Below are 115,343 nucleotides of genomic sequence, written 5' to 3' on the forward strand. Positions count from 1 at the left end.
CGCGAGGTATAGTCGCGAGCGGTGTCGGGATCATTCTTGATCTCGATACAGGCCTCGGCAACACCGGGGGAATAGGCGCGCGCAAGGTCGCGGCCTGTGGCCAGCGGCTTTGTGGCGCGGATTTCGAGTTTTCCGGGCTTGGGGTACTTATGATAGTGAAGTGCGGCCTCTCTCAGGCTATCTTTTGCATCGTCTGTCATAGCGTCCTCCAAATATGGTTTAACGTTAAACCATTTTCCCTTGTCCCTACGGAAAGCGCAGCGCGGGGTCAATTGCGTAGCACCTAGTCTTGCAAATATTTTGCGACAAGGACAGGGTGCAAAACATGACAGAGCCGAATGAAATACGCGCCGAACTGTGCCTGCCGACAACAGACTTGCGTGCTGATCTTGGGTTTTTCGGCGGCACCTTGGGGATGCGGCTGGATATGATTTATCCTGCTGATGACCCCTCTGTCGCGGTCTATTCCGGTCACGGTGTGCGGGTGCGGCTTGATCAAGGCACCGGCGATCGCCCCGGCCTGCTGCGTATTCTGACGGATGATGCAGGATTTGCGGATGGGCAAAAGAGGCTGACATCCCCCGGTGGCACACGGGTTGAGGTGCATCCGCTGCACCCGCCCTTGGAACTGCCGCCAACCGATCACGCCTTTGTCGTCCGCCGGCTTGCCGATCAGGCGCCCTGGGTAATTGGCCGCGCAGGGATGCAATACCGTGACCTGATCCCGACCCGATTGGGCGGGTCGATCATTGCCAGCCACATTCGTATTCCGGATGGCGGGCCCGTTCCGGATATGGTGCATTTTCACAAGGTCGGGTTTCAGCTGATCTTCTGCTACCGTGGCTGGGTCGATGTGGTCTATGAGGACCAAGGCCCACCGATCCGCCTGACCGCAGGTGATTGCTTTATCCAGCCCCCCGAAATCCGCCACCGCGTGCTGGAAGCCTCGGACGGGATCGAGGTGATCGAAATCGGTGTGCCCGCAGAACACATCACTGAGATTGATCACGACATGACATTGCCCACCCCGCACCTGCGGCCTGACCGTGAATGGCAGGGACAGAGGTTTGTCTTCAACGAAGGGGCAAAGGCCACATGGGGTCCTGCGCGTCTGTCTGGTTTTATCGCGCGTGATACGACCATTGCGACCAATACCAAAGGCGTGGCAGGCGTGAATGTCCTGCGCAAAGGGACAGGCGATCCGGTCTGGGCCAGCCATGATGCCGACATTCATTTTACGTTTGTCATGGAAGGCACGATGACATTGGAAGGAGAGGGCAAAGACACGTTCACCTTGTCGCCCGGTGATGCCTTTGTGATCCCGCCTGGCATGCAGACGCGTTACGCTGATCCATCGGATGATCTGGAACTGCTCGAAGTCACCTTGCCAGGCGTCTTTACGACGACCTAAGCCTCTTGCATCCGGCCGCCTCCCGTCACACTCTGGACGCCATTGATACCGGAGGCCTCATGTCATTGATTGATCACGCGCGCGCGGTTCGCGAAAACGCCTATGCACCATATTCGAAATTCAAGGTAGGGGCGGCGCTGCGGGCCACGTCCGGTGCTGTGCATGTCGGCTGCAACGTCGAAAACGTGGCCTATCCCGAAGGCACCTGCGCCGAGGCTGGCGCGATTGCCGCGATGATTGCGGCAGGTGATACTGCCATCGCCGAAATCGCTGTGATCGCGGACAGCCCCAAACCCGTCAGCCCTTGTGGTGGATGCCGCCAGAAGATTGCGGAGTTCGCCAAGGGCGATGTCAAAGTGACCCTGACGACAACCGATGGAATCGTGCATGAAACCACGGTCGCAACCCTGTTGCCGGGCAGTTTCGACGCAGACTATATGAGCCGCGTCTGACATGGACGCCCGCGCCATCATCGCCGCAGTCAGGGACAAGAAGGCCCCCACGCAGGACGAGTTGACATGGTTCGCCAAAGGGTTGGCCAGCGGTGCGGTCAGTGATGCGCAAGCGGGTGCTTTTGCCATGGCGGTGGTGTTGAACGGGCTTGGTGATGCGGGGCGCACGGCACTGACCATCGGGATGCGCGACAGTGGCGACGTAATGACATGGGATTTGCCCGGTCCCGTGATTGACAAGCATTCAACCGGCGGCGTGGGCGATTGTGTGTCGCTGATCCTTGCGCCGGTGCTGGCGGCCTGCGGCGTCTATGTCCCGATGATCTCAGGGCGTGGTCTGGGCCATACCGGCGGTACTCTGGACAAGCTTGAGGCGATCCCGGGTGTAAACATCAACGTCTCTGAAAAGCAGTTGCGCCTGATCACCCGCGAGGTGGGTTGCGCGATTGTCAGTGCGACCGGCCAGATTGCCCCTGCCGACCGCCGCCTTTACGCGGTCCGCGATGTGACGGCGACCGTCGAGAGCATTGACCTGATCACAGCGTCGATCCTGTCCAAAAAGCTGGCGGCGGGGCTGGATAGCCTGATCCTCGATGTCAAATGCGGCTCGGGTGCGTTTATGAAAACGCATGAAGAGGCGCGTGCGCTGGCACGGGCGCTGGTGACTGCCGCCAATGGCGCGGGGTGTACCACGGCGGCGATGATTACGGATATGAACGAACCTCTGGCCCCTGCGCTGGGCAATGCGGTTGAGGTGGCAATCTGTATGGAGGTACTGGCGGGCAATACAGAGGTCGCACCGCGGCTCTATGACCTGACCGTCGGGCTGTGTACCCAGCTGTTGATGATGCAGGGCGAAGAGACCGCCGCTGCCGTGCAGCGCGTCAAGGAGGCCCTCAGCAGCGGTGCCGCGATGGAGCGGTTTTCACAGATGATTGCGGCCTTGGGCGGTCCGCCCGATATGGCGCAGGACTGGCATACACATTTGCCCAAGGCGCCCGTTGTCGGCGACGTAACCGCGCCTGCGTCGGGCTATATCGCGGCCATTGACGGAGAGGCGCTGGGACTGGCGGTTGTGGCCTTGGGTGGCGGGCGGAATGTTGAGACCGATCAGGTCAATCCGGCGGTGGGCTTGACCGAGGTCGTCCGGCTTGGTGCTAGAGTCTCGCGCGGCGATCCGCTTTGCGTAGTGCATGCCGCCGACGAAGATGCGGCGATTGCCGGTGCGATGGCCGTTCAGGCCGCTGTGACGATTGGCGATGCGGTCACTCCCGGCCCGCTGGTTATTGAAGGAATTACGTGATGCCACGCGCCTTTTTGATCGTCATTGACAGCGTCGGGATCGGAGGGGCACCTGACGCAGACCAGTTTTTCAATGGTCAACTGCCCGATACAGGTGCCAATACCGTCGGTCACATTGCGCGGGATGTTGGCCTCAATGTGCCGACATTGGCGGCGCTGGGTTTGGGTGCTGCGGTAAAGCTTGCCTGTGGCGAGGCACCTGCCGGATTGGACGTCACGCCAACAGGCGCATGGGGCGCTGCGACGGAAATCTCACGCGGGAAAGACACGCCCTCGGGCCATTGGGAACTCGCCGGTGTGCCTGTGCCCTGGGACTGGCATGTGTTTCCGGATACCGATCCTGCCTTCCCGCCCGAACTGACCGCGCTGATCTGTGAATTGGCGGGCACCGAAGGCATCCTCGGCAATCGTCATGCGTCTGGCACAGCGGTGCTGGATGAAGAGGGCGAAGCGCATCTGCGCACGGGCTGGCCGATTTGTTATACATCGGCCGACAGCGTGCTGCAGATCGCCGCCCATGAAGAGGCGTTCGGGTTGGAGCGGCTGATCAAGCTCTGCCATGATCTTGCCCCCACCGTGCATGACATGCGTGTCGGGCGGGTCATCGCCCGCCCGTTCCTTGGCGAAGTCGGCAATTTCAAACGCACCGCCAACCGCAAGGATTTTGCGATTGCACCGCCTTCACCCACGATTTGCGACTATGTCCATGATGCGGGACGCACTGTGCACGCAGTGGGCAAAATCGGCGATATCTTCTCGATGCGGGGGATTGATGATCTGCGCAAAGGGCGGGATGCGGCCCTGATGGAGCATATCCACGATCTGGCCGACGCGGCGGTGGACGGGGCCTTCGTCTTTGCCAATCTGGTCGAATTCGATAGCGAATACGGCCATCGGCGCGACGCGGCAGGATACCGCGACCATTTGCAGTGGTTTGACGGGGAACTGGCGGCACTTTTGCCCAAATTGAAACCCGATGATCTGTTGATCGTCACCGCAGACCATGGCAATGACCCCACATGGGCTGGCACTGATCACACCCGTGAACGTGTTCCGGTTTTGGTGCATGGATTGGGCGCGCGCGCGTTGGGCCAGCTGCAATTTGTTGACGTGGCCGCCACCGTTGCCGCCCATTTGAATGTGCCTTACGCAGGCCAAGGAAAGAGCTTTCTATGAGTTTTCGCACTCTCCCCAAAGTCGAGCTGCATACACATCTCGAAGGTTGCGCGCCGCCGGATTTTATCAAAGGGCTGGCGGCTGAAAAGAAGATCGACATCAGCAAGATATTCACGGCCGACGGCGGCTATGCCTTCCGCGATTTCGACCATTTCCTGAAGGTTTATGAGGCGGCTTGCACGACGTTGCAAACGCCTGAGGATTTCCGTCGCCTCACCATGGCCGTGCTGGAAGAAACAGCCTTTCACGGTGTGGTCTATATGGAAACTTTCGTGTCCCCCGATTTTTGCGGCGGTGGCGATCTGGCCGCTTGGAGAGACTATCTCGCCGCGATGGAAGATGCAGCAGCCGAGGCGGAAGAGACGCTGGGGATCACGCTGAAGGGGATCGTGACAGGGATCCGCCATTTCGGGCCCGAGGCCTGCAAGCCCGCCGCACGCTGCGCCGCCGAAACTTACGGTGATTTCATCGTGGGTTACGGCATGGCCGGTGGTGAAATGGTCGGACGCCCCGGTGATTACAGTTACAGCTTTGACATGGCACGCGAAGCGGGAATGCCGTTGACCTGCCATGCGGGCGAATGGGGTGGGGCGGCGATGGTTGCCGAGACCCTGCGCGATCTGAAGGTCGCGCGGATTGGTCACGGGATCGGGGCGATAAGCGATCCTGCGCTGATTGAAGAAATTGCCGAGAAAGACATCGTACTCGAGGTCTGTCCCGGATCGAATGTGGTTCTGAAAGCTGTCAAAGACTGGGACAGCCACCCGATTGCGAAGCTGCGTGACGCCGGTGTGAAAGTGACTGTTTCAACAGACGATCCGCCCTTTTTTCACACAACAATGACCGACGAATACGAGATGCTTCACCGGACCTTTGGTTGGGACGAAGACGACTTCAAAGCGCTGAATGAAACTGCCATTGCCGCCGCGTTCTGCGATGACGACACCAAAGCCCGCATTGCCAAAAGACTGGAGCCCACCCCATGACCGAACACGTCACACACGTCACCCACCCGTTGGTCCAGCATAAGCTGACATTGATGCGCCAAAGCGATACATCGACGGCCTTGTTCCGCCAGTTGTTGCGCGAAATCAGCCAGTTGCTGGCCTATGAGGTGACCCGTGGCCTGCCGATGACAACCAAACGTATCGACACGCCGCTGGAGCCAATGGATGCGCCGGTGATTGACGGCAAGAAGCTGGCACTTGTGTCGATCCTGCGGGCGGGGAACGGGCTTTTGGATGGTGTGTTGGAGTTGATCCCGTCCGCCCGCGTCGGTTTCGTCGGACTGTATCGCGACGAGGAAACACTCAAGCCGGTACAGTATTATTTCAAGGTGCCGACAGAGCTCGAAGACCGCTTGGTCATTGCCGTCGATCCGATGCTGGCGACCGGCAATTCATCTGTGGCCGCGATCGACCTTTTGAAACAGGCCGGGGCCACGAACATCCGGTTCCTTTGCCTGCTGGCCGCACCCGAAGGGATTGCGCGCATGCGCGAGGCGCATCCCGATGTCCCGATTGTGACAGCTGCAATTGATAGCCATCTCAACGAGAAAGGTTATATCGTGCCGGGCCTTGGCGATGCTGGTGACCGGATGTTCGGGACAAAGTAACGGCTAGATATTGCAGATATTCTGTAGGCTGACCCAGTCGCTATCTGTCAGGATGAGGGGGACGGTCTGACCCTCAAGCGGATCAGGGCCGAGGTCCGGCATATTGCCACTGCGGGCATCTGCTGCGGCCAGATAGGGGCCTTGAGGTATCTGCGCTGCGGCCAGCGTCTGGCTTAAAACTGCGGCATCTGGTGTTGCCGCAGGGCCTGCCAGCAGAGTTGCCGCATTGTCGCGCAGGATTGCATCGGGGATTTCGCCGGTCGTCAGCAGACGGAATGTGGTGCCAAGTCCGGCCTGTTGCAGCAAAGCTTCCAGCGGATCCATATGCAGAACCGAGGCGCGCGCGGCAAGAATAAAACCCGCCGCAACGGCCGGATCATCCGAAAGCTGCAACACCCCATAATCCAGCGCGACGATGCCACCTGGCAAAGCCAATGCGCCTTGCGCTAGCTCGGGCACAACGACGATCCGCGCGACGGTCTGTGCCCCGAACAGCCGCCGCGCCAGACGCCCTGCTGCCGCATTTGCCCGGGGCGCCTGACAGGCTGCGCCGGTCTCTTCCTGTACATAACCCAGAAGTTTGGTTCCGATCTCCATACGCTTGGGGGCGGGCACGACGGCAAGGGTCTGCCGTGTCAGTGCACCGGGCAACCAGAAAATGGCCAAAAGCAAGGTCACGACGATCAGACCGGCTGTCAGCCAATGGCGCAAAGTCCCCGGATGAGGCCGCGACTTTGCCAAAGCTTTGCGTACCTCCTCGATCGCCTCGATCATGGTGCTGTCGGCGATTTCCAGTATCTCGCTGGCCTCTTCATCGGGCGCATAGATCGCGGGGCTCTCGTCAGGGTTTTGCCGGATCAACGCGGGCAGCGACCAATGGGCCAGTGGACGCCCTGTGGCATCTGCAATCACAAGTGTTGCATCACCGAATGACAGCGTGACATCGCGGCGCTGGCCCTCCGGCTCAGACCGCCAGAGCGCTTCGCTTTCCAGCCGTACATATCGGTCCAGTGCCGTCATCTGCTCTATGCCCTTTTGGTCACAGCGTACCGATTTCGGACTGGGTTGTCATGTCGGAAACAACCGGCTGATGGCATCATGCGCTGCACGACCTGATGCCTCCGGCGGAAGTTTGATTGGACATGGAAAGTAGAAAGGTTGCGCGCTGGCAGGTTGCCCGGTCCAGGCTGATCTTTTCAGATCCCCGCCAGCGCGACTTTCCACGTCACGGTCATCGACGCTTCCGCCTGTACCGTAGCCGCGAGTCTAGTGTTGTGTGGTTAACGAAGCCTTGATTTTCCATGTCCAATCAAACTTCCGCCGGAGGCATCCTGCCGCTTGCCTAAAACGTCTTCGCCAGATTGCGGAGTTCAAACTTCTGGATTTTTCCGGTCGATGTTTTGGGCAGCTCTTGGAACACGACTTTCTTGGGGCATTTGAACCCTGCCAATCGTGTTCGCGTAAATGCGATGATATCTGCTTCTTCCGCGCTGGCGCCATCCTTCAGTTCGACAAAAGCACAGGGGACTTCGCCCCATTTCTCGTCCGGCTTGGCGACCACTGCACAAAGGTTCACTGCCGGGTGGTGCATCAGTGCACCCTCGACTTCGACCGAACTGATATTCTCGCCGCCGGAAATGATTATGTCCTTGGCACGGTCCGAGATTTGCATCGCCCCGCCCGGGTGCTGGATGGCGAGGTCTTCGGAGTGGAAATACCCGCCTGCAAAGGCCTTTTCCGTGGCCTGGGGGTTTTTGAGATAGCCTTTCATCACAGCGTTGCCGCGCATCACGATCTCGCCTTGGGTGGCCCCGTCACGCGGGACTTGCCGCATGTGATCATCGACCACTGTTACATCTTCCATGATCGGAAAACCGACGCCTTGGCGTGCCTTGATCGCTGCCTGATCTGCTTCGGGCAGTGCATCCCATGCGTCATCCCAGATACATTCCGTCACGTGCCCGTATGTCTCGGTCAGCCCGTAGACCTGTTTCACGTTGAACCCTAGTTTGCCGATCGCGGCCAGCGTTGCAGGGGCAGGGGGCGCGCCTGCGGTAAAGACCTCAACCACATGATCAAAGGTACGGCGATCGGCGTCTTTCGCGTTTACCAGCAAATTGAGCACAATTGGCGCGCCGCCAAAATGCGTGATCTTTTCATCGCCAATCGCGTCATAGATTGCCTTGGCCGTAATATCGCGACAACAGATCGCTGTGCCGCCCAAGGCGGGTAGCATCCACGTGTGGTTCCAGCCGTTGCAGTGAAAGAGCGGGACGATTTGCAAATAGCGCAAAAAGAGCGGCAACTCCCAGCTGATTGGTGTACCCATCGTCATCAGGTATGCACCGCGGTGGTGATAAACCACGCCTTTGGGGCGGCCAGTGGTGCCGGATGTATAATTCAGCGCGAGGCTTTCCCATTCGTCCTCAGGCAGGATCCAAGCAAAATCGGGATCTCCTGTCGCGAGAAAATCTTCGTAATTCTGCTGCGCGCCGATTGCATGGACCCCGGCCTGATCATCAGGCACTTCGATGATGATCGGGGCGGGGCCCTCCATCAGGTCCGCTGCGGCCATGGCAAGTGGCAGGAACTGGCTGTCTACCAAGGCGACCTTGGCTTCTCCATGGTCAAAGATATACGCCACCGTATCCACATCCAGACGGGTGTTGATTGTGTTCAGCACCGCACCACAGGCAGGAACACCGAAGGCCGCTTCGGATTGCGCGGGGATATTGGGAAGAAGTGTCGCAACCACGTCACCCGGTTGCACACCAACCTTGGTCAGGGCCGAGGCCAACCGCGAGACGCGCCGATAGTATTGTGCATAGGTCAGGCGGGTCTTGCCGTACACCACCGCTTCGCGATCGGCAAAGATCAGCGCCGCGCGCTGCAAATGCGACAAAGGCGTCAGCGGCACATAATTTGCCGCCCGCTTTTCGAGCCCGGTTTCATCGCGCATCCAACCCATGCTGCCCTCCCGCAGATTGCCTTTGAAGGCTGAGTATTGCGCTATGTCGTTGCGTTGGGAAGTCTGAATTGGCACAGAATAAGACGGTACTTGTTCGGTGCCTTTGCAAAAAACTTAGACATATTGCTAAGTGTTTGCGCGGATGCGGCGCGGATGTCTAACCTGCCGGTATCGACTATGCAGTGCAACATATTGATATTGAATGCAAACCGGAGTGGCGCATCCCGAGACCGGAATGCGCCATGATCCGTTAGGCCGCTTGGGCTGCTGCGCCGAAGCGCTTGTAGAACTCTTGTCCTTTGTCGGCCATCTCACGTAGCAAGGCCGGTGTTGTGAAACGCGCGCCGAATTCCTCGGTCAGTTGATCACACCGCTCTGCGGCATAAGGCGTGCCGATGATATCCAGCCAGCTGAACGGGCCACCCGACCATGGCGCAAAGCCCCAGCCCAAGATCGCGCCGACGTCGCCTTCGCGGATGTCCTCGAGAACGCCTTCTTCCAACGCGCGCACGGCTTCAAGGACCTGTGCAAACAGCAGACGGTGCTGGACCGTGATCAGATCAGGCTGTTCATCGGCGACAGGGTACTGTGCTCCAAGCCCATCCCACAGACCCAGACGTTTGCCTTTGTCGTCGTAGGTGTAAAAGCCCGCGTTGGATTTGCGGCCCAGACGCTTTTGATCGAACATCCAGAACAGCACTTCATCGACTTCGCCATCGGGGTAGGCATCGCCCACCGCAGCTTTGGTCGCCTTGGCGATCTTCACGCCCAGATCGACAGAGGTTTCATCAACCAGTTGCAGCGGGCCCAGCGGCATGCCCACCAGTTTGGCCGCGTTTTCGATGAGCGCGGGTTCCACCCCTTCCTTTACCATCCGAATACCTTCGTTGATGTAAGGAATGATGCAGCGGTTGGCGTAGAAGAACCGTTCGTCGTTAACGACAATCGGGGTCTTCTTGATTTGGCGCACATAGTCGAGCGCCTTGGCCACGGCCACATCGCCGGTCTCTTTGCCTTTGATGATCTCGACCAGCAGCATCTTGTCCACGGGGCTGAAGAAGTGGATGCCGATGAATTTTTCTGGATCAGCGCTGGCTTTGGCCAATTCGGTGATCGGCAATGTCGATGTGTTGGTTGCAAAGATGCAATCGGGGCCGGTGGCGGCTTGCACCTTGGCAGTGACCTCTGCCTTGACGCCCACATCTTCGAACACGGCCTCAACGATCAGATCACAGCCTTTTAGCGCGTCGTAATCAGTGGTCGCGTTGATCAGGCCAAGCACGGCCTCTTTCTTGTCTTCGGTCACCTTCTTGCGAGCAATCCCCTTATCCAGATGCGCTGTCGTGTAGGATTTGCCTTTGTCGGCGGCTTCCTGCGTGCTGTCGATCAGCACAACCTCGATCCCCGCCAAAGCGGATACCAGCGCAATACCAGCGCCCATCATGCCCGCGCCGATGACGCCCACTTTTTTGACCTTCTGGTCGGGCGCTTCAGGACGGTTTGCACCCTTTTCCAAAGCTTCTTTGTTGATGAACAGGCTGCGGATCATGGCAGAGGAAGACGGGTTCATCAGGACATTGGTGAACCAGCGGGCTTCGATCTTGAGCGCGGTGTCAAATGGCACCATTGCGCCTTCGTAGACGGCAGAGAGGAGGGCCTTGGCAGCCGGGTAGACCCCTTGGGTCTTGCCGTTGACCATGGCAGAGGCACCAACGAAGGTCATGAAGCCGGCAGGGTGGTAAGGGGTGCCACCGGGCATCTTGTAGCCCTTTTCATCCCAAGGCTTGACGATGTTGGGTTCCGACAGGACCCAAGCCTTGGCAGCCGAGAGCAGTTCGTCGGCAGGCACAACCTCATCCACCACGCCGGCGGCTTTCGCCTTGACCGGATCGTTCAGCTTGCCCTCAAGCAGCAGCGGCGATGCGGCCATGGCGCCCAGCTTGCGGGACAGGCGGGTGGTGCCGCCAGCGCCGGGGAAGATGCCGACCATGATTTCCGGCAGGCCGATCTTGGCCTTGGGGTTGTCGGCAGCGATGATGCGGTGGCAGGACAGCGGAATTTCGAGACCGATGCCAAGGGCAGTGCCGGGCAGGGCGGCGACAAAGGGTTTGCCGCCTTTGTTGGTCTTGGGGTCCATGCCAGCGCGTTCGATTTTGCGCATGATGCGGTGAGCGTTCATGATCCCGTCAAAGAGACCCTTGGCCGGGTTGTCGCCTGCCATGTCCTTCATCTGTGCAATCACGTTCAGGTCCATGCCGCCTGCAAAGCTGCCGGGCTTGCCGGATGTGATGATGGCGCCTTTGATGGCGTCATCGGCCAACACCTGATCGACAAGCGCCTCAAGGTCGTCCCAGGCCACGAGGGTCATCACGTTCATGGACTTGCCGACAGTGTCCCAGACGATGGTTGCGACGCCATCTGCGTCTGTGGTCATTGTGAAATCGGTCATTGTGTTCTTCCTTTCGCAGCAGCCGTTTGTGCTGGCTTAGATGTTCGTTAGTTCAGGGCGTCGCGGGCCGAGGTATCGGCCTTTGACAGGGCATGGGTCTGCATGCTGTCCGCCTTCATCACGTATTCGCCGCCGGTGACCTTCCAGGTCCCGTCGATCTTTTCGATGGTCGAAAAGACGGGGTAGGGGCCTTCAATTTTGCCGTCAGCAGTGCGGGTTTCGCCCACATGGGTGGATTCAATCCTGATGTTCGAAATATAGCGGGCGTCCGTCACTTCACGGCGCAATTCGGTAACGCCGGTCTCCTGAAAGCAGCGATGCATCGCATCGAAGGCGCGGCGCATGTCTTCGTGCGTTTCCATGTAGATCCGGCCGATGATGGTCGCCATGTGCTGCGGCACATGAAAGACGGCGGCGAAGGCGTCAAAGTCACCTTTGAGCAGCGCCTCGCCCGTGATCTCAAGGATTGCTTTCGCAATATCCTCGGCCGCGATTTCCATCCGTTCCGCCATGACCTTACACCCGCTCGATAATCGTCGCCGCCCCCATGCCCGAGGCGATGCAGAGCGTGGCAAGGCCGGTGCCCTGACCGGTGCGCTCAAGCTCGTCCAGTAGGGTGCCGATGATGATCGCACCGGTCGCACCAAGCGGGTGACCCATGGCGATGGAGCCACCGTTGACGTTGACCTTGCTGTTGTCCACATCAAAGGCCTGCATGAAACGCAGCACGACCGAAGCGAATGCCTCGTTCACCTCAAACAGGTCGATGTCGCTGATGCTCATGCCAGAATCCTTGAGGATTTTCTCGGTCACGGGCACAGGCCCTGTCAGCATGATCGTCGGATCGGTCCCGATCTTGGCGGTTGCTTTGATGCGCGCGCGCGGTTTCAGGCCCATCGCCTCGCCCCATTCCTTGGACCCGATCAGCACGCCAGCGGCGCCATCTACGATACCGGATGAGTTACCGGCGTGGTGGATATGGTTGATCTTCTCAAGGTGCGGGTACTTCATCAGCGCGACCTTGTCGAAGCCGGGCATGACTTCGCCCATGGCCTGAAACGCAGGGTTCAGTGAACCCAGAGTTTGCATGTTCGTCTCGGGGCGCATGTATTCGTCGTGATCCAGAATGGCCAAACCGTTGATATCGCGCACAGTGACGACGGATTTATCAAAGCGCTTGTCATCCCAAGCGGCTTTGGCGCGTTTCTGGCTTTCCATCGCCAGCTGGTCGGCGTCATCACGGCTGAAACCATACTCGGTGGCGATGATATCGGCAGAGATACCCTGCGGGACAAAATAGGTCTCCATCGCGATGGATGGATCAACCGCAATCGCCGCACCGTCCGAGCCCATGGCCACACGGCCCATCATTTCCACGCCGCCCGCGATATAGGCCTGACCTGCGCCGCCTTTGACTTGGTTGGCGGCGAGGTTCACGGCCTCCATGCCCGAGGCACAGAACCGGTTGATCGCGAGACCGGGGATGGACTGGTCCAGATCCGAGGCCAGCACGGCCGTGCGCGCAAGACAGCCGCCCTGTTCGCCGACTTGGGTGACGTTGCCCCAGATCACATCTTCAACGGCGTGACCCTCAAGGTTGTTGCGCTCTTTCAGCGCGTTCAGCACGCCCGCGGACAGGCGCGCAGATGTCACCTCGTGCAGGCTTCCGTCCTTGCGGCCCTTACCGCGCGGGGTGCGGATGGCATCATAGATATAGGCTTCGGTCATAGTGTCCTCCGGTTACGCAGGCGCAGGAAAGGCGCGCTGCATCAATTCATAAGGTGGTTTCCAACCGGGCTGGGCGGCGATGGCATCAAGCCAGCGGTTGATATTGGGGTAATCGGCACGGTCAAATGTGAACGGCTCGGGGTAAAACAGGTAGCCTGCGCAACTCAGGTCCGCGACGGTGATGTCATCACCGGCAAGCCACGCGTGATTGCTCAACTGATCGTCCAGCGTTTTGAGTGCGCTGGACAGACGCCCCGCCAGAAAGGCGATAACATCGGCGTTGCGTTTCTCTTCCGGCAGATAGTTCATCTGGAACCGCAGAACGCCAGCAATGCTCGAGACTTTGTGGTTGTCAAAGAACATCCACCGCAGCACTTCACGGCGTGCATCGGCGGAGCGGCCGCCCATCTTGCCGGTCTTTGAGCTGAGGTAATCAAGGATCACGCCCGATTGCGTCAGGGTCAGGTCACCGTCTTCCAGCACGGGCGCTTCGCCCATGATGTTCAATTCGCGGTATTCCGGGCTGCGGCTCTCGCCTTTGAAGAAGTCGATGAAAACTGGCTCCCATTCGACATCCATCATCGAGAGCGCCATCGCGACCTTGTACGAATGGCCGCTTTCGCCAAAACAATGCAGTTTCATGGTCATAGTGTAGGCCTCCCAACCCGTATCGGGGAATTCTGCGGGCAGAAATCCATTGAGGGCGCACCAAAAGCGGTGCGCCCTCAGAGAGCTTAGAAGTTCGCAGCCTCAAGCGCCATGATTGTATCGCCGCCCGTGTTGATGCGTGCAAGGTGCATCGCAGTGGCGGGCAGTTGGCGGGCCATATAGTAACGGCCAGTGGCGATCTTGGTCTCATAGAATGCGGTGTCGGATGCGCCGCTTTCCAGTGCTTCCATTGCCGCTTTCGCCATACGCGCCCACATCAGGCCAAGGCAGACATGACCCATCATGTGCATGAAGTCATATGACCCCGACAGCGCGTTGTTCGGCTTGGTCGCGTTCTGCATGAAGTACATGCCAGCGGCCTGAAGATCCTTTGACGCCGCTTTGAGTGGCACCAAGAAGTCCTTGTTCAGGGCCTCATTGCCTTCGTTTTCCTTGATGAAGGTTTTGATCATCTCGAAGAACGCCATCACATGCTTGCCGCCATTGAGCGCCAGCTTGCGGCCCACAAGGTCGAGCGCCTGCACACCGTTTGCGCCTTCATAGATCATCGCAATCCGTGCATCGCGGGCATATTGGGACATACCCCATTCTTCGATATAGCCGTGACCGCCGTACACCTGCTGGGCGGCAGTGGCGTATTCAAAGCCTTTGTCGGTGAGGAAGCCTTTGATCACAGGCGTCATCAATGAGATCAGGCCATCGGCATCCGCGTCTTGGTTCTTATGCGCGCGATCGATCAGATAGGCGCCCCAATATGTGAACGCGCGTGCGCCCTCGACGAATGACTTCTGGTCCATCAGGTTGCGGCGGATATCAGGATGCACGATCAGCGGATCGGCAGGCCCGTCGGGGTTCTTTGCACCGGTCACATCGCGCCCTTGCAGGCGGTCGTTGGCATAGGCCACGGCATTCTGATAGGCACTTTCGGCCTGGGCATAACCCTGCAGGCCAACACCCAGACGCGCTTCGTTCATCATTGTGAACATTGCGCGCATGCCCTTGTGCTCTTCGCCGACAAGGAAACCGGTCGCTTCGTCATAGTTCATCACACAGGTCGAGTTGCCGTGGATGCCCATCTTTTCTTCGATCTTGCCCACGGACACGCCGTTGCGTGCACCCAGCGAGCCATCCTCGTTGACCATGAACTTGGGGACGATGAAGAGCGACACACCTTTGATGCCCTCAGGCCCGCCCTGAATTTTGGCCAGAACAAGGTGGATGATGTTTTCGGCCATGTCGTGCTCACCAGCCGAGATAAAGATCTTCTGACCAGAGATTTTGTAGGATCCATCACCGTTCGGCACGGCCTTGGTGCGCATCAGGCCCAGATCGGTACCGCAATGCGGCTCGGTCAGGTTCATTGTACCGGTCCACTCACAGGTGGTCAGCTTGGGCAGGTATGTCTGCTTTTGCGCGTCAGAGCCGTGCGCATAGATCGCCGAATAGGCGCCGTGGGTCAGGCCCTGATACATGTTGAATGCCATATTGGCCGAGACAAACGGTTCCTGTGCTGCCGTGTGCATCACGTAAGGCAGACCCTGACCACCATATTCGGGGTCACAGTCCATGGCGGTCCAGCCGCCGTCTTTCATCTGCTGGAAGGCGTCTTTGAAGCCGGTTGGCGTGCGCACAACACCGTTTTCCAGCACACAGCCCTCTTTGTCGCCGACCACGTTCAGCGGATGCAGCACTTCAGTGGCCACTTTGCCCGCCTCTTCGATCACAGCGGCGGTAAAGTCGCGGTCAAGGTCCTCGAATCCTGGAATGTCCTGTTCGCTGACCTTTAGCAGGTCATGCAGTACAAACTGGATGTCTTTGGTGGGTGCATTGTAGATTGGCATCTGAAGTCTCCGGTTGGTCGTTTTGGGGCGGCGCCTATGTGTCAGGCAGCCGCCGTTTTTTCTTTGGCCAGTTGGGCAAGCTTTTCAGCACCCCAGGCCATCTGCTCTTTCAACTCGCCAATCGCCTCTTCCAACTCGGCCTTCTGGGCCTCCATGTCGGCAAGGTGGCGTTCAGCAAGAACGTAGGTCTTTGACAGTTGGGCCTCTTGCCCGTCATCCATGTGGTAGAGGTCAAGCAATTGGCGGATTTCTTCCAACGAGAAGCCAAAGCGTTTGCCGCGCAAAATCAGCTTCAGGCGCGCGCGGTCGCGTTTGGTAAAAAGGCGGCGCTGGCCTTCCCGAATTGGAAACAGCAGTTCTTTGGCTTCGTAAAAACGAAGCGTGCGTGGTGTGACATCAAAGGCGTCACACATCTGACGAATGTTCAATGTATCGGTCGTCATCTCTCAGATCTCTCCGTGCATGGGGTAACGAATGCCACGCAACTGCAAAGGATATAGGCAGCATACAAGTAAAGTTGACGCGCACGTAAACGTAACGTGGCGTCACGGCTCAGTTGACGAAAGGTCAGGAAAGGTGACGCAGGGTCATGCGCAATAAAAAAACGGGGAAAACGCCGTGTTTTTCCCCGTAAATTACAAATTTTTTTGATCGCGCTGCTGAGTCGCGTTGACGGGCGCTGTTGCCTATCCGAGCGTCTTTGCGGTCTCGTCGCGCAGATTCTGGAGTTCGGCAATCGTATCTTCAAGCTGCTTTTTCTGCTCAGCAAGCTCGACCAATTGCTTGTCCGCCAGTGTCACCCATTCGCGCATCTGCGCCTCGGTGCCCTCATGTTCGTAGATCAGCAGCCATTGGCGGATATCCTCCAACGAAAAGCCGAACCGGCGTCCGCGCAGGATCAGTGTCATGCGTGCAAGTTCTTTTGCGCCATAAAACCGCGACCGCCCTTCGCGTTCGGGCCGCAAGAGTTCGATATACTCGTAATAGCGCAATGTGCGCGGCGTGACGTCGAATTTCGCGCACATCTCTTTGAATGACAGCCGTGTGTCGGACATCTGCTTCTCCCTCTCTTCAATGGTAACGCCAACAAAGAAACGGGGCAACATGGATTGCTGTTCGCTGGGCGCGTAGAGGTGGTCAAAACCTCAATTCAGCGTTACCCATCGCAAGAACCTTTTCAGGAGCACACATGTCTGATCCGCAGAAAACCCGCCGCGATACTCTGGCCCGCCAGTTCATAGCGGCCATCCCGCATGCGCAGGCTTTGGGGATGCAGGTGACCGACATTGATGACGGCAAGGCTGTGATCGCCATGGATTATGATGCCCGTTTCATCGGTGATCCCGAAACCGGGGTCATCCACGGGGGCGCTGTTTCGGCGCTCATGGATACCTGCGCAGGGGCGGCCGTGATGGCGCATCCGGCGGCAGCACTTGCGACGGCGACGCTGGATTTGCGCATCGACTATATGCGCCCCGCCACCCCCGGTGACCGGATCACGGCGACGGCAGAGTGCTATCACGTGACCCGTTCGGTTGCTTTTGTGCGCGCCACGGCTGTGGATGCAGACCCCTCGCGCCCGGTCGCCACGGCAACGGGCGCCTTTACGATTGAAAGGGGCAAATCATGAGCCGTCGCCCTGAACCCGTGCAAGTCATCAAACAGCGTCGCGATGCGACCCTTGCTGCGCTCGTTGCCGGCGTGCCTTACATCCAGTTTCTGGGTATTCGGATTGACCGGCGCGGCGATGAGCTTACGGCTATTTTGCCTTATGACGACAAGCTGATCGGCAACCCGATGTTGCCTGCCTTGCACGGCGGTGTCACGGCCGCCTTTCTGGAAGTGACCGCGATTGTTGAACTGAGTTGGGCCATGATCTGGGAGGATATGGAGGCGGGCAAGTACACGGACGATACGCCGCGCATTCAACTGCCCAAGACAATCGACTTTACCGTCGATTATCTGCGCTCGGGTCTGCCGCGTGATGCCTATGCGCGCGCGCGCGTCAATCGTTCGGGCCGCCGCTATGCCTCTGTCCATGTCGAGACATGGCAGGATAACCGCAGCCGTCTTTTTGCCTCTGCCACGGGTCATTTCCTGATGCCCGAACGCGATGGCTAGCGTGCTTACCCACAAACGGGTGCTTGCGATTGCATTGCCGATTGTGTTGTCGAACGCGACGGTTCCGATTTTGGGGGCCGTCGACACAGGTGTTGTCGGACAATTGGGCGAAGCCGCACCGATTGGCGCGGTGGGCATCGGCGCGATCATCCTGTCTGCGGTCTACTGGATTTTCGGTTTCCTGCGGATGGGGACCACGGGTCTGACATCTCAGGCAAGCGGGGCAGGGGACAGGGATGAGGTCGATGCGCTTTTGGCGCGCGCGCTCTTGATCGGGATATCGGCGGGTATTGTGATGATCATCGCGCAGGTCGCGATTTTCAACGCAGCCTTTTGGATATCCCCCGCCAGCGCCGAGGTGGAAGCACTGGCGCGCGATTATATGGTGATCCGCGTCTGGTCTGCCCCTGCCACAATTGCGCTTTATGGTATTACCGGCTGGCTGATCGCGCAGGAACGCACACGGGCGGTGCTGGTCATTCAGGTGGGCATGAATGGCGCGAATATCGCCTTGAGTTTCTGGCTTGGCCTGCAACTGGGCTGGGGTGTCGAGGGGGTGGCTTGGGCCACGTCCATAGCGGAATGGGGCGGTCTGGCGTTGGGCCTGTGGTTTTGCCGCGGTGTCTTTGGGCGCGCGGCCTGGCTGTCGGCGGCGCGGGTGTTTGATCTGATACGGCTGCGGCACATGGCGCTGGTCAACTCTGACATCCTGATCCGCTCGGTTTTGTTGCAGGCGATCTTTGTCAGCTTCCTGTTTTTCGGGTCAGACTTTGGCGATGTGCAATTGGCTGCCAACCAGATCCTGATGCAGTTTTTGCAGGTCACCGCCTACGCGCTTGATGGGTTCGCCTTTTCTGCCGAAGCGCTCGTTGGTCAGGCGCTGGGCGCGCGTGCGCGGGCTGCGTTGCGGCGCAGCGCGTTACTGAGCAGTCTGTGGGGCAGCATTGTCTGTGCAATCCTCGCGCTGAGTTTCGCGCTTTTTGGCGGGCATGTGATTGATATTATGACAACTGCACCCGAAGTGCGCGAGGTCGCGCGCATTTACCTGCCCTATATGGTGCTGGCCCCGATTGTGGGCGTTGCGGCATGGATGCTGGACGGGATTTTCATAGGTGCCACCCGCACCAAGGACATGCGCAATATGATGATCGTTTCGGCGGTGATCTATTTCGCCACGGTCCTGCCGCTGATGGCGCTGTTCCAGAACCACGGGCTCTGGATGGGCTTGTTGCTCAATTTCGTGGTGCGCGGCGTAACGCTGGCGTGGAAATACCCCAGTCTTGAGGCCGAGGCCGACCGGCCACGTTCAGGTCCAGTCGCCGCGCCCTGATCCCACAGCGTCGGCCACAGTCGCGAAACCATCGCGTTGCAGCAGAGTGTCGAGGCCTTGTGCGATCTCACCTGCAAGTGAAATGCCGCCGTAAACAAGGGCTGTGTAAAGCTGCACCGCAGAGGCCCCTGCGCGGATTTTCTGATAGGCCTGTTCTGCCGATCCAACGCCGCCCACACCGATAATCGGCAGTGTCGTCAGCCCTGCCAGTTGCGCGAGCACCCGCGTGGATTTTTCAAACAGCGGTCGGCCGGAGAGCCCGCCCATTTCTGCCTTATGTGGCCCATGCAATCCTGCGCGATCCAGTGTGGTGTTCGTGGCGATAATGGCGTCGATGCCCGAAGCATTTGCGACCTCGGCCACTTCGGCAATCTCGTCGGTGCTCAGGTCAGGTGCGATTTTCAGGAAAACAGGAATTGGGTTTGCCAGCGCGGCGCGTGCCTGCATCACCCCGTCAAGCAGTGCGGCAAGGGCGGCTTTGCCCTGCAAGTCGCGCAGCTTTTCGGTGTTGGGCGAGGAGACATTGACCGTCGCAAAGTCCACGACCGGTCCGCAGCGCGTCAGTACCGTTGCGAAATCTGCGGCCTTGTCGGCACTATCCTTGTTGGCCCCGAGGTTCAGGCCGATCACCGCACCTTTGGGGCGCTGGGCAAGGCGTGCCGCAATCGCTTCCATCCCGTCGTTGTTGAAGCCGAAACGGTTGATCGCGGCGCGGTCCTCGGTCAGACGAAACAGGCGGGGTTTCGGATTGCCGGGCTGGGCGCGGGGCGTGGCGGCACCAACCTCAAGAAAGCCAAAGCCGGTGCGTGAAAGCGCATGCAGCGCTGTTGCGTTCTTGTCAAAACCGGCGGCAAGACCGACAGGGTTTAGCAGGTCCAATCCGGCCAAGGCGGTCCGCAAGCGTGGTGAAGTCACCGGACCACTGCGCGGACCAAGTCCTGCGTTCAATGCCTTGAGCGCGAGGCCATGTGCCGTCTCGGGGTCAAGCAAGCGCAGCGCGGGCAGGCCAATTTTTTCTAGCGCCTTCATCACAACTCCGGAAACTGATGCACGCCGTCAACCACAGGCAATGGCTTGCTCCACACCACATCATCCATGCGCAGGGTGCGGTAAAGATGCGGGAACAGTACGTTTTCGCGGGCTGGCTCCCATTTCAGCGGATCAAGCGTATCGGCTTCGACAGCAAGAAGCACCAGCCCTTCAACGCCGGCAAAGTATTTGGCCGCCGTCTCGGCCACGGTCGCTGCGGTCGAGAAATGGATATAGCCATCCGCGACATCAATCGGTGCACCGACAGTTTCGCCGTCGGCCTGCAGTGTGGCCCATTCATCGGCCCGGAATATTTTATAAATCAGCATGTGGGTGTCATGGCTTTTACACATGCGTTGGTCAAGCATCCACGCAGGGGATACTTGACGTAAGGGCCGCAAATCTAGGCAGTTATTAAATTTGACTCTCGCAAATCGCCTCGCCACTCTGACAATATTCCAACCTTGGGGGACCTAGACCTATGATGTTACGTATCATGACAACGACCTGTGCCATGGCCATGATGGCAAGCACAGCTATGGCCGAATACACTTTGCACGTTATTCACACCAATGACCTGCACAGCCGGATCGAGCCGATCAACCGTTTCGATTCGACCTGTAATGCCGAAGATAACGCAGCGGGCGAATGCTTTGGCGGCATTGCGCGGGTCATTACGAAAATCAACGAGCTGCGCGAGGAACTGGCAGGCGAAAACGTCATTCTGCTTGATGCGGGCGACCAGTATCAGGGCAGCCTGATGTACACGACCTATAAGGGTGATGTGGAAGCCGAATTCATGGAACTGATCGGCTATGATGTAATGGCTGTTGGCAACCACGAATTCGATGACGGTGACGAAGGTCTGCGCAAACTGACCGACGCGGTTTCCTTCCCTGTCATCTCCGGCAACATCGACGTTTCAAGCTCGAACATTCTGGCAGGCCAGGTCGACAACCATGTTGTTCTCGAAGTTGGTGGCGAGCGGATCGGCATCATCTCGGCACTTGCTGTTGATACGGCTGAAACATCCAGCCCGTCGGACGCGGTGATTTTCACGCCCGAGACCGAGAGCCTTGCGGCGGACGTCGCGGCTCTGGAAGCGGACGGTGTGACAAAGATTATCGCGCTCAACCACGTTGGTGTGACAAAGGATATGGTGATTGCCGAAAGCGTCGCAGGCATTGATGCGGTTGTAGGTGGTCACTCGCACACGCTGTTTTCAAACACGGAAGAAGGCGCGATGGCTTATCCGACGATGGTTGGTGATGTGCCTGTTGTGCAGGCCTATGCCTATTCCAAGTACATTGGCCACCTGACACTTGTCTTTGACGATTCAGGCAATCTGACATCTGCAACAGGTGATACCATTCTGCTGGATGCCAGCGTGGCCGAGGATGAAGCCGCTGTGGCGCGTGTCGCCGAACTGGCAGGTCCGATTGAAGAAATGAAGACCCGCATTGTCGCCGAGGCGGCAGATGTGATCACGGGTGACCGTGAGGTCTGCCGTGCGATGGAATGCCCGATGGGTAACCTTGTGGCGGATGCGATGCTTGATCGCGTCAAAGATCAGGGCATCCAGATTGCAATCCAGAACGGTGGTGGCTTGCGCGCAACCATCGACGCTGGCGAAGTGACCATGGGCGAAGTGCTGTCGGTGCTTCCGTTCCAGAACACGCTGTCGACGTTCGAGGTGACTGGCGCAGATATCGTGGCGGCGCTTGAAAACGGTGTTGGCCAGATCGAAGAAGGGGCAGGCCGCTTCCCTCAGGTCGCAGGCATGTCCTTTGCAGTGGATGCCGCGGCAGCACCCGGTGCGCGTGTTTCTGATGTGATGGTCGGCGGCGCGCCGATTGATCTGGCAGCGACCTACGGCGTGGTTTCAAACAACTACGTGCGCAATGGTGGTGATGGCTACAGCATGTTCGAGGATGCAATGAATGCCTATGACTATGGTCCCGACCTCGCTGATGTGACGGCAGAATACCTTGCCGCGAACGCACCCTATCAGCCTTATACGGACGGTCGCATTACCATGCGCTAGGCCCGATAGGTTGAAAATCAAATGCGCTGCGGGAAACCGTGGCGCATTTTTTGTTTCGGTGTGTAAAGAATTAATCAAACTTCATTCTTGACGCGCGCAAAGAAATTGTTTCCGATAGAAAAGTGCGCTCGGTACAAAGGATGGGTCGCGATGGCCGAGAAAAAGATCAAGAACATGGAAGAGTTTTCAGCCGTCAGCGGTATCTCGCGCCCGACGGTGTCAAAGTTTTTCAACAATCCCGATAGCGTGCGCCAATCGACCCGTGCCAAGATCGAAGCGGCGGTCGAGAAATACGACTACCGCCCAAATATTTTCGCGATGAACCAGAACCGCAAGCTGACCAAGAATGTCGGGATTGTGGTCCCATTGCTGACAGACCCGTATTTCGCCGAAATCGCGCGCAACCTGGAACAGCGCTGTCTTGATGCGGGCTATCGGCCCACGCTGTTCAGCGCGCATGGCGATCCTGCTCTCGAAGTCGAGGTTCTCGACAACCTTCGGTCGATGAAGCCGGCAGGTGTTCTATTGGCACCCTTAGGGCGCGCATCGGACCGCGTCGCCTTGGAGAAATTCTGTCGGGATGTGCCGACTTTGATTTTTGACAGTAGCGTGGATCAGTTGGGCCTTGCCTTTGTGGGATCGGACAACGTCCAGTTTACATCGCACATAACGGATTATCTTTGCCGCACTGGTGAACCCCCATGCTTTTTCGAGATGAAGACACCGGCAAACCCCAACGCGCACAGGCGCAGACAAGCCTATCTGACCGCCATGGAAACCTTTGGGTATACGCCGCAGGTGATTTCGGTCGATGGCGAAGGCTGGGGCTTTGAAGAGATCGGGCGTCTAGGGGGGCATCAGGCCTTGGCGAACCGGAGCTTTGGCACCAATACGGTGCTTTGCAGCAATGACCGGTTGGCGATCGGTCTTTTGACGGCCTGCTACGAGCGGAACGTCCGTGTGGGGCGCGGTCCTGACTGTGCGATTCGTGTGGCGGGGCAGGACGGGCATCCGCATTCGCGCTATACCTGCCCGCCGCTCACGACGATATCACATGACTACGACGCCGTTTCCAAACGCGCTGCAGAGGCGCTTTTTGAGGCGATTGACGGCGATGTATCACCTTGGAAAAGCACGCGAATAGAAGGCAAGCTGGTTCTGCGGGACTCGGCCTAATCGCCAAATACTTTACGCGCGTAAATTTTTGATTGACGTCGCGTTGCTCTTTCCCTTAGCGTGAGTACATCACATCCAATAGGGAGGAACACCGGATGTCTTTGAAGAGCACTCTTTGTGCTGCCACTGCGCTTACGCTGGTTACAGCTGGCGGCGCTTTCGCAGACGCACACTCCGCAACAATCACAATCGCGACTGTGAACAACGGCGATATGATCCGTATGCAGGGTTACACCGATCAATTCACCGCAGAAACAGGGATCGCCGTTGAATGGGTGACGCTGGAAGAAAACGTTCTGCGCCAGCGTGTGACTACAGACATCACCACAAACGGTGGCCAGTTCGACATCATGACAATCGGCATGTACGAAACACCGATCTGGGGTGCGAACGGCTGGCTGGTTGCACTGGATGATCTGTCCGCAGAATACGATGCGGCCGACATTCTGCCTGCAATGGCCGGTGGTCTGTCCTATGACGGCACGCTTTACGCGGCACCGTTTTATGGCGAAAGCTCCATGGTGATGTACCGCACCGACCTGATGGAAGCGGCCGGTCTGGAAATGCCGGCGGCGCCGACATGGACATTTATCCGCGAAGCTGCGGCTGCGATGACTGACCGCGACGCGGAAATCAACGGTATCTGCCTGCGCGGCAAGGCCGGTTGGGGTGAGGGCGGTGCTTTCATCACAGCAATGTCCAACTCTTTCGGCGCACGCTGGTTCGACATGGACTGGAACGCACAGTTCGACACCGAAGCATGGGCGAACACGTTGAACTTCTTTAAGGGCATGATGGATGAATCCGGCCCTGCCGGTTACGCGACCAACGGTTTCAACGAAAACCTGTCGCTGTTCAACCAGGGCAAGTGCGGCATGTGGATTGACGCGACTGTTGCGGCATCCTTTGTGACAGGTGCTGACTCGACTGTTGCTGACAGCGTTGGTTTCGCACTGGCACCTGATAACGGTCTGGGCAAGCGTTCCAACTGGCTCTGGGCATGGGCGCTGGCAATTCCTGCGGGCACACAGCAGGAAGCAGAAGCCAAGCAGTTCATTGAGTGGGCCACGTCCAAGGACTACATCGAGCTGGTTGCAGCCAACGAAGGCTGGGCAAATGTGCCTCCCGGTGCGCGTACATCCCTGTACGAAAACCCCAACTATCAGTCTGTTCCTTTCGCACAGATGACATTGGACTCGATCTTGTCGGCTGATCCAAACGACAGCACCGTAGAGCCAAGCCCGTATGTCGGCATCCAGTTCGCGGCGATCCCCGAATTTGCAGGCATCGCGTCCGAAGTAAGCCAGGAGTTCTCTGCCGCTTATGCTGGTCAGCAGACTGTTGAAGAGGCGCTCGCCAAAGCGCAGGCGATCACCAACGAAGCAATGGAAGCTGCTGGTTACCGCTAGCACTCCTCCCAGGCCAAGGGGCAGTACCCGTAGCTGCCCCTTGGTACAAAACCCTTCTGCACTTACACTTTCACCTGACAGCAGCGCGTGAATTAAATGCGCCTGTGACCAGAGGAGATGCATCCAAATGGCGACCAAAGCTTCCCGATCCGCTGCCAGACTAATGATGGCACCCGCTGTGATCCTGCTCTTGGGCTGGATGTTGGTTCCCCTCATTATGACCTTGTGGTTCTCGTTCCGTGTCTACCTGCCGCTGCGTGGCGGTGACCAAGGCTGGGCCGGATTTGACAACTACACCCGCTTTGTGACCTCGAGCGCCTTCTGGCCCTCGGTCCAGACCACCCTGATTATTGTGCTGGGTGTCTTGGTAATCACTGTCGTCTTCGGCATCTTGATCGCACTCTTGCTGGATCAGCCGATCTGGGGGCAGGGAGTTGTCCGTATCCTTGTTATCGCACCTTTCTTTGTCATGCCGACCGTGTCGGCACTGGTGTGGAAGAACATGTTCATGGATCCTGTGAACGGTCTTTTCGCCCATCTGTGGCGCTTTTTCGGGGCCGAGCCCGTCAGTTGGCTATCGGATGCCTCGTTGCCCTCGATCATCATGATCGTCAGCTGGCAGTGGCTGCCGTTCGCCACGCTTATCCTGCTCACGGCTGTGCAGTCGCTGGACAGTGAACAACTCGAAGCCGCCGAAATGGATGGCGCACCCTGGCACAAGCGCTTCTGGTTCCTTGTGCTGCCGCATCTCAGCCGCGCGATTACGATTGTGATCCTGATCCAGACCATCTTCCTGCTTGCGATCTTTGCCGAGATTTTCGTGACCACAGGGGGCGCTTTTGGGACACGGACGCTGTCATATCTTATCTTCCAGCGAGTGCTGGAAAGCCAGAACATTGGTCTTGGTTCCGCCGGTGGTGTCTACGCCATCATCCTTGCAAACATCGTCGCGATCTTCCTGATGCGGATCGTCGGTAAGAACCTGGATTAATATCATGGCACGTTCTGTTACCCCCCGCCGGAAGCTGATCAATACCACCATCGCCTGGGCGATTGGCCTGCTCATCTTCTTTCCGATCCTCTGGACGATCCTGACCAGCTTCAAGACCGAGGCACAGGCGATTGCAGCGCCACCGATCTTTCTCGGGTTTGAGTGGACGCTTGAAAACTATCGTGTTGTATTGGAGCGCTCGGACTATGCCCGTTTCTTGTGGAACTCGATCATCATCGCCGGTTTGTCCACGCTGATTGGCGTTGCGATTGCGGTGCCTGCCGCGTGGTCGATGGCATTCGTGCCCTCCAAGCGGACCAAAGACATCCTGCTCTGGATGCTCTCGACCAAGATGTTGCCAGCGGTCGGTGTGCTTTATCCGATCTACCTGTTGTTCATTGAACTGGGTCTTCTTGATAGCCGCGCCGGTTTGGTGGTTGTCCTGATGCTGATCAACCTGCCGATCATCGTCTGGATGCTCTATACCTACTTCAAGGAAATTCCCGGTGAAATCCTCGAGGCGGCCCGGATGGACGGTGCGACCTTGCCACAGGAATTACTTTATGTGCTGACGCCAATGGCCATTCCGGGCATTGCATCAACTATGTTGCTCAACTTCATTCTGGCATGGAACGAAGCCTTCTGGACCCTCAACCTGACAGCCGTCAATGCAGCACCATTGACTGCCTTTATCGCCAGTTATTCCAGCCCCGAGGGTCTGTTCTTTGCCAAGCTTAGCGCGGCCTCGACCATGGCGATTGCGCCGATCCTCATCCTTGGCTGGTTCAGCCAGAAACAACTTGTCCGCGGCCTGACGTTCGGCGCGGTGAAATAAGGAACCTGACACATGGGACAGATCCAACTTAAACAGGTCACGAAAAGCTTCGGCGATGTGCAGGTCATTCCACCCCTTGATCTGACCATTCAGGATGGCGAATTCACGGTCTTTGTCGGCCCTTCGGGTTGCGGTAAATCCACGCTTCTGCGGCTGATTGCAGGGCTTGAGGATATCACATCGGGCCATATCGAGATTGACGGCAAAGACGCCACCGATCTGGTACCTGCGAAACGCGGCCTTGCGATGGTGTTCCAGTCCTACGCGCTTTATCCGCATATGTCGGTGCGCAAGAACATCGCCTTTCCGTTGCGCATGGCCAAGATGGATCCCGCCGAAATTGACCGCCGCGTCAATGCCGCCGCCGAGGTTTTGAACCTTGCCGATTATATCGACCGGCGTCCGGGGCAGTTGTCCGGTGGTCAGCGTCAGCGCGTGGCAATTGGCCGTGCCATTGTGCGTGAACCATCTGCCTTCCTGTTTGACGAACCTCTATCCAACCTTGATGCGGCCTTGCGTGTTGGCATGCGGATGGAAATCTCAGAGCTGCATAAAAAGCTTAAAACGACCATGGTTTACGTGACCCACGATCAGGTCGAAGCGATGACAATGGCCGATAAAATCGTCGTGTTGCAGGCCGGTGTGATCGAACAGGTTGGCTCTCCGCTCGAACTCTACCGCCGCCCGCGCAACACCTTTGTGGCAGGCTTTATTGGCTCGCCCAAAATGAACCTGATCGACGGTGAAGAGGCTGCCAAACATGACGCCACTACGATCGGAATTCGTCCCGAACATATCGACGTGGTCGAAAGCGGCGGCATGTGGCAGGGCACTGTTGGCGTGGCCGAACACCTCGGCTCTGACACCTTCTTCCATATCCATAACACCGGTCTGACGGAGACGATCACTGTGCGTGCCATTGGTGACATCAACCTGACACATGGTGACACGATCCATCTGAACCCGCGCATGAACGAACTGCACCGCTTTGATGCCCAAGGCCTGCGGATCGACTGATGCAACTGGCCGGGAAAACTGCGCTGATTACAGGGGCCGCACGTGGTATCGGGCTTGCCTTTGCCAAGGCTTACACGGCTGAAGGCACGCGCGTTGCGATTGCGGATATTGATCTTGCGCGCGCGCAGGCGGCGGCATCTGAAATCAAAGGTGCCGTCGCTGTAAAGATGGATGTGTCTGATCAGGCCAGCATCGAAGCGGCGGTTGCCGAGGCGGCCAATGCACTGGGGCAGATTGATATTCTGATTAACAACGCCGCTATTTTCACGGCGGCCCCGCTTTCAGAGATCACGCGCGCCGACTATCAGCGGGTCTTTGATATCAACGTCGCGGGCACGCTTTTTACGATGCAGGCCGTTGCAGCCCATATGATCGAGCGCGGTATCAAAGGCCGCATCATCAACATGGCGTCGCAGGCAGGCAGGCGGGGCGAGGCCCTTGTTGCGGTCTACTGCGCGTCCAAGGCGGCGGTGATTAGCCTGACGCAATCTGCGGGGCTGAACCTGATCGCCCACGGGATCAACGTTAACGCTATCGCGCCCGGCGTGGTGGACGGCGAACACTGGGACGGGGTGGACGCGTTCTTTGCCAAATACGAAGGCAAAGCCCCCGGGCAGAAGAAAAAAGAAGTGGGCGATGCTGTGCCCTATGGCCGGATGGGCACTGCCGCGGACCTGACAGGGATGGCCGTCTTTCTGGCCAGCGATGCAGCGGAATACATCGTCGCGCAAACCTATAACGTCGATGGCGGAAATTGGATGAGCTGATGAATATCCGGCAAAATACTGATCTGATCAAACTGAGTAATGCAACGCTTGCAGCGTTGCCTGGTGATATTGCACGCCCAACCTATGATCGCTCTGCGCTCACGGCGGGGATTGTCCATATCGGTCTGGGCAATTTTCACCGTGGCCATCAAGCATGGTACCTGCATTCCCTGATGCAAAAAGGCCTGGCCCATGATTGGGCGATTGTCGGTGCCGGTGTACGCGCAGGCGACGCGGCGCAACGTGAACGATTGGCCGCACAGGATTATCTGACAACACTGATTGCCTTGGATCCGGCAGGCAGCACAGCCGAGGTCGTGGGGTCGATGATCGACTTTGTGCCGGTCGAGGAAAGCAACGGCGCGTTGATCGCGCAGATGGCCGACCCTGCAATCCGCATTGTCGCGCTGACCGTCACCGAAGGTGGCTATTATCTGGATCCTGCCACCAAGGGATTTAACGCCGCACACCCCGATATCCTGCATGACGCAAAGACGCCGGATATGCCTGTCACCGCTTTTGGCGCGATGATTGCGGCCCTTAAGAAGCGTCGTGCCGCAGGCGTTGGTCCTTTCACCTGCCTGTGTTGTGACAACCTGCAAGGCAATGGCGCGATCTTGCGGCAAACAGTTGTGTCCTTGGCGCGCCTGTCCGATCCCGACCTTGCGGACTGGATCAACGACAACGCCAGTTTCCCCAACTCTATGGTCGATTGCATTGTGCCTGCCACGGGTCCGAATGAGCTCGCACTTGTGCGCAGTCTCGGGATTGATGATGCCTGCCCTGTGACGCACGAGACCTTTCGCCAATGGGTGATCGAGGATGATTTTTGCGCAGGCCGCCCCGATTGGGACCTTGTTGGTGCGACGTTCACCGATGATGTGCATGACTTTGAGGCGATGAAGATCCGCGTGCTGAACGGCGGCCACCAGATCATCGCGAATGCGGGCGAGTTGCTGTCGATCGAGACGATCTCGGGATGTATGGCCAATGACGATATTCGTGCGCTTTTTGAAAAGGTCGCTACACGCGAAATCCTGCCACACCTCAAGGCGGTGCCTGGCATGGAGCCGCATGCCTATGTTGATCTGATCTCGCGCCGTTTCTCCAACACACGGATCGTCGACACGACGCGGCGTGTGGCCTTTGACGGCTCATCGCGGCACCCCGGTTTCTTGATCCCGTCAATTCAGGACGGGCTGGCCGCAGGAACGCCCGTTGCAGGGCTTGCGTTGGTTGAGGCGATCTGGGCGCGTATGTGTGCAGGCCTGCGCGAAGATGGCAGCGCGATTGCACCAAACGATCCTGATTGGGATGCGTTGCAGGCAATGGCGCAAGAAGCGCGCGAAAATCCGGTGCTGTGGCTGAAACAGGCAAAGTATTATGGCACGCTCGGCCAAGAGGCACGTTTCGCCGATGCCTTTGCCGCGTGGCTCGACATGCTCTGGACAAAAGGCACGACGGCAACGATCCGCGCCTATCTCGCGGTCGCGGGCTAGCTTTCCGGTCTTGCATCACGATCAAGGAACCCCGCATATTTGGTCTGCTGCGCAAGACAGCCAAAGCAGGGTGCCGAAGCAATGATGACTGACATGCAAAGTGGAAATCTCGGGCCCGCTGACGCAGAGGGCTTTTGGATAGACGATCCGGACCACTGCGCTTGGCTTGCTGCCCAAAGCGACAGCCAGCTGGAGTTTTTTGCGGCCAGTGCGGGGGATGCACCGGGGTTTTCACAATTGGATCACGCGGGAAAACCGCTGGGTTCGGATGTGCAGGAACTGCATGCGACCACGCGGCTAATCCATGCCTACAGCCTTGGCCACGCGCGCGGGTATCAAGGGGCAGACCGGATCATTGATCGGGGCATGGCTTATCTTGCCAGTCACCACAAAGACCCTGTGCATGGCGGCTATTTTTGGGCGCTGTCAGGTCACGGTGTGCAGGATGATCGCAAGCTGACTTATGGCCATGTTTTTGTTTTGCTGGCCGCGAGCAGTGCAAAAATCGCGGGCCATCCAGATGCCGATGCGCTTCTGGCGGATATCGCCGAGGTGCTGGATCAACGGTTTTGGGAAGAGGGCGCGGGTCTGTTCAGCGATGAATGGAACCGCGACTGGACCCCGTTTTCCACCTATCGCGGGATGAACGCCAATATGCATGGTGTCGAGGCTTTGCTGGCGGCCTTTGAGGCCACGGGCGAGGCGCTGTTTCTTGACCGCGCCGGACGTATTCTTAAATTTTTTGTCCATCAGATGGCGCCGCAGAATGGGTGGCGCTTGCCCGAGCATTACACGGAGCACTGGCAGACTGATCGCAGCTACGCGGGTAATCACATGTTCCGCCCTGCGGGCACAACGCCGGGGCATGCGTTTGAATTCGGGCGTTTGGCGCTGCAGCACTGGGATTTATCCGGGCGGCCTGCGAATGGCGCGCCCCAAGCTGCGCGCAATCTGATTGAACGTGCCCTTGCCGATGCATGGCTGCCCGAGGGGGGCTTGGCCTATACGCTTGATTTTGACGGAAAGGTTGCCGATGGATCGCGGTTCTGGTGGCCTGTCACCGAGGCGATTGGTGCGATGGCGGCCCTGATTGTCATGGACCGCGATCCTGCGGATGAAATCTGGTACCGGCGCTTGTGGGCTTTCGCGGATGCGCATTTCATCGATCACGCGCGCGGCGGCTGGTATCCTGCCATCGACGACCATGGCCAACCGACGAGTTCGATCTTCACTGGCAAGCCTGATATCTACCACGCCTTACAGGCCTGTCTATTGCCTTTGGCGGGCCGTTTGTCGCGTCTGGCGCTTGCACCCGGGGCATAAGTCGGGTCATGTTGCGTTAGCGCTAACCATTTGGTTGACGTGGCGGTGTGGCCTTGCTTGGGTTGGCGTCATCAAGTGCAGTGTCTTGCAGATAAAGAAATTCGTCGGAGTGATACCATGGCAAATTCTGATCGCGTCGACAGACCGGATTATCTGACGCAGGAAGTATTGGTTGCGCTGAACGGTGGGGGACATGCGGCACCCTATGAGGTCTTGGGGCCCCATAAGAGTGGTAACAAACGCTGGGTTGTCACGTTCCAACCTGCCGCGGTTGAGGTCTGGGCGACTGTCGCAGGAAAAGACACCCCTTTGCCGCGTATTGCCGGCGATGTTTTTGCCGCACCGGTGGCGGGCAAAACCTATACGCTGACCATGCGCTATCCAGATGGCGCTACCTTTACGACACGCGATCCATATGCCTTTGATCCGGTGCTGAGCGATTTTGATCAGTATCTGATCGGCGAAGGCACCCACAAAGAGCTTTGGCGCGCGTTGGGTGCGCATGTGACGAAACACCAAGGTGTTGCGGGTACCCATTTTGCGGTGTGGGCACCCAACGCCCAACGCGTCAGTGTGATTGGCGATTTCAATACATGGGACGGACGCCGCCACCCGCTGCGCCCTGTCGGTGAAACGGGCGTGTGGGAGGTCTTTATCCCGCAAGTTGGTGACGGTGCCCTCTATAAATACCAGATCATCGGTATCGACGGACAGTCGCGTGACAAGGCCGATCCGATGGGATTTGGCTCGCAACATCCGCCGGAACAGGCGTCGGTCGTGCGGGATCTGGCGGGCTATGGCTGGAAAGACAAAGCATGGATGAAGTCCCGCGCTGCGCGGGCCGACCGTGCCAGCCCGATGGCGATCTATGAGGTGCATCTGGGATCATGGCGGCGGCGCTACGATGATGGCGGGCGACCACTCAGTTACAAGGAACATGCCCGCGATCTGGTTTCCTACGTCAAATACATGGGCTTTACCCATATCGAATTGTTGCCCGTCTCCGAATTTCCTTTTGACGGATCATGGGGCTATCAGCCCGTTGGCCTTTATGCGCCCACGATCCGTTTTGGTCCGCCCAATGAATTCCGTGATCTGGTGGATACCGCCCATGCCGAAGGCATCGGCGTGCTGCTGGACTGGGTGCCGGGGCATTTTCCGACCGACGCGCATGGTCTGGCGAAATTTGATGGCACGGCGCTTTATGAACACGCCGATCCGCGCGAAGGGTTCCATCAGGATTGGAACACCTTGATCCCGAACTACGGACGACGCGAGGTCAAGAATTACTTTGTCGCCAACGCGTTGTATTGGTTGGAGGAATACCACCTTGATGGCTTGCGCGTCGATGCCGTGGCCTCGATGCTTTACCGAGATTATTCGCGCAAGGATGGCGAATGGGTCCCCAACAAAGACGGCGGACGCGAGAATTATGAAGCGATTTCATTTCTTCAGGACATGAACATCGCGGCCTATGGCGCTGACGCAAGCATCATGACCGTGGCCGAAGAAAGCACATCTTTCCCCGGCGTGTCGCAGCCCGTGCATACTGGCGGGCTTGGCTTTGGATATAAGTGGAACATGGGGTGGATGAATGACACCCTGCGTTACATGGAAAAAGACCCGATTTATCGTCAGTATGATCACCATCTGATGACCTTTCCCATTGACTGGGCCTTTACCGAAAATTTCATTCTGCCGATCAGCCATGATGAGGTGGTCCATGGCAAAGGCTCTATGATCGCCAAAATGCCCGGAACCGAATGGGAGAAATTCGCCAACCTGCGCGCCTATTATGCGTTTATGTGGACGCAGCCGGGCAAAAAGCTTTTGTTTATGGGGTGCGAGTTCGCCCAGCCCGAGGAATGGAACCACGACGCCGAACTGAATTGGGGTGCCGCCGAACAGCCCGCCAACAAAGGCGTGCAGCAATTGGTGCGTGATCTGAACCGGCTCTACCGCGAGACCCCTAGCTTGCATTTCAAAGACTGCGAAGCGGCGGGGTTCCAGTGGGTGAGCAACGATCCGAGCCAATCGACAATTGCCTTCCTGCGCCGTGGCAACGCGGGTGATGCACCGGTTGTGGTCGTTTGCAACTTTACGCCCGTGACCCGTGAGGGCTTTCAGGTCGGCGTGCCAGAGGCCGGTTTCTGGGAGGAAGTGCTGAATACTGACGCGGCGATCTATGGCGGGGACAACCGTGGCAATCTGGGAGGATGCACGACGGAAAATAGCCCCGCCGATGGGCAGGCGCGGTCGATCCGGCTGACGCTGCCGCCATTGTCGGTGGTCGTTTTGCGCAAGCAAACTACGTAAAATTAAAGATAAAAGAGGGGGAGACGACATGCCAACAAAGCGTATCACACAACGATCTATGGTTTTCGTGCTGGCAGGGGGACGGGGAAGCCGCCTGAAAGAACTCACCGACCGCCGCGTGAAACCTGCGGTACCTTTCGGCGGCAAGGCGCGGATCATTGATTTTGCCCTGTCGAATGCCGTCAATTCCGGCATCCGCAAAATGGCGATTGCTACGCAGTACAAAGCGCACAGCCTGATCCGTCATACCCAGCGCGGCTGGAACTTTTTTCGTGCTGAACGCAACGAGTTTCTCGATGTGCTGCCCGCCTCCCAGCGCGGAGGCAATGAAAGCTGGTACAAGGGCACTGCCGATGCCGTGACCCAGAACATCGACATCGTCGACAGTTATAATGTTGATTACGTGATCATCCTTGCGGGCGATCATATCTACAAGATGGATTACGAAATCATGCTGCGCCAGCACGTGGAATCCGGCGCTGATGTCACCGTGGGCTGCCTGACCGTGCCGCGCCAAGAGGCGACTGCCTTTGGCGTTATGGCGACCGATAACGACGGGCGGATCACCAGTTTTCTGGAAAAACCGGCCGATCCGCCCGCGATGCCCGACAACCCCGATATGGCGCTGGCATCAATGGGGATTTATGTCTTTGACTGGAAATTCCTGCGTGATCTGTTGATCAAAGACGCCGAAGATCCCAATTCCTCGAATGATTTCGGCAACGACCTCATCCCCGACATCGTCAAAAACGGCAAAGCCATGGCGCACCGGTTCGATGAAAGCTGTGTGCGGGCCGAGGGCGCGCCTGCCTATTGGAAAGATGTCGGTACAGTTGATGCCTTCTGGCAGGCCCATATCGATCTGACGAATTTCACGCCCGAGCTTGATCTGTGGGACAAGAGTTGGCCGATCTGGACCTATAACGAGAGCGTCCCGCCTGCAAAATTCATCCATGATGAACGGGACAGACGCGGGATGGCGATTTCGTCGATGGTGTCAGGTGGGTGTATCATTTCAGGCACCGAGGTGCGCAATTCGGTGCTTTTCACCAATGTGCACACCAATTCTTACGCGGTGCTGGATCATGCGGTGATCCTGCCCGATGTGGTGGTCCATCGCTCGGCCAGATTGCGTCAGGTCGTCGTCGACGGTGGCGTTGTGATCCCCGAGGGTCTTGTGGTGGGTGAGGACCCGCATGAGGATGCCAAGTGGTTCCGTGTCACCGACCGCGGTATCACCCTGATTACCCAGGATATGCTGAATAAAAGGGCCGCTGCTTTATGACCAAAGCCCTCTTTGTCGTCTCGGAATGCGCGCCGCTGGTGAAGACCGGCGGGCTCGCGGATGTGGCGGGCGCTTTGCCCGGCGCATTGGCGCAGCACGGTGTGGCTGTGCGCGTTCTGCTGCCCGGATACCGTGTGGTGCTGGGGCAGATTGGCAAGGCAAAGGTGGTGGCGACCTACAAAGACCTGTTTGGCGGCACGGCGAAACTGCGCGCCTGCAACATCGTGGGTGTTGATCTGCTGATCCTTGACGCCCCGCATCTTTATGATCGCGATGGTGCGATTTATGGTGATGCCACGGGCCGTGACTGGCCGGATAACCCCGAACGCTTTGCCGCGCTTTGCAAAGTGGGCGCAATGATCGCGGCCGAAGGGGTGGACGGCTGGACGCCCGACATCGTGCATGGTCATGACTGGCAAGCGGGCCTTACGCCTGAATATATGCGGGCCTTGGGCGTTGATGTGCCCTTTGTTTTTACCATCCACAACATCGCCTTCCACGGGAATGCGGATGCAGGCAAGCTGAAAGCGCTTGGTCTTGATCCAGCGCGCTTTACGACTGAGGGCTTTGAATTCTGGGGGCAGATATCGGCCCTCAAGGCGGGCTTGGTCGGGGCGGCCAAGATCAATACGGTCTCGCAAACCTATGCAGAAGAATTGCTGACGCCTGAATTCGGCATCGGCATGGACGGCGTTTTACGTATGCGACAGGCGGACTTGTCGGGGATTGTGAACGGGATTGATCTGGATGCGTGGAATCCGCTGACCGATCCGAATATCACACCATACAAAACGGCAAGCGGGAAAGACGCGAACAAGAAAGCGCTCCGCAAAACCTTCGGACTTGGCAAAGCGGATGGTCCGCTCTGTGTGCTCGTCTCACGTTTGACCGAACAGAAGGGAATTGATCTGTTGTTGGAGGCGCTGCCTGCGCTGTTGGATCGCGGCGGTCAGTTGGCGCTGCTGGGATCGGGCGACCCCAAGCTTGAGGTGGCTTTATTGGAAGCCGCAGCAAGTCACGCGAATGTGGCTGTCAAAATCGGCTATGACGAAGCGCTGTCCCACAAAATGATGGCAGGGGGCGATGCAATCCTTGTGCCTTCACGGTTCGAACCCTGCGGCCTGACCCAGCTTTACGGCTTGCGCTATGGCACCGTGCCACTGGTGGCGCTGACAGGTGGTCTGGCCGATACGGTGATCAACGCCTCACCCGCAGCCCTTGCGCGTGGTGTTGCAACTGGCGTCCAGTTCTTTCCGATCAATGCACAGGCGCTGGCCAACGCATTCACCCGCCTTGGCGACCTTTACGCGGACAGCAAAACGTGGAAAGCGATGCAGCGCAACGCCATGAAACAACCTGTCGGCTGGGAAACCTCGGCCTTGGCGTATAAAGCCATCTATGCAGATCTCACTGGGGCAACATCTTGAACCTTGGACCTTTCGCAATCCGGCCCGGCCGCCCGACGCCTCTTGGGGCAACGGTGGACCCAGACGGTGTGAATTTCGCAATCTTTTCGCGCCATGCCACCAAGGTGATGCTGTGTCTGTTTGATGAAAACGGCAATGAAAACCAGATCATCACGCTGCCTGAACGCGAAGGTCATGTCTGGCACGGCTATTTCCCCGGTATGAAGGCGGGCCAGCAATACGGCGTCCGTATGGACGGGCCATATGCGCCTGAAGAGGGGCATCGGTTCAATCCATACAAGCTTTTGATTGATCCCTACGCCAAACAACTGACGGGCCATCCGACGTGGCATAATGCGCTCTTCGGATATCAAACAGGGCATAAAGACAAAGACCTCAGTTTCGACAAGACCGACAGCGCGCCTTTCATGCCGCGCTGTGTGGTTGTTGATCCAACGTTCAACTGGAACAACGCGAACGCGCCCCACCATGCGATGGAAAGCACAGTCATCTACGAGGCCCATGTCAAAGGCCTGACAGCCGGTCGTCCCGATATTCCCAATCGCGGAACCTATCTGGCGATGGCCTCGGACCCGATCCTTGAGCATCTTAATAATCTTGGTGTTACGGCCGTCGAGCTTTTGCCTGTCCAGGCCTTTATCAACGATAAATTCCTGCTGGATCGCGGGCTGACGAATTACTGGGGCTATATGACCTACGGGTTCTTCGCCCCCGATCCTCGCTATATGCAGGGCACGGATATTGCCGAGTTCCAGCAGATGGTGCGTCGCTTCCATTCCGCCGATATCGAAGTGATTTTGGATGTGGTCTACAACCACACCGCTGAGGGATCCGAGCTTGGGCCGACACTGATGTTCCGTGGTCTGGATAACGCAAGCTACTACCGTTTGGCTGACAACCCGCGCTATTACATTGATGATGCGGGCTGCGGTAACACGCTCGATTTCGAGAACCCCTTTGTCATCCGGCTTGTCATGGACAGCCTGCGCTATTGGGTTGAAGTCATGCATGTGGATGGCTTCCGCTTTGATCTCTGCACCGCACTTGGGCGCACAGCGCGGGGGTTTGAACGCGACGGGCCATTCTTCCGCGCGATTGGCCAAGACCCTGTGCTGAACAAGGTCAAGCTGATCGCGGAGCCTTGGGATATCGGGCCGGGGGGCTATCAACTTGGTGCATATCCGGCACCCTTTGCCGAATGGAACGACAAATACCGCGACAATGTGCGTGAATTCTGGCGCGGGGATGCGGGCAAGGTGCCGGATATGGCGGAACGGCTCACAGGCTCGGCGCCCTATTTCGATCATGACGGGCGGGCCGCGACATCGTCGCTGAATTTCCTGACGGCCCATGATGGTTTCACGCTGCAAGACACCGTCAGCTATAGCCGCAAGCATAACCTGGCCAATGGCGAGGATGACCGCGACGGGCATTCCAATAACCACTCCGACAATATGGGGGTTGAGGGGCCAACCAAGGACGCCGCAATCAATGCCGCCCGGATGCGCCGCAAGCGCAATATGATGGCCACATTGATGCTGTCCCAAGGCACGCCGATGGTGCTGGCGGGGGATGAGCTCAGCAATTCGCAAGGTGGCAACAACAATGCCTATTGTCAGGACAACGAAATCGGTTGGGTGAACTGGCCTGACAAAGAAGACCCGTTCTTTACCTTCTGCCAGCAGGCGATTGCCTTTCGCAAAATGCATCCGCTGTTGCGCCAGAGCCGCTTTCTGCATTCGCGCCAGCGCCTGATTGATGGCGAGCCTGATTTGTTCTGGCGGCGTGTCGATGGCAAGCCGATGAGCCAAGAGGATTGGGACGATGCGGGCCTTGATACCTTGGTGGTTGAAATGCGCATGGCATCGGGTTCACCGGAATATGTCAAACGTGAAGGCGCTTTGTTGGTCGTTCTGAACCGCGGGGAGGCGGTTGAGATTACGGCACCGGAACTGCCTGAAGGTGACGCTTGGGTGCGCCGCTTTGACACCAGCCAGGATGATGCCATCGCGGTAACGCCCGGCCTGCGTGTTGCGGCGGACAGTGTTGTGGTATTTTCACAAGAGAGCGCAGAGAGGTAATCTGCGACAAAGACGAAAAGGGAGGACGAGATATGCCGATGCAAAATGTACGGACCACTCCGATCGAAGGGCAGAAGCCTGGAACGAGTGGGCTGCGCAAGAAGACAGCTGTATTCCGCCGTCCGCACTTTCTGGAAAACTATGTACAGGCGATCTTTGACGGGATCGGTGGTGTTGTAGACAAAACGCTGGTCGTGGGTGGCGATGGGCGGTTCTTCAATGATGACGCGGTTCAGATCATTTTGCGTATGGCCTCTGCGAATGGTGCCGCGAAATGCATCGTCGGGCAGGGCGGTATTCTGTCCACGCCTGCTGCGTCGCATATGATCCGCCTGCGCAATGCCGATGGCGGATTGATCCTTTCGGCCAGCCATAACCCCGGTGGCGCGGACGCGGATTTCGGCTTGAAATACAATGGTCCAAACGGTGGGCCCGCGTCCGAGGCGGTTACGGATAAAATCTACGAGCGCACCAAAACGCTCGACCTTTACCGTATTGTTGCGGCCTCGGATATCGACCTTGGCGCGCTGGGCGAACAGTCAGTCGCAGGGATGAGGGTCGAGATTGTCGATCCGGTCGCCGACTATGCGGCTCTTATGCAAACAATCGTTGATTTCGACAAAATTCGCGCGCTGTTTGCCGGTGGTTTCACGATGTGTTTTGATGCCATGCATGCGGTGACAGGCCCTTATGCCCACGCGATCCTTGAGGGGATGTTGGGCGCGCCCAAAGGCACCGTGATCAATGGCATTCCAAGCCCCGATTTCGGCAAGGGCCACCCTGATCCCAACCCTATCTGGGCGAAAACCCTGATGGACAAGATGTATGGCCCGGGCGCTCCCGATTTCGGCGCTGCGTCTGACGGGGACGGTGACCGCAACATGATCGTGGGCCGAGGGGCCTATGTCACACCGTCCGACAGTCTGGCGCTGCTGACAGCCAAGGCGCATCTGGCCCCGGCCTATCGCGGCGGTCTGGCAGGTGTGGCGCGGTCGATGCCCACATCGCGCGCAGTGGACCGTGTGGCGGACAGCCTCGGGATTGATTGCTTTGAAACGCCAACAGGGTGGAAGTTTTTTGGCAACCTGCTGGATGCCGGCAAGGTCACGCTCTGCGGCGAGGAAAGCGCCGGCACCGGATCAGACCACGTGCGCGAAAAAGACGGGCTATGGGCGGTCCTGTTGTGGCTGAATATTCTGGCCGAGACCGGGCAATCTGTCTCCGATTTGATGGCGGATATGTGGAAGACCCACGGACGCTGCTATTATGCGCGCCATGACTATGAGGATGTGGAAAGCGCACCAGCCCAAGACATGATGGATGCTTTGCCTGGCAAGCTCGCCACGCTGGCAGGCACCACGATTGGCGGTATGACCGTTTCAGAAGCGGATGAATTCGCCTATCTCGACCCCGTTGATGGCTCAAAATCCACAGGCCAGGGCATCCGGATCAATTTTGAAGGCGGCGCACGTGCGGTATTCCGCCTCTCAGGGACAGGCACGCAAGGTGCTACGATCCGGCTTTATCTGGAACAGCTGGTGACCGATCCGGACCGTCTGATGGACGATCCGGAACAGGTGCTGGCTGCTGTGCGCGATGCGGCCTTGGCGCTGTCGGACTTGCAGGCGCTCACCGGACGCGATGCGCCCGATGTGATCACCTAGATCGGCGTTGTTGGCCCGTGCTTGAGGTAGGCAAACCCGTTGCCTTCCAGCGTGAAGGTGTCACTGCTGATCGATGCTGATTGACCCAAAGCAATCTCTGCAGGGGCTTTCATTGCCAGTTCATGGGTGTCCTTGGACAGGTTGAAAACGCAGGTCAGCGTTTCGTCCTCAGCCTGACGGGTGAAGGCCAAAAGCGGTTCCGGAAGGTTGATGAACGTTGTCTTGCCGCGTGCCAGCGCGGGGCTGTTTTTCCGGTAGGCGATCATGTCCTTGTAGTAGGACAGGATGCTGTCTGGCCCTTGCTGCTGATCCACCGCTTTTGCGGCTTGTGGTGCCTTGACGGGCAGCCAGGGCTTACCGGTTGAAAAGCCCGCATTCGGCGCGTCTTTTTCCCAGACCATCGGCGTGCGGCAGCCGTCACGGCCTTTGACCGACGGCCAGAAGCGCAATGCGGGTGGATCGGTCAGCTCGTGATACTCCATCTCGGTTTCGGTCTGGCCCAATTCCTCGCCCTGATAGATGCCGATGGTACCTTCAAAGGACATGAGCATCGCGCAGGCAAACCGCGCCATACTGTCTTCTGACACCGCATGTTCGGCCCAGCGGGTGACCTGCCGTGGCACATCATGGTTGCTGAATGACCAATAGGGGTGCCCGTCAGGGGCGCCGCGCTGAAAACCTTCGATGCAATTGCGGAAATGCTCGGCGTTGAAATCGGGGCCCAGCATCGCAAAGCTATAGGCCATGTGCAGACGGGTATTGCCTGCGGTATATTCGCCCATGATCTCGATGGACCGGTGGCCCATTTCGCCCACTTCGCCGACCATCATGATGTCGTCGTATTGATTGGTCAGCTTGCGCAGCTTTTCCAGAAAGCCGATGTTTTCGGGCCGTGTCTTGTTATAAAGGTTGCGCTGCATCCCATAAAGATCGGTCGCCATCACCTGTGGACGTGTTTGTGCCGGCGGGTTTGAACGCAACTCTTTATCGTGGAAATAATAGTTCACCGTATCAAGGCGGAACCCGTCCAGCCCGCGATCCAGCCAGAATTTGCAGGTCTCGAGGATTGCCTCAACGACATCAGGATTGTGGAAGTTCAGATCAGGCTGCGAGGTCAGAAAGTTGTGCTGGTAATACTGCCCGCGCTGGGGATCGAATTCCCATGCGGGGCCACCAAAATGGCTGTGCCAGTTTGTTGGGGGCGAGCCATCGGGCAGCGGATCGGCCCAGACGTACCAGTCTGATTTGTCATTATCGCGGCTCAGACGCGATTGCTTGAACCATTCATGCTTGTCCGAGGTATGCGATAGCACCTGATCGACGATCACCTTCAGGCCGCGCGCGTGCGCCTGCGCGATCATTTCGTCAAAATCCTCCAGATCACCGAACAGCGGATCAACGGCCAGATAGTCAGACACGTCATATCCCATATCTGCCTGTGGGGATTTGAAGATCGGCGATAGCCAGATGCAATCGACCCCAAGTTCCGCGATATGGTCAAGGCGGCTTGTGATGCCGCGCAGATCCCCGACGCCATCGCCGGTGCTGTCCTGATACGAACGCGGATAGACCTGATAAATCACGGCACTTCGCCACCATTCGCGCATGATGCGGCTCCTTGTTTTAGCGCTAACATTCCTGAATTGCGTAGAGCGAAACACGCAAGAGGTAAACCGTCTCGGATGTAAGGCCACAGGATTTATTGCCGCGGGTGATAAATTGCCTGTTGTGGCGTGTTTTGCCTCTGCCTGTTCTCTATGCTGCCGTGGGTTCGCTGCCAATCTAGCAGGCAGTTTACAGGTTTCCTGCGCAATAATTGTGCATCTGGCAAAAGCCGTCTCGCATCCCCTCTGAAGACCTGCCTTCGCCGCGCAGACTATGCGCAAACTCTAAGCGAAATAAGAATCCCCGGAGCATCAGATTAACCGTCCCGTCCATATCACGCCGCAAGACGCGCAAGCAGTGCAACCGCGTGCGCGGGGCAGTGCGTTTTTGACTGTGGCAGGGGATGTGACTGGGCGAACGGGGCTTGTTGATCTGCGCCATGCGGGATCGTCCAAACTGGTTTTTCCGCGCAATTTCAATGACAGCTTAGAAGCAATCCTTGTGAATACCGCAGGCGGGATCACGGGGGGCGATCACTATACACTAGCCGCGACGGTCAAGGCCGGCGGTGCGCTGACACTGACAACACAGGCCGCCGAGCGGGCCTATCGCGCGCAAGTCAGCGAAATTGGCCGCGTTGAAACCGCCTTGACGGTCGACGCAGACGCGACGCTTCACTGGCTCCCTCAGGAATTAATCCTCTTTGATCATTGCGCTCTGCGCCGTCAGTTGCAGATCGACCTGCACGGCAATGCGAGCCTGCTGATGGTTGAACCCATCGTGCTGGGCCGTGCGGCGATGAAAGAAACACTACGCCAGATTCATTTTCAGGATCGCATTCGCATTCATCGTGATGGTGCGCCGATCTATATTGACGGCATAGATTTTTCTGGCGACGCCGCCGCCCATGTTGCCCGCCGGGCGATTGCGGATGGTGCACGTGCGATGGCGAGCCTTGTTTTGGTCCGCTCTGATGCGGCCGCACAACTGGATACGCTGCGTGCCATGCTGCCGCCCACCGCAGGCGCCAGCCTGCTGGCCGATGATGTGCTGGTCATACGCCAGCTGGCCGAAGACAGCTTTGTGTTGCGGCGTGATCTGATGCCGATCCTCAGCCATCTGACAAATAATTCCCTGCCCATTTCATGGAGGCTTTGAGCCATGCAACTGACCCCCCGCGAAAAAGACAAATTGCTGATCGCCATGGCCGCCGAGGTGGCGCGCAAGCGGCTGGCGCGCGGCGTGAAACTCAACCATCCCGAGGCGATTGCCCTGATCACCGATGCGGTGGTGGAGGGCGCACGCGATGGCCGCTCTGTCGCTGATATGATGGAGGCGGGCGGGCGAGTTGTCAGCAAAGAGCAGTGCATGGAGGGCATCGCCGAGATGATCCACGAAGTGCAGGTCGAGGCCACGTTTCCCGACGGCACAAAACTTGTCACAGTTCACAACCCAATCAGGTAGGCGCATATGATCCCCGGAGAACTCTTTCCCGCTGACGGCAATCTTGTTTTGAACGCAGGCGCGGCCGCAATCACCCTGATGGTGGCCAACACAGGTGACAGGCCGGTGCAGGTCGGTAGCCATTACCATTTTGCCGAAACCAACCCTGCGCTCGATTTTGATCGTGCTGCGGCCCGCGGTATGCGTCTTGATATCGCATCCGGCACGGCGGTGCGGTTTGAACCGGGCCAGCGCCGCGAGGTGCAGCTGATCCCGATCAGTGGCGCGCGCCGCATTTTCGGCTTTAACCAACAAATCATGGGGGACCTGTAATGCCTGTTGAGATTTCCCGCGCGCATTACGCCGCAATGTACGGACCGACCACGGGCGACAAGCTGCGCCTTGCCGATACCGATCTGGTGATCGAGGTTGAGCGCGACCTGACCACCTATGGCGAAGAGGTGAAATTCGGCGGCGGCAAGGTGATCCGCGATGGTATGGGCCAATCACAGGTCACGCGTGCCGGTGGTGCAGTTGATACCGTCATAACCAACGCGCTGATCGTCGATCACTCCGGCATCTACAAGGCTGATGTTGCGCTCAAAGACGGTTTGATCCACGCCATCGGCAAGGCAGGCAACCCTGATACCCAGCCCGGTGTCGACATTATCGTCGGCCCTGGGACCGAGGTCATTGCTGGTGAGGGCCGTATCCTGACCGCAGGCGGCATGGACAGCCATATCCATTTTATCTGCCCGCAGCAGATGGAAGACTCGCTGCATTCCGGTGTCACCACCTGCTTTGGTGGCGGTACGGGGCCAGCGCATGGCACATTGGCGACGACCTGCACCCCCGGTCCGTGGCATATCGGGCGGATGCTGCAAAGCTTTGATGGTATTGCGATGAATATCGGCCTGTCGGGCAAAGGCAACGCCAGCCAACCCGAGGCTTTGGTCGAAATGGTCAAAGGTGGCGCCTGTGCGCTGAAACTCCACGAGGATTGGGGCACAACACCTGCCGCAATTGATTGCTGTCTGTCGGTGGCCGATGACATGGATGTGCAGGTCATGATCCATACCGATACGCTGAATGAATCCGGCTTTGTGGAGCACACCGTCGGCGCGATCAAAGGCCGCACGATCCATGCCTTCCATACTGAGGGCGCAGGTGGCGGCCATGCCCCTGATATCATCAAGATTTGTGGTGATGCCAATGTGCTGCCGTCCTCAACCAACCCGACACGGCCTTTCACCGTCAATACGCTGGAAGAGCATCTCGACATGCTGATGGTCTGTCACCATCTGGACAAATCCATCCCCGAGGATATCGCCTTTGCCGAAAGCCGTATCCGTCGCGAAACGATTGCCGCCGAGGATATTTTGCATGATATCGGTGCGTTCTCGATTATCGCCTCGGACAGTCAGGCCATGGGCCGCGTGGGCGAGGTGGTTATCCGTACTTGGCAGACTGCCGATAAGATGAAGAAACAACGCGGGCGTCTGGCTGATGAAACAGGTGAAAACGACAACATGCGTGTGCGCCGCTATATTGCGAAATACACGATCAACCCTGCAATCGCCCAAGGTGTAAGCCATGCCATTGGTGATATCAGTGTCGGTAAACGCGCCGATCTGGTGCTGTGGTCGCCTGCGTTTTTCGGGGTCAAGCCCGAGATGGTGTTGATGGGCGGTATGATCGTTGTGGCGCAGATGGGTGATCCCAATGCCTCGATTCCCACACCGCAGCCTGTTTATACGCGGGCCATGTTCGGCGCTTACGGCAGCGCGCTGCGCAACACATCCGTAACCTTTATTTCGGGTGCGGCCGAGACGGCGGGATTGCGTGACAATCTTGGTTTGGCCAAGCAAACCGTGGCGATCAAGAACACGCGCAACATCAGTAAGGCGGATATGGTGCTGAACACGGCCTTGCCGAAAATCGAAGTGCATCCTGAAACCTATGAGGTGCGCGCCGATGGTGAATTGCTGACCTGTGAACCTGCGCAAAGCCTTCCGATGGCGCAACGCTATTTCATGTTCTGAGGGACGCCATGCAACAGATACCCATCGGGCAAACTATTCACCGTGCCGGGCAATGGTCCGGTGGGGTCGCAGTTTGCGAACTGGATTATGCAGCCAGATTCTTGCGCCGCAAGCGGTTGACAACGACAGAGAATGAACCTTTTTTGATTGATCTCGCGCAGACCACATCACTTAATCATGGGGATGCTCTGGAACTTGATGACGGGCGCTTGGTTGAAATCCGTGCGGCAGAAGAGGCGCTCTACCGTGTGACTGCACCGGACCTTGTGCGCGTCGCGTGGCATGTGGGCAACCGCCATACGCCCTGCCAGATTGCTGGCGATCATCTGTTGATCCTCGCTGATCCGGTGATCGGACATATGCTGGAACATGTCGGTGCAACGGTCACACCTGTGACGGCGGCCTTTACGCCCGAAGGTGGCGCATACGGTCACGGGCGGACCCATTCGCACGAACACGTTGCCACGGCCCATGACCACTAACCGCGATATTCTGACCTTGGCGCAATGGTTGTCGCCTGCCTTTCCTGTGGGGGCCTTTGCCTATTCGCACGGGCTAGAGGCGGCGGTGCGGGCGGGGTGGGTTGCCTCGGGGGCCGACCTTGCGGAATGGCTGGAGGATGTGATTGCCAACGGTAGTGGGCGCAATGATTGTATCCTGTTACGCGCGGCTTACGCCGCCGAAGATGATGCAGCGCTGGGCGGTGTTGACGCATTGGCGCGTGCGTTTGCCGCGTCGCGCGAACGGCAGTTGGAACAAGCCCAGCAAGGGGCCGCATTTTGCAAAACTTCAGCGGCGATTTGGGGGGGTGACGCGGTCGCTTACCTTTATCCCGTGGCCGTCGGGGCCGCAGCTGCCAAGCTGCGGATTGATCCGGAATTGACGGCGGCGATGTACCTGCAAGCGGTGGCCAGCAATCTGATTGCCGCCGCGCAACGTCTGATGCCGCTGGGCCAGACAGAAGGGCAGGCGGTGCTCTCGGCCCTTGCCCCGCTCTGCGAAGAGGTGGCGCAATCGACAGCCAGCCTGGCTTGTGATGATCTGCAAAGCACCGCCTTTCTGTCCGATATCGCCGCCATGCGGCATGAAGTTCAACAACCAAGGATATTTCGCACATGACCAGAATGAACGGTCCGCTGCGGGTCGGGATCGGTGGCCCCGTGGGTGCGGGCAAGACGACATTGACAGCCGCACTCGCCCGCGCACTGCACCCCGCCTATTCGATCGGGGTGATCACAAATGATATCTATACCCAAGAAGACGCCGAAGCCCTGATGCGGATGCAAATTCTGCCGCAAGACCGTGTGATCGGTGTGGAAACAGGCGGTTGCCCGCATACGGCAATCCGCGAGGATGCCTCGATCAATCTGGCGGCTGTGGCCGAGATGCAAAAGCGCCACGCCGTGCTTGATCTGGTGTTGATCGAAAGCGGGGGTGACAATCTCTCTGCCACGTTCAGCCCCGAACTGGCCGATCTGACGATCTATGTCATTGATGTTGCCGCAGGCGAGGAAATTCCGCGCAAAGGCGGACCTGCGATTACACGCTCCGACCTTTTGGTGATCAATAAGACCGATCTTGCCCCCCATGTGGGTGCCTCACTTGACGTGATGGAACGCGACAGCAAACGCATGCGCGGTGATGGCCCGTTCGTGTTTTGCGCGCTGCGACACGGCAAAGGCGTTGAGGCTGTGGTGGATTTTATCAAACAAGCGGGCGGGCTCAGGGTCGCAGCATAGGGTAAAGCGAGACCACCAGAAGCACCGCCATTGTTATATTGAACACGCGGAGCCGCCGCGCAGAGCCAAGCCAGCGGCGCACCTGCACCCCCATCCACGCCCAGATCGTGACTGAAGGCAGATTTACAGCAGAAAAGATCAGCGCGACCATCACCGAGCCGAGGATGACGCCCCGATCTTGGGGTGCGTAGGCGCTGATTGCGGTGATTGCCATGAACCACGCTTTGGGGTTGACCCATTGAAAAGCTGCGGCCTGCAGGAATGTAAACGGTTTGCCGGTAACTTCCTTTGCCTCGGGCGGGACAGCATTGGCGATTTTCCAAGCCAGCCATAACATATAGGCAGCGCTGAGGACCTTCAGGACGATGTTCAGGACAGGGTAGGTGGTAAAGATCTGGAGCAAGACAATACCAACCATTGCAACCATAAACGCATGGCCAATTGATATCCCCAGCATATGCGGGACAGTGCGCCGTAAACCGTAATTTGCACCCGAGGCCATGAGCATCAGGTTATTGGGGCCGGGTGTGACCGAACTTGCAAAGGCAAAGCCGACGAGCGCGATAAGGATTTCGTATGTCATTGCGCAATAATACGCGTCAACGGGCACAATGAAATTGCCAAGATGCGGTGTATTGCCGTAAATGTGCAACCTATGGCGAAGATTGATCAAATGAACGACAGAATATTGCGAGCTTTATCGCGCGACGGCCGCATCAGCAATCTGCAATTGGCAGACGAGGTCGGCCTGTCGCCATCGGCCTGCCTGCGGCGGGTGCAGGAACTGGAACGCAGCGGCGTGATCAAAGGCTACCGCGCGCGTCTTGATCCGGTGCTGACGGGGCGGGCCTATGTGGTTTACGTCGCGGTGGGGCTATCCGAGCATACCAAAGCGGCGCAAACCGGTTTCGAGCAGGCGATGGCATACGCTGACGAAGTCACAGAGTGTCATAATGTAGCTGGGGCGTTCGAATACATGCTGCGCGTCGAAGTGGCCGATTTGCCAGCGTATAAGGCGTTTCACACGGAAACGCTGGGCACTGTACCGCATGTGCGGTCGATCACGAGTTATATGGTCATGGGCTCGCCGAAGGATGTAAGAGGGTAGCGTTTTGCCAGTTCTGGAACCAAGGACCATCCGCTCAGGCAGGAAAGGCCCTGCCGTTGTTACGGCCGCAGTCTTTCTTTTGATGGCGGCGTTTCCGGCAATGCTCTTGTGTTTCACGGTGTACTTCACGGGTTGGCGTCCAGGTGATCCGGTCGTCAGGGCCTTGATGGGGGCCACGTTCATGCTTGTGATGTTGTCGTGGCTGGCTTGGCGTTTCTTGCCGATGCGCGTGGCGGAAGTGACGTTTGACGTGACTGGGATCACGTTTTGCGAGATGCAAAATGGCAAGACCCGCTTCGTGCGTCAGACAATTGCATGGTCCGAAATTTACGCGCTGTTGGGGACCGGAAGAAAGAGTTTCTTTGGTGTCGAATTGCACACCAATGGCCCGCCGCCAGGGCGTCGGATCGTGACGTCGGTTTCGGGCGGCGGTTTCGTTGTCCGCATCGCAGTCCCCTATGCGAAGACAGCAGGGTACCATGTTAAACCGGTCTTCACGGACGGATTTTTGTCAGAAGAAATCTGGAAGCTGTTCAAGACCGATAGCTGAATTGCTTGCTTGCCATAAAAAAACGGCCATGCCCGGGAGGAGGTGGACATGACCGTCTTTATTTATCAGCGCCTCCTTGCGTCTCGGGAGGAGAAGAAGCAAGGCGCGTCCTCGCTGGCGTTGCTCGGGAGGAGGTGAGCGCGGCCTGCGGTATCATCGGTTCCACCCGGGAGGAGGATGGGCGGTTCCGAAACTGGTGTTATAAAGCGGCGGCACCCGGGAGGAGGTGGATGCCGCCACCTTATTGCTGACCCAAAGCCTCGGGAGGAGGTGAAGCGATGGGCCTTGGTCCAGATCTGCCTAAAGGGAGGAGGTAGCAGATCTGAATTCGTGAATTACTTTCCGTATGCCGCTTCATAGGCGACGGACTTGATCATGCTGCGCGACATGCCCAAATCGTTAAGGTCACGTGACGACAAGCTCTGCAGTTCGCTCAGCGTCTGGTTATAAACGCGGCGCTTTGCAGCTTTTACGGCGAGCTCTGCGCGGAATGACGCAATGCGCTCACCCAGAGAAGTGCCAGCGAAGAATGTTTCGGTACGAACGGTCATTTTACTACTCATTGTCTATTGCGTTGCGGTCTGTGCCGCTGTGTTGTGACCAAGATGTATGATGATGCTGCAGTTGCACAATAGATCATTCTGCAATGCAGCTATGCGGTAAATGCATAAGCATTCCTGACCTATTGTTAAGAAACTGTCACAAAATTGGGCATCGGCGCCCGAGGCCTTGCGCTCCTACATAAACCTGCCAAAGGTTGGCGCGAATTTGAACACAAACGAAACAAGGGTCCTGCAATGGCTGTCACACGCGATGAAATTTTAGGCGCTCTGTCCCGACTCACTTTGCCCGGTGGCGAGGATCTCGTGTCGCGCGACATGATCCGTGCCTTGACGATTGAGGGTGGTGCGGTGCGTTTCGTGATTGAGACGACCGATCCGGCCGAGGCCGCCAAAATGGATGGGATCCGCCGCGCAGCCGAGGATATCGTGCGCCGCCTGCCGGGGGTAGAGACGGCCTCAGCCGTTCTCACGGCGCATGGTCCGGCACCAAAACCCGCCGCGCCGCCTTCGCTGAAGGTCGGGCGCCACCCGACGCCGCAGGCCGGGCCCGCAAAGGTGTCCGGTGTTGATCGCATTCTGGCGATTGGTTCAGGCAAGGGCGGGGTCGGTAAATCAACCGTGTCTTCCAATCTTGCGGTTGCACTTGCGCGCGAGGGGCGTCGGGTGGGCCTGCTGGATGCGGATATCTATGGACCTTCTCAGCCCCGCATGATGGGCGTGAACAAACGCCCCGGCAGCCCCGATGGCAAAACCATCATTCCCTTGCAGGCGCATGGTGTGACCATGATGTCCATCGGTCTGATGATGGAAGAAGGCAAAGCCGTTGTCTGGCGTGGACCAATGTTGATGGGGGCATTGCAGCAGATGCTCGGGCAGGTCCAATGGGGTGAACTTGACGTGCTGATCGTCGATCTGCCGCCCGGGACAGGTGATGTACAGTTAACGCTTTGCCAGAAAACAGAGCTGACCGGTGCGATCGTCGTTAGTACGCCGCAGGATGTGGCGTTGATTGATGCACGTAAGGCGCTTGATATGTTCAACAACCTAGGCACACCTGTTCTGGGGCTGATCGAGAACATGTCGACTTTCCACTGCCCGAACTGCGGGCATGAATCGCAGATATTCGGTCATGGTGGCGTTGCGGCCGAGGCTGACAAGATCGGAGTTCCGTTTCTGGGCTCTTTGCCGATTGATCTTGATACGCGTCTTGCGGGGGATGGTGGCACGCCGATTGCGGCGGGCGATGGGCCGATGGCCGATGCCTACCGCGCCTTGGCGCGCCGCTTTATCACAGGTGGCATGGCCTGATGATCCGCAAGGTGCAGCCTGCGGATTTTGATGCCATCTGGCCGCTGCTGCGTGATGTGTTCCGTGCCGGCGATACCTATGCCGTCGATCCCGCAATCAGCAAGGCGGACGCGCTGCGCTATTGGACGGGTGGTGTGGCCTGTTACGTGGCCGAGGACGCGCGGGGGATCATCGGCACCTACTATATCAAGACAAACCAGGCTGGCGGCGGCGCGCATATCTGCAACTGCGGCTACATCGTGGCACCCGCCGCGCGCGGGCAGGGACTGGCCGCGCAGATGTGCGTGCACAGCCAGAACGCGGCCCGCGCGCTGGGCTACCTTGCGATGCAATTCAATTTTGTCCTTGCCAGCAATACCGGCGCTGTCCAGCTGTGGCATCGGTTGGGTTTTACCACGGTTGGTACGATCCCCGATGCGTTTGCGCATCCGGCACAGGGCTTTGTTGACGCCTATGTCATGCATAAACGCCTGAGTGATTAGCGCGGCGGCGATGAAAACCGCGTCAGACCGCCAGCAAGCGGGTCCGGCTCTCTCTTTTTAGATTCACTTCGGGATTTCATGGAATCCGGTTCTGATACGAATCGGATTTTGTTGAGATTCGGCAGACAACGCGGGTAAAGTGAACGTCTCGCCCGTCTTCAACAGCGGTGGCTACCGGTCGTATCTGAAAAAAGTGCCGTTTTACAGCTCATCGTCGAAATCATTTTTTCGCACTACATATTGTGCCATATCCACAAAGTTTTCCCACAAATATGATCTATCTGCTCAATTTCTTCTAGATGTTGTTCGCGGTGTAGCCCTGAAACACCATGTAGTACCATAAAATCCCAAAAAACTGTTGATCGAAGCGGCAACTGGTGCCACAACTGTTTCACGGTAATGACGAACACGACTTCAAAGGGGCATCTTAAGAACCCCAACCGGCAAAAGCAGGTTTCATACAGGCTTCGCCATTACCGAAACTAGATCCGGCGCGTGAGCGAGCAGACATCCCCCCAGGTGGCACGCGCAGTCGGACTTCCCTTCAAGGGACGAGGCGGCGGATTGATCAGTGGCAGCAGATCAATCCGCCGTTTTCACATCTAAGGCAAATTTCGGGGGTTATTGAGGGCGCAGGGTACAGTGGTTCTGAGTTTTACAGGCACACACACCCAAAAGGTGGACGGAAAGGGGCGCATGTCGATCCCTGCTGATTTCCGCCGTGTGCTTGAAGCTGGCGATCCTGAATGGACCCCTGGTCTTTTCCCGCGCATGTATCTGCTTTACGGCGACCACCTGAAAAATAATTTGCAGGGCTACACCGTTGAGGAATTCAACGCGCTGGCCGCCCAGATCAAAGCCTTGCCGCGCGGGTCTGCGCGCAAGCACAAATTGTCCCTTCTGGTTTTGGGCCAGTCGATCAAGCTCGACATTGATAAAGACGGGCGCACCGTCATGCCGCTCAAGCAGCGCGAAAAGCTGGGCCTGACCGATGGCGAACTGACCTTCGTGGGTCTCGGTGACTATTTCGAGATTTGGAAAGCGGATGTCTTTGGGAAAGTAAGCGAGACTGTCACTGACTGGCTGGACGAGCAGGGGGAAGATTTTGACCCGCTCATCCTCTTGGATGAATGACCCATGTCTGCTGCCGCTGAAAAATCACCACATATCCCCGTACTGATCAGACCGCTCATTGCAGCGGTCTCGCCCGTTTCCGGGGTCTGGCTGGATGGCACGTTTGGAAACGGTGGCTATACGCGCGCACTTCTGGCGGCGGGGGCGGATAAGGTCATTGGCGTAGACCGTGATCCTTTGGCCTTTGAGATGGCTGCGGACTGGATCGCCGACTATGGCGACCGGATTGAAACAGTCGCGGGTGTCTTTTCGAAACTGGACGAATATGGCGCTGATCTCGATGGTGTTGTGCTCGATCTCGGGGTCAGTTCCATGCAGCTTGATCTGGCAGAGCGCGGCTTTTCTTTCATGCGCGATGGGCCGCTCGATATGCGGATGTCGCAGGACGGCCCCTCTGCGGCTGATCTGTGCAATGGCGCGGATGAGGCCGAATTGGCCGACATCATCTATCTCTACGGCGAAGAACGTGCATCGCGGCGGATCGCCAAGGCGATTGTCGCGGCGCGTCCGCTGACAACGACCCTGCAACTGGCCAAAATCGTTGAAGGCTGCCTGCCGCGCGCCAAACCCGGCCAATCGCATCCCGCGACGCGCACTTTTCAGGCCCTGCGCATTGCGGTGAACAACGAATACGGCGAGTTGGCGGAAGGGCTGATGGCCGCTGAACGCGCCTTGAAACCTGGTGGTCAACTGGCTGTCGTGACCTTCCATTCCGTCGAGGACCGGATGGTCAAACGGTTCTTGCAGGCGCGGTCCGGCAACACGGCCAATGCGAACCGCTATGCGCCAGAGATAGAACAGGTGACGCCTGCATGGCGGATTGAAAAGCGCAAGGCGATCGGGCCGGATGAACAGGAACTGGCCGAAAATCCAAGGTCGCGTTCCGCCAAGTTGCGGGTCGCCATCCGCACCGATGCACCAGCCGAAGCGATTGATCCCGCTGACTTGGGTATGCCGATGAAAAAGAAGAAAGGGGGCAGATAAGTGCGTGGTTTGTTTTATGTTCTGACTGCTTTGGCCGTCATGGGGCTCGCGTTTTGGGCCTATCAGGAGAATTACAAAACCCAGGCGGCGATCGCCGAGGTGCGTGGTCTACATGGGGAAATCGGCGCGGCACATGAACGGATCAGCATGTTGCGTGCCGAATGGGCCTATCTGAACCGCCCTGATCGTCTGGCCGATCTTGCGGACCTGAATTTCGATCGCTTGGGCCTTTTGCCACTGATGCCAGACGCTTTCGGCGCGGTCGATCAAATCATCTATCCACTGCCGCCCATCTTGCCGATCACAAACCCGATCGAACTGTCGTATGATCAACTCAAAGCGATGGAGAACGATCTGTGAGCCGCATTCCCCTTCGTCCGCTGGCCCGTATCCTCAAAGCGCGCGCACGGGGTGAAAACCCCGACGCGATCGAAGCCGAAAACCGTGCCCGCCGGCACGAGGCAATGGCCGACAAGCAACGCCACCGTGCTGAAGGGCGTCTGCTGGTGCTGGGGCTTGCGTTTTTCTGTGCCTTTGGTGTCATTGGCATGCGCATGGGCACCTTGGCATCATCTGTGCCGGAAGAGCCGCGGGCCTCGGCCGTTGGCAACCCGATTATCGGGCAGCGCTCTGATATTGTTGATCGCAACGGACGTATTCTGGCGACCAACTTGCAAACGCATTCACTTTATGCGCATCCGCGCGACATGCTTGATCCGGCCAATGCGGCCAAACAGCTTGCGCAGATTTTCCCCGAGCTGGATGAAGCAGAGCTTTTGAAGGATTTCCAGGGCGACCGCCGTTTCCTGTGGATACGGCGTCAGATTAGCCCCGAGCAGATGCAGGCTGTGCATGATATCGGCTCGCCCGCTCTGCTTTTTGGGCCGCGCGAAATGCGGCTATACCCCAACGGTCCTGTTGCGTCGCATATTCTGGGCGGTGCCAGCTATGGCCGCGAAGGTGTCGCCAGCGCTGAAGTCATCGGTGTGGCCGGGGTTGAACGCCAGTTCGACAGCTATTTGCGTGATCCCGCGAATGAAGGCGCGCCACTGCAGTTGTCGCTTGATCTGACCGTTCAGGCCGCAGCCGAGCAGGTGTTGGCCGGTGGCATGTCGATCATGAATGCCAAAGGGGCTGCCTCGGTTCTGATGGATATCCACACCGGCGAGATCATTTCGATGGTCTCACTGCCCGACTTTGACCCCAACAACCGCCCGCGTGTCCTGACGACAGGCGACCAGTCGGATAGCCCCCTGTTTAACCGCGCGGTGCAAGGCGTTTATGAGCTTGGTTCGGTCTTCAAGATATTCACGACCGCACAGGCGATGGAGCTTGGCCTTGTCAACGCCAATACCATGATCGACACCCAAGGTCCGCTGACATGGGGCCGGTTCCGCATTCGTGACTTCCATGATTACGGCCCGGAGCTCAGCACCACGGACGTGATTGTCGAAAGTTCAAACATCGGGACGGCACGGATCGCGATGCAGATTGGCGCCGAACGTCAGCGTGCGTTTCTGGGTTCGCTCGGATTTCTGGAACCGACGCCATTGGAAATGGTTGAGGCGCCAACCGGGCGCCCCTTGCTGCCACCAAATTGGTCCGAGATTTCGACAATGACGATTTCTTATGGTCACGGTCTGTCCACGTCGCCGGTCCATCTGGCGGCGGGCTATGCCTCGCTCTTGAATGGCGGAACGCGCGTCACGCCAACTCTGCTGCGCCGGACCACTACAGAGCAAGGCCCGCGGGTCGTGTCCGAGGCTGTGAGTGCGGCGTCGCGCAGCATGCTACGGCAGGTGGTTGAGCGCGGAACGGCCTCTTTCGCAGAGGTCGAGGGCTATGCTGTCGGTGGCAAAACGGGAACTGCAGATAAGCCGCGCGCCGCAGGTGGCGGATACTATGATGATAAGGTCATCTCGACTTTTGCATCTGTGTTCCCTGCCAATGATCCGCAGTACGTTCTGGTCGTCACGCTGGACGAGCCATCAGAGAATTCAGGCGCCGAGCCGCGCCGCACTGCGGGTTGGACTGCCGTGCCGATTGCAGCCGAAATGATCCGGCGGACAGCGCCTCTTTTGGGGCTGCGACCACAAGTAGACAGGCCTCAGCCGGTCGGTGTAACACTGACCTCAAACTGATCGAGGGCGGGCAATGAAATCACTGGCGGAACTTGGGCTGACAGCACGCGGTGGCGCTGAGGCGCAGATCACGGGGCTGACCGTGGATAGCCGCGAGGTGAAGCCGGGGTATCTCTTTGCCGCGCTGCCCGGTGCCCGTGTACACGGCGGCGAATTTATCCAATACGCATTGCGCATGAAGGCCGCCGCTATTTTGACCGATGCGAAAGGTGCCGAGATTGCCGCCAAAGAGCTGGCTGGTAGCGATGCTGCACTGATCGTGGCGCAAGATCCGCGTGCAACGCTCGCGCAAGCAGCGTCGCTTTGGTTCGGCGCGCATTCTGCCACAGTCGTGGCCGTCACCGGCACCAATGGCAAAACATCTGTCACGACGTTTTGCCGCCAAATCTGGGAAGAACTGGATTTGCCTGGTGTGAACCTTGGCACGACTGGCGTAGAGGGCGCGTGGAACCACCCGCTCAAACACACCACGCCGGAACCGATCACGCTGCACCGTGTGCTGGCCGAGGCGGCACAAAACGGTATCACCCATGTCGCGATGGAGGCTTCATCGCACGGGTTGGATCAGCGCAGGCTGGATGGCGTGATTTTGGCGGCGGCGGGGTTTTCGAACTTCAGTCAGGACCACCTTGATTATCATGAAACCTTTGAGGCCTACTTCGACGCCAAGATGGGTCTGTTTCGCCGTGTCCTGTCCGAGGATGGCGTCGCAGTCATCAATCTGGACGATCCTAAAGGGCCGGAAGTTGCAGCAATCTGCACCGCCCGCGGCCAAGAGGTGATCGGCGTCGGCCGCCACCCTGATGCACGCTTGCGCCTGACCGGACAGCGCTTTGATGCAACAGGGCAGGACCTGCTTTTTGAATGGCAAGGGCGCGCGCGCCAGACACGGCTTGACCTGCTTGGCGGGTTTCAGGCCGACAATGTCTTGCTGGCTGCCGCCTTGGTCATTGCAGCAGGTGCAGACGCGGCGGATGTGTTCGATACCTTGCAGTACCTTACGACGGTACGGGGCAGGATGGAGCTTGCTGCGACACGCGAAAGCGGCGCTGCGGTATTTGTGGATTATGCCCATACCCCTGACGCGATTGAAACCGCCCTGAAGGCGATGCGCCCGCATGTGTTGGGGCGGATCGTTGTCATTGTCGGCGCGGGTGGTGACCGCGATGTGGGCAAGCGGCCTTTGATGGGGGCGGCTGCGGCACGCAATGCGGATACGGTGATCGTGACCGATGACAACCCGCGCTCTGAGGACCCCGCTGCAATCAGGTCAGCCGTGATGGCGGGTGCGCTGAACGCAGGTGGCACGCAAAGCATCAGCGAAGTAGGCGACCGCGCCGAAGCAATTTTGCGCGGCATAGATATGCTGGGGGCAGGGGATGCCTTGTTGATCGCGGGCAAGGGCCACGAAACAGGTCAGACCGTGGGGGACACCGTCCTGCCATTTGATGACGTGGAACAGGCGAGCGTGGCTGTCGCTGCGTTGGAGGGTTGGGTATGACCCCGCTCTGGACCTCAGCCGAGGCGGCTGCGGCGACGGGTGGGCACGTCACCCAACCATGGCAAGCGACAGGCGTTTCGATTGACACGCGAACCTTGCAAAAGGGCGATCTTTTCGTGGCGCTGGCTGATGTGCGCGATGGTCACGATTTCGTCGCGCAAGCGTTGGAAAAAGGCGCTGCTGCCGCTTTGGTGACGCATGTCCCCGAGGGTGTGGCCGCCGACGCGCCGCTTATGATCGTGCCGGATGTCCTGGATGCACTCGGCGCACTGGGTCGCGCCGCCCGTGCGCGCACGGCTGCGAAAGTCGTCGCGATCACCGGCTCTGTCGGCAAGACATCGACCAAAGAGATGTTGCGCGCTGTGCTGGCGCGCCAAGGCAAATGCCACGCGGCAGAGGCCTCATACAACAACCACTGGGGTGTGCCTCTGACGTTGGCGCGGATGCCCGCCGATACCGACTTTGCCGTGATCGAAATCGGGATGAGCAACCCCGGCGAGATCACGCCGCTGTCGCAAATGGCGCGTCCGCATGTGGCGATGGTGACGACAGTGGCCGCGGCACATCTGGCATCATTTGAAAGCCTTGCAGGAATTGCTGAGGAAAAAGCCTGTATCATGGACGGGCTGGAGACGGGTGGTATTGCCATCCTGAACGGCGATATCGAGACCAGCCAGATTTTGCAGGACCGTGCCAAAGCATTGGGGGCCACGCAGGTCCTTTTTGGCGAGACTGCCCCCGACTGGGTGGTCAAAGACGTGCGCATCGCAGGCGATGTCACGGTCATCACCGCTGTGGGCGATGGCGTGGATTATCTGTTCAAGCTCTCCGTCCCGGGCCGTCACTTTGCGATGAACGCCGTGGGGGTGCTTGCTGCGGCAGAGGCGCTCGGGGCCGATCCGGTGGCGGCGTCACTTGATATCGCCGCTTGGGTGCCGCCTGCCGGACGGGGCACGCGCGAAATCATTGTCACAGATATGGCCAATGACGGCGAAAGCCTCGAGTTGCTCGATGATGCTTTCAACGCGAACCCGACATCGCTTGCCGCGTCACTTGAGGTGCTCGCGGCGTCCACACCCGCCGATAACGTCGGACGGATTATCAAGGGCCGGCGTGTCGCGATCTTGGGTGATATGCTGGAGCTGGGCGCAGCCGAGGTCGCAATGCACCGCGACATGGCGCAAAACGAACACCTGAAGTCGCTTGACCTGATCCATTGCGCGGGTCCCTTGATGCGCAACCTCTGGGACGCGTTGCCAGAAGCCCAACGGGGCCGCTGGGCCGAAACGGCGGCAGAGCTTGTACCGCAAGCGTCGCAACTGGTGGATGCCGGCGATGTTGTGCTGGTCAAAGGCTCAAAGGGTAGCAAAGTCAGCCTGATTGTTGACGCCATACGAAAACTGGGGCATCGCCGCCTGTAACAAGATTAAGGTATCAAAATGCTCTATTGGCTCACGGCACTTTCGGACGGCGGCGACTTTTTCAACCTGTTCCGCTATATCACGTTCCGCGCAGGTGGCGCGTTCATGACGGCGCTGGTCTTCGGGTTTATCTTTGGGCCTCCGCTGATCAACGTGCTGCGGCGCAAACAGGGCAAGGGCCAACCGATCCGCGATGACGGCCCCGAAGGACATTTTGCCAAAGCAGGCACACCAACGATGGGTGGTTTGCTGATCGTGGGTGCATTGACATTTTCGACCCTGCTTTGGGCGCGGCTGGATAATCCCTTTGTCTGGATGGTCCTTTTTGTGACGCTGTCCTTTGCGGCCATCGGTTTTGCGGACGACTATGCAAAGGTCTCCAAGCAGAACACCTCGGGGGTATCAGGCAAGGTACGGATTTTGCTGGGAATTTTGATCGCAGGCATCGCGGGATATTGGGCGGCGGCCTATCATCCCGATGATCTGACCAATCAGCTGGCACTGCCGATTTTCAAAGATACGCTGATCAATCTTGGCATTCTCTTCATTCCCTTCGCGATTGTGGTGATTGTCGGGGCGGCCAATGCGGTGAACCTCACCGACGGGCTGGACGGGCTTGCTATCATGCCGGTGATGATCGCTGCAGGCACATTTGGCGTGATTGCCTATGCTGTCGGGCGCACCGATTTTACCGAATATCTGGACGTGCATTATGTGCCGCAAACCGGCGAAATCCTGATCTTTACCATGGGCCTGATCGGGGGCGGTCTGGGCTTTTTGTGGTACAATGCGCCACCCGCTGCGGTCTTTATGGGCGATACAGGCTCGCTTGCCTTGGGCGGTGCGCTGGGTGCGATTGCCGTGGCCACCAAGCACGAGATCGTGCTCGCGATTGTTGGCGGGCTTTTTGTGGTCGAGGCGCTCTCGGTTATTATTCAGGTGCTCTATTTCAAGCGCACCGGGAAGCGCGTGTTCCTGATGGCTCCGATCCACCATCACTATGAGAAGAAAGGCTGGGCCGAGCCGCAGATCGTGATCCGGTTCTGGATCATCTCGCTGATCCTTGCGATGATTGGCCTTGCGACGCTGAAGGTACGGTAATGATACCTGTTCAGGGATATGCGGGCCAAACCGTTGCCGTCTTGGGGCTTGGCCGGTCGGGGCGCGCCACAGCGGCGGCTTTGCAAGCGGGCGGTGCACATCCTGTTGTTTGGGATGACAGCGCTGTGGCCCGCGATGCGGCAGAGCAAGCCGGTTTTGATCTGCGTGACCTGACCAAGCCGCGTGCGTTTGAAGGCGTGTCTTTGCTGGTTGTCAGCCCCGGTATTCCGCATCTTTACCCAACGCCAAACCCTGTGATCGCGGCCGCTTGGGACGCAGACGTGCCGGTAGATAACGACATTGGCCTGTTTTTCCGCTCCTTTGCGACCGCGGAATGGGAAGAGTTCGATACGATGCCGCGCGTGATTGCCGTGACGGGGTCGAACGGGAAGTCCACGACTTCGGCGTTGATCCACCATATTCTGGTCGAAAACGGCCGTCCCGCGCAACTCGCAGGCAATATCGGGCGCGGTGTTCTCGATATCGAACCGGCGCATGACGGCGAAGTGGTGGTGCTGGAACTCTCCTCATACCAGACCGATCTAGCGCGCAGCCTGACGCCGGATGTCGCGGTTTTCACGAATCTCAGCCCCGATCACCTTGACCGGCACGGCGGGCCGGGTGGCTATTTTGCCGCCAAGCGTCGGCTATTTGCCGAAGGCGGACCGGATCGCGCGATCATCGGAGTGGATGAGGTCGAAGGGCGCTACATGGCCAATCAGCTGAGCGAAGGTCCGGGGGATGACCGCGTGATCCGGATTTCCTCGGGCCAGAAGCTGACGGGTGAGGGCTGGAACGTTTTTGCGCGCAAGGGGTTTTTGGCCGAGCACCGCAAAGGGCGGCAGGTCGGGTCGATTGATTTGCGCGCGATTGCCGGATTGCCGGGCGCGCATAACCATCAAAATGCCTGTGCGGCCTATGCGGCCTGCCGGACTTTGGGGTTGGGGCCCAAGGGGATCGAAGCTGCGATGCAAAGCTATCCCGGATTGCCACATCGCAGTCAGGTGGTTGCCGTGAAAGATGGCGTCACTTTTGTCAATGACAGCAAAGCGACGAATGTGGACAGTGCCGCCAAGGCGCTGGCGGCTTTCCCGAAGATCCGCTGGATTTGCGGTGGTTTGCAGAAAGAGGGCGGGCTTGACGGTCTGCTGCCATATCTGGACCACGTCAGCAAAGCCTATGTCATCGGGCGCGAGGCAGAAGGCTTTGCCCGCCAGTTGACCGGCGCTGATGTCGAGGTTTGCGGCACGATGGCCACGGCTGTGGCGCAGGCCGCGGCGGATGCCGCGGCCGGGGAGGTCGTACTCTTGGCGCCTGCGGCGGCATCGTTTGATCAGTATGACAGTTTTGAGCGGCGCGGCGAGGATTTCATCCGCTGTGTGACAGAAGCGGTGGGGTAAGGTGGATTGAAATCCACCTTACGGGTTGGCAATGGCTTGCCCAGCCGCCCACCCCGAGGACCATGCCCACTGGAAATTATAGCCGCCCAGCCAGCCGGTGACATCCACGCATTCACCGATAAAATAAAGTCCTGGCACTGATTTTGCGGCCATGGTTTTGGACGACAGCGCGTCTGTATCAACGCCGCCCAAAGTCACCTCTGCCGTGCGGTAACCCTCTGATCCGGCAGGCGTCAGGGTCCAGTCGGCCAATCTGTCACAAAGTGCGGTCAGCTTTGCATCGCTCTGATCGGCGATATTGCCGTCAAGCGGCAACTCTGCCTTGAGGTGATCCACAAGTCGGGCAGGCAGGTGTTGCGCCAGTACAGTGGTCAGTGCCTTGCGCCCGTCGCTTTGACGCTGGCTTTGCAGGGCGGCCAAAAGATCACCTTTTGGGTTCAGGTTCACGCAAATTGCCTCGCCCTCGTGCCAATAGGATGAGGCTTGCAATACCGCAGGCCCCGAAAGGCCGCGGTGGGTGAAGAGGATCGCTTCGTCAAAGCTGGCGTCATTGGCCGATACGCGCGCATGGGTTGCGACACCTGCAAGCGGTTTGAATTTTTCATCCGAGAAAGTCAGCGGCACCAGCCCCGGACGCGGGTCGATCACGGGCAGGCCGAATTGCGTGGCGATTTGATAGCCCATCCCCGTCGCGCCCATCTTCGGGATGGATTTGCCGCCACAGGCCACGACCAGGTTGCGCGCGGTCACCGTTTGGCTGCGTCCCTCACGGGTCAGGGTCGCGCGAAAGGCGCTGCCGTCGTGGCTGATCTCGCTCACAGCGGTTTGCAACCAAAGCTGCGCACCGGCCTTGTCCATTTCGGCACGGAGCATGGCGATAATGTCTTTGGCGCTATTGTCGCAGAAAAGCTGGCCCAGCGTTTTTTCATGCCATGCGATCCGGTACTGATCGACCAGCGCAATGAAATCCCACTGCGTATAGCGCCCGAGGGCGGATTTGCAGAAGTGTTTGTTCTGACTGATGAAGTTCTGCGGGCTGGCGTAGAGGTTCGTGAAATTGCACCGTCCGCCGCCCGAGATCCGGATCTTTTCACCGGCCGCTTTAGCATGATCGACAACGAGCACGCCGGGCCCTGCGTGGGCCGCGCACATCATGCCTGCAGCACCTGCGCCGATGATCAGAGTTTCAACTTTCATAGCGGCCCATATGGCGCAAGCGCCGCGGGAGATCAAATTCAGAAAATTTGATCATGCCTCCGGCGGAAGTTTGATCGGACATGGAAAGTGGCAGGGGGCGGTTTTTCAGTGGAATCGTGGTCAATTGACGGTTAAGGTGACAGCAGACCCGGCAAACGGGCGATGTAGGCAAATGAGCGGTGATCCATGACGGAAATGGTCTATGGGACGGTCCCGGTGCAATCCGGCGACCCGGTTCTGCCCCGATGGTGGCGGACGATTGATAAATGGACAATGTCCTGCATCCTGATCCTTTTCGGGATCGGGTTGTTGCTGGGCCTCGCCTCATCGCCGCCGTTGGCTGACCGAAACGGGCTTGAGCCATTTCACTACGTCACCCGACAGGCCATTTTTGGCGGGATGGCGATGATCGTCATGTTTATCGTGTCGATGATGTCGCCCACGCTGGTGCGGCGTCTGGCGGTCTTGGGGTTCCTGTGTGCGTTTGTGGCTTTGGCCTTTTTGCCGGTCTTTGGGACCGATTTCGGCAAGGGCGCAACCCGTTGGTATTCACTGGGCTTTGCGTCGGTGCAGCCGTCCGAGTTTCTCAAACCCGGTTTTGTGGTGATGGCGGCGTGGCTTTTGGCGGCGTCCCAGCAATTGGGTGGACCGCCCGGCAAGGCCTATTCTTTTGTGCTGACGATTATGATTGTTTTGATGTTGGCACTGCAGCCCGATTTCGGGCAGGCCGCTTTGATCCTCTTTGCCTGGGGGGTGATGTATTTCGTGGCCGGTGCGTCAATGTTTTTTCTGATCATTCTGGCCGGTCTGGTCGTGTTTGGTGGAACGGTCGCCTATTCCTATTCCGAGCACTTTGCCCGTCGTATCGACGGCTTTCTATCGCCTGACCTCGATCCCAATACGCAGTTGGGTTACGCCACAAATGCGATCCGCGAGGGTGGATTTTTTGGCGTCGGTGTTGGCGAGGGCCAAGTGAAATGGTCGCTGCCTGATGCGCATACCGATTTCATTATCGCGGTCGCTGCCGAGGAATACGGGTTGATCTGCGTTTTGGTGATTATTGCGCTTTACGCTGTGATTGTGGTGCGCTCTTTGCTGCGGCTGATGAAAGAGCGCGACGTGTTTATCCGTCTTGCGGGCACGGGGCTGGTTTGCATCTTCGGGGTGCAGGCGATGATCAACATGGGCGTTGCTGTGCGCTTATTGCCTGCCAAGGGGATGACCCTGCCTTTCGTATCCTATGGCGGCTCTTCGCTGATCGCGGGCGGCATTGCTGTCGGGATGCTCTTGGCGTTCACGCGCAGCAGGCCGCAGGGTGAGATGGCTGATATTCTGATGCGCAGGGCGAACCGCTGATGGCGCCGCTTCTGATCATTGCCGCTGGTGGCACGGGCGGGCATATGTTTCCGGCACAGGCCCTCGCTGAAGCGATGCTTGAAAAAGGCTGGTGTGTGCATCTGTCCACTGATGCGCGCGGCGCGCGGTACACGGGTGGTTTCCCCGATGCGGTCGAGGTCAATGTCGTCGGTAGCGCGACCTTCGCCCGTGGCGGGATCATGCAAAAGCTGGTGGTGCCGTTGCGTATTGTGGGCGGCATCGCCGCAGCGAAATGGCGGATGCTCCGGGACCGGCCCGCTGTCGTGGTCGGCTTTGGTGGTTATCCTGCGATTCCCGCGATGACGGCGGCCTGGGCGCTGCGTGTCCCGCGCATGATCCACGAACAAAATGGTGTCTTGGGCCGCGTGAACCAGCTTTTTGCCAAACGGGTCAACCAGATCGCCTGTGGCACATGGCCGACCGAATTGCCAGGTGCGGTGGAGGGTGTGCACACGGGTAATCCTGTGCGGGCAGCGATTTTGGAACATACCGGTTCGCCCTATATTCCACCGGGTGATTACCCCATGTCGATCCTTGTCATGGGGGGGTCGCAGGGGGCCCGTGTCATGTCGGACATCGTCCCGCCTGCCATCACAGCCTTGCCGGAACACATCCGCCGCAATATCCGGGTCAGCCATCAGGCCCGCCCCGAGGATCTTGAGCGCGTCTCTGCCTATTACGAGGCCGAGTTGATTTCAGCGCAGGTCCAGACATTTTTTGAGGATGTGCCGCGCCGGATGGCGGATGCACAACTGGTGATTTCCCGCTCGGGGGCTTCAACCGTTGCGGATGTCAGCATCATTGGCCGCCCCGCGATCTGGGTGCCCTATGCCGGTGCAATCCGTGATGAGCAGACCGCAAATGCGCGCCAGCTTGTCGAGGCGGGGGCGGCGGTGCTGATGCCTGAGGCGGAATTCGAGGTGGCGGCTTTGACGGCTAAGCTGACCGAGCTGTTGTCCGATGAGATTGGCATGCTGCAAATGGCTCAAAAGGCACTGGCCTGTGGTGTGCCGGACGCCACGACGCGGCTTGTACAATTGGTTGAAAATCTGGCAGAGGCGGGAAAGAAATAATGGATGGGAACCCTGTGATGAGCGCTGCAACCAAACTGCCACTTGATGTGGGCCCGATCCATTTTGTGGGCATTGGCGGGATCGGGATGTCCGGCATTGCCGAGGTCTTGCTGAACCACGGCTATACGGTTCAGGGGTCTGATCTGAAGGCATCGAAGATTACGGACCGGCTGAAGTCACTGGGTGCGATCATCTTTGAAGGTCAGCGTGCGGATAATCTTGAAGGCGCGGAAGTGGTTGTCATTTCCTCTGCCATCAAACCAGGTAATCCCGAGCTGGATGAGGCCCGTGCCAAAGGGCTACCTGTGGTGCGCCGCGCCGAAATGCTGGCTGAATTGATGCGCCTCAAATCGAACGTCGCGGTTGCCGGAACCCATGGCAAGACGACGACCACCACCATGGTTGCGGCACTTTTGGATGAGGGCGGGATTGATCCGACAGTCATCAATGGCGGCATTATCCATGCCTATGGCTCGAACGCACGTATGGGGCAGGGCGAGTGGATGGTGGTTGAGGCCGACGAGAGCGACGGGACATTCAACCGTTTGCCCGCGACCATCGCGATTGTCACCAATATCGACCCCGAGCATATGGAACATTGGGGCACCGAAGAGGCGCTGCACAAGGGCTTTTACGACTTTGTCTCGAATATTCCGTTTTATGGGCTGGCGGTATGCTGCACGGACGATGCCGATGTGCAATCGCTTGTCGGCAAGATTACTGACCGGCGTGTAATTACCTATGGTTTTAACGCACAGGCCGATATCCGTGCAGTGAACCTGACGTATCAGGCAGGCGTGGCACATTTCGATATCGCGCTTCAGGCCGAAGGTGCGCTGATCGAGGATTGCGAATTGCCAATGCCGGGTGACCATAATGTGTCGAACGCGTTGTCGGCTGTGGCGGTCGCCCGTCATCTTGGCATGAAGAAAGAGGAAATTCGTGCGGCGCTGAAAGGGTTCAAGGGCGTGAACCGCCGCTTTACCAAAGTGGGCGAAGTGAATGGCGTGACAATCATTGATGATTACGGTCACCACCCTGTTGAAATCGCCGCTGTGTTGAAAGCTGCGCGTCAGGCCACCGAAGGCCGCGTGATTGCGGTGCATCAGCCGCATCGCTTTACCCGCCTGTCGCATCACTTTGACGAATTCTGCGCCTGCTTCAACGATGCCGATGTTGTAGGGATCGCCGAAGTCTTTTCGGCAGGCGAAGCCCCGATTGAAGGCGCGAGCCACCGTGATCTTGTTGCCGGTCTGATCCGCCACGGTCACCGCCACGCGCGCGTGGTGGAAAGCGAAGATGATCTGGAACGACTGGTGCGCGAGCAGGCAGGGCCGGGTGATATGGTTGTCTGCCTCGGGGCAGGGACGATCAGCACTTGGGCGAATGCCTTGCCGGCCCGTCTCAAAACGTGACAGACCCGTTTATTCTGATCGGGCTTTGGGTCGTGCTGGCATTTGCTATGTCGGCATTTCCCTCAAACGACAATCATTGGCGGCGGGCTTACGTGCTGCTGGCAATCGGCGTGCCGCTTCTGGTTTGGATTACAATCCAGCACGGGTTTGTCATTGGTTTGCTTGGATTGGTGGTTGGCGGCCTCGTGCTGCGCTGGCCGGTTTACTATCTGTGGCGCTGGATCAAGAACACCATTGCGAGGTCCTGAGTGACAGATCTGTGGATTTTCCTTCTTATGCTGCTCTGCGCGATGATCCCTTTCGCCGCGTTGACACGGTTTATGCGGGCGGGGCAATCCGGTCTGTCACTGAGTATCGTGTCAGCCATCGGTGCTGTGCTGGTCATTGCAATCTACGCGAGCGGCCGCCCATTTGGCGTTGATCCGGTGCTTGCCATAACTGTCGCCATGCTGGCCTGTGTCCCCGCGCTTCTCGGCGCTTTGGCAGGGGCGCTTCTGGGCTGGTTGCTGCGGCGTCGGGATGACCGTCGGCCCTAGACGACGGTTGCGCTCTCGCAAAAAAATTTACATGTGCTTCTAACAGGTATTGAACATTGTTCACAATTCGCTTATGAATTGAACATCGTTCATAAATGGAGCAGAATCATGGGTGGCGAAGAAATTGCATTGATCTGGATCGGGTGTGGCAGCTTTTTGATCCCGCTGGGTCTGACCTATCTGGCAGGCTTGCGCCAAAGCAAGATGGCACTGGCCGCGATGACCTTCCTTTGGGCGGGATTTACAGCGCTCATGTCTTATCAATTGAGCATCACCGGAGGATGGGATGTGCTTCTTTATATTTTTCTGCTGCTTTTTGTCAGTGCACCTTCGGCGGTGGGCGGATTGATCGGCGGCCTTGTTGGATGGGCCAGAGCAAATCAGGCTAGACCAGAAGAGGCGACACATGCCGAATTGGCCGGCGGTGTTGATGAAAAAGGGCCAAGGCCATGACTTTTGGTGATTATATGGCATACGGAATCCCATTTTCCATCTTTCTTGCCACGGGTTTTGGCAACTACTGGTTGGCGAGGCGCCACCTCTTCACCGGCATCAAGATCTACTGGATTGTCTGGGTCCTCTTCACGGTTGGCATGCTTTCTGGCATCGCCGCACTAGGAACTTGGGATGGACTGCTTTATGCCGCACTCCTGATCGGCATCAGCGCGCCTGCAGGGCTTGGCGGCGTGGTTGGCGCTCTGGTCGGGCGAGCGAAACAAGAGAGAGCAGAGGATGATCACACTCCCTGAGGTGCGGGGCACATTGACGGCCAATCGCCCGCTGGCTGATTTGACATGGATGCGCGTAGGCGGTCCTGCCGAGGTGCTGTTTCAGCCCGCCGATGTGCAGGATCTGTCCGATTTTCTGGCGGCACTTGATCCTGCCGTTCCTGTTTTCCCAATGGGTGTCGGCAGTAATCTGATCGTGCGCGATGGCGGGATCAGTGGCGTCGTGATCCGCATGGGGCGCGGCTTTAACGCAATCGAGATCAGCGATGATACTGTAATCGCAGGGGCGGCGGCGCTTGATGCGCATGTGGCGCGCAAGGCGGCCGATGCAGGTTTCGATCTGACGTTCCTGCGCACGATCCCCGGCACAATCGGCGGTGCGGTGCGCATGAACGCGGGCTGCTACGGCAGTTATATGGCTGATGTGCTGCGCGCGGTGCAGATGGTGCTGCGCGACGGGACGGTCACCGAAATGTCGGTCGATGCGCTGGAACCCGCCTATCGTCAAAGCGCTCTGCCCGAGGGTGCCGTAATCGTCTCGGCCATACTGACACCGCCCAAAGGCGCGCCTGCTGATCTGCATCAGCGAATGACCGAGCAACTGGTTAAGCGCGACGAAACCCAACCGACCAAAGACCGCACGGCGGGGTCAACATTCCGCAATCCTGCAGGTTTTTCCTCAACCGGGCGGGCTGATGACGTGCATGATCTCAAGGCTTGGAAAGTGATTGATAACGCGGGCATGCGCGGCGCGCAGCTGGGCGGGGCGGTGATGAATACCAAGCATTCCAACTTTCTGACGAACGCAGGTGATGCGACCGCCGCCGACCTTGAGGATTTGGGCGAATTGGTGCGGAAAAAGGTTTACGATTCCCAAGGGATCACGCTACAATGGGAAATCATGCGGGTCGGTGATCGTTTGGGCGCAGACACCGCAAAATAACTGGCCAAAAAGGCCGCGATCCGAGGCAAGGATCAAATCAATATGACAGGTCGCAAAAGACCTGCGTTTAAGGCGGTAGGGTATGTCGAGCAGGACAAACCCGAAAGTTGTTGTCCTGATGGGTGGCCCATCGGCTGAACGCGAAGTGTCGCTCAGCTCGGGCCGTGAATGTGCAGCGGCTTTACGGGAAGCAGAATGTGACGTGATGGAGGTCGATGCCGGCCCCGACGTCGCTGCGCGTTTGATCGAGATCGCACCCGATGTTGTCTTTAATGCGCTCCATGGGCGCTGGGGCGAGGACGGCGCGATACAGGGCGTTCTGGAATGGCTGAGAATTCCTTACACACATTCGGGTATTCTGGCCTCTGCACTGACATTGGATAAGCAGCGCACCAAAGATGTCTACCGCAAGGTCGGTCTGCCGGTTGTGGATAGTGTTCTGGCATCCGCCGATGCCGTGCGCGCGGCCCATGTCATGCCGCCGCCCTATGTGGTGAAGCCCTATAACGAAGGCTCCAGTGTCGGCATATACATCGTGGATGAAGCCGCAAATGGCCCGCCGCAACTGTCCGATGATATGCCCGAACGGGTGATGGTCGAGGCGTTTGCGCCGGGCCGTGAGTTGACCACGACAGTGATGGGCGACCGTGCGCTGACGGTCACCGATATCATCACCGACGGTTGGTATGACTATCACGCCAAATATGCGCCCGGCGGATCGCGGCACGAACTGCCGGCCAAAGTGCCCGCCGAGATTTTCGATGCCTGCATGGAATACGCCCTACGCGCGCATCAGGCGTTGGGCTGTCGCGGTGTCAGCCGGACCGATTTCCGCTGGGATGAAACCCGTGGAATTGACGGGCTGATCCTGCTGGAAACAAACACCCAGCCAGGGATGACCCCCACGTCTCTGACGCCCGAGCAGGCCGCCCATGTGGGTATATCATTCCCGCAGTTTTGCCGCTGGTTGGTGGAGGACGCGTCATGCGATCGCTGATCCGCCGTACTTCTCCCGCTGCGCTGCCGCGCGATCCTGCGCCGTCGCGTATGGGGTACCGTTATCAGCGGATGATGCTGACCCCTGGGTTTCGCGGGACCGTGCGGATCGGTGTGCCGATCCTGCTAATCGTGATCATTGCGGGCTCTTGGTATTCCAAACTCGAAAACCGTGCAGCGCTAGCTAAAACAATTGAAGAAACAAAACAGAGCTTTCAGGAACGCCCGCAATTCATGGTGCAAAGCATGAATGTGATCGGCGGTGATTTGTCAGTGCTGACAGAAGTGGCCGCGCTGCTGCCCTCTGATTTCCCCGTGTCGTCCTTTGATCTCGACCTCGAAAAAATCAGGACTGACATCGAAGCGCTGGATCCGATCAAATCGGCCTCTGTTCGCGTGGGGCAGGGAGGTGCGCTGGATGTGCGGCTCACCCCGCGTGTCCCGGTCGCGCTTTGGCGCGATGGCACTTTATTGCGGTTGATTGATGCCGATGGTGTGCAATCCGGCGAGATTGCCGCACGCGCTGACCGTCTTGATCTGCCGCTGATTGCAGGGGATGGGGCCGAAGACAACATCGCCGAGGCGCTGCGCCTCTTTGCGGCGGCGGGCCCTTTAATTGACCGTGTACGCGGACTTGTCCGCATGGGCGAGCGGCGCTGGGATATGGTGCTGGACCGTGATCAGCGGATCCTTCTGCCCAGCGAGAATCCTGTTGCTGCGCTGGATCGCGTGATCGCGCTGAATGATGCGCAGGACATGCTGAGCCGCGATGTTGCCGTTGTGGACATGCGCAATACCAACAGACCCACACTCCGGATGAACGAAGAGGCCGCAGAGGCCCTGCGCCGGAGTACAACAACAATAAGCACAAATGAGGCAGGTAACTAAATGGGCGATCTCTACGACAGCCAACGGGCAATGCGGCAAATGCGTAAGGCGGCGATGCAGCGGGGCGTCGTGGCCATTCTGGATGTGGGCACTTCCAAAATCGCCTGCCTGGTGCTGCGGTTTGACGGGCCAGAGCAGTTTCGCAGCAGCGACGGTGTCGGCTCACTTGCGGGGCAATCGCAGTTTCGCGTGATCGGTGCCGCAACCACAAGGTCGCGCGGTGTGCGCTTTGGCGAGATCGACGCGATGCAGGAAACCGAGCGCGCGATCCGTACGGCGGTACAGGCGGCGCAGAAAATGGCGAATGTCCGGGTGGATCACGTGATTGCCTGTTTGTCAGGCGCACGTCCGCGGTCTTACGGGCTTGATGGTACACTCGATGTCAGCGGCGGGATGGTCACCGAACAGGATATCAGTCAGGTCATGGCGTCCTGTGATGTGCCGGACTACGGCGCAGACCGCGAAGTGTTGCATGCACAGCCGGTGAACTTTGCTTTGGATCACCGCTCCGGTCTGGCCGATCCGCGTGGGCAGATCGGTAACCAGTTGAAAACCGATATGCATATGCTGACTGTGGACGCGACCGCGATCCACAATCTGTTTTACTGCATCAAGCGCTGTGATCTCGAACTCGCGGGGCTTGCCTCTTCGGCTTATGTCTCGGGCATGTCGTCTTTGGTCGAGGACGAGCAGGAACTGGGTGCGGCTTGTATTGATCTGGGCGGTGGGTCGACCGGTATCTCGGTCTTTATGAAGAAGCATATGATCTTTGCCGATAGCGTGCGGATGGGCGGTGATCACGTGACCTCTGATATCTCGATGGGTCTGCAAATCCCTGCGGCAACAGCGGAACGGATCAAGACATTTTATGGTGGCGTTGTGGCGACCGGCATGGATGACCGTGAAATGATCGAGATCGGTGGTGACACCGGCGACTGGGAACATGACCGCCGCACGGTCAGCCGCGCCGAATTGATCGGCATTATGCGCCCCCGTGTCGAAGAAATTCTGGAAGAAGTCCGCGAGCGTCTGGACGCGGCGGGTTTTGAGCATCTGCCGGGCCAGCAGATCGTGTTGACTGGTGGCGGCAGCCAGATTCCGGGGCTTGATGGATTGGCCAGCAAAATTCTGGGTCAACAGGTCCGTTTGGGGCGTCCGCTGCGCGTGCAGGGTTTGCCACAAGCCGCCATTGGCCCCGCGTTTTCCAGCGCTGTCGGGCTCACGCTCTTTGCAGCCAATCCGCAAGACGAATGGTGGGATTTCGAGATTCCGACAGAAAATTATCCCGCGAGATCGCTCAAAAGAGCGGTTAAATGGTTTAAAGATAACTGGTAATGCGCAAGATATTGCCCATGGGCCGAAATCCGGCGGTAAAGCCAAGATTTTTGTCCAGATTTGGTGGCGATTTTGTGTTTTTGTCGTGACCTTTCGGCATCACTTGGTTATTATGAGTCCCAATAAGCAGTAATGGCCCGCGGGCACGGGCAATTTTAAAACAGGCGGATCGCGTTATGACATTGAACCTCTCCCTTCCGGGACACGACGAACTGAAACCACGGATTACTGTGTTTGGTGTTGGTGGCGCGGGCGGCAACGCCGTGAACAACATGATCGAGCAACAGCTCGATGGCACTGAATTCGTTGTCGCCAATACCGACGCGCAAGCACTGCAGCAGTCGCGTGCCACTGCGAAAATCCAGATGGGTCTGAAGGTCACTGAAGGACTGGGCGCAGGGGCCCGTGCATCCGTCGGTGCAGCCGCTGCCGAAGAGAGCATCGAACAGATTGTTGATCACCTCGCGGGCGCGCACATGTGTTTCATCACCGCAGGCATGGGCGGCGGTACCGGAACCGGTGCGGCACCGATCATCGCGCAAGCTGCGCGTGAACTGGGCGTTCTGACCGTCGGTGTTGTGACCAAGCCCTTCCAGTTCGAAGGTGCAAAGCGCATGAAGCAGGCTGAAGAAGGCGTTGAAGCCCTTCAGAAAGTTGTCGACACGCTGATTATCATTCCGAACCAGAACCTTTTCCGTCTGGCGAATGAAAACACCACATTTACCGAAGCTTTCGCGCTGGCCGATGACGTGCTTTACCAAGGTGTCAAAGGCGTGACCGACCTGATGGTCCGTCCGGGCCTGATCAACCTTGATTTCGCCGATGTGCGCGCTGTCATGGACGAGATGGGCAAGGCGATGATGGGTACCGGCGAAGCCGAAGGCGAAAACCGTGCCATTCAAGCCGCCGAAAAGGCCATCGCGAACCCGCTTCTGGATGAGATTTCGCTGGAAGGTGCAAAGGGTGTGTTGATCAATATCACAGGTGGCTATGACCTGACGCTCTTTGAACTGGACGAAGCCGCCAACAAGATCCGCGAAAAGGTTGATGGCGATGCGAACATTATCGTCGGTTCGACACTTGATCCAAGCATGGAAGGCCGGATGCGTGTGTCTGTTGTTGCCACAGGTATTGACGCGCTGGCCAAGACGACAGTGACACCTGTGCCACGTCGTTCGATGGCGGCTCCGCTTGCTCCTGTTGCTGAAGTTGCTGCGCATGTTGAAGAGACACTGCACGAAGTGCCGGCCGCAACCGTTGCCGAACCTGTCGCGCAAGAGCGGACGCTTTTCGAGGAATTCGAAGCTCCTGCGCCGGTGCAGGAACAACCAGCGGCGGCCTCTCAACCGGCACCACAGCCACGGGCCGTTGCCGATGATCTGCCGCCGCCTGCATACACGCCGCGCCAAGAGCCGGAAATGACCGAAGCCGACAACTTTGTTGCACCACGTGCAGCAGCGGCGCCGGGAACACCTTCACCCGAGGCGCTTGCCCGCCTGCAGGCCGCTGTAAACCGCGTTCCCAATAGTGGTGGCGCGGTCCCACAGCAGCGGACATCCGCGCCCGCATCTGCAACGACGGAAGCCGATAAACCGCGCTTCGGGATCAACTCTTTGATCAATCGCATGACGGGTGCACAGGCCGAGGCTGCGCCGCGTCAACCAGCACGTGCGCAGCCACAGGTTACCGCGCTTCGCGAGGAACCAGAGCACAATGAGGAGCAGGATAAGATCGAAATTCCTGCATTCTTGCGCCGTCAGGCAAACTAAGCGCAGCGCTCATGTTGCGTTGATGTTACGTCAACGTTGATAAGAAGGCCGCCCTCGTGCGGCCTTTTTTGTATCTTTGCCAAGGGCTTATGCGGGCAACATTCAAATCGCGATCGTTTGTAACACAAGTGTTTCAGTCCGTCGCAAAGAGTGAGTTGAGTGATGTGACCTCGCACCATAATTGTGAAGGACAGAAAAATTGCTGCAAGGGCGAAACAGGCGTGCAAACGACACTGACATCTGACGTTGTTTTTGAGGGTACTGGTTTGCACTCGGGCGAAGCTGTGCGTGTCGTTCTCAAACCCGCAGCGGCCAACACAGGTATCGTTTTCCGCCGGACCGATATTGCGGGCCAGCCCAAGCTGCCTGCCGATTTTCGCAATGTGATTGTCTCGCCGCTGAATACACGTCTCAGCAATGACACCGGTGCGATCGTTTCGACGATTGAACACCTTATGGCGGCACTTGCCGGTTGCGGTGTGCATAACGTGCTGATCGACATTGATGGACCAGAAGTGCCAATCCTTGACGGCAGCGCGGCCAGCTTTGTGCGCGGGATCGTGGCGGCGGGTCTGGTGCGCTTGTCAGCACCATTAAAGGCGATTGAGATTCTACGTGACGTCGAAGTGAGTGATGGTGAGGCATGCGCAAAGCTGTCGCCCTCCACCACGCTGCAGATCGATTTTGAAATTGCCTTTGCCGATGCCGCGATTGGCCGTCAACACAAGACATTGAATATGGCCAATGGGGCTTTTGTCCGCGAACTTTGCGATAGCCGGACATTCTGCCGCGCGGCTGATGTTGATGCCATGCGCGCAAATGGGCTTGCCTTGGGCGGCACCTACGAAAATGCGGTGGTTGTTGATGGCGACAAGGTACTGACTCCCGGTGGTCTGCGCCACGCCGATGAGGCTGTGCGCCACAAGATGCTTGATGCCTTGGGCGATCTCTACACCGCGGGTGCGCCGATCCTTGGGCGCTACACAGGTGCGCGTGCAGGTCATGCGATGACGAACAAGCTGTTGCATGCCTTGTTTGAGCAACCCGACGCATGGCGTTTTGTGACCTGTGATGTGCAGATCGCGGCCCGTTTGCCAGGCGTGGGCGTCAGTTTGGCTGATCTGGACGCAGTCGCCTAAATCCTACCCCGCACCGACAGTTGATCACCAGTGCTGTCAAAAGGCATTTTGCACCCGATTTTTCTATGTTAGACCAAGGCGAAACGACGCGGGGCTACTCCGCAGGTCAAGCAGCCATTGTGTGAGTGAGGACGCGAAAATGTCAGTCAAGAAGGGCACCGCCAGCCGTTGGGTGTTTCGCGTTGGCGCCGCCGTCAGCTTGGCCGTTTTGGTGGCCTGTAGCACCGAAACAAGCGGTGAACCGCTGGATAGCCTCAGCGCACAAGAGATTTTTGAACGCGGTGAGCGGCAGATCGAGAACGGCAATCCGGATAATGCAGCCTTTACATTTGGCGAAATTGAACGGCTTTACCCCTATTCGGAATTCGCAGAGCGTGCGCTGATCATGCAGGCCTTTGCCTATCATCGCGATGAAGACTACCCGAACAGCCGCGCCTCGGCGCAGCGCTATCTGGATTTCTATCCCGCCGAAGAAGATGCCGCCTATGCGGCCTATCTTTTGGCACTCTCATATTATGATCAGATTGATGAAGTCGGTCGCGATCAGGGTCTGACCTTTCAGGCCTTGCAGTCCCTGCGCCGCGTGATCGAGCAGTATCCAGACAGTGAGTACGCACGCACATCAGTGCTCAAGTTCGATCTTGCTTTCGATCACCTTGCCGCCAAAGAGATGGAGATCGGGCGTTTCTACCTCAAGCGTGGCCACTATGTTGCTGCCGCCAACCGGTTCCGTACGGTGGTTGAGGATTTCCAGACCACAACCCACACGCCTGAGGCGCTGCACCGTCTGGTGGAAAGCTACCTGTCTTTGGGCCTCGTCGAAGAGGCACAAACCGCTGGTGCGATTCTGGGCTATAACTACCAATCTAGCGAATGGTACGAATCCAGTTTTGCTTTGCTCACAGGCAGGGGTCTGGCTGCTGAGGCTGCGGGCGACAACTGGCTGGCCTCGATTTACCGGCAGGTGTTGCTTGGTGAGTGGTTGTAATCATCGCGGGGACATCCCCGCCCTTTGGGCTCTGACATGCTCCGCGGATTAGACATCAGGGACATGCTGATCATTGACCGGTTGGAACTTGCGTTTCAGCCGGGCTTGAACGTGCTGACTGGTGAAACCGGTGCGGGGAAATCCATCTTGCTTGATGCTTTGGGCTTTGTGTTGGGCTGGCGTGGCCGTGCCGAATTGGTCAGGCAGGGGGCAGACCAGGGCGAGGTGACAGCATGGTTTGATCTACCCGCAGGTCATGCGGCGCATGCCGTGCTGGAGCAGGCAGGGATTGCGGCAGAAGACGAGCTGATCTTGCGCCGGATCAACACACGTGACGGCCGCAAGACAGCATGGGTGAACGACCGCCGCGTGAGTGGCGAGGTCCTGCGCAATCTTTCCGAGACGTTGGTTGAATTGCACGGACAGCACGATGACCGCGGCTTGCTGAACCCGCGCGGTCACCGCCAGATGCTCGACAGTTACGCGGACCTTGGCGCTTTTCTGGACACAACGCGAGACAGCTGGCGCGCGCTTTCTGCTGCACTGCGCAGGCTGGAAGCCACAGAAGCAAAAATCGCCGAGGCGCGTGCGGAAGAGGATTTCCTGCGCCATGCTGTGGCAGAGCTGGATGCCTTGGCCCCAGAGGCCGGTGAGGAAGCAACGCTTGATGTCCAGCGCCGCCTGATGCAGGCCGCAGAAAAGATTCGCACCGATATTGCAAAGGCGGCCGAGGCGCTGGGACTGCAAGGCGCCGAAGGCCTGGTTGGTGATGCGTCGCGCTGGTTGCAAGGTGTGGCAGGCGATGCCGAGGGGCGGCTGGATGCGCCGCTTGAGGCGCTTGAGCGCGTTATGATCGGATTGGATGAGGCGCAGCGGCAAGTATCGGATTGTCTGGACGCCTTGTCTTTCAACACCTCTGAATTGGAAGAGGTGGAGGAGCGCCTCTTTGCCATCCGGGGTCTTGCGCGCAAGCATGGTGTTCTGCCTGATGACCTAAGTGATTTTGCAGATGAATTGCGCGGCCGTTTGGCGGTCTTGGATGATGGCGCGCGTGATCTTGCGGCGCAGAAGGCTGCGGTGAGCGCGGCAAGGGCGGCCTATGATGATGCGGCACAGACGCTACGCACCAAACGCCGGACAGCTGCCGAGAAGCTTGATGCCGCAATGGCCAAGGAGTTGGCACCGCTCAAGATGGAACGGGCGGTTTTCGCCACATTGATGACAGACGCAGAGCAACCCGGCCCCGATGGGATCGACACAGTGGCCTTTACGGTTGCCACCAACCCCGGTGCGCCGGCCGGCCCGTTGAACAAGATTGCCTCGGGCGGTGAGCTGAGCCGTTTCCTTTTGGCCTTGAAGGTATGCCTGACACAGGACGCCAATGGGCTGACGATGATCTTTGATGAAATTGATCGCGGTGTGGGTGGTGCAACCGCTGATGCCGTCGGGCGACGCTTGGCAGAGCTTGCGGCAGACGGGCAGGTGCTCGTGGTGACACACTCACCCCAGGTGGCCGCCCTTGGTGGGCATCACTGGCGTGTTGAAAAGCAACAGACCGCTGATATGACCCGCTCGACGGTTGTGCCTTTGGACGCAGATGCAAGGGTGGATGAAATTGCCAGAATGTTGTCAGGCGACAAGGTAACAGAGGCGGCAAAGGACGCTGCACGCGCGCTGATTAATACCTGAAAATGAAATGGGCGCCGCAATCAAGCGACGCCCTGAACATTCACCGGTTACCATTCCCACTCGTACTTGCACGTCTCGGCCACTCACCTCCGCGACATACATTGTTCATTTTCCGAGGACCTAAATCGGCCCTCAAATACCAAAAAGTGCTTTGCGATAGTTCTGAGCAAGCACTCTCTCACTCACCACAGTCCGAGGCCGAAACACACCTCTTGACATAAAGTTACCATACTGACACGCCTGAGCAACCTATCCCAAAGTATATCAGCATTGCTGACCTAACTATCGAGGGTTGCAAATCTTATCTGCTGTCGCAGACACTACTTCTTCTGCTTCATTGCCAACATTGCATCAAAATAACTGAATATTTATACTTGGCTGCTAGGCTGTGAACATTTCATGCTGTATTTCAGGAAGATGTAAGAAATAGTATTTTGGATGAACAATTCATCCACAGGTAGATTTTGTGCGGCATGTCAGCGCAATCTAACCGCTTAATGTTTTTCGCAAGATAGCGTTCATCGCTGCAATCTTGCAGTGCCAAATCCGGCAATCACTGCGAATCGCGCCTGAATTTCTGCTTGGAAGCCCTTAGTGCATGACTTAGACCTGCAGGGGCGGCCATGTCACAAGGGCTGCAAGTTGCATGTCCGCCAAAGCCACCGGCAAGAGAGCAAACTTGATGGGGAAGTCAGCCAGAGCGTTGCTAGAGCAAGGGATTGCTGGTGTTGCGACGACTTGCAGAGATGCCGCAGTGGTCATGAAGACCCACGGTCCCAACCAAATCCAGTTCTGGTTTATCGCACTCGCGATCGGAATTGCCGCAGGGTTTGCTGCTGTGCTGTTCCGGCTTGGAATCTATGCAATTCAAACCACCGCCTATGGGACCGATGACGTCTTGACGCTGCATTCGTTTGCCGCGGGGCTGGCATGGTATCAGGTCCTGCTTATTCCCATCTGCGGCGGCTTGATCGTTGGTCTGATCCTTGATCGTTTCACAGATGATGGCCGCGTCCGTTCGGTGGCTGATGTGATCGAGGGTGCCGCCTTGTCGGAAGGCCGCGTCGAAGTACGGCGGGGCCTTGCTTCTGCAGCGGCTTCCATGATTACCCTCTCAACGGGCGGCTCGTCCGGCCGAGAAGGTCCGGTGGTCCACCTTGCCGCGGTTATTTCGACAGCCGTGTGTCGCTGGATCAACGCCAACGGCATCACGGGGCGCGATCTTTTGGGCTGCGCTGTTGCGGCCGCAGTTTCGGCCAGCTTTAACGCGCCCATTGCAGGGGCGCTCTTTGCGCTGGAAGTTGTCTTGCGGCACTTTGCTGTGCATGCTTTCGCCCCCATTGTGATTGCCTCTGCCGCAGGGACCGTCATCAACCGTCTGACTTTCGGAGATGTGACGGAATTTACGCTCTCGGGCCAGAACGCGCTGGCGTTTTATGTCGAACTGCCTGCCTTTCTGATTCTCGGGCTGGTCTGCGGGTTTGTTGCAGTGGCATTGATCAAGGCGATTTTCTGGGCCGAAGATCTTGGCACTTACCTGCAAAAGGAAACCGGCGTTCCCCGCTACCTGCGGCCCGCGATTGCGGGCGCACTTTTGGGCGGGCTTGCCATCTGGTGGCCGCACATCATTGGTGTTGGTTATGAGACGACCTCTTTGGCGCTGACAGGCGAGTTGTTGTGGCATGAAGCAATCGTCTTTGCTGTGCTCAAGGTCGTAGCCGTGGCGATCACAATGGGGGGGCGCATGGGGGGCGGGGTGTTTTCACCCTCACTCATGGTGGGCGCGCTGACCGGCCTTGCATTTGGTATTATCGCAACGGCGATCTTTCCCAATGTGTCTGGCAGCGGCACGCTCTATGCGCTTGCGGGTATGGGGGCCGTCGCCGCCGCTGTTCTCGGTGCGCCAATATCGACCACGTTGATCGTGTTCGAGCTGACAGGTGACTGGCAGACAGGTCTGGCTGTGATGGTCGCTGTCTCGCTCTCTTCGGCACTATCGTCGCGTTTGATCGACCGCTCTTTCTTTCTCACACAGCTTGAACGGCGCAACGTGCATCTGGCGGCAGGGCCGCAGGCCTATTTGCTCGCGACTTTCAAAGTGTCCTCAATCATGCGTGAAATGGATGCCACGAATGCGGCGGAAGAGGACGCTTGCTGGGATATGATCCGCGATGGCGTCTATATTGATGGGAACGCGACGCTGGAACAGGCCATGCCCATGTTTGACGGCGGTGGGCACCGTTTTATCCCTGTGGTCACTTTGGGGGGCGAAGATGCCCCACCAGAGCTTTGGGGGGGTCTGTTCCATGTCGATGCTCTGCGCGCGATGAACCGTGCTTTGTCAGAGACAGCCGCCGAAGAACACTCCTAGACCTGCTCGACTGCCACTTTGTCGGTATAGAAGGCCAGATGCTCTTTGATCTGGGCGACGGAATCTTTTGGATTTTCATACGACCACGCCGCATTGGCGATTGGCCCGCTTTTCGCTTCTATCGTAAAGAAGCTGGCTTCACCCTTGTAGGGACAGGTCGAGTTCAGGTCTGTGCGCTCAAGAAATGCCATCGCAAGATCAGCGCGGGGGAAATAGATTACAGGCGGGTAATCCCCTTCGACAAGTTCAAGCGCATTGGTGCTTTCGCCAATTACAGCACCCGCTGCGCGCACGACCCAAGTCCCCGTCGCGGGACGAATTTTGATATGATCAGCCATGGTCGCTTCCTTTTCATTAGACGACCTGCCACGGGAACACCCAAGCAGGTTCAGTATGCCTAGCAGTACGCTATCTCAGAGTGGCGCGCAGGCTTTTGCCAGCCAATCCTGGGTTTGTGTATCCAGTCGCGGCGCCAGAAGCGCAAATGTATCGCTATGATAACGATCAATCCAGTCCCGTTCTGCATGTGTCAGTAGGTCGGCGTCAATCAGACGCCTGTCGAACGGAACATAGGTCAGCGTTTCAAAAGACAACATCTCGCGCGCGTCAGCACCGCTCAGGGCAGGGGCATCGACTGTGACGATCAGGTTTTCAATGCGGATCCCGAATGCGCCTTCACGATAATAACCCGGTTCATTGGACAGGATCATACCCGCCTTGAGCGCCACCTCAGACCGCCGCGAAATCCCCTGCGGGCCTTCGTGTACGCTCAGATAGCTGCCAACACCGTGGCCGGTGCCGTGGTCATAATCCATGCCCGCCATCCACAGTGGTGCGCGCGCCAGCGCATCAAGATGCTGCCCGCCTACGCCTTGGGGAAAGCGAATCCGGCTGATTGCGATCATGCCTTGCAGCACGCGGGTATAGCAGGCGCGTTGTTCTTCCGTCGGTGTGCCAATCGCGATTGTGCGCGTGATATCGGTTGTGCCGTCGATATACTGGCCACCACTGTCTACCAGCAAAAGCTCACCGATCTGGACAGGCCGGTTCGTCTTCTCGCTGACGCGGTAGTGGACAATCGCCCCGTTCGGGCCAGACCCGCAGATCGTCTCGAAACTGATGTCGCGGAGTGCATTGGTCTGCGTGCGGAACCCTTCCAGCGCTTTGACCACATCAATCTCTGTCAGAGCGCCTTTCGGCGCCTCTGTATCGAGCCACGAAAGAAATTGCACCATCGCCACCGCGTCACGCGCGTGGGCGGCCTTTGAACCTGCAATCTCGGTCGGGTTCTTGCAGGCCTTTGGCAGGATGCAAGGGTCTTGGCCCTGCACGACGTCACAGCCTGCCTCTTTGAGGGTGGACGCTACGATGTCAGGGCAGGTCCGCGTGTCGATCAGGACTTTGCCTTGAAGGCTGGTCAGTGCCGGTATGAAATCACCAAAGTCATGCACCGTCACATCCGGACCCAGATGGTCTGCAATCTCGGCGGTCTTGCCTGCACCGGCAAAAAGATCAACGCGGCCGCTTTGGTGAAGGATCGCAAAGGCCTGTGGCACGGGATTGCGGGCAATATCCGTGCCGCGGATGTTCAAAAGCCACGCGATGCTGTCGGGCAGTGTCAGCACCGCCGCAGTCTCTTTCAGTGCAGCCGAAAGGCGCGCGCGTTTTGCGTCATGGGCCTCACCCGCATGTTCCAGCGCGTGGGCTGTGAAAGGGGCTGATGGGGCGGCAGGTTGATCCGCCCAGATCGCATCGACCAGATTATCCGTGGTCACCAGTTCAAAACCGGAAAGCTTTTCCCGCAACCCCGCAATCTCGGAGACCGTGTGTAGCCATGGATCATAGGCCAGCTTTCCACCGTTCGGCCTTTGCGCGGGCAACCAGTCCGCCAATTGCGTCTCAGGCCAATGGACAGGGGTGAAATCATCCGCGACCTGCGCACGGACCTGCACGCGGTAACGTCCGTCGATGAACACACCTGCCACGTCAGAGAGCACAGCACAAAACCCTGCCGATCCGGAAAAGCCTGTCAGCCACTCCAGACGCGCATCACGCGGGGCGACATATTCGCCCTGATGGGCATCGGCACGAGGGACGAGAAACACATCAACACCCCGTTGCGCCATCAAGGCGCGCAGAGATGCCAGCCGTGGTGGGCCTTGTTCAGGTGAAGATGACGCTTCAAAACTTTGAAACATTTCAAAAATCCCACTTTTCTTTGTGTTTGTGCTCTGCGCTGGGGGCCTAAGACGTTCCGATCACACCCTAGCTGGCCCGACGCATCCCCATGACGCGGGCGCGTTTGCGCGGATCGCTGTCAAAGAGGCTTGCCAGCTGTTCGGTCATCGCCCCGGCCAGTTGTTCGACATCGGTGATCGTCACCGCACGTTCGTAATAGCGGGTCACGTCATGGCCGATCCCCACCGCGACAAGTTCGACCGCTTTGCGTTTCTCGACCATCGCGATGACGTCGCGCAGGTGTTTTTCAAGATAATTGGCGGGGTTCACAGACAGGGTTGAATCGTCAACCGGCGCGCCATCTGAAATCACCATCAGGATTTTCCGCTGCTCTTGGCGGCCCGCGATACGGCGGTGCGCCCATTCCAGCGCCTCTCCGTCGATATTCTCTTTCAGCAGGCCCTCTTTCATCATCAGCCCAAGGTTGGGCCGTGTTCTGCGCCAAGGTGCATCTGCGGATTTATAGACGATATGGCGCAGGTCGTTCAGACGGCCTGGGGTGGCGACGCGCCCGTCGCCCAACCATTTTTCGCGGCTCTGTCCGCCTTTCCATGCTTTGGTGGTAAAGCCCAGGATCTCGACCTTCACGTCGCAGCGTTCCAAGGTGCGTGCCATCACATCAGCGCAGATCGCCGCGATCGAAATCGGACGCCCGCGCATGGACCCCGAGTTATCCAGCAAAAGGGTCACGACAGTGTCACGGAAATCGGTGTCTTTCTCGACCTTGAAGGACAATGGCGTCGTCGGTGATGCCACGACACGGGCAAGGCGGCCTGCGTCCAGAATACCCTCTTCGCGGTCGAATTCCCAAGACCGGTTCTGCTGGGCCTGCAGGCGGCGTTGCAGCTTATTGGCCAAACGTGACACGGCACCTTTCAGCGGCTCAAGCTGCTGGTCAAGATACGCGCGCAGGCGTTCCAGCTCGACCGGTTCGGCCAAGTCCTCGGCGGCGATTTCCTCGTCAAACTCGGTTGTGAATACGCGGTAGTCAGGATCGGCATCGGACACAGGCTGTGGGGCAGGCGGTTCCAGCGGGGCCTCGCCCTCGGGCATCTCGGCCTCTTCGCCCATTTCGGCGTCGGCCTGATCATCCATGCTGACCTGCGCCTGACTTGCGTCCTGGCTGTCTTCTTGGCTCTGCTCGGGCGTGCCTTCGGCCTCTTCGCCTTCGCTGTCATCCTCGCCGGTGCTATCGGGTTCGTCCTGATCGTCGCTGCCATCTTCGGCTTCATCGTCCTGATCATCATCGAGGCTGTCAGGATCATCCCCCAACTGATCGCCATAGCCCATATCGCTGATCAGCTGGCGGGCAAATTTCGCGAATGCCTGCTGGTCATTCAGGGTCTCTTGGAGGTCTTCCAGTGTGTCGCCGCAGTGATCCTCGATAAACCCCTGCCAGAGCTCCATGACATTCTGCGCACCTTTAGGCAGGTCACGTCCCGTAGCAAGGTGGCGGATCAGATAACCGGCCGCGACCGCCAAAGGTGCGTCAGAGGCTTGGGTGATCTGCTCATAGCCCTTGCGCATCGCCTCATTGCCGATCTTGGCGTCAATATTGCCTGCGGTGCCCGGCATATGCTGCGCACCGACGGCTTCGATGCGGGCCGTCTCCATCGCCTCATAGAGGTCTTGCGCCATCTGGCCCTGCGGCATGTAGCGTGCCGAAACCTTGGGGTCGTGGAATTTGTGCCGCAACGCATAGGCATCGGCGGTGCCGCGCGCCAAAAGCACCTCGTCCCGTGTCATGCGGCGCGAGACCTGCGGCAGGCGGATCGTGTCTGCTGTCTGGCCTGCGGGATCAACCGAATAGGTGACGGCCAGGTCAGGATCATCCGCCATGACTTTCGTCGCTTCGGCGAGCGCTTTCTTGAACGGGTCAGCAGGATTGTCAGATGGCTTTTGCATAGCACCGATAAACCACCGGATGCCCGCAGGAGCAAGAGGGACGGCACATCTATCCTATTTTTGCACAGGGGCTGTGTCGTGGTGTGCCTATGCGGAACAGGGGGCGCCGCCTAAATCAAAATCACAACAATTCACCGTTTGGAGATTACCATGACTGTAAAACCAAAAATTGCCCTCATTATCGGTTCCACACGCCAGACCCGTTTCGCCGATAAGCCCGCCGCCTGGATGCTCAAGCAAGCGCAGGCGCGCGATGATATGGAAGTCGAGCTTGTCGACCTGCGTGACTTTGACCTGCCGCTCTTTGATGAGCCGGCCAGCAACCTGTGGATGCCATCCAGCGATCAACGTGCTGTCAAATGGCAGGACAAGATCGGCGAATTCGACGGCTATATCTTTGTTGTCGCAGAATATAACCGCTCGATCACCGGCGCTTTGAAGAACGCGCTTGATCAGGCCTACAACGAATGGAACCGCAAGCCGATGTCCGCGATCGCCTATGGTTCAGTGGGTGGAACGCGTGCGCTTGAGCATCTGCGCAACATCGCAGTGGAACTGCAGATGGTGCCAACCCGCAATGCCGTTCACATTGGCGGCAGTGATTTCTTTGCCGTGCACCCGCTGGGCGCAAACGCCGAGATCGACACAATCGCGGATCACCTGTCGGCGTCAGTGACTGCAACGCTGGATGATGTCGTCTGGTGGGCCAATGCCACGAAGGCCGCACGCGGCTAAATGCTGTGGCGCAGAGTGGGTTATGTCCTGCCCTGCGCCGCGAAATTTGCCGGACTACGCGACAGGATCAATTTCAAAAGTGATTTTCGCTTCGGGCGCAATCTCGAACGGATCTTCGGCCAGTTCGTGAAGGGTGACCAGTTCGGCAACACCGGGCAAAACAGCGCCTGTGTCATCGACCAAAGCAAGGCGCGGACGGTAGATTTTCCCACCGATCTCGATTTCGCCTTCATCAAAAAGATAGGCCAATTCGGTCAAAATCCCTTCCACGTTCGCCTTTGCGATGTCTTCGGGCATGTTTTCGGCGAAGAGGGGTAGCAACACCTGTGCCATCAAGGCTGTTGTAGATTCAGCAAGGTCTTCATGGCTTGGTACATAATCTGCTGGCAGTTCTGCCCCGATTTTCATCTTCATGATTGGCTCCGGTCTGTTTCGTATCGCCCCACTATCATGCGTAGAAAAGACACTTCGTTATGACAAGTCTTTGTTTACAGCCTGCCCCAGCAATCTAGCTGAGCAAAAGCCCCGTGCATTCCTGTTCAAAGCGGCCTGCTTGAGTGCGTGCCCATGCGGCATCGCGGGTGTCAGTGTTAAAGCTTGCGCGGCGCAAAAGGGCGGCTTGGGCCACCTTCGCCGAGATGCGCCATTGCAACACTTCGCCCCTGCGTTCTGCGGGCATGACTGCCTCGACCAGTTCAAGCACTGCGTCGCGGAGGTCTTCAGTGTGTTCTGATGCAGGGCCATCAAACATCCACTGATGTTCCATGACGGCCGACAAACGACCGGCGCAGGTGGCAAATGTTCTTAATTGTTCATCAATATCAATGGATTGTGCGGACGTAGCAGAGGCGCTGGAGAGCGCCACCACAAGGGCCAGACGATGTGCAATAGTTTTCATACCGCTCATACATAAAGCATGACGGTAAATTTAATGCCTATCAATCGGGCATTTTGAAAACAGTCTGTCCGCTACTTGCTGCCGGACGGACCGCGTTCTTTACCCGAGGCTCAGGCTCGCAGCACTTTCAGGCAGTTCTTCGTCGAAGCACCGCTGATAGAATTCGGCAACGGTCTGGCGCTCTAGCTCGTCACATTTGTTGAGGAACGACAAGCGGAAGGCGTAGCCCACATTCTGGAAAATGCGCGTATTCTCGGCCCAGGCCAGAACAGTCCGTGGTGACATGACGGTCGACAGGTCGCCGTTCATAAAGGCGGTCCGTGTCAGGTCTGCGACAGTCACCATCTGGCTGATCGTCTTGCGGCCCTTCTCTGTATTGAAGTGCGGTGACTTGGACAGGATGATCGCGGCCTCAGCGTCGTGGCTGAGATAGTTCAGCGTTGCGACAAGGGACCAGCGGTCCATCTGTGCTTGGTTGATCTGTTGGGTGCCGTGGTAAAGGCCGGTTGTGTCGCCCAGACCAACGGTGTTTGCCGTGGCGAAAAGGCGGAAATAGGGGTTGGGCGTGATGATCTCGTTCTGATCCATCAGTGTCAGCTTGCCGTCGGTTTCCAGAACGCGCTGGATCACGAACATCACGTCGGCACGGCCCGCGTCATATTCATCAAACACGATTGCAACAGGGTTGCGCAGCGCCCATGGCAGGATGCCTTCGTGGAATTCCGTCACCTGCACGCCATCGCGCAGTTTGATCGCGTCCTTACCAATCAGGTCGATCCGGCTGATATGGCTATCAAGGTTCACGCGCACACAGGGCCAGTTCAGGCGTGCAGCCACCTGTTCGATATGCGTCGATTTACCTGTGCCGTGATAGCCCTGGATCATGACGCGGCGGTTATATCCAAAACCTGCAAGGATTGCCAAAGTCGTATCGGGATCAAACTTATAGGTGCTGTCGACTTCAGGCACGCGGTCGGTCCGCTCGGCAAAGCCCTTGATGTGCATATCGCTGTCGATGCCAAAGACTTCGCGGACCGAGATCTCTTCGGTGGGTTTTGCTTGCATGTCAGTCATACCATCCGCCATTTCCGGTGCCTTTATCTTTCGTCAAATCCGTTGAAGACCGAGATGCAACATAACGCGCCCCGCTGCAAGGGAAAGGGCGCATTGGTCTGCTGGGAGGCGCAAGACTGGACAGATTGCGGGTTGGCTCTGCGTCCATGCCGAATCGCTTTGTGCTTGATTCGCGCCTCGGAGTGCGCGGCCGATTGTGTGGTTTGCGGGAGAGAGTAAATGAAACCTTAACGTCGGAGAGGCTAAATAGGAGTGATTGTTTCTAATATATATAACTAAAGTTCAAATTTGATAATATTGTTCTCAAATATGCGACTATTTCTGTTTTGTTCTTGAGATTTTGGCCGTTTTGTGGCAACTTTTTGCCTATAGATTATCCTCTGGTTGTGACAAATTGCACAGAACCAACCTTAAGTCCCTGTGTAAATGGTCGTTGTATAAAGAGTAATGGGGGTCAACGCGATGTTTACGCGTTTTACGGAAAAAGTGTATCTCACACGGGAACGGCGGCCATGTGCATTCGGTTGCATGTCAATTGTTGCACTGACTGCACTTGTGACAGTTTTGGTCATGATGGGGCTTGAAGCCCCTTACACGCTTCAACTCACAGCATCGAACGCCACGTATTGGGTGGTTTGCGCGGGCGCGCTGAGTGGTGCAATTGCACTCTATTTTGCGCGTGGCTGGATGGGCGCGCTCGGCGCTCTGGGCTTTGCAAGGGCCATTGTCGGCAGCCTCGCGATTGCGGTGATTGCTTCTATCGTGGCCGGGACGCTGATTGAACCTGCTGGCGGCACGGTCTACGCACCGATCTTGATGGTGTCAGCATTCATCGCGCAACCTTGGATCGCCGCGATCTGGTTTGCGGGGGTGCTTGGCGCGCATTATTTGATGGCGTCCGTACAAGACGATCTGGATTACGGTTACTCAGGGCGCACTGGTCGGCTTGCAACCGACGAGCTGAGCTCACTGTCACGTGTGAATTTGTATCGGCGCAGCTGATTTTCTGAATGATTGTGCAATAATGATGAAAGGCGCCTGCGGGCGCCTTTAGTCTTTGTCGCGGAAGTTACGGCTGACCTTGATCTGATCCCACGCCCAGACAACCTCTGACAGTTGTTCTTCCTGGCTGCGGTCGCCGCCGTTCATGTCAGGGTGCAGAACCTTGATCAAAGCCTTATAGGCTTTGCGGATTTCCTGTTTCGACATGTTGTCCTTGGCGTCAAGAATCTCGATTGCGCGCCGCTCTGTCGGAGGCAGTTTGCGCCCGACAGCAGCACCACGGCCTGGATTGCGGGTCGCGTTCTCACCCAGCACTTGATGCGGGTCATCGACCCCCAAGCGCGCCCATGCGGCCTCTTCGACCGTGCGTTTGAAGGGCTTGGTCGGGCGATCCCACACGCGGTCACTGTCCATCTGCGCGGCCAGCTCGGCCTCGGATGTCGTGTCGAAAAAGTTCCACTTCAGATTGTACTCACGCACGTGCTGCTGACAGAACCAGAAGTAATCATCCAGAACATCGGGTGACTTCGGCGCGCGATACTTGCCCGCCTCTTCACAGCCCTCATGATCACAAACCCGCGTTGATGTCTCGGACGCACCGGACATCCCACGCCGCCCGCGCGGGTTTTTTTTCTTCGAACTCGACACGGACATGTCGAAACCAAAGGGATCATCTTTTTTCATTCTCTGTCTTACCTTTTCGACTCGAAGAAGTAACATTAAACTCTGCAGCAAAAGATTGAAGAGGGCAGAGGAAAAATAATGGCACTTGAAACAGAAATTCGCGCAGCGCTTGGCGGGCTTGCGCCCGAGCATCTTGACGTGATCAACGAAAGTGCCTTGCACAGCGGACATTCTGGCGATGACGGTTCAGGCGAAAGCCATTGGCGTATCGTGATCAAGGCCGCAAGTCTGGACAATATGTCGCGTATTGCACGCCACCGCGCGATCCACAGCGCGCTGGGTCAGGATATTATCGGGCGCATCCACGCCCTTGCCATCGATATTCAGTAATTACTGGGCCGCAACATCGGGTGGGGGGGGCGATGGTTTCTCTGCCTCGGGCTTTGCCGGTGCAACGATTTTCTTCTGCACCGTTGGCTTAGGGGCCTGTGCGCTGACCGCTGGTGCAGGGCGCGGCGTTTTGGCGATCTCTTTTGTGCGACGAAACACAAGCATGTTTTGATAGACAGTCGTCTTGCTCATCAAACCCTCGCGTTGTTCGCTCGGAAGCGTGTCTGCGCGCAAGTATTCCCAGCCGTCGCGGGCAAGGTCGTTCATCGCGGTTTCCAGCGCCAGCGCAAACCGGTCTTCTGCGGATTTCACGCCTTTGGCTTTGAGCCCGCGCAGCGGAGCAGGAACGACTTTGTATTCATAGGTCATGGCAATACCCTTAATTTATCCTGACGGATGTACCAAAACTGGCAGAGACTGCCAACGCATTCCGCGTTCCGGGGCATTAAATGCCCAATTTCGCCGATACGATCTGGTTCACAGCCGCAGGGTTTGCCTTGCCGCCGGTTGCTTTCATGACTTGCCCCACAAACCAGCCCACGAGTTTCGGGTTGGCCTGCGCTTTTTCCACCTGTGCGGGGTTGGCGGCGATAATCTCGTCCACCGCAGCCTCGATCGCACCTGTATCGGTGACCTGTTTCATGCCTTCGGTTTCGACGATTTCGGCAGGGTTACGGCCCGTTGTGTAGCAGATTTCAAACACATCCTTGGCAATTTTGCCGCTGATGTCGCCTGCCTTGATCAGACCAATCAGCTCGCCCAGTTGTGCGGCTGACACAGGGCTGTCCTCAATGCTGTGGTCTTCTTTTTTCAGACGTCCGAAAAGTTCGTTGATGACCCAGTTGGCGGCAAGTTTTCCGTCGCGCCCTTCTGCGACTTTTTCAAAATATTCTGCGTTTACCACTTCTGCGGTCAAAACCGACGCATCATAGTCGGACAGGCCAAAGTCTTTGATAAAACGTGCTTTTTTCTGGTCGGGCAGCTCGGGCAGTGCGGCTTTGATGTCATCCACCCAAGCTTGCTCGATCTCCAAAGGCAGCAAATCGGGATCAGGGAAGTAGCGGTAGTCATGCGCCTCTTCCTTGGACCGCATGGAGCGTGTCTCGTTCTTGTCGGGATCATAAAGGCGGGTTTCCTGGACCACCTCTTTGCCGTCCTCGATCAGTGCGATCTGGCGGCGGGCCTCATAATCAATCGCCATCTGGATAAAGCGCATCGAGTTCATGTTCTTGATCTCGCAGCGGGTGCCAAGGTGGCTGAAATCCTGCGTCGCCTGATATTTTTCGTAATCGCCGGGGCGGCAGACCGACACGTTGACGTCGGCGCGCAGGTTGCCGTTCTGCATGTTGCCGTCGCAGGTGCCCAGATAGCGCAGGATCTGGCGCAGTTTGAGCACATAGGCCGCAGCCTCTTCGGGGCCGCGAATATCGGGGCGGCTGACAATCTCCATCAGCGCCACACCGGTGCGGTTGAGGTCCACAAAGGACATATGCGGGTCCATGTCGTGGATGGATTTACCTGCGTCCTGTTCAAGGTGGATACGCTCGATCCGTACCTTGCGCGCCTGACCGTTGCCCATTTCGACTAAGACTTCACCTTCACCGACAATCGGGTGGTAAAGCTGGGAAATCTGATAACCCTGCGGCAGGTCGGGATAGAAATAGTTCTTGCGGTCAAAGGCCGACACCAAATTGATCTGAGCGTTCAGCCCCAGACCTGTTTTCACCGCTTGTGCGACACAACCTTCGTTGATCACAGGCAACATGCCCGGCATGCCTGCATCAACGAATGCCACGTTGCTGTTGGGTTCTGCGCCGAATTGCGTGGACGCGCCCGAGAAAAGCTTGGCTTTGGTCGCGACCTGCGCGTGCACCTCAAGGCCGATCACCAGTTCCCAATCGCTGGTGGCGCCAGCAATCACTTTGGGGGTCGGGGCTTCATAGGTGAGGTCGAGCATCAGGCGCTTCCTTTTACTTGGGATACGTTCATGTAAAAGAAGGCGGGGGCAGCTTCAAGAGAACATCATGGCTCTAGTCAAGTTGCGTGCGGCGTGCCCAAGCGCGCGATGTTGACACAAGGTTCACTGCAGGCGCGTGTTTGCCCCCCAAAGCCAGTGTTGCCCTGCGCAACATGGCGATCCCGTCTTCGGAATTGCGCGGGATCGCTGCGGAAGAGATCGGCTCGCCCACCGTGACCTGAAAGGGCTGCCGTGCTTTATTCAGGGTCTCGTGGAACAGGGTGATGTCGCGCATCGTCGGGTGTATTTTGTCAAACAAATAAAAGAGCGCAGAATTGCGGGCCTGAATGTTGACGGGGATCACGGGCACATCAAACTTGTGCGCCAGCATTGCAGCCGATGCCATCCACGGACGCTCATGCAGGCGCAGGCCGCGCCGTTTTGCCAGACGCCCCGAAGGAAAGATGATCCCAAGGCGGCCAGCGGCGGTGGCTTCGCGCACATAAGCCATCGTTGCGCGGGTTTTGGCATGGCTGCGGTGTTCTTTGCGCCATTCAACCGGCGCAATCATCGCGTCCATCTGCGGAAAAACCCGCAGGATATCACGATTGGCAAAGAAATAGGCGTCAGGCCGCATTGCTGCGATCAAGCCATGCAGGATGATCCCGTCGGCGATTCCCGTGGGGTGGTTGGCAACAATGAGCGCAGGTCCATGGGTCGGAATATGCCCAAGGCCGCTGGCCGTGACCATTGTTGAGAGGCGCGCGGCCATTTGATCCATGATCTCATTGGCGGGCGCATCTTGCAGAGATGTGGCGATTTCGACGGTTTTATCGTATCCCAGCAACCTGTGCAGGCATCGTCTGGCGATACCTGTGCCAAGCCTATTGCTATACAGCCAAGGCGCGCGTTCAGCGATCAGCGGTTCAATCCGGTCTTCCATCTCTTATCCATGCGCTGCCTGAAGTGACGTTGCTACGACAATTATGCGACGGCTTTGTAACGGCGGGGGCTTGCGTTTATGCGCAAGATCTTCGGCAGAATTCAGCCTAACAGCCGTGTCACCATCTCGTGAGTGTCGCCGGACAGCCCCGATGTTCCGGCAATGCGTTCCAATGCCTCGCGGATTTTCGTCTGCCTCTCTGTATCATAGTGTTTCCATGTATCAAAGGCTGTGGTCATCCGTGCTGTTGTTTGCGGGTTCAGCGGATCAAGCTTGATCAGCCAATCGGCCAGCAGATCATACCCCGCGCCAGAGCGGTGATGAAACCCCGCGGTATTCCCGCGCAACCCGCCAAAGACCGCACGAAAGCGGTTAGGGTTCTTGATATCAAAATCAGGATGCGCCGTCAGTTTCTCTGCCGTCGCCGCCGCTTGGTCCGCAGGGGCAAGGCTGACCTGCAGCGCAAACCATTTGTCCATGACAAGCCTGTCGTGACCCCACTGCGCCTCAAACGCGGCCAATTCATGCGCGCCCTTCGCAATTTGCAGCAATGCGCGCAACGCGCCCAGTTGCTGTGTCATATTGTCGGCACTGGCGAATTGTTGCGCCGCAGCTTTGCCGCCATCAAGTTTGCTTTGCAGCGCCAATACCGCATTACCCAAAGCGCGTTTGCCTGCGGGTTCCGCATCAGGCGTATATGGGCCATCCACGGACATATCGGCGTAAATGCGGGGCAGGGTGTCTTGCAGATGTTGGGCGATGTGCAGCTTCAGCGTTTCATGTACATCGTTGATCACTGCGGGGTCGGGGGTGTGGCCTGCGTCAAACAGTGCCTGAGCGGTGTCCTCTTCGCTGGGCAGGCGCAGGACCAGTGCGCGGAACGCAGGATCCAGTGTGTCATCGCGCAGCACAGCCGCAAGGCCGTCAAGGAAACCCGTGTCAGGTGTGGCGTTATCGCAGACCATACGCATGAGCAGGTCTTGCGCCAATGTGCGGCCCGCGTCCCAGCGGTTGAACGGATCGGTGTCGTGGGCCAGCAGGAAGGCGCGTTCGGCGTTTGTCTTGTCATGTTTAACAATCACAGGGGCCGAGAAATTCCGCAGAATGGACGCCGTCGGTTTGCTGGACAGCCCCCCGAAGCTGAAGGTCTGTTCCGCTTGCGTCATTTCCAGAACAGTGGTCGGCACCACCTCGGCACCGTTTTCATTGAGCAGCCCCACAGCGATCGGCAGCACGAGCGGTTCTTTCGTTTCTTGACCGGGCGTTGGCGGCGTTTCCTGACGCAGATGCAGCTGATACGTGCCATCCGCGTAGCTTTCATGCACGGTCAGGCGCGGTGTGCCGGCCTGACTGTACCACCGTGCGAACTGGGATAGGTCGCGTCCGGTGACGTCTTCGAATACCCGCAGCCAGTCTTCGATGGTGGCGGCATCGCCATCGTGGCGGTCGAAATAAAGATCAAGCGCTTTGGCATAGTCTGCGTCACCCACCAGAAGCTTCAGCATGCCGATGACTTCCGCGCCTTTCTCGTAGACGGTGGCGGTGTAAAAATTGTTGATCTCGACAAAACTGTCCGGACGGACCGGATGCGCCAAGGGGCCGTTGTCTTCGCGGAACTGATGCGCGCGCAGGACCATGGCATCGTCAATCCGCGTGACCGCGTGACTGCGCATATCGCCGGTGAACTGCTGGTCGCGGAACACCGTCAGACCCTCTTTCAGGCAAAGCTGGAACCAGTCACGGCAGGTGATCCGGTTGCCTGTCCAATTGTGGAAATACTCATGGGCGATGATCGCCTCGATCCGCTCGAAATCCGCGTCGGTGGCGGTTTCGGGCGAGGCAAGCACGGCAGAGGCGTTGAAGATGTTCAGACCCTTGTTCTCCATCGCACCCATGTTGAAATCATCGACGGCGACGATGTTGAACAAATCAAGGTCGTATTCGCGGCCATAGATCTCTTCATCCCACGCCATGGATTTTTTCAGCGCGTCCATGCCAAAGGCGCGCTTGGCCTCATCACCACCAGGGCGGACCCAGATATTCAGATCGACCTTGCGCCCTGAACGGGTGGTGAATGTATCGGACAACGCCACAAGATCACCGGCAATAAGCGCAAAAAGATACGCAGGCTTGGGCCAAGGATCATGCCATTCGGCCCAACCCTCATCCTGTGCAACAGGGTTCCCGTTTGAGAGCAGTACCGGCAGATCGCCCTCGATCCGGACAGTGAATACAGCCATCACATCGGGGCGGTCGGGATAATAGGTAATCTTGCGAAAACCCTCTGCCTCGCATTGGGTGCAATACATGCCATTCGACATATAAAGCCCTTCAAGTGATGTGTTGGTACTTGGGCTGATCTCGACCTCGGCCTCAAACACGAATGGCGCGTCGGGTGCATCATAGCGCAGGCCCTCTGCGCTCAGATCAGGTGTGATGGGTGCCCCGTCGATCATGGCACTGACAAAGCGCAGGTCCTGCCCATGCAGAAAGAATTCCTTGCTGGTGGCATCCGGGTTTGGCCGGAATGCGATGCGCGAGATGACACGGGTGTCGGTCGCCCCCAGTTTGAACGTCAAATGGACACTGTCGACCAGATAGGCCGGCGGGGTGTAGTCGGACAGATAGATCGTCTGTGGGGCCGGGTTTTTCATGGTGGTATCCTTACTGGTTTGTCCAAAGCTAGGACGCCAAGTGCCGATGTTCCACCGCCAATCGGGTGCAATATAATTTTTGATAAACCTTCCGCACGGTATATCTTTGCCTCATGCCCAAGATGCGCCGCAAAGCTGACCTGCCCCAAAAAACCTGTGCCACCTGTGGCCGGCCTTTTGCATGGCGCAAGAAATGGGCCAAGGTGTGGGACGAGGTCCGCTATTGCTCGGATCGCTGCAAATCGGGGCGTTCGGTATCCGACCGCTAATTGCACAAGAGAAAACTTGCTACTCTTTGTTGCCTATCGGAAACTTTCGCACTAACTCGTGGCCCTAAGCATTTGTGTGCAGCCGTATGCAGATTTCTGAGGGGAGAATTGTCATGACAGATCGTATCGAAAAGCACGGGCTCAAAGTGGCCGCCGAGCTTGCCGAATTTATCGACACGCGCGCGCTGGAAGGGACTGGCGTGACGAGCGACCAGTTCTGGAAAGGATTTGCCGGATTGGTTGCCGAAATGACTCCGCGCAACCGTGCCGCCCTTGCCAGACGTGACGAGCTGCAAGAGACCATCGACGCATGGCATGTGGCCCGTCGGGGTGTCCAACTGGATCGCGCGGAATACGAGGCGTTCCTGCAAGAGATCGGCTATCTGGTCCCCGAAGGCGATGATTTCGCCATCGACACTGCGAACGTCGATCCCGAGATCGCCACGGTTCCCGGCCCCCAGCTTGTTGTGCCGATCACCAACGCGCGCTTTGCACTGAATGCAGCCAATGCCCGCTGGGGCAGCCTTTATGATGCGTTCTACGGTACCGATGCGATGGGCGTGCAGCCCCCCAAGGGCCCCTATGACCGTGGGCATGGTGCCCGCGTTGTGGCCCGTGCCCGTGTTTTCCTTGACGAGGCATTTCCGATTGTCGGCACCAGCCACGCTGATGTGTCGCGCTACTATGTCCATGACGGCGCGTTGCTGGTGGATGACCAGCCGCTGCGCGAGCCCGAGAAATTCGTAGGCTACCGTGGCAACCCCAAAGCACCGGATGCGGTTCTGCTACGCAACAACGGTCTGCATGTAGAGCTGGTTTTTGACCGCGCCCACCCGATCGGCAGCCGCGACCAAGCCTTGCTTGCAGATGTGCGCATGGAAAGTGCGGTCTCGGCGATCATGGATTGTGAAGACAGTGTGGCTTGCGTGGATGCCGAAGATAAGGTCGAAGCATACGCCAACTGGCTGGGTCTGATGCAGGGCAACCTGACGTCCGAATTCGAAAAGGGCGGCAAGACGATGACCCGCCGTCTGGCTGACGACATCACCTACACCGCCGCTGGCGGGGGCGAACTGACCCTGAAAGGCCGCGCGCTTTTGTGGATCCGCAACGTGGGTCACCTGATGACGAACCCTGCGATCCTCGATGCCAACGGCGATGAGGTGTTCGAGGGTCTGATGGACGCGATGATCACTGTCATGATCGCGATGCATGATTTGAAACGTGATGGCGGTAACTCGGCCCTCGGATCGGTCTATGTTGTGAAGCCCAAGATGCACGGCCCCGATGAAGTCGCGCTGACCTCTGATATCTTCAGCATGGTCGAAGACGCGCTGGGCCTGCCGCGTGATACGGTCAAGATCGGCATCATGGACGAAGAACGCCGTACAACGGTGAACCTGAAGGAATGTATCCGTGCAGCCAAATCACGGGTCGCCTTTATCAACACTGGTTTCCTTGATCGTACCGGCGACGAAATCCACACCTCAATGGAGGCGGGGCCGTTCAGCCGTAAGGACTTTATCAAGCGCAAACAGTGGATTGGCGCCTATGAGGACCAGAACGTGGATATCGGTCTGGAATGTAGTTTTTCGGGTAAAGCGCAGATCGGCAAAGGCATGTGGGCCATGCCCGATATGATGGCGGCGATGCTGGAACAAAAGATCGGCCACCCGCAATCCGGTGCGAACTGCGCGTGGGTGCCCAGCCCGACAGCGGCTACATTGCACGCGCTGCATTATCACAAGGTTGACGTGATGGCGGTGCAGGACAAACTGCGCAAAGGCGGACGTCGCGCCTATGTGTCCTCTATTCTGGATATTCCGCTGGCACAGTACCAACGCTGGACCGATGCGCAGAAGATCAAGGAAGTTGAGAACAACGCCCAAGGTATCCTGGGCTATGTCGTGCGCTGGATTGATCAGGGCGTAGGCTGTTCCAAAGTGCCGGACATCAACAATGTCGGCCTGATGGAAGACCGCGCCACCTGCCGGATTTCCAGTCAGGCGCTGGCCAATTGGCTGCACCACGATGTTGTCAGCGAAGAACAGGTTATGGAGGCGATGCGCAAGATGGCGGCAGTTGTTGACGAACAAAACGCGGGTGATCCTGCCTATCGTCCGATGGCCCCGGACTTCAACGGGATTGCATTTCAGGCCGCCTGTGATCTGGTGTTCAAGGGCCGCGTCCAGCCGTCAGGCTATACCGAGCCTGTGCTGCACCAGCGCCGGTTAGAGCTCAAAGCGCAGCGCAATCACTAAGCTCTGAAAGGGAGTCTCAATATGGCTGAAATCTCAGCAAACAAAGCCCGGACGATCATCCGCAAGGCCCTCGCCAAGGGTGACGAGATGGGGTTCAAACCGCTCTCTGTTGTGATCCTTGATGCCGGCGGGCATGTGAAAGCGTTCGAACGCGCTGATGGGGCCGCGCCTGGACGTTTCGGGATCGCGCATGGCAAGGCCTATGGATCGGTCATGCTTGGCATGGCAGGCACCGCGCAGATGGCACGCGCCGAGCAGCAGGCCTATTTCATGGCCGCTGTGAATGGTGTTTACGGCGGGCAGGTTGTGCCTGTGCCAGGTGGCGTTCTGGTCCGTGACAAACGTGGTGCCGTCATCGGCGCTGTAGGTGTCACCGGCGATACCTCGGACAATGATGTGATTGCCGCAATGGCAGGGATCGAGGCCGCAGGCCTGATCGGCGAAGCCTGATTTTCGTCAAAGTCCCGAAAATTTCGCATATGCTGCCGAAAAAAGCGGCATATGCGCTATAGTGGGCGTTTCGGCACTATGGACCATCTTTCAAACCCGCCACAGAGACGCTAGTTTCGCGGGGAACTGAAAGGGTACAAAATGGCGCGTCCTGTTGTCGGCATTATCTCGAATTCACATCTGATCAATGACCAGTATCTGGTGCAGGGTGCGGGTGCGATGAACGTGCAGGCTTTGTCGCGTGTTTCGGGCGTCGTGCCGGTGATCATTCCGGTCGAACCTGATCTGGTCCATATCGAGGAATTGATGACATCCTGTGACGGCTTCTTCTTTCCAGGCGGGCGCCCGAATGTGCACCCCGAAGAATACGGCGAAGAAGAAACCGAGGCACACGGCACGTTCGAGCGGAACCGTGACCGTCTGACCCTGCCGCTGATCCGCGCTTGTGTGGCACGTGGCCAACCGGTCATGGGCGTCTGCCTTGGTTTTCAGGAAATGAATGTCGCGATGGGTGGTTCACTTTATCCTGAAATCCGCGATCTGCCCGGCCGGGATAACCACCGGATGCCCCCTGATGGGACTTTGGAGGAAAAGTTCGAGCTGCGCCACGAGGTCACGCTGACCGAAGGCGGGCCGTTTCACCGGCTGTTCGGCAGTCACAAAGTCATGACCAACACCTTGCACGGGCAGGGTATCAAGGAACCGGGGCCACGCATCGTGATTGACGGCCACGCGCCCGATGGCACGCCCGAAGCGATTTATGTCAAAGATGCACCGGGGTTCACCATGTCGGTCCAGTGGCACCCAGAATGGAACGCCGCAGATGATCCGGTGTCGCGGCCGCTGTTTGAGGCCTTTGGCGATGCATGCCGCGCATGGGCATCCGGTGGGCTGCGCAAAGCAGGCTGACTGATTTCGATCAATCTGGCGTCACGTGCTCTTTGCTATGGTCCCACCAGCAGCAAGGAGCATCACAATGAATATTCTGATCGCCTATGCCTCGACCGAGGGGCAGACCCGCAAGATCGCACGTTATGCCGCCGATTATCTGAACGGGCAGGGGCATACTGTCGAACTGTGCGGTGCCGCAGACGCCAAAGATGCGGAACTTGCCCGTTTTGATGCGGTCTTGCTGGCGGGCTCAGTTCATGCGGGAAAATATCAAAAACCGCTCGTGGCCTTTGCCAAGAACAAAGCAAGTGATCTGGCGCATGTGCGATCCGCCTTCCTGTCGGTCTCATTGGCCGCTGCCGGTGATGACCCTGATGATTGGAAAGGACTGTCGGACTGCGTGACCCGCTTTGCGGAAAAGACAGGCTGGACACCCCCGACCGTGATGCATGTCGCGGGGGCGTTCCGTTTCTCGGAGTATGATTTTTTCAAATCATGGGCGATGCGTTGGATTGCAGCGCAAAAGGACCACGAGGTGAAGCCGGGGCAGGACAAGGAATACACCGACTGGGCGGCCCTGAAAAAGACGCTCGACGGGTGGCTTGCAGGCGGGTAAGCCCCGCCCGCACCTTATAAAATCAAGTCAAAAGTCTTGATCAGCGGCAATTCACGCGCCCGCGTGCCCGTCAGATCGAACAAAGCGTTCCCCAAAGCAGGCATGGACGGCGGTGTGCCGGGTTCACCGGCCCCGCCCATGAAGGGATTGGTCTCCAGCAGGCGCACTTCGAATTCCGGCACCGTGTGCATCCGCATCGCGTCATAGTCATAGAAGTTGCCTTGCTCGACCATGCCATCCGCAAAGGTGATCTCTTCCTGCATCGCCGCAGAGAAACCGTAGATTGCCCCCGAGGTCATCTGCGCCTCAACGATACTTGGGTCCAGCACCGTGCCCAGATCGGCCGCGATCCAGCATTTGTTGATCCTGATGCCGCGCCCTGTGTCCTCGACCTCGACAACCTGCGCAACGGGCGTGCCGAACGAAAAGCTGAAGGCCACACCGCGCCCGATATTGGCAGGGGTCTGGCCGGTCCAGCCCGCCATCTCGCCCACTGCTTCGATCACGCCGGCAGACGGGGCGTGTTCGGCGCGCGCCAGATCAAGCCGGAATTGCAGGGGGTCTGTGCCAGCGGCATGGGCCATCTCGTCAATGAAGGTATCCAGCATAAAGCCGTTGATCGAGGCCCCCACCGAGCGCCAGAACCCGATTGGCACATCGATATTCGTCAGGTGACCGGCAATGCGGAAATGGGGGATTGCATAGGGTTGATCCGCCGCACCTTCCACATGCAACCGGTCAGGGCCGGGGGGCACCGCACCGGTCTGGCGCAGCGAAGAGCTGTGAAACACCGAAGGTGCGGCGACCTTGCCGTCAACCAGCACCGCCTTGCCATCCTGCACCACACCGCGGAACTGCGCGATGGCCGCGGGTCGGTAAAAATCGCGCCGCATGTCTTCCTCACGGCTCCAGATCATTCGGATCGGCGTGTCAGGCATGGCGGCGGCGATGCGCGCGGCAAGCACCGAGAAGTCCATCTCGCCACGGCGCCCGAAACCGCCACCCAGATAGGTTGTGTGCAGCGTCACCTGTTCCGGTGTCAGACCCACAGCCTTTGCACAGGCATCGCGGATCATCGTGGGTGCCTGATTGCCCGACCAGACCTCAAGCGCGTCGCCAGTAAAAAGGGCCGTGGCACTCATCGGCTCCATCGTTGCATGGGCCAGCCAGGGCACATAGTATTCTGCCGTAATTTCAGTGCCTTCCACGGCGCTTGTGACGTCGCCATCATCGCGCACCATGCTGTCGGCATCTTCATCGAGAGACGCCGCAATTGCAGCACGCAGCCCCTCGGTATCGACAGGGTAATTCGCAGGCGTCCATGTGATATCCACGGCCTCGGCCGCCTGCATCGCAAGCCAAGTATTGCTGGCAATCACCGCGATCCCGTCGCCCAGATCAATGATCGCCTCGACCCCGTCCATGTCGCGGGCGGCGCTGTCGTCATAGCTGTCCATGCCCGCACGCGTCGGGCTCATGCGGACGGTGGCGAATTTCATGCCATCCAATTGCGTGTCGGTGGCAAACTTAGCTGTTCCGGTAACTTTTCCAACCATGTCAAGGCGGGGCATGGATTTGCCCAGATATTTCCATGTCGCAGGGTCACGCAATGCCACATCAGGGGGGGTGATACCCGCCAATGCCTCGGCCAGATCACCATAGGCGATGGTCGTGCCATCTGGGGCAATCACGGTGCTGTTTTCGGTCCGCAGGTCGCTGGCAGGCACACCAAGCCGTTCCGCGGCTGCCAGTTTCAGCGCCTCGCGCGCCGACGCGCCCGCATGGCGCATCCGCTCGTAGAAATCCTTCATCGAGGTTGATCCGCCGGTCGCCTGCAGGTCGAGCAATTTGCCCACCTTGCCGATCTGTTCGCGCATCTCGTGCTTGAAGGGGGTGTCTTTATAATGCGCGCCGGGGATCGCCATGCCGAGGAAGACCGAGTTGTAATAGGCCTGAGCCGGCGGACCATGTAGCACGGTGATGTCTTCCCATGCGACGTCGAGTTCTTCAGCGGCGAGTGCGGCCAGCGTCGTCTGCACCCCTTGGCCCATTTCCGCGCGGGGCGCGATCAGGGTCACACCGTCGCGGGTGATCAGCACGAAAGGGTTCAGCGTCGCCTCTCCATCGCCTGCCACCAGCGGGTTCGGCGCGTCTTTGTTCATCTGGTAGATGCCAAAGGCCGCACCGCCCACGATCGCGGCAGAGCCGATCAGGAACGTGCGGCGGGCAATTGTCTTGAGACGACCCATCTTAAGTCTCCTCTGACAGACGCTGGGCGGCATCTTTGATCGCCGCGCGAATACGAGGGTAGGTGCCGCAGCGGCACAGGTTTCCCTGCATCGCATCGTCAATGTCCTGATCGGTCGGGTCAGGCGTTTGCGCGAGAAGGGCCGCCGCGTTCATGATCTGGCCCGACTGGCAATAGCCGCATTGCGCCACCTGATGATCAACCCAGGCCTGCTGAATCGTGGCCATCGCGTCAGGGGTGCCAAGCCCTTCGATCGTTGTCACCTCACCCCAGACATCGGCCAAAGCCACCTGACATGAGCGGACCGCCTCCCCGTCAATATGCACGGTACAGGCCCCACAGGCGGCCACGCCACAGCCGAATTTGGTACCTGTCAGCCCGATTTCATCGCGCAAGACCCATAACAAGGGCACATTTTCTGGCAGGTCCACGTCATGCGCGGTGCCGTTGATGGTGAGGCGAGTGGCCATGATACTGCTCCAAATGTGAACTGGATAGTTTAGTTTAAGTCAGATATTTAACGCGTGCAATGGGCCGTGTCGTGACGTCACTCACGTCACCCGCAGCCCCTTGATGTCACCCAGAAGGGTGGGAATCTTATCCTTGAAACGGAAAAACCCGTGCGTGGCATACGGCCAGGCAGCACTGTCATAAGGTCGGATGACTTGGCAGAGGCGGACATCTTTCAGCACGTCACGCGTCGGGCCGGTTGGAATGTATGAGGTGACGATTTGCTCGATGTTATGCGCTGATGCCCATTCTGCAACAGTCTCGGGCGTGACCTGCGCGATTGGCCCCAGTTTGTCGGCATAGCGCGCTGCTGCATCTTTTTGTGCATCAGCCACAAATGCCGTGACACGGTCGCTCACGGCCAGCGGGCTGCGCGTGGCGGTTGTTTGCACCATCGCCACTGCGCAGGGCTGAAAATGATGGGCTAGCCATCCCGGTGACAGGTCTTCTTCGGTGATCAAGAGCCCCGTGCGTAATGCGGGATCATAGCTATCCGACACCGGCACAGGCCCGCGTGGCGGCGCGGGTGGCCCTTCCAACGGTGCTGCAAAAGTCGCCAGACCCTTGGGATCAAACCGCCCTTCGGTGTATTTCGCGATGTTGTCGGGACGCGCCAGATAGGTCTTGCCAACAGTCTGCAACCCGCCGACCCAACGCCAAGACAGGGTGTTGGAGGCCGGATCGCCATCCAGTAGATGCCGCATGAAAAAATCCGCGCCCAAAGTCCACGGCAGGCGCAAGGTGAAAATCCAGATCGAGGCAAACCACATCCGCGCGTGATTATGCAGATAGCCGGTGTCGGCCAACTGCCTTGCCCAGTGGTCAAAGCATTCAATGCCGGTCTCACCCTTGCAGGCGGCCTCCCAATCCTGCCGCAGGCCGCTTTCGGTCTGAATGCGGTTCAATGCGCCGTTCAGATCGGCGCGGTACATGTCCCAGACGGCAGGGCGCAATTCAAGCCAGCCTTTCCAGTAGGTGCGCCAATAGACCTCTTGGATGAATTTTTCGGCCGCAGTGGCGCTATGGCGGGCCAGAACGGTCTTGAGCACATCTTCTTCGGTGATCATCCGGTGGCGAATATAGGGCGACAGGGCCGACACATGCGCCACATCATCATAATTGCGTTTGCCCGCATAATCACGGCCCGCCTTTGGGGCGAAGGCGTTGAGACGGGACAGAGCTGCGGCATAAGTTGGATCAAACATGCGGTGGAGCTAAGGCGTGTGCACGGGCTTTCAAGCGACAGTCTGTCGCGAATATCGCTGTGGTGTTCTTGACACCGGCGAAAGGGCAGGACAACGCTGCCCGCATGGTTGATTTACGCCCCGTGGGATATGTGATCGGTCTGCTGGTGGCATCGCTTGGCCTGACCATGCTGGTCCCATTGGCGATTGATCTAATGGCAGGCAACGGACATTGGTTTGTCTTCTTCGAAAGCGCGGTCATCACGATCGTGACCGGGGGCCTGATTGCGCTTGCCTGTGCAAATGGCGTGTCAGAAGGGCTAAGCCTGCGGCAAACCTTCCTGCTCACGTCGCTTGTCTGGCTTATGCTGCCTGTGTTCGGGGCGCTGCCCTTCATGCTTGGGGCGCCGGACGCAAATTTCACGGACGCCTTTTTTGAAGCGATGTCCGGCCTGACCACAACGGGGGCTACCGTTTTTACGGGAATCGAGAATCTGCCTGACGGGATCAAGCTTTGGCGCGGTATCCTGCAATGGCTGGGTGGGGTCGGGATCATCGTGGTCGCGATGGTCTTTCTGCCCGAACTGCGTGTGGGTGGGATGCAAATTTTCCGGTCAGAAGCCTTTGATACAATGGGGAAAATCCTGCCCCGCGCTGGCCAGATCGCAAGCCGGATTTCGGTGATCTATATTATTCTGACCATCAGCTGCGCGCTGGCCTATTCTGTGACCGGCATGGTGCCCTTTGATGCCATCGTACATGCGATGACCACGGTCTCGACAGGGGGAATGGCGAATTCGGATGCCTCTTTCGGGCTTTACGGTGCGGGCGCGCACTATGTGGGGGCGGTCTTCATGGTGCTCGCGGCATTGCCGTTTGTGCGCTACGTTCAATTGATCGCCGGCACAGCACAGCCGCTTTGGCAAGATACGCAGATTCATACGTTTTTCTGGATTGTTCTTGTCACCGTTCTGCTGATGACGTCGTGGGTCTGGGGACGTGAAGGGGTTATGTCAGAGATCGCTTTTCGTGAGGCGCTATTTAACATCACGTCAATCATTTCAGGGACCGGTTATTCCAGTGCCGATTATATGACATGGGGAACGTTCCCTGTCGTCCTGTTCTTCTTCATCGGCCTGATCGGGGGCTGTGCGGGCTCGACCTCTTGTTCTGTCAAAGTGTTCCGCTACCAGCTGGTTTTTGCCGCGATCAAAAGCCAGATCCGCCAAATCCATTCCCCACATGGTATGTTCACCCCACGCTATGACGGACGCCCGATCAGTGAGGATGTGCTGAACTCGGTGATTGCGTTTCTGGTGGCATTTATTCTTGCTTTGGGGGGCACTGCGGTGCTGCTGGGGCTGACTGGCCTCGACTTCATCACGTCGGTTTCGGGTGCTGCCGCAGCCATTGCCAATATTGGCCCGGGTCTCGGGACCGAGATCGGACCGGCAGGCAACTATGCAAACATCAACGATACCGCGAAATGGATATTGGCGATTGCCATGTTTGTGGGGCGCTTGGAAATCATGGTCGTGTTGACGATCCTGACGATCAAATTCTGGAGAAACTGATGACCACACGTCCGCTTGGCGCGCAAATCTCGCATATGCTGAAAGATCGCGGGGTGGATACCATTTTTGGCATTCCCGGTGTGCATAATCAGGAAATGTATCGCGGGATCGAAGAGGCGGGGATCACCCATGTGCTGGCGCGTCACGAACAGGGCGCTGGCTTTATGGCCGACGGTTATGCCCGTGCGACCGGCAAGGTGGGCGTGGCCTACGTGATTTCCGGGCCGGGGCTGTGCAACATCATGACACCGATGGGGCAGGCCTATTCCGACAGCGTGCCGATGCTGGTGATCTCGTCTGTACTGGATGAGACAGAGGCCAAACGCGGGCAATTGCACCAGATGAAAGATCAGGAAGGGGCGGCAGCGACCGTTTGCGACTGGTCGGTGACGGCGCGGTCGGCCGAGGCAAGCTATCAGTTGATCGACCGCGCACTGACCGAACTTTCGACCGGTGTGCTATCGCCCAAACACATTCAGGTCCCGATTGCGCAGCTCGAAGCCAATGCCGCCCCTGCGCCTGAGCGTGCGGATGAGTGGCCCTACCGCCCCGAAGCGGCAGCCCTGCAGCGAATTTCCCTGATCGACCGACTGAATGCGTCCAAGCGCCCGCTTTTTATTTTTGGCGGTGGTGCGGCGTATGGGGTGGACCGCTGGATGCCACACTTCCAGCGTTTGAACGCGGCCTCTTTTACCACCTACGCCGGACGCGGGATCATCCCCGATGACAGCCCGCTGCACTTTGGCGCAACGCTTGCCCGCGCCGGAAGCGAGGCTGTGATTGCTTCGGCTGATCTTGTCGTCGCTGTCGGCACGCGGCTGAGCGAGGTTGATCTGTGGCGCGATCATCTGGGACACACTGCGCCGCTCGTCCGGATTGATCTGGACCCAGAGAGCCTTTCAGATCGCCACAATGCCGACACCCGCATTCTGGCCGATGCCAGCGCGCATCTGACCGAAAGCCTGATCCAGCTGGAAGGCGTCAAAAAGACCGGATGGACCGCAGAAGAAGTCAGATCCACCCGTGCCAGATGGCGGGCCGAGCTTGATGCCGAACGGCCCGGCATATTGCCTGTCGCGGATGCGCTCAAAGAAGCGGTCCCTGCCGACACCATGTTTTTTTCCGATATGACCCAATTCGCCTATGCCGCCAAAGAGGTCTACCCGATGGACCGCCCCGGCCACTGGCACCACCCTTACGGTTTCGGCACGCTGGGCTATGCACTGCCTGCCGCGATTGGCGGCAAGATCGGGGTTGGCGACCAGCCGGTCATTGCCATTCTGGGCGACTATGGTTTCCAATATACCGTGCAGGAGCTGGCCGTGGCGGTTGAGTTGGAATTAACGCTGCCGATAATCATCTGGGACAACGGCAAGTTAGGTGAGATCGAGGACAGCATGGTGCGCGCCCAGATCGCGCCAAACGCGGTCATTCAGCGCAATCCCAATTTCCTTAAACTCGCAGAGGCCTACGGCGCCGCAGCAACCCAGCCTGCAAATCTGGACGCATTCAAGGTGGCCGTTCAGAGGGCCCTTGCAACCAAAGGCCCGACTGTCATTCGTGTGATGTCGGATATCGCGCTTACCAGCAGCTGACCAAGACGGTGACATTCGCGGCTTTTTCGGTCAGTGCATGGGCTGACAGGGGAGGGCCAGCATCACCGCGCACAGGCGTGATGTTCAGTGTCTCAAGCGTCGCGATGATCATCTCGGCATCCAGCGCGAATTGCACATCTGCTGGCAAGGCCTGACCGCCATCTCCAGCGCGCGTCAGCAACATGCCCAGCACATTGCCGGCCTGATCCAGCACTGGCCCGCCCGCGTTGCTGGGCTGGGTGGCGACAGAGAGGCGTGAGATGCGGCTATCACCCGTCAAGTCACGGATATCTTCCAGCGTGCCAAAGGTCAGTGTGGGTGCATTCAGGGCGCCGTTGAAAGGATAGCCCGCCACTGCCACCGGATCTTTCAGGCGCGGTGTCCGCGGTTGGAAGGCTGCAACCTCGATAGGGGACAGGGCGGCAAGCGGGCGCAAGAGCGTGATCCCAAGAGCCGGGTCGGTGGCCAGAACTTCGGCATCCGTCTCGCGGTCAAAGGTAATCCGCGCGCAACTCTCTACCGCTTCGGGAGTGGTCAGGACGAGGCCATCGCGCGACACATAAAACCCGGACCGTGACAGTTTCGGCTGCCGCACCGAAAGCCCTGCAATCATGTCAATGGCCTGATCCTCACTGGCGGGCACAAGATTGGGATCAAGCGTGCCGTCCAGCCGTGCGAAACTGGCATTCATCAAATCCAGCACCCGCGCACGACGCCGGTCGTCACCTGCGGGCCAGACCAGCACAAAGCCCTTGATCTCGCCGTCCTGCAAGCTGGCTGTGGCGTAGGAATGGATACCGTCGCCGAGCCCTTCGATAGTAAAGCTATTGCCCTGTAAACTGCGCGGTCCCTCGGTCGGCATGATGTCAAGCACCTGCAAGACCTCGTAAAGCCCTCTCAGCCGTCCCGCATCACCCGTTTGCGAGATCATCAGCACCCGCGCAGCCGAGAGATCACCCTGACCGTCGTACTGGGCAAAGGGTGGCTGATACTCTGCGAAAGTGACCGCAGCAGTGGGAAGCTGCATTTGAATGCCTGCTGTCTCGTCTCGGACTAGCTGCATCTCCAGATCGGCGATCACAGCATTGTATTGCAACAATAACTGCGCACGCTGGCGGGCTGTTAAAACACCGGTCGGTTCTTGGTTGTAGGCAGTTTGCCAAGCGGCCATCGCGCTGCGCGTGCCGCGCCCGAAAGCGCCATCAATCGTTGAATTGTAAAAACCGGCCCACCGCAGCGCCAATTGCAGTTCTTCGCGTGCCTCGCGTGGCAAAGCCGCCTCGGATGCGCGGGCCTGGCCGAGTGTTTCTTCGGGTGCGGTCAGGTCCACCTGAGGCAGGGCAGGTAGCTCTGGCGCGCGGTCCGGTGCGGTTGACACAGTGGATGCTTGCGCGCCGCCGATGGGCCAGAACTGCTGCTCGAAACGGCGTCCGTTCTGCAGGTAGCTGTCAGAGGGGATTTGTCCGCTGCTCAGCAAGCGGGACAACTCTGCGCGGGCAAGACTTTCGCTATAGGGCCCCAGCACAATGCCGTAAAATCCGCGTCCCAGATAATACCCCTCAACGTCGCTGAACCGCCGCGCGTAAAAGCGTGCGCGCTCGGTCGCTTCGGTCAGTGTCTGGCGCGCCTCGATCTGTACCCAATAGCGGTCCTGTGCCTGGGCCTGCATGGCAGAAACAAATAAAAGGAGCGCGACGACAAAAGCCCTGAACATGAAAAACCTCGAAAGTGAAATAGTGTTTGGATTGTGGTGGCGGCCAACGCGTTGCAGCGCAAGCCAGACTTTGTGCAAACCGTGTGGCAAAGCACAAAAAAATCTGCAGGCGTTGCCCAATTGACCCTGTCGGCCCAGCACCCTATTGAGCGCACAACGCACTTGAAGGGTCTTGAGATGGCAGACAAACCACGCAGTTTTCAGGAAATCATCCTGCGGCTTCAGACATATTGGGCCAGCAAAGGCTGTGCGATCCTGCAACCCTACGACATGGAAGTGGGGGCGGGCACATTCCACCCTGCCACAACCCTGCGCGCGCTGGGCAGCAAGCCTTGGGCAGCAGCCTATGTTCAGCCTTGCCGGCGGCCAACCGATGGACGCTATGGCGAGAACCCGAACCGTTTGCAGCACTATTACCAGTATCAGGTGCTGATGAAGCCATCGCCCCCCGACATGCAGGACCTCTATCTAGGATCGCTCGAAGCGATCGGGATCGATGCATCCGCGCATGACATCCGCTTTGTCGAGGATGACTGGGAAAGCCCTACGTTGGGTGCATGGGGCCTCGGCTGGGAAGTCTGGTGTGACGGCATGGAAGTCAGCCAGTTCACTTACTTTCAGCAAGTCGGCGGACATGACTGCAAACCGGTCTCGGGTGAGTTGACCTACGGGTTGGAGCGTTTGGCGATCTATATCCTTGGCGTCGATCACGTGATGGAAATGCCCTTCAACGATCCACAAACGCCGATCCCGCTGACCTATGGCGATATCTTCAAGCAGACCGAACAGGAATACTCGCGCTGGAACTTTGATATCGCGGACACCGCGGTACTGTTGCAGCATTTCGTTGATGCTGAGGCCGAGTGCCAGCGCATCCTTGATGCCCCCGCGACGGACCCCAAGACGGGGCACAAAATCATCATGGCGCACCCCGCCTATGACCAGTGCATCAAGGCAAGCCATGTGTTTAACCTGCTTGACGCGCGGGGCGTGATTTCGGTCACCGAACGGCAGGCCTATATTGGACGGGTCCGGGCGCTGGCCAAGGCCTGCGCCGACGCCTTTGTGCAAACCGAAGCAGGCGGGGCGGCGGCGTGATAGCGAGGGTTTTCATTGTGGGCATGCTTCTGGCGGCGGCTGTGCTTGGCGGTGTGCTCTACTACCAGCAGGTCTATGCCTATTATGATGAGGTGCAGGCCGGTGATGACGCCGTGCGCCTGACCTCTGTCAGCACCGGTGAGGCCGAACCGATTGTCGTGCAGAACTTCCAGGGCATCGACGCAATCAGCAGCCCGCTGCGCTACCGGGCCTGCTTTGAAACGACGCTCAGCCAAGCCATGCTGACCGAAACGTTTGAAATCGTTGATAACGCCGAACCCCGCGTGGCACCTCGTTGGTTCGATTGTTTTGACGCAGCCCAGATCGGGGCAGACCTGCGCACCGATGCCATTGCCTTTATGGGTGTTGAAAACATCGTATACGGGATCGACCGGATCGTTGCCATTTACCCCGACGGGCGGGGTTATGCGTGGCACCAGATCAATGAATGTGGCGAAGTTGTTTTTGACGGCAACCGCCCCCCCGAAGACTGCCCCCCAATTCCAGAAAGCACCGAGTGATGCCTGATCTTCTGATTGAACTCTTCTCCGAGGAAATCCCCGCGCGGATGCAAACCCGCGCCGCCGAGGACCTGCGCAAACTGGTGACCGACGGTCTGGTCGAGGCGGGGCTGACCTATGCGGGTGCTGCTGCCTTTTCGACGCCGCGCCGCTTGGCGTTGTCGATTGAGGGGCTGACGGCCGAGAGCAAGGCAGTGCGCGAAGAGCGCAAGGGGCCCAAAGTGGGTGCGCCGGACCAAGCGATTGAGGGGTTCTTGCGCGGGGCAGGTGTTGCGCGCGAAGACCTTGAAGTACGCGACGACAAAAAGGGTCAGGTCTATTTTGCGGTGATTGAAAAACCGGGGCGGATGGCGGCGGATATCATCGCTGAAGTGCTGGAACAGACAGTGCGCAATTTCCCTTGGCCCAAGTCGATGCGCTGGGGTGATGGCCCGTTGAAATGGGTGCGCCCGCTGCACTCCATCCTGTGTATCCTCAGCGATGAAGCAGGGGCAGAGGTCGTGCCGCTGGACGTTGACGGCATCACATCGGGCAACACGACGCGCGGCCACCGTTTCCTTGCGCCGGATATTTTTTCTGTCACGAGTTTCGATGATTACGAGGCGAAGTTGAAGCGCGCCAAAGTCGTCTTGCGTGCCGATGAACGGGCCGAGGCGATCTGGCATGACGCCACCCATCAGGCTTTTGCGTTGGGGCTTGAGGTGGTCGAAGACCGTGGTCTGCTGGCCGAGGTTGCGGGGCTGGTCGAATGGCCTGTGGTCCTGCTGGGCCGGATTGATGACGCCTTCCTTGGTCTGCCGCCCGAGGTGCTGCAAACCTCGATGAAAGAGCACCAGAAATTCTTTTCCGTGCGCAACCCCAAGACGGGCCGGATCGAGCGTTTCGTGACCGTCGCGAACATGGAAACCGCCGATCAGGGCGCGACTATTCTGGCGGGCAACCAAAAGGTGCTGTCGGCGCGTCTGGCGGATGCGAAATTCTTCTGGGAAAACGACCTGCGTGTCGCCAAGGCTGGCATGCAGCCGTGGCTGGACAGCCTGTCCAACGTCACCTTCCACAACAAACTGGGCAGCCAGAAAGACCGCATTGACCGCATCGCGGCGCTGGCGCGCTGGATTGCGCCAAGCATGGGTGCTGATCCTGCACTGGCAGAGCAGGCGGCACGCGTCGCCAAGGCCGATCTGTCGTCCGAAATGGTTTATGAATTCCCTGAACTGCAGGGGCTGATGGGGCGGTATTATGCGGCCGAGGCAGGCCTGCCAGCCGAGGTTGCTGCGGCCTGCGAAGAACACTACTCCCCTCTGGGGCCTTCGGACGATGTGCCGACTGCGCCGGTATCCGTGGCCGTGGCACTGGCCGACAAGATCGACACGCTGACCGGGTTCTGGGCGATTGACGAGAAACCGACAGGGAGCAAAGACCCGTTTGCGCTGCGCAGAGCGGCGCTGGGGGTTATTCGGTTGATTTTGCAGAATAATCTGAAAATCGACCTGCCAACTTCGATCGGAAACGGTGTTATACGATGCCTCATTTCACAGATAGCGAGGACTATTGTATTCGGCTTAGACAAAAGCGACCCTAAGAAGGAGGGTTTCGTTTGGGAGCCGAAAGACCTGAGAGAGTTTTTGTCTAGTGGTGGGAAAGGATTTACAGCACTTTCGAAAGAGTTAAACGAATTCTTTGAAGGTTATGATGTTGCTATCCCAGTTAATGCGCCAATTCATGTTGAGGGCACAGTCATCGCCGAAAATTCATCAGGAATAGATGCTTACAGATTCTTTGGACCGGCTGATGTCGTGCCTGACCTCCTCTCGTTCTTCCACGACCGCCTCAAGGTTTTCCTCAAAGACAAAGGTATCCGTCACGATATCATCGACGCTTGCATCGTGATGCCGGGCAATGATGATCTGACGCTGCTGGTCAAACGGGCCGAGGCGTTGGCCGCAACCCTTGCCACCGATGACGGTGAAAACCTGATCCAGGGCTTCAAGCGTGCCAACAACATCCTGACACAGGCCGAGGAAAAGGACGGGGTGGAATATTCCTATGGCGCGGACATCAAATTTGCCGAGGATGACGCCGAAAAGGCGCTTTTCGCGGCCCTTGATGCTGCAGATGCAAAAATCGCGCCCGCGATGAAGGCGGAGGATTTCAGCACCGCAATGACTGCTATGGCGGCACTGCGCGCGCCGATTGATGCTTTTTTCACCGATGTTCAAGTGAACGCCGACAGCGAAATCTTGCGCCGCAATCGCCTTAACCTTTTGTCCCGCATCAGGAATATCTGCCTCAGCGTCGCGGATTTGACGAAAATCGAAGGCTAGACACAAAATATGTAAACTTATGTGTACAGCGCGCCAGATTTCCTTCTATGCTGCAACTGAACAATAGATCGGTGCCGCAGTGCAGCAACAGTCAACATATGGGCCATTGACGCTTATCACGCCAACTGCGGCCATGAAGGCCTCGGTCCATGGCGGGCGTGCGAAATGCCTGCAACGGTTGGTGCGTCTGGATATGCCGGTGCCGGTGACGGTCGCGCTGTCGTTTGATGCGGTTCATGCTGCGGCGATCGGCAATCTGCCCAATATGGACACCTTGCTGACCCCGTTTGGCGATGCGCCGCTGCTGTCTGTGCGCCCGTCCAGTCAGGACCCCGATTGGGGTGGCCCCAGCGCGATCCTGAATGTCGGCATGAATGATGCCCGCCTTGCGGAACTGACACAGTGGATCGGGGCCGAAGCGGCGACGAAACTCTACCTGCGTTTTGTGCAGTCCTACGCGATCCATGTGGCGCGTCTTGATCCTGATGAATTCTACCTGCCCGATGTGGCCGATGCCGCCAGTCTGAAAACCATGCTCGACACATTCGAGTTTGAAACGGATGCACCGTTCCCGCAGGACCCCGCTGTGCAATTGGCCGAAGTGCTGCGGTCAATGGCGCGTGCATGGGACGGGACCACCGCGCGTTTGCTGCGGCAGGCCAAGGGGGCGCCGGCGAATGCGGGTCTCGGGCTCGTCGTGCAGGCGATGGCCTTGGGGACAGGGCAGGGCGAATGTGGTCAGGGTGTGATGCAGTTTGTGGATTCCACATCCGGCGCGCCAAAGATTATTGGCCGCTACCTCAGCGCCAGCAGAAGCGACGCCTATGATCTTGGCCCCGATGCCGAGGGCGCGCTTTATCTGACGCGTGACGCGCGCGGTCCGGCACTTGAGGATATCTGCCCCGATCAATACGCCCAGCTTGTTTCATACGGCGATATCTGCCGCCGCCGCCTGCGCGAAGAGATGGAAATCAAATTCACGCTGCAAGACGGTGTGCTGCAGATTTTGGATGCCGTGCGCGTCCAGCGCAGTTCACGCGCGTCGGTGCGGATCGCCGTGGCCTTGGCCGAAGATGGTGTGATTCCCCGCGAAGAGGCGATCATGCGCGTGCAGCCGTCAGCCCTGTCAGAGCTGTTACACAGGCAGGTTGATCCGGATGCAAAACGTGACGTGATCGTCGGCGGGATCGCTGCAAGCCCTGGTGCGGCTACGGGCCGGATAGTGCTGACCGCGCACGAGGCACAAGCCAGTGCCGCGCGCGGCGAGGCCTGCGTTCTGGTGCGGCGCGAAACCACGCCAGAGGACATTCGCGGCATGCACGCGGCCAGCGCCGTTTTGACAATGCGGGGCGGGGTCACCAGCCATGCCGCTGTGATCGGGCGGGGGATCGGTTTGCCCTGCGTTGTGGGGGCGTCTGACCTGACGATCGACCGCAAGAATGGCGTGATTACGGCCCCCGACGGGCGGCGGTTCAAGGCGGGCGACATCATTACGGTGGATGGCAGCCGTGGTCAGGTTCTGGCCGGTGAGCCGCCAATGCTGGAGGCCGCCCTTGATGGCGCGTTCCAGACCTTGCTGGAATGGGCTGACGATTTCCGCGATATCGGGGTGCGCGCCAATGCCGACACGCCCGCCGATGCGCAAACCGCCCGCAACTTTGCCGCCGAGGGTATCGGGCTGTGCAGGACCGAGCATATGTTCTTTGAAGGCGACCGTCTTGGCGTCATGCGCGAGATGATCTTTGCCGAAGAGAGTGACGACCGCAAAGAGGTGCTCGACCGGCTTTTGCCGATGCAGCGCGCCGATTTTCAGGCCCTCTTCGAGATCATGGAAGGCAAGAACGTTTGCGTGCGCCTTTTCGATCCTCCGCTGCATGAATTCCTGCCCTCGGATAAAGCGGGCATGCGTGATCTGGCCGAACAGGTGGCCTTGCCGCTGCCGGATGTGATTGAGCGGATCGATGCGCTAGCAGAGTATAATCCGATGCTGGGGATGCGGGGCGTGCGTCTGGGAATCGCTATTCCCGAGATCTACGACATGCAGACCCGTGCCATTTTTGAAGCTTTGGTGGCTGTCGGGAAGAAAGGCATCTCGATCAACGTCGAGATCATGATCCCGCTTGTCAGTGCCATGCGCGAAGTCGAGCTGCAAAAGGCGCGGATCAACGGGGTGGCAAATGCTGTCAGGGCAAAAAGCAAAGCGAATTTCAGCTATCGGCTCGGCGTCATGGTTGAGACCCCGCGTGCGGCACTGCGCGCACAGGATATTGTCGAGCATGCCGAATTTTTATCCTTTGGTACCAATGACCTGACCCAGATGACTTATGGTTTGTCGCGCGATGATGCGGGCCGCTTCATGTCGTCTTACGTGCAGCAGGGTGTTTATGTCGAAGACCCGTTCCATACGCTGGATATCGAAGGTGTGGGTGAATTGATTTCTATCGGCGCGGCGCGTGGCCGGTTGGGCCGCAGCGATGTTGTCTTGTCGCTTTGCGGTGAGCATGGGGGCGATCGCTCGGCTATTGCATTCTGTCGTGCCCAGCAGTTTGATTATATTTCCTGCTCTCCGTTCCGGGTGCCGGTGGCACGTCTTACAGCGGCGCAGCTTGCTTTAGCTGATAAGGTGTCACTGTAATACAACGCTACATTTAGTGGTTATTTTTCAGTTAACGACTGTATTTTGTGGTATTGAGGTCGCACTCTCTGCGTAATCTTGCCGGTTTTTAAACAAGCCGGCCCGAGGGGTAGACCTAAGCCCCTCTTTCCCCTAAAGACGGCCCCGCTGGCGCGGAGCTAACCCGCGAAGTTTCCTGGGTGGGAAGAATGACTGTATTGAAGGCGATTATCGCCGCAAGTTTTGCGGCAATTATTTCTGTTGGGCCAACATCAGCCTTTGCAGATGAAGTGATGGCAAGCCGTTTGGAAGCCATCTTGGGTCAAGAACGTCAGGCTTTATCGGTCGTGCCTGACAGCCGTTTGAGCATGTTGACCAGTCTGCCGCCTGCACAAGAGCGTGGCGTCGAGACACAGACCGGATTGGTCTATGATCGTGATTATCTTGCCGAGTTGCCTGCCGCAGATGGCGGATCAGAATGGCAATGTCTGGCAGAAGCTCTCTACTTCGAAGCACGTGGCGAATCTGTCCGCGGTATGTTTGCCGTTGGAGAAGTCATCATGAACCGCGTTGACAGCAGTGCCTATCCGGATTCGCTTTGCGCCGTGATTAATCAGGGTACAGGCCGCCGTTACGCTTGCCAATTTACCTACACCTGCGACGGCAAACCCGAAGTGATTGCCGAGCCCCGTTCATGGGAGCGTGTTGGTAAGGTTGCGCGCATGTTGATTGATGGTGCACCGCGCGCATTGACCGGCGGTGCGACACACTACCATACCAAAGCCGTCAGCCCGTCGTGGGCACAGCGTTTTCCGCGCACGGCTTCTATCGGGTTCCACTACTTCTATCGCCAGCCTGTGCGCACGGCATCAATGTAAGTCGCATGATTGCGGACGAGCGTCGCGCCTGACGCTTGCCGCACCGCGTCGGCCCTTGTATCCCACACGGGTAACTTGACGTGTTGGACGCCCCATGACTGATGATATCCGCCTTGCCTTTGCCCATCCAAGCGAGAGGGCAGAGGCCAGCAGCAGCATTCCTTATGATCGCATTTCACTCCGCGACTATGTGGTCGAGGTCGAGATTGGTGCGTTTCAACAAGAGCGCGGAACGTTGCAGCGCGTCCGGTTCAATGTTGTGGTTGAAGTCCTGCCGCTCAGCGGGCCTATTGATGACGATGTCGACCGTATCTTGTCCTACGACAAAGTCACCGAAGCGATCAGCAGCGAGCTGGAAGCAGAGCGGATCAATCTGCTTGAAACGCTCGCCGCGCGTGTGGCTGAACGTATCTTGCTTGAGCCGCAGGCAGAACGTGTCTTCGTGCGGATCGAGAAACTGGACCGTGGTCCGTTCTCGCTCGGGGTCGAGATTGTCCGTGCGCGCGATGGTACTGATTTAGGCGGCCAGACCCACGTGGCGGCCCCGCATCCGCGCATTGTCTATTTATCGAATGCCGCGATCGAAAGCCCGGAGATAGGCGACTGGATTGACCAGTTGGCGGTCATGGATGCGCCGCTCATCCTTTGCGTCGGACCTGCTGACGTGGCCGCACCGCAGGCGGATAATGCACTTGCCCAACGCCGGATTGATCTGCTGGCGATCGAACAAAATGCATGGAGTTTGGCCGCGCGCGACCGCCGCTGCATGGTTGTCAATTCGCGGACGGAACTGGATTGGGCGATGAAGAACGGCCAGATCTGTATCTGGGCACCCTCCAAGATCGTTCTCGATGCGGTTGACGGTCCCTCGGCCAGTCCGCGCGATGCTGTGGCCCTTGTGGCGTGGTTCGCGAAAGAAATGCAGGCCAAGGAATTGCTGGTCATCGGCCAGCCTGCGCCGCAAACGGATATTCCCGTGCGTGCTGTTCCAGAAGAGATATCTGACTTGTCATGACCCAATATCATCGCCCTATTGCGCGCTTTGGTGAAACGCCGACATCCCAAAGCTTTCCACTGGCGGGTGGTCTGTGCTGGTTTGATACTGTCGCGTTGCACACGCGCGGCGGCGGTGTCCGCTGCATTCCTGCGGGCGATGTGCCTGCAGAGGTGCTGGATCACTTGACGCGCGCGCGCTCGCCCGTTGCAGGTATGGACATGTCTGGCCCGCGGATCATGGGTATTTTGAATGTCACTCCGGATAGTTTTTCCGATGGCGGGCAATTCA

General features: G+C 58.1%; 106 protein-coding genes (2 of these 106 cut by a window edge). 75 read left to right on the forward strand and 31 right to left on the reverse strand.

The features are described 5' to 3' along the window. Positions 1-200, reverse strand: partial view of an NADP-dependent malic enzyme gene (locus B0B09_RS00545; protein WP_076657915.1) — the 5' portion only. It extends 2,080 nt beyond the left edge of the window; only the first 200 of its 2,280 coding nucleotides appear in the window; its start codon is at positions 198-200; its stop codon lies off the left edge, out of view. Between the two features lie 125 nt (positions 201-325). Here B0B09_RS00545 and B0B09_RS00550 point away from each other — a divergent pair, with 125 nt between their 5' ends. The 6 genes from B0B09_RS00550 to upp are packed head-to-tail and all read left to right on the forward strand — an operon-like array spanning position 326 to position 5,956. Next, positions 326-1,411, forward strand: coding sequence for a cupin domain-containing protein (locus tag B0B09_RS00550; protein WP_076657916.1), 1,086 nt, complete (start codon positions 326-328; stop codon positions 1,409-1,411). 5 nt (positions 1,412-1,416) lie between these two features. Beyond that, positions 1,417-1,863: a cytidine deaminase gene (locus tag B0B09_RS00555; protein ID WP_076657917.1), complete on the forward strand. Its 447-nt coding sequence runs from the start codon at positions 1,417-1,419 to the stop codon at positions 1,861-1,863. A 1-nt stretch (position 1,864) separates the two neighbouring features. Further along, positions 1,865-3,166, forward strand: a complete 1,302-nt coding sequence (locus B0B09_RS00560) for a thymidine phosphorylase (protein ID WP_076657918.1) — start codon at positions 1,865-1,867, stop codon at positions 3,164-3,166. Further along, entirely contained in the window at positions 3,166-4,341 is a 1,176-nt protein-coding gene (locus B0B09_RS00565; protein WP_076657919.1) for a phosphopentomutase, read from the forward strand. The genes B0B09_RS00560 and B0B09_RS00565 overlap by 1 nt, the downstream gene beginning before the upstream one ends. Continuing rightward, positions 4,338-5,327: an adenosine deaminase gene (locus B0B09_RS00570; RefSeq protein WP_076657920.1), complete on the forward strand. Its 990-nt coding sequence runs from the start codon at positions 4,338-4,340 to the stop codon at positions 5,325-5,327. Before B0B09_RS00565 ends, B0B09_RS00570 begins: the two co-directional genes overlap by 4 nt. Beyond that, the gene (gene upp / locus B0B09_RS00575) at positions 5,324-5,956 is read left to right on the forward strand and encodes a uracil phosphoribosyltransferase (RefSeq protein WP_055687732.1); all 633 of its coding nucleotides are present in this window, start codon (positions 5,324-5,326) and stop codon (positions 5,954-5,956) included. Before B0B09_RS00570 ends, upp begins: the two co-directional genes overlap by 4 nt. A gap of 3 nt (positions 5,957-5,959) precedes the next feature. Here upp and B0B09_RS00580 read toward each other — a convergent pair whose 3' ends face one another. From B0B09_RS00580 to B0B09_RS00620, 9 genes are all read right to left on the reverse strand, one after another. Continuing rightward, positions 5,960-6,976: a hypothetical protein gene (locus B0B09_RS00580; protein ID WP_076657921.1), complete on the reverse strand. Its 1,017-nt coding sequence runs from the start codon at positions 6,974-6,976 to the stop codon at positions 5,960-5,962. A 322-nt stretch (positions 6,977-7,298) separates the two neighbouring features. After that, positions 7,299-8,924, reverse strand: a complete 1,626-nt coding sequence (locus B0B09_RS00585) for an AMP-binding protein (protein ID WP_076657922.1) — start codon at positions 8,922-8,924, stop codon at positions 7,299-7,301. A gap of 250 nt (positions 8,925-9,174) precedes the next feature. Continuing rightward, entirely contained in the window at positions 9,175-11,373 is a 2,199-nt protein-coding gene (locus B0B09_RS00590; RefSeq protein ID WP_076657923.1) for a 3-hydroxyacyl-CoA dehydrogenase NAD-binding domain-containing protein, read from the reverse strand. A 47-nt stretch (positions 11,374-11,420) separates the two neighbouring features. Further along, on the reverse strand, positions 11,421-11,885 hold the full coding sequence (locus B0B09_RS00595) for a hypothetical protein (protein WP_131824975.1): 465 nt from the start codon (positions 11,883-11,885) through the stop codon (positions 11,421-11,423). Positions 11,886-11,889: 4 nt separating this feature from the next. Beyond that, positions 11,890-13,101, reverse strand: coding sequence for an acetyl-CoA C-acetyltransferase (locus B0B09_RS00600; RefSeq protein ID WP_076657925.1), 1,212 nt, complete (start codon positions 13,099-13,101; stop codon positions 11,890-11,892). A 12-nt stretch (positions 13,102-13,113) separates the two neighbouring features. Further along, positions 13,114-13,749: a glutathione S-transferase family protein gene (locus tag B0B09_RS00605; RefSeq protein WP_076657926.1), complete on the reverse strand. Its 636-nt coding sequence runs from the start codon at positions 13,747-13,749 to the stop codon at positions 13,114-13,116. Between the two features lie 86 nt (positions 13,750-13,835). Beyond that, entirely contained in the window at positions 13,836-15,611 is a 1,776-nt protein-coding gene (locus B0B09_RS00610; protein WP_076657927.1) for an acyl-CoA dehydrogenase C-terminal domain-containing protein, read from the reverse strand. Positions 15,612-15,652: 41 nt separating this feature from the next. Continuing rightward, entirely contained in the window at positions 15,653-16,054 is a 402-nt protein-coding gene (locus B0B09_RS00615) for a MerR family transcriptional regulator (protein ID WP_055291968.1), read from the reverse strand. Between the two features lie 243 nt (positions 16,055-16,297). Then, complete coding sequence (locus tag B0B09_RS00620) at positions 16,298-16,666, reverse strand: MerR family transcriptional regulator (protein WP_076659712.1); 369 nt, start codon at positions 16,664-16,666, stop codon at positions 16,298-16,300. 134 nt (positions 16,667-16,800) lie between these two features. Here B0B09_RS00620 and B0B09_RS00625 point away from each other — a divergent pair, with 134 nt between their 5' ends. The 3 genes from B0B09_RS00625 to B0B09_RS00635 are packed head-to-tail and all read left to right on the forward strand — an operon-like array spanning position 16,801 to position 19,062. Further along, complete coding sequence (locus B0B09_RS00625) at positions 16,801-17,241, forward strand: PaaI family thioesterase (RefSeq protein WP_076657928.1); 441 nt, start codon at positions 16,801-16,803, stop codon at positions 17,239-17,241. Continuing rightward, on the forward strand, positions 17,238-17,732 hold the full coding sequence (locus B0B09_RS00630; protein ID WP_076657929.1) for a PaaI family thioesterase: 495 nt from the start codon (positions 17,238-17,240) through the stop codon (positions 17,730-17,732). The genes B0B09_RS00625 and B0B09_RS00630 overlap by 4 nt, the downstream gene beginning before the upstream one ends. After that, complete coding sequence (locus B0B09_RS00635; RefSeq protein WP_076657930.1) at positions 17,725-19,062, forward strand: MATE family efflux transporter; 1,338 nt, start codon at positions 17,725-17,727, stop codon at positions 19,060-19,062. Before B0B09_RS00630 ends, B0B09_RS00635 begins: the two co-directional genes overlap by 8 nt. On the opposite strand, the gene B0B09_RS00640 is transcribed toward B0B09_RS00635, so the two are convergent. After that, positions 19,039-20,091, reverse strand: a complete 1,053-nt coding sequence (locus B0B09_RS00640; RefSeq protein WP_076657931.1) for a quinone-dependent dihydroorotate dehydrogenase — start codon at positions 20,089-20,091, stop codon at positions 19,039-19,041. The genes B0B09_RS00635 and B0B09_RS00640 overlap by 24 nt on opposite strands. Then, positions 20,091-20,420: a DUF952 domain-containing protein gene (locus B0B09_RS00645; RefSeq protein ID WP_076657932.1), complete on the reverse strand. Its 330-nt coding sequence runs from the start codon at positions 20,418-20,420 to the stop codon at positions 20,091-20,093. Before B0B09_RS00645 ends, B0B09_RS00640 begins: the two co-directional genes overlap by 1 nt. A 152-nt stretch (positions 20,421-20,572) precedes the next feature. On the opposite strand from B0B09_RS00645, the gene B0B09_RS00650 reads away from it, so the two are divergent. From B0B09_RS00650 to B0B09_RS00715, 14 genes are all read left to right on the forward strand, one after another. Then, positions 20,573-22,135 (forward strand): bifunctional metallophosphatase/5'-nucleotidase, encoded by a 1,563-nt coding sequence (locus B0B09_RS00650; RefSeq protein WP_076657933.1) that lies wholly within the window; start codon positions 20,573-20,575, stop codon positions 22,133-22,135. A 150-nt stretch (positions 22,136-22,285) separates the two neighbouring features. Then, positions 22,286-23,311: a LacI family DNA-binding transcriptional regulator gene (locus B0B09_RS00655; RefSeq protein WP_076657934.1), complete on the forward strand. Its 1,026-nt coding sequence runs from the start codon at positions 22,286-22,288 to the stop codon at positions 23,309-23,311. Between the two features lie 95 nt (positions 23,312-23,406). Next, the gene (locus B0B09_RS00660) at positions 23,407-24,720 is read left to right on the forward strand and encodes an ABC transporter substrate-binding protein (protein WP_076657935.1); all 1,314 of its coding nucleotides are present in this window, start codon (positions 23,407-23,409) and stop codon (positions 24,718-24,720) included. 127 nt (positions 24,721-24,847) lie between these two features. Continuing rightward, complete coding sequence (locus B0B09_RS00665; protein ID WP_055291983.1) at positions 24,848-25,711, forward strand: carbohydrate ABC transporter permease; 864 nt, start codon at positions 24,848-24,850, stop codon at positions 25,709-25,711. Positions 25,712-25,715: 4 nt separating this feature from the next. Next, positions 25,716-26,546 (forward strand): carbohydrate ABC transporter permease, encoded by an 831-nt coding sequence (locus B0B09_RS00670; RefSeq protein ID WP_055291985.1) that lies wholly within the window; start codon positions 25,716-25,718, stop codon positions 26,544-26,546. 12 nt (positions 26,547-26,558) lie between these two features. Continuing rightward, positions 26,559-27,563 carry an ABC transporter ATP-binding protein gene (locus B0B09_RS00675; protein ID WP_076657936.1) on the forward strand — a complete coding sequence of 335 codons (1,005 nt, stop codon included), beginning with the start codon at positions 26,559-26,561 and terminating at the stop codon, positions 27,561-27,563. After that, positions 27,560-28,330, forward strand: a complete 771-nt coding sequence (locus tag B0B09_RS00680) for an L-iditol 2-dehydrogenase (protein WP_076657937.1) — start codon at positions 27,560-27,562, stop codon at positions 28,328-28,330. The genes B0B09_RS00675 and B0B09_RS00680 overlap by 4 nt, the downstream gene beginning before the upstream one ends. Beyond that, entirely contained in the window at positions 28,330-29,829 is a 1,500-nt protein-coding gene (locus B0B09_RS00685; RefSeq protein ID WP_076657938.1) for a mannitol dehydrogenase family protein, read from the forward strand. Before B0B09_RS00680 ends, B0B09_RS00685 begins: the two co-directional genes overlap by 1 nt. 84 nt (positions 29,830-29,913) lie before the next feature. Then, positions 29,914-31,152 (forward strand): AGE family epimerase/isomerase, encoded by a 1,239-nt coding sequence (locus B0B09_RS00690; protein ID WP_076659714.1) that lies wholly within the window; start codon positions 29,914-29,916, stop codon positions 31,150-31,152. A 117-nt stretch (positions 31,153-31,269) separates the two neighbouring features. Then, on the forward strand, positions 31,270-33,468 hold the full coding sequence (gene glgB / locus B0B09_RS00695; protein WP_076657939.1) for a 1,4-alpha-glucan branching protein GlgB: 2,199 nt from the start codon (positions 31,270-31,272) through the stop codon (positions 33,466-33,468). Positions 33,469-33,496: 28 nt separating this feature from the next. Then, positions 33,497-34,753 carry a glucose-1-phosphate adenylyltransferase gene (gene glgC / locus B0B09_RS00700; protein ID WP_076657940.1) on the forward strand — a complete coding sequence of 419 codons (1,257 nt, stop codon included), beginning with the start codon at positions 33,497-33,499 and terminating at the stop codon, positions 34,751-34,753. Next, positions 34,750-36,180: a glycogen synthase GlgA gene (gene glgA, locus B0B09_RS00705; protein ID WP_076657941.1), complete on the forward strand. Its 1,431-nt coding sequence runs from the start codon at positions 34,750-34,752 to the stop codon at positions 36,178-36,180. The genes glgC and glgA overlap by 4 nt, the downstream gene beginning before the upstream one ends. Beyond that, positions 36,177-38,261 (forward strand): glycogen debranching protein GlgX, encoded by a 2,085-nt coding sequence (gene glgX, locus B0B09_RS00710; protein ID WP_076657942.1) that lies wholly within the window; start codon positions 36,177-36,179, stop codon positions 38,259-38,261. The genes glgA and glgX overlap by 4 nt, the downstream gene beginning before the upstream one ends. 32 nt (positions 38,262-38,293) lie before the next feature. Then, complete coding sequence (locus B0B09_RS00715) at positions 38,294-39,925, forward strand: alpha-D-glucose phosphate-specific phosphoglucomutase (protein ID WP_076657943.1); 1,632 nt, start codon at positions 38,294-38,296, stop codon at positions 39,923-39,925. On the opposite strand, the gene B0B09_RS00720 is transcribed toward B0B09_RS00715, so the two are convergent. Beyond that, a complete protein-coding gene (locus B0B09_RS00720; RefSeq protein ID WP_076657944.1) occupies positions 39,922-41,532 on the reverse strand; it encodes an alpha-glucosidase in 1,611 nt (536 codons plus the stop codon). The two genes, B0B09_RS00715 and B0B09_RS00720, sit on opposite strands and share 4 nt — an antisense overlap. 403 nt (positions 41,533-41,935) lie before the next feature. On the opposite strand from B0B09_RS00720, the gene B0B09_RS00725 reads away from it, so the two are divergent. The 7 genes from B0B09_RS00725 to ureG are packed head-to-tail and all read left to right on the forward strand — an operon-like array spanning position 41,936 to position 46,754. Then, positions 41,936-42,688: an urease accessory protein UreD gene (locus tag B0B09_RS00725; RefSeq protein ID WP_242654312.1), complete on the forward strand. Its 753-nt coding sequence runs from the start codon at positions 41,936-41,938 to the stop codon at positions 42,686-42,688. A gap of 3 nt (positions 42,689-42,691) precedes the next feature. After that, a complete protein-coding gene (locus B0B09_RS00730) occupies positions 42,692-42,994 on the forward strand; it encodes an urease subunit gamma (protein WP_076657946.1) in 303 nt (100 codons plus the stop codon). 6 nt (positions 42,995-43,000) lie between these two features. Further along, positions 43,001-43,306 (forward strand): urease subunit beta, encoded by a 306-nt coding sequence (locus tag B0B09_RS00735; protein WP_055292009.1) that lies wholly within the window; start codon positions 43,001-43,003, stop codon positions 43,304-43,306. Beyond that, positions 43,306-45,015, forward strand: coding sequence for an urease subunit alpha (gene ureC / locus B0B09_RS00740; protein WP_076657947.1), 1,710 nt, complete (start codon positions 43,306-43,308; stop codon positions 45,013-45,015). Before B0B09_RS00735 ends, ureC begins: the two co-directional genes overlap by 1 nt. An 8-nt stretch (positions 45,016-45,023) precedes the next feature. Further along, positions 45,024-45,497: an urease accessory protein UreE gene (locus B0B09_RS00745; RefSeq protein WP_076657948.1), complete on the forward strand. Its 474-nt coding sequence runs from the start codon at positions 45,024-45,026 to the stop codon at positions 45,495-45,497. Further along, positions 45,487-46,134: an urease accessory protein UreF gene (locus B0B09_RS00750; protein WP_076657949.1), complete on the forward strand. Its 648-nt coding sequence runs from the start codon at positions 45,487-45,489 to the stop codon at positions 46,132-46,134. Before B0B09_RS00745 ends, B0B09_RS00750 begins: the two co-directional genes overlap by 11 nt. Beyond that, positions 46,131-46,754: an urease accessory protein UreG gene (gene ureG, locus B0B09_RS00755; protein ID WP_076657950.1), complete on the forward strand. Its 624-nt coding sequence runs from the start codon at positions 46,131-46,133 to the stop codon at positions 46,752-46,754. The genes B0B09_RS00750 and ureG overlap by 4 nt, the downstream gene beginning before the upstream one ends. Here ureG and B0B09_RS00760 read toward each other — a convergent pair. After that, positions 46,738-47,337: a LysE family translocator gene (locus B0B09_RS00760; protein WP_076659715.1), complete on the reverse strand. Its 600-nt coding sequence runs from the start codon at positions 47,335-47,337 to the stop codon at positions 46,738-46,740. The genes ureG and B0B09_RS00760 overlap by 17 nt on opposite strands. A gap of 72 nt (positions 47,338-47,409) precedes the next feature. Here B0B09_RS00760 and B0B09_RS00765 point away from each other — a divergent pair, with 72 nt between their 5' ends. Both B0B09_RS00765 and B0B09_RS00770 read left to right on the forward strand, forming a co-directional pair. Continuing rightward, positions 47,410-47,862, forward strand: a complete 453-nt coding sequence (locus B0B09_RS00765; RefSeq protein ID WP_076657951.1) for an Lrp/AsnC family transcriptional regulator — start codon at positions 47,410-47,412, stop codon at positions 47,860-47,862. 82 nt (positions 47,863-47,944) lie between these two features. Continuing rightward, positions 47,945-48,412, forward strand: a complete 468-nt coding sequence (locus B0B09_RS00770; RefSeq protein ID WP_076657952.1) for a hypothetical protein — start codon at positions 47,945-47,947, stop codon at positions 48,410-48,412. A gap of 335 nt (positions 48,413-48,747) precedes the next feature. Here B0B09_RS00770 and B0B09_RS00775 read toward each other — a convergent pair whose 3' ends face one another. Beyond that, a complete protein-coding gene (locus B0B09_RS00775) occupies positions 48,748-48,963 on the reverse strand; it encodes a DUF1127 domain-containing protein (RefSeq protein ID WP_076657953.1) in 216 nt (71 codons plus the stop codon). Between the two features lie 246 nt (positions 48,964-49,209). Between B0B09_RS00775 and B0B09_RS00780 the strand changes: the two genes are divergently transcribed. The 10 genes from B0B09_RS00780 (at position 49,210) to murD (ending at position 60,447) form a co-directional block, all read left to right on the forward strand. After that, entirely contained in the window at positions 49,210-50,283 is a 1,074-nt protein-coding gene (locus B0B09_RS00780) for an Mrp/NBP35 family ATP-binding protein (RefSeq protein WP_076657954.1), read from the forward strand. Continuing rightward, complete coding sequence (locus tag B0B09_RS00785; protein ID WP_076657955.1) at positions 50,283-50,765, forward strand: GNAT family N-acetyltransferase; 483 nt, start codon at positions 50,283-50,285, stop codon at positions 50,763-50,765. The genes B0B09_RS00780 and B0B09_RS00785 overlap by 1 nt, the downstream gene beginning before the upstream one ends. Positions 50,766-51,407: 642 nt before the next feature. After that, entirely contained in the window at positions 51,408-51,899 is a 492-nt protein-coding gene (locus B0B09_RS00790) for a division/cell wall cluster transcriptional repressor MraZ (RefSeq protein WP_076657956.1), read from the forward strand. A 3-nt stretch (positions 51,900-51,902) separates the two neighbouring features. Continuing rightward, positions 51,903-52,883, forward strand: a complete 981-nt coding sequence (gene rsmH / locus B0B09_RS00795) for a 16S rRNA (cytosine(1402)-N(4))-methyltransferase RsmH (RefSeq protein WP_076657957.1) — start codon at positions 51,903-51,905, stop codon at positions 52,881-52,883. After that, entirely contained in the window at positions 52,884-53,243 is a 360-nt protein-coding gene (ftsL, locus tag B0B09_RS00800) for a cell division protein FtsL (RefSeq protein WP_055292033.1), read from the forward strand. Continuing rightward, positions 53,240-55,024 carry a peptidoglycan D,D-transpeptidase FtsI family protein gene (locus B0B09_RS00805; RefSeq protein ID WP_076657958.1) on the forward strand — a complete coding sequence of 595 codons (1,785 nt, stop codon included), beginning with the start codon at positions 53,240-53,242 and terminating at the stop codon, positions 55,022-55,024. Before ftsL ends, B0B09_RS00805 begins: the two co-directional genes overlap by 4 nt. A 13-nt stretch (positions 55,025-55,037) precedes the next feature. Next, positions 55,038-56,525 (forward strand): UDP-N-acetylmuramoyl-L-alanyl-D-glutamate--2,6-diaminopimelate ligase, encoded by a 1,488-nt coding sequence (locus B0B09_RS00810; protein WP_076657959.1) that lies wholly within the window; start codon positions 55,038-55,040, stop codon positions 56,523-56,525. After that, a complete protein-coding gene (locus tag B0B09_RS00815; protein ID WP_076657960.1) occupies positions 56,522-57,946 on the forward strand; it encodes a UDP-N-acetylmuramoyl-tripeptide--D-alanyl-D-alanine ligase in 1,425 nt (474 codons plus the stop codon). Before B0B09_RS00810 ends, B0B09_RS00815 begins: the two co-directional genes overlap by 4 nt. Positions 57,947-57,964: 18 nt before the next feature. After that, on the forward strand, positions 57,965-59,047 hold the full coding sequence (mraY, locus tag B0B09_RS00820; RefSeq protein WP_055292041.1) for a phospho-N-acetylmuramoyl-pentapeptide-transferase: 1,083 nt from the start codon (positions 57,965-57,967) through the stop codon (positions 59,045-59,047). Next, positions 59,047-60,447, forward strand: a complete 1,401-nt coding sequence (murD, locus tag B0B09_RS00825) for a UDP-N-acetylmuramoyl-L-alanine--D-glutamate ligase (RefSeq protein ID WP_076657961.1) — start codon at positions 59,047-59,049, stop codon at positions 60,445-60,447. Before mraY ends, murD begins: the two co-directional genes overlap by 1 nt. A gap of 18 nt (positions 60,448-60,465) precedes the next feature. Here the strand turns inward: murD and B0B09_RS00830 are convergent, their stop codons facing one another. Next, positions 60,466-61,644, reverse strand: a complete 1,179-nt coding sequence (locus B0B09_RS00830; protein ID WP_076657962.1) for a BaiN/RdsA family NAD(P)/FAD-dependent oxidoreductase — start codon at positions 61,642-61,644, stop codon at positions 60,466-60,468. A gap of 186 nt (positions 61,645-61,830) precedes the next feature. On the opposite strand from B0B09_RS00830, the gene ftsW reads away from it, so the two are divergent. The 16 genes from ftsW to B0B09_RS00910 all read left to right on the forward strand — a co-directional run bounded on the left by ftsW (position 61,831) and on the right by B0B09_RS00910 (position 78,891). After that, positions 61,831-63,000 (forward strand): putative lipid II flippase FtsW, encoded by a 1,170-nt coding sequence (gene ftsW / locus B0B09_RS00835; protein ID WP_076657963.1) that lies wholly within the window; start codon positions 61,831-61,833, stop codon positions 62,998-63,000. Then, positions 62,997-64,094 (forward strand): UDP-N-acetylglucosamine--N-acetylmuramyl-(pentapeptide) pyrophosphoryl-undecaprenol N-acetylglucosamine transferase, encoded by a 1,098-nt coding sequence (locus B0B09_RS00840; RefSeq protein WP_076657964.1) that lies wholly within the window; start codon positions 62,997-62,999, stop codon positions 64,092-64,094. Before ftsW ends, B0B09_RS00840 begins: the two co-directional genes overlap by 4 nt. Positions 64,095-64,111: 17 nt before the next feature. Then, positions 64,112-65,509 carry a UDP-N-acetylmuramate--L-alanine ligase gene (gene murC, locus B0B09_RS00845; protein WP_207552123.1) on the forward strand — a complete coding sequence of 466 codons (1,398 nt, stop codon included), beginning with the start codon at positions 64,112-64,114 and terminating at the stop codon, positions 65,507-65,509. Beyond that, positions 65,506-65,757 carry a DUF2484 family protein gene (locus tag B0B09_RS00850; protein ID WP_076657966.1) on the forward strand — a complete coding sequence of 84 codons (252 nt, stop codon included), beginning with the start codon at positions 65,506-65,508 and terminating at the stop codon, positions 65,755-65,757. The genes murC and B0B09_RS00850 overlap by 4 nt, the downstream gene beginning before the upstream one ends. After that, the gene (locus tag B0B09_RS00855) at positions 65,758-66,045 is read left to right on the forward strand and encodes a hypothetical protein (RefSeq protein ID WP_055292054.1); all 288 of its coding nucleotides are present in this window, start codon (positions 65,758-65,760) and stop codon (positions 66,043-66,045) included. A gap of 108 nt (positions 66,046-66,153) precedes the next feature. Continuing rightward, positions 66,154-66,498, forward strand: coding sequence for a hypothetical protein (locus B0B09_RS00860; protein ID WP_076657967.1), 345 nt, complete (start codon positions 66,154-66,156; stop codon positions 66,496-66,498). Next, complete coding sequence (locus B0B09_RS00865) at positions 66,495-66,794, forward strand: hypothetical protein (RefSeq protein ID WP_076657968.1); 300 nt, start codon at positions 66,495-66,497, stop codon at positions 66,792-66,794. The genes B0B09_RS00860 and B0B09_RS00865 overlap by 4 nt, the downstream gene beginning before the upstream one ends. Beyond that, positions 66,778-67,716, forward strand: coding sequence for a UDP-N-acetylmuramate dehydrogenase (gene murB / locus B0B09_RS00870; protein ID WP_076657969.1), 939 nt, complete (start codon positions 66,778-66,780; stop codon positions 67,714-67,716). The genes B0B09_RS00865 and murB overlap by 17 nt, the downstream gene beginning before the upstream one ends. Positions 67,717-67,834: 118 nt before the next feature. Further along, positions 67,835-68,713 carry a D-alanine--D-alanine ligase gene (locus tag B0B09_RS00875; RefSeq protein ID WP_242654383.1) on the forward strand — a complete coding sequence of 293 codons (879 nt, stop codon included), beginning with the start codon at positions 67,835-67,837 and terminating at the stop codon, positions 68,711-68,713. Beyond that, the gene (locus B0B09_RS00880; RefSeq protein ID WP_076657971.1) at positions 68,701-69,600 is read left to right on the forward strand and encodes a cell division protein FtsQ/DivIB; all 900 of its coding nucleotides are present in this window, start codon (positions 68,701-68,703) and stop codon (positions 69,598-69,600) included. The genes B0B09_RS00875 and B0B09_RS00880 overlap by 13 nt, the downstream gene beginning before the upstream one ends. Beyond that, positions 69,601-70,935 carry a cell division protein FtsA gene (gene ftsA / locus B0B09_RS00885; protein WP_055292064.1) on the forward strand — a complete coding sequence of 445 codons (1,335 nt, stop codon included), beginning with the start codon at positions 69,601-69,603 and terminating at the stop codon, positions 70,933-70,935. A 176-nt stretch (positions 70,936-71,111) separates the two neighbouring features. After that, positions 71,112-72,704, forward strand: a complete 1,593-nt coding sequence (ftsZ, locus tag B0B09_RS00890) for a cell division protein FtsZ (RefSeq protein WP_055292066.1) — start codon at positions 71,112-71,114, stop codon at positions 72,702-72,704. Between the two features lie 221 nt (positions 72,705-72,925). Then, complete coding sequence (lpxC, locus tag B0B09_RS00895) at positions 72,926-73,843, forward strand: UDP-3-O-acyl-N-acetylglucosamine deacetylase (RefSeq protein ID WP_076659717.1); 918 nt, start codon at positions 72,926-72,928, stop codon at positions 73,841-73,843. A 139-nt stretch (positions 73,844-73,982) separates the two neighbouring features. Beyond that, the gene (locus B0B09_RS00900; RefSeq protein ID WP_076657972.1) at positions 73,983-74,831 is read left to right on the forward strand and encodes an outer membrane protein assembly factor BamD; all 849 of its coding nucleotides are present in this window, start codon (positions 73,983-73,985) and stop codon (positions 74,829-74,831) included. 36 nt (positions 74,832-74,867) lie between these two features. After that, complete coding sequence (recN, locus tag B0B09_RS00905; protein ID WP_076657973.1) at positions 74,868-76,520, forward strand: DNA repair protein RecN; 1,653 nt, start codon at positions 74,868-74,870, stop codon at positions 76,518-76,520. 760 nt (positions 76,521-77,280) lie between these two features. Beyond that, entirely contained in the window at positions 77,281-78,891 is a 1,611-nt protein-coding gene (locus B0B09_RS00910; RefSeq protein WP_242654313.1) for a chloride channel protein, read from the forward strand. Here the strand turns inward: B0B09_RS00910 and B0B09_RS00915 are convergent. From B0B09_RS00915 to cobT, 3 genes are all read right to left on the reverse strand, one after another. After that, positions 78,888-79,229 carry a DUF427 domain-containing protein gene (locus B0B09_RS00915; protein WP_076657975.1) on the reverse strand — a complete coding sequence of 114 codons (342 nt, stop codon included), beginning with the start codon at positions 79,227-79,229 and terminating at the stop codon, positions 78,888-78,890. The genes B0B09_RS00910 and B0B09_RS00915 overlap by 4 nt on opposite strands. Positions 79,230-79,304: 75 nt before the next feature. Next, the gene (locus B0B09_RS00920; RefSeq protein ID WP_076657976.1) at positions 79,305-81,089 is read right to left on the reverse strand and encodes an aminopeptidase P family protein; all 1,785 of its coding nucleotides are present in this window, start codon (positions 81,087-81,089) and stop codon (positions 79,305-79,307) included. A gap of 67 nt (positions 81,090-81,156) precedes the next feature. Further along, positions 81,157-83,034 (reverse strand): cobaltochelatase subunit CobT, encoded by a 1,878-nt coding sequence (cobT, locus tag B0B09_RS00925; RefSeq protein WP_076657977.1) that lies wholly within the window; start codon positions 83,032-83,034, stop codon positions 81,157-81,159. A gap of 150 nt (positions 83,035-83,184) precedes the next feature. On the opposite strand from cobT, the gene B0B09_RS00930 reads away from it, so the two are divergent. Beyond that, complete coding sequence (locus B0B09_RS00930; RefSeq protein WP_076657978.1) at positions 83,185-83,769, forward strand: NADPH-dependent FMN reductase; 585 nt, start codon at positions 83,185-83,187, stop codon at positions 83,767-83,769. A gap of 54 nt (positions 83,770-83,823) precedes the next feature. Here the strand turns inward: B0B09_RS00930 and B0B09_RS00935 are convergent, their stop codons facing one another. From B0B09_RS00935 to cobS, 3 genes are all read right to left on the reverse strand, one after another. Then, positions 83,824-84,183 (reverse strand): hypothetical protein, encoded by a 360-nt coding sequence (locus B0B09_RS00935; protein ID WP_076657979.1) that lies wholly within the window; start codon positions 84,181-84,183, stop codon positions 83,824-83,826. 94 nt (positions 84,184-84,277) lie between these two features. Beyond that, the gene (locus B0B09_RS00940; protein ID WP_076657980.1) at positions 84,278-84,676 is read right to left on the reverse strand and encodes a hypothetical protein; all 399 of its coding nucleotides are present in this window, start codon (positions 84,674-84,676) and stop codon (positions 84,278-84,280) included. A 90-nt stretch (positions 84,677-84,766) separates the two neighbouring features. After that, entirely contained in the window at positions 84,767-85,753 is a 987-nt protein-coding gene (cobS, locus tag B0B09_RS00945; protein ID WP_055292081.1) for a cobaltochelatase subunit CobS, read from the reverse strand. Between the two features lie 516 nt (positions 85,754-86,269). On the opposite strand from cobS, the gene B0B09_RS00950 reads away from it, so the two are divergent. Next, positions 86,270-86,743 carry a hypothetical protein gene (locus tag B0B09_RS00950; protein WP_131824977.1) on the forward strand — a complete coding sequence of 158 codons (474 nt, stop codon included), beginning with the start codon at positions 86,270-86,272 and terminating at the stop codon, positions 86,741-86,743. Positions 86,744-86,791: 48 nt separating this feature from the next. Here the strand turns inward: B0B09_RS00950 and B0B09_RS00955 are convergent, their stop codons facing one another. Beyond that, complete coding sequence (locus B0B09_RS00955) at positions 86,792-87,427, reverse strand: J domain-containing protein (protein WP_076657982.1); 636 nt, start codon at positions 87,425-87,427, stop codon at positions 86,792-86,794. A 78-nt stretch (positions 87,428-87,505) separates the two neighbouring features. On the opposite strand from B0B09_RS00955, the gene B0B09_RS00960 reads away from it, so the two are divergent. Further along, positions 87,506-87,757, forward strand: coding sequence for a BolA family protein (locus B0B09_RS00960; protein WP_076657983.1), 252 nt, complete (start codon positions 87,506-87,508; stop codon positions 87,755-87,757). Here B0B09_RS00960 and B0B09_RS00965 read toward each other — a convergent pair whose 3' ends face one another. From B0B09_RS00965 to pepN, 4 genes are all read right to left on the reverse strand, one after another. Then, a complete protein-coding gene (locus tag B0B09_RS00965) occupies positions 87,758-88,126 on the reverse strand; it encodes a DUF4177 domain-containing protein (protein ID WP_076657984.1) in 369 nt (122 codons plus the stop codon). A gap of 76 nt (positions 88,127-88,202) precedes the next feature. After that, positions 88,203-89,714, reverse strand: coding sequence for an Asp-tRNA(Asn)/Glu-tRNA(Gln) amidotransferase subunit GatB (gene gatB / locus B0B09_RS00970; RefSeq protein ID WP_076657985.1), 1,512 nt, complete (start codon positions 89,712-89,714; stop codon positions 88,203-88,205). A 73-nt stretch (positions 89,715-89,787) separates the two neighbouring features. Next, a complete protein-coding gene (locus B0B09_RS00975; protein WP_076657986.1) occupies positions 89,788-90,657 on the reverse strand; it encodes a 1-acyl-sn-glycerol-3-phosphate acyltransferase in 870 nt (289 codons plus the stop codon). 101 nt (positions 90,658-90,758) lie between these two features. Then, on the reverse strand, positions 90,759-93,311 hold the full coding sequence (gene pepN, locus B0B09_RS00980) for an aminopeptidase N (protein ID WP_076657987.1): 2,553 nt from the start codon (positions 93,309-93,311) through the stop codon (positions 90,759-90,761). A gap of 113 nt (positions 93,312-93,424) precedes the next feature. Here pepN and B0B09_RS00985 point away from each other — a divergent pair, with 113 nt between their 5' ends. The 5 genes from B0B09_RS00985 to B0B09_RS01005 all read left to right on the forward strand — a co-directional run bounded on the left by B0B09_RS00985 (position 93,425) and on the right by B0B09_RS01005 (position 97,798). Then, positions 93,425-93,580, forward strand: a complete 156-nt coding sequence (locus B0B09_RS00985) for a DUF2256 domain-containing protein (protein ID WP_076657988.1) — start codon at positions 93,425-93,427, stop codon at positions 93,578-93,580. A gap of 113 nt (positions 93,581-93,693) precedes the next feature. After that, positions 93,694-95,841, forward strand: coding sequence for a malate synthase G (locus tag B0B09_RS00990; RefSeq protein WP_076657989.1), 2,148 nt, complete (start codon positions 93,694-93,696; stop codon positions 95,839-95,841). Positions 95,842-95,862: 21 nt separating this feature from the next. Further along, positions 95,863-96,291: a GlcG/HbpS family heme-binding protein gene (locus B0B09_RS00995; RefSeq protein ID WP_055292099.1), complete on the forward strand. Its 429-nt coding sequence runs from the start codon at positions 95,863-95,865 to the stop codon at positions 96,289-96,291. 141 nt (positions 96,292-96,432) lie between these two features. Then, entirely contained in the window at positions 96,433-97,200 is a 768-nt protein-coding gene (locus B0B09_RS01000) for a gamma-glutamyl-gamma-aminobutyrate hydrolase family protein (protein ID WP_076657990.1), read from the forward strand. A 67-nt stretch (positions 97,201-97,267) separates the two neighbouring features. Further along, positions 97,268-97,798, forward strand: a complete 531-nt coding sequence (locus B0B09_RS01005) for a flavodoxin domain-containing protein (protein ID WP_076657991.1) — start codon at positions 97,268-97,270, stop codon at positions 97,796-97,798. 14 nt (positions 97,799-97,812) lie between these two features. Here B0B09_RS01005 and B0B09_RS01010 read toward each other — a convergent pair whose 3' ends face one another. The 3 genes from B0B09_RS01010 to B0B09_RS01020 all read right to left on the reverse strand — a co-directional run bounded on the left by B0B09_RS01010 (position 97,813) and on the right by B0B09_RS01020 (position 101,761). Beyond that, complete coding sequence (locus B0B09_RS01010) at positions 97,813-100,047, reverse strand: xanthine dehydrogenase family protein molybdopterin-binding subunit (RefSeq protein ID WP_076657992.1); 2,235 nt, start codon at positions 100,045-100,047, stop codon at positions 97,813-97,815. Between the two features lies 1 nt (position 100,048). After that, entirely contained in the window at positions 100,049-100,516 is a 468-nt protein-coding gene (locus B0B09_RS01015) for a (2Fe-2S)-binding protein (protein WP_076657993.1), read from the reverse strand. Positions 100,517-100,597: 81 nt separating this feature from the next. Further along, positions 100,598-101,761, reverse strand: a complete 1,164-nt coding sequence (locus B0B09_RS01020; protein WP_076657994.1) for an FAD-binding domain-containing protein — start codon at positions 101,759-101,761, stop codon at positions 100,598-100,600. 104 nt (positions 101,762-101,865) lie between these two features. Between B0B09_RS01020 and B0B09_RS01025 the strand changes: the two genes are divergently transcribed. Both B0B09_RS01025 and B0B09_RS01030 read left to right on the forward strand, forming a co-directional pair. After that, on the forward strand, positions 101,866-103,314 hold the full coding sequence (locus B0B09_RS01025) for a TrkH family potassium uptake protein (RefSeq protein WP_055292110.1): 1,449 nt from the start codon (positions 101,866-101,868) through the stop codon (positions 103,312-103,314). Further along, entirely contained in the window at positions 103,314-104,909 is a 1,596-nt protein-coding gene (locus B0B09_RS01030) for a thiamine pyrophosphate-binding protein (protein ID WP_076657995.1), read from the forward strand. Before B0B09_RS01025 ends, B0B09_RS01030 begins: the two co-directional genes overlap by 1 nt. Here the strand turns inward: B0B09_RS01030 and B0B09_RS01035 are convergent. Then, positions 104,896-106,578 carry a serine protease gene (locus B0B09_RS01035; protein ID WP_242654314.1) on the reverse strand — a complete coding sequence of 561 codons (1,683 nt, stop codon included), beginning with the start codon at positions 106,576-106,578 and terminating at the stop codon, positions 104,896-104,898. The two genes, B0B09_RS01030 and B0B09_RS01035, sit on opposite strands and share 14 nt — an antisense overlap. 222 nt (positions 106,579-106,800) lie before the next feature. Here B0B09_RS01035 and B0B09_RS01040 point away from each other — a divergent pair, with 222 nt between their 5' ends. From B0B09_RS01040 to folP, 7 genes are all read left to right on the forward strand, one after another. Further along, entirely contained in the window at positions 106,801-107,721 is a 921-nt protein-coding gene (locus B0B09_RS01040) for a glycine--tRNA ligase subunit alpha (protein WP_055293299.1), read from the forward strand. A 23-nt stretch (positions 107,722-107,744) separates the two neighbouring features. Beyond that, a complete protein-coding gene (locus B0B09_RS01045) occupies positions 107,745-108,242 on the forward strand; it encodes a DUF6446 family protein (RefSeq protein WP_076657997.1) in 498 nt (165 codons plus the stop codon). Beyond that, a complete protein-coding gene (glyS, locus tag B0B09_RS01050; protein WP_076657998.1) occupies positions 108,242-110,566 on the forward strand; it encodes a glycine--tRNA ligase subunit beta in 2,325 nt (774 codons plus the stop codon). The genes B0B09_RS01045 and glyS overlap by 1 nt, the downstream gene beginning before the upstream one ends. A 79-nt stretch (positions 110,567-110,645) precedes the next feature. Beyond that, on the forward strand, positions 110,646-113,201 hold the full coding sequence (locus B0B09_RS01055) for a putative PEP-binding protein (RefSeq protein ID WP_076657999.1): 2,556 nt from the start codon (positions 110,646-110,648) through the stop codon (positions 113,199-113,201). Between the two features lie 188 nt (positions 113,202-113,389). Then, the gene (locus tag B0B09_RS01060; protein ID WP_055292118.1) at positions 113,390-114,058 is read left to right on the forward strand and encodes a cell wall hydrolase; all 669 of its coding nucleotides are present in this window, start codon (positions 113,390-113,392) and stop codon (positions 114,056-114,058) included. Positions 114,059-114,152: 94 nt separating this feature from the next. Further along, the gene (locus B0B09_RS01065; RefSeq protein ID WP_076658000.1) at positions 114,153-115,073 is read left to right on the forward strand and encodes a dihydroneopterin aldolase; all 921 of its coding nucleotides are present in this window, start codon (positions 114,153-114,155) and stop codon (positions 115,071-115,073) included. Next, a protein-coding gene (folP, locus tag B0B09_RS01070) for a dihydropteroate synthase (protein WP_076658001.1) crosses the window boundary here: on the forward strand, positions 115,070-115,343 show its beginning. The gene runs 740 nt beyond the window's last position; the window shows 274 of its 1,014 coding nt (coding positions 1-274); its start codon is at positions 115,070-115,072; its stop codon lies beyond the right edge, outside the window. Before B0B09_RS01065 ends, folP begins: the two co-directional genes overlap by 4 nt.

Source organism: Yoonia rosea, assembly GCF_900156505.1.
GTDB lineage: Bacteria > Pseudomonadota > Alphaproteobacteria > Rhodobacterales > Rhodobacteraceae > Yoonia > Yoonia rosea.

Coding starts and splice junctions, on each gene's coding strand:
- B0B09_RS01040 (WP_055293299.1), top strand. CDS start 106,801: ATGGCAGACAAACCACGCAGTTTTCAGGAAATCATCCTGCGGCTTCAG.
- B0B09_RS01035 (WP_242654314.1), bottom strand. CDS start 106,578: ATGCAGGCCCAGGCACAGGACCGCTATTGGGTACAGATCGAGGCGCGC.
- cobS (WP_055292081.1), bottom strand. CDS start 85,753: ATGGCGGATGGTATGACTGACATGCAAGCAAAACCCACCGAAGAGATC.
- B0B09_RS00720 (WP_076657944.1), bottom strand. CDS start 41,532: ATGCGCGAATGGTGGCGAAGTGCCGTGATTTATCAGGTCTATCCGCGT.
- B0B09_RS00625 (WP_076657928.1), top strand. CDS start 16,801: ATGTCTGATCCGCAGAAAACCCGCCGCGATACTCTGGCCCGCCAGTTC.
- B0B09_RS00955 (WP_076657982.1), bottom strand. CDS start 87,427: ATGAAAAAAGATGATCCCTTTGGTTTCGACATGTCCGTGTCGAGTTCG.
- B0B09_RS00605 (WP_076657926.1), bottom strand. CDS start 13,749: ATGACCATGAAACTGCATTGTTTTGGCGAAAGCGGCCATTCGTACAAG.
- rsmH (WP_076657957.1), top strand. CDS start 51,903: ATGTCTGCTGCCGCTGAAAAATCACCACATATCCCCGTACTGATCAGA.
- B0B09_RS00570 (WP_076657920.1), top strand. CDS start 4,338: ATGAGTTTTCGCACTCTCCCCAAAGTCGAGCTGCATACACATCTCGAA.
- B0B09_RS00585 (WP_076657922.1), bottom strand. CDS start 8,924: ATGGGTTGGATGCGCGATGAAACCGGGCTCGAAAAGCGGGCGGCAAAT.
- ftsZ (WP_055292066.1), top strand. CDS start 71,112: ATGACATTGAACCTCTCCCTTCCGGGACACGACGAACTGAAACCACGG.
- B0B09_RS01065 (WP_076658000.1), top strand. CDS start 114,153: ATGACTGATGATATCCGCCTTGCCTTTGCCCATCCAAGCGAGAGGGCA.
- B0B09_RS00630 (WP_076657929.1), top strand. CDS start 17,238: ATGAGCCGTCGCCCTGAACCCGTGCAAGTCATCAAACAGCGTCGCGAT.
- B0B09_RS00660 (WP_076657935.1), top strand. CDS start 23,407: ATGTCTTTGAAGAGCACTCTTTGTGCTGCCACTGCGCTTACGCTGGTT.
- B0B09_RS00600 (WP_076657925.1), bottom strand. CDS start 13,101: ATGACCGAAGCCTATATCTATGATGCCATCCGCACCCCGCGCGGTAAG.
- B0B09_RS00640 (WP_076657931.1), bottom strand. CDS start 20,091: ATGAAGGCGCTAGAAAAAATTGGCCTGCCCGCGCTGCGCTTGCTTGAC.
- B0B09_RS01060 (WP_055292118.1), top strand. CDS start 113,390: ATGACTGTATTGAAGGCGATTATCGCCGCAAGTTTTGCGGCAATTATT.
- B0B09_RS00650 (WP_076657933.1), top strand. CDS start 20,573: ATGATGTTACGTATCATGACAACGACCTGTGCCATGGCCATGATGGCA.
- B0B09_RS00665 (WP_055291983.1), top strand. CDS start 24,848: ATGGCGACCAAAGCTTCCCGATCCGCTGCCAGACTAATGATGGCACCC.
- gatB (WP_076657985.1), bottom strand. CDS start 89,714: ATGCTCGACCTCACCTATGAAGCCCCGACCCCCAAAGTGATTGCTGGC.
- B0B09_RS00770 (WP_076657952.1), top strand. CDS start 47,945: ATGGCGGCGTTTCCGGCAATGCTCTTGTGTTTCACGGTGTACTTCACG.
- B0B09_RS00620 (WP_076659712.1), bottom strand. CDS start 16,666: ATGTCCGACACACGGCTGTCATTCAAAGAGATGTGCGCGAAATTCGAC.
- B0B09_RS00735 (WP_055292009.1), top strand. CDS start 43,001: ATGATCCCCGGAGAACTCTTTCCCGCTGACGGCAATCTTGTTTTGAAC.
- B0B09_RS00765 (WP_076657951.1), top strand. CDS start 47,410: ATGGCGAAGATTGATCAAATGAACGACAGAATATTGCGAGCTTTATCG.
- ftsA (WP_055292064.1), top strand. CDS start 69,601: ATGGGCGATCTCTACGACAGCCAACGGGCAATGCGGCAAATGCGTAAG.
- B0B09_RS00610 (WP_076657927.1), bottom strand. CDS start 15,611: ATGCCAATCTACAATGCACCCACCAAAGACATCCAGTTTGTACTGCAT.
- glgB (WP_076657939.1), top strand. CDS start 31,270: ATGGCAAATTCTGATCGCGTCGACAGACCGGATTATCTGACGCAGGAA.
- B0B09_RS00655 (WP_076657934.1), top strand. CDS start 22,286: ATGGCCGAGAAAAAGATCAAGAACATGGAAGAGTTTTCAGCCGTCAGC.
- B0B09_RS00745 (WP_076657948.1), top strand. CDS start 45,024: ATGCAACAGATACCCATCGGGCAAACTATTCACCGTGCCGGGCAATGG.
- B0B09_RS00550 (WP_076657916.1), top strand. CDS start 326: ATGACAGAGCCGAATGAAATACGCGCCGAACTGTGCCTGCCGACAACA.
- B0B09_RS00935 (WP_076657979.1), bottom strand. CDS start 84,183: ATGAAGATGAAAATCGGGGCAGAACTGCCAGCAGATTATGTACCAAGC.
- B0B09_RS00645 (WP_076657932.1), bottom strand. CDS start 20,420: ATGCTGATTTATAAAATATTCCGGGCCGATGAATGGGCCACACTGCAG.
- B0B09_RS00815 (WP_076657960.1), top strand. CDS start 56,522: ATGACCCCGCTCTGGACCTCAGCCGAGGCGGCTGCGGCGACGGGTGGG.
- B0B09_RS00910 (WP_242654313.1), top strand. CDS start 77,281: ATGAAGACCCACGGTCCCAACCAAATCCAGTTCTGGTTTATCGCACTC.
- B0B09_RS00750 (WP_076657949.1), top strand. CDS start 45,487: ATGACCACTAACCGCGATATTCTGACCTTGGCGCAATGGTTGTCGCCT.
- B0B09_RS00995 (WP_055292099.1), top strand. CDS start 95,863: ATGGCTGAAATCTCAGCAAACAAAGCCCGGACGATCATCCGCAAGGCC.
- B0B09_RS00875 (WP_242654383.1), top strand. CDS start 67,835: ATGGGTGGCCCATCGGCTGAACGCGAAGTGTCGCTCAGCTCGGGCCGT.
- B0B09_RS00940 (WP_076657980.1), bottom strand. CDS start 84,676: ATGAGCGGTATGAAAACTATTGCACATCGTCTGGCCCTTGTGGTGGCG.
- B0B09_RS01005 (WP_076657991.1), top strand. CDS start 97,268: ATGAATATTCTGATCGCCTATGCCTCGACCGAGGGGCAGACCCGCAAG.
- B0B09_RS01010 (WP_076657992.1), bottom strand. CDS start 100,047: ATGGGTCGTCTCAAGACAATTGCCCGCCGCACGTTCCTGATCGGCTCT.
- B0B09_RS00760 (WP_076659715.1), bottom strand. CDS start 47,337: ATGACATACGAAATCCTTATCGCGCTCGTCGGCTTTGCCTTTGCAAGT.
- B0B09_RS00960 (WP_076657983.1), top strand. CDS start 87,506: ATGGCACTTGAAACAGAAATTCGCGCAGCGCTTGGCGGGCTTGCGCCC.
- glyS (WP_076657998.1), top strand. CDS start 108,242: ATGCCTGATCTTCTGATTGAACTCTTCTCCGAGGAAATCCCCGCGCGG.
- B0B09_RS00775 (WP_076657953.1), bottom strand. CDS start 48,963: ATGACCGTTCGTACCGAAACATTCTTCGCTGGCACTTCTCTGGGTGAG.
- B0B09_RS00860 (WP_076657967.1), top strand. CDS start 66,154: ATGGGTGGCGAAGAAATTGCATTGATCTGGATCGGGTGTGGCAGCTTT.
- B0B09_RS00595 (WP_131824975.1), bottom strand. CDS start 11,885: ATGGCGGAACGGATGGAAATCGCGGCCGAGGATATTGCGAAAGCAATC.
- ureC (WP_076657947.1), top strand. CDS start 43,306: ATGCCTGTTGAGATTTCCCGCGCGCATTACGCCGCAATGTACGGACCG.
- B0B09_RS00670 (WP_055291985.1), top strand. CDS start 25,716: ATGGCACGTTCTGTTACCCCCCGCCGGAAGCTGATCAATACCACCATC.
- B0B09_RS00675 (WP_076657936.1), top strand. CDS start 26,559: ATGGGACAGATCCAACTTAAACAGGTCACGAAAAGCTTCGGCGATGTG.
- B0B09_RS00690 (WP_076659714.1), top strand. CDS start 29,914: ATGACTGACATGCAAAGTGGAAATCTCGGGCCCGCTGACGCAGAGGGC.
- cobT (WP_076657977.1), bottom strand. CDS start 83,034: ATGCAAAAGCCATCTGACAATCCTGCTGACCCGTTCAAGAAAGCGCTC.
- B0B09_RS01045 (WP_076657997.1), top strand. CDS start 107,745: ATGCTTCTGGCGGCGGCTGTGCTTGGCGGTGTGCTCTACTACCAGCAG.
- B0B09_RS00985 (WP_076657988.1), top strand. CDS start 93,425: ATGCCCAAGATGCGCCGCAAAGCTGACCTGCCCCAAAAAACCTGTGCC.
- B0B09_RS01015 (WP_076657993.1), bottom strand. CDS start 100,516: ATGGCCACTCGCCTCACCATCAACGGCACCGCGCATGACGTGGACCTG.
- B0B09_RS00965 (WP_076657984.1), bottom strand. CDS start 88,126: ATGACCTATGAATACAAAGTCGTTCCTGCTCCGCTGCGCGGGCTCAAA.
- B0B09_RS00580 (WP_076657921.1), bottom strand. CDS start 6,976: ATGACGGCACTGGACCGATATGTACGGCTGGAAAGCGAAGCGCTCTGG.
- murB (WP_076657969.1), top strand. CDS start 66,778: ATGATCACACTCCCTGAGGTGCGGGGCACATTGACGGCCAATCGCCCG.
- murD (WP_076657961.1), top strand. CDS start 59,047: ATGATACCTGTTCAGGGATATGCGGGCCAAACCGTTGCCGTCTTGGGG.
- B0B09_RS00565 (WP_076657919.1), top strand. CDS start 3,166: ATGCCACGCGCCTTTTTGATCGTCATTGACAGCGTCGGGATCGGAGGG.
- ftsW (WP_076657963.1), top strand. CDS start 61,831: ATGACGGAAATGGTCTATGGGACGGTCCCGGTGCAATCCGGCGACCCG.
- B0B09_RS00880 (WP_076657971.1), top strand. CDS start 68,701: ATGCGATCGCTGATCCGCCGTACTTCTCCCGCTGCGCTGCCGCGCGAT.
- B0B09_RS00780 (WP_076657954.1), top strand. CDS start 49,210: ATGGCTGTCACACGCGATGAAATTTTAGGCGCTCTGTCCCGACTCACT.
- B0B09_RS00930 (WP_076657978.1), top strand. CDS start 83,185: ATGACTGTAAAACCAAAAATTGCCCTCATTATCGGTTCCACACGCCAG.
- B0B09_RS00685 (WP_076657938.1), top strand. CDS start 28,330: ATGAATATCCGGCAAAATACTGATCTGATCAAACTGAGTAATGCAACG.
- B0B09_RS00915 (WP_076657975.1), bottom strand. CDS start 79,229: ATGGCTGATCATATCAAAATTCGTCCCGCGACGGGGACTTGGGTCGTG.
- recN (WP_076657973.1), top strand. CDS start 74,868: ATGCTCCGCGGATTAGACATCAGGGACATGCTGATCATTGACCGGTTG.
- B0B09_RS01000 (WP_076657990.1), top strand. CDS start 96,433: ATGGCGCGTCCTGTTGTCGGCATTATCTCGAATTCACATCTGATCAAT.
- glgC (WP_076657940.1), top strand. CDS start 33,497: ATGCCAACAAAGCGTATCACACAACGATCTATGGTTTTCGTGCTGGCA.
- B0B09_RS00590 (WP_076657923.1), bottom strand. CDS start 11,373: ATGACCGATTTCACAATGACCACAGACGCAGATGGCGTCGCAACCATC.
- B0B09_RS00635 (WP_076657930.1), top strand. CDS start 17,725: ATGGCTAGCGTGCTTACCCACAAACGGGTGCTTGCGATTGCATTGCCG.
- B0B09_RS00615 (WP_055291968.1), bottom strand. CDS start 16,054: ATGACGACCGATACATTGAACATTCGTCAGATGTGTGACGCCTTTGAT.
- mraY (WP_055292041.1), top strand. CDS start 57,965: ATGCTCTATTGGCTCACGGCACTTTCGGACGGCGGCGACTTTTTCAAC.
- glgA (WP_076657941.1), top strand. CDS start 34,750: ATGACCAAAGCCCTCTTTGTCGTCTCGGAATGCGCGCCGCTGGTGAAG.
- murC (WP_207552123.1), top strand. CDS start 64,112: ATGAGCGCTGCAACCAAACTGCCACTTGATGTGGGCCCGATCCATTTT.
- B0B09_RS00900 (WP_076657972.1), top strand. CDS start 73,983: ATGTCAGTCAAGAAGGGCACCGCCAGCCGTTGGGTGTTTCGCGTTGGC.
- ureG (WP_076657950.1), top strand. CDS start 46,131: ATGACCAGAATGAACGGTCCGCTGCGGGTCGGGATCGGTGGCCCCGTG.
- B0B09_RS00810 (WP_076657959.1), top strand. CDS start 55,038: ATGAAATCACTGGCGGAACTTGGGCTGACAGCACGCGGTGGCGCTGAG.
- B0B09_RS01030 (WP_076657995.1), top strand. CDS start 103,314: ATGACCACACGTCCGCTTGGCGCGCAAATCTCGCATATGCTGAAAGAT.
- B0B09_RS01020 (WP_076657994.1), bottom strand. CDS start 101,761: ATGTTTGATCCAACTTATGCCGCAGCTCTGTCCCGTCTCAACGCCTTC.
- B0B09_RS00920 (WP_076657976.1), bottom strand. CDS start 81,089: ATGTTTCAAAGTTTTGAAGCGTCATCTTCACCTGAACAAGGCCCACCA.
- B0B09_RS00865 (WP_076657968.1), top strand. CDS start 66,495: ATGACTTTTGGTGATTATATGGCATACGGAATCCCATTTTCCATCTTT.
- B0B09_RS00730 (WP_076657946.1), top strand. CDS start 42,692: ATGCAACTGACCCCCCGCGAAAAAGACAAATTGCTGATCGCCATGGCC.
- B0B09_RS00785 (WP_076657955.1), top strand. CDS start 50,283: ATGATCCGCAAGGTGCAGCCTGCGGATTTTGATGCCATCTGGCCGCTG.
- B0B09_RS00830 (WP_076657962.1), bottom strand. CDS start 61,644: ATGAAAGTTGAAACTCTGATCATCGGCGCAGGTGCTGCAGGCATGATG.
- B0B09_RS00715 (WP_076657943.1), top strand. CDS start 38,294: ATGCCGATGCAAAATGTACGGACCACTCCGATCGAAGGGCAGAAGCCT.
- B0B09_RS00975 (WP_076657986.1), bottom strand. CDS start 90,657: ATGGAAGACCGGATTGAACCGCTGATCGCTGAACGCGCGCCTTGGCTG.
- B0B09_RS00950 (WP_131824977.1), top strand. CDS start 86,270: ATGTCAATTGTTGCACTGACTGCACTTGTGACAGTTTTGGTCATGATG.
- upp (WP_055687732.1), top strand. CDS start 5,324: ATGACCGAACACGTCACACACGTCACCCACCCGTTGGTCCAGCATAAG.
- B0B09_RS00560 (WP_076657918.1), top strand. CDS start 1,865: ATGGACGCCCGCGCCATCATCGCCGCAGTCAGGGACAAGAAGGCCCCC.
- B0B09_RS00990 (WP_076657989.1), top strand. CDS start 93,694: ATGACAGATCGTATCGAAAAGCACGGGCTCAAAGTGGCCGCCGAGCTT.
- pepN (WP_076657987.1), bottom strand. CDS start 93,311: ATGAAAAACCCGGCCCCACAGACGATCTATCTGTCCGACTACACCCCG.
- B0B09_RS01025 (WP_055292110.1), top strand. CDS start 101,866: ATGGTTGATTTACGCCCCGTGGGATATGTGATCGGTCTGCTGGTGGCA.